Below are 111,312 nucleotides of genomic sequence, written 5' to 3' on the forward strand. Positions count from 1 at the left end.
CCATCCGAACGGGCCCAAGAGCAAGGATGGGGGGGTTGGGAGGGAGGGGGGGGGGGGGGGGGGGTTTGGGGGGGGGGGGGGGGGGGGGCCCCCCCCCCCCCCCCCCCACGGGCCTGAGGACCTACGCGTACGCCTTGTCCTTCATGATCCACTTGGCAAGCTCGCCGTTCGGCCCCTCCAGGGCCGTGAAGGTCACGCCGAGCTTCAGCGCGCCGGTCCGGGTGAGCCCCAGCTCCTCGGTCTCGGTGACCTGACCGCGCGGGACGATGAAGCGGTACGTGATGTCCGCGCCGTCCTTGAACTCGATGCCGAGGGCCCGCTCGTCCTTCTGCGGGTTGCTGGGCAGCTGGAACTCGTAGGTGCCGTCGACCGGCTTCGGCGGGGAGTCGGCGGTCGTGGTCTGCTTGATCTCCGACGCCGGGATGCCCATGAAGAACGCGAGCGTCTGCTTGTTCATCTGGAGCAGCTGGAACTTCACGGTCAGGTCGCGGTCGGAGTAGATGAACCGGGCCGGCGTCGCCGACTGCCAGGTGTCGACGGGGTCGATCTTCTCCTTCTTGTTGAACTTGATGCCGTCGGTCGTGGTGAATCCCAGGTCCTGCCAGTGCGCCACCGGCCAGTCGTCGGTGGTCGTACGGGGGACCGGGACCGGGACGGGCTCACCGGCCCCGGCGGGCGGGAGGGTGACCGGGGCGACCAGGATGCGGCCGGTTCCCGCGACGCGGATCTGACCGCCGTTTCCGGGCGTGCTGGGCATGCGAACTCCTCGGGGTGTGGGTGGGTTTCGGGCATGACGAAGGCCCCGTCGGACATCGACGGGGCCCGTGGGTGAGGGGAGGGGCGAAGGTCAGGCCGGCCGCAGCCGGAGCTGGACGGTGGCCAGGTAGCGGTTGCCCTTGGGGCGGTTGAAGTCCGGCAGCCAGCGCGGCCCGTCGGACTCGGCGACGTCGGTGACGACCGCGGTGCCGTACGTCGTGCCGGACAGTTCGAGGACGCAGGCGCGGGCCGCGAGGGCCACCGCGTGCGCCGTCGTCTTGTCCGGGCCGTACGTCTCCAGGTCGAGCAGCGGCTGGTCCAGGTGCTGGTCGTCGAGCCAGGCGCCGCCGACGCGGGAGACGAGGACGGCCTTCTCGGTGCCGTCGAAACCGGCGGGCGGACGGTTGTCGACCGTCGTACCGGCCAGCTCGGGGCGGTTCTTCAGGAAGTCGACGACCAGCCGTTCCGCGTCGGGGAAGGTCAGGACGCTCACATGGATGCTCCCTTCTCAAGGGTGCGGGGGCAGCAGAAAGCGGCAGGTCCGTCGCCCCGGGTCGGGGCGCAGCTCTGCCGCTGCCTCAAGTGTGAAGGGTGCCGGTCATGCCCGCAACTCGCGTACTGAGAAGGTGAGTTGGCGTAGACAGACGAAGGCGGGGCCACCGGTCCGCACCGGTGACCCCGCCTCCAGCCGAAGAGCGACGAGCTACACGCCCCGCCCCCGAACCACCCGCTCCGCCGCGAACACATCCTCCAGGCGGTACAGATGCCGCCGCCCCTGCCGCCCCGCCGCCGCCAGATGCCCCAGCTGCACCCACTTCCGGATCGTCGCGGCCGCCACCTGCACCTCGGCCGCCGCCAACTCGCCCGTGACCAGGGCTCCTCCGTGTCCGCTCATCCGCCCGCCCCCTCCTCGCCCTCGAGTACGTGTCGGCACACGGGGTTCACGCACATCACGAGCGCCCGCTCCGGGAGGGCCCGCAGGGACACCGAGTCGCAGGCGGGGCAGCGGCCCGCGACGCGGACCAGCTGCTCGGGGTCGCCGAGGACGCGGGAGCAGCGGTGGACCATGCGGCGGGCCTCGTCGGTGACGTGTGCGGTGAGGTCCGCGTGTGCGGTGACGCGGTCGAGGAGCCCCGCGATGCGACGCAGGCGTACGGGTACGGGCGCGGGCGCCACCGGGCGCAGGCCGAGCCGGTCCCGTACCGCCTCCTCCAACTCCACCACTCCGTCGGTGACATCGCGGATCGCGTCCGAGACGCAGAGCCGCACGGGGGCGGAGGTGCCGCCGACGCGGGTGGCGCCGGGGCGTTCGCGCAGGGCGCTGCCGGGGCTCGGCGCGAGTTCGCCGAGGAGGTCGGGGAAGCGGCGGGCCAGTGCGCCGAGCCACACCGCCGGGCCGTCACTGGCGGACATGGACGCAGGCGTGCGGCGGCTCACGCGGCAGCCACCTCGCGCCCGTTGCGCCATAACCGGCCGCCGCTGACCCCGTCGAACCAGGTGTGCGCGGGGTTCACCACGGCTTCGCACTCCTTACGGATGGGGCACTGGTTGCAGGCGCGCAATACCTCGGCCGCTTCGGAAGGGACGCGTGTGAATACGGAACGTTGCGGAAGTTGGGCGCAGGCGGCGGACCTGCGCCAGTCGAGCCGCTCGCCCGTGGGGGTGGAGTTGGGGGAGTCGTTCCAGGTCAGGGCGGGTGGCTGCGACGTCGTCCGAGCAGGCATGTGTAAGCCCTCCCAAGATGTGGGAACAATCGTTCGAGTGTGGCGAACGAGCTCTCAGCGTTGCATGGTGCGTGTGCGCACGCAAGCGGATGCCGGTCGGAGTGGAGGGGTGCGGTGACGTACCAACTGTCCTGTGGAGCAGGACTGTTGACAGGATCTCCACGAATGCGTGCGAGCACGCACACACGAGAGTGCGTGCGCGCTCGGTACGCTGCCCTCGCTACGAGGGGAGAGCGATCACATGCGTTCGAGCGTGGGGGAGGGCGCGGGCCGCGGCCGCGGCGACGGACTTGACGAGTTCGCCGCGTGGGTCGAGGAGCTGATGCGCCGGCGCGGCTACGACATCGACAGTCCGCGGGGTGGCGGCAAGTCCAAACTGGCCGACGACGCGGGCGTGCACCGCGCGGGCGTCAGCCGCCTGTTGCAGCGGCAGAGCATGCCGGACCTGGAGACGATGCGCCGCCTGGCCGTCGTCCTCGACGTGCCGCTGCGCGACATGCTGATCCGGTCGGGGCGGCTCACGGAGGACGACCTTCCGCTGTCCGGAAACCAGCGGTACGACGGCGCGGCGGCTGAATCCCGGATGAGCCCCGAGGAGGCGGCCTGGAGAATGGAAGTGCCCGTGGAGCAGCGGGAGTTGTTCGTGAGAGTGGTACGGCAGTTCCTGCCGGAGGGCGGCGGTACGTAGGACCGGACGGTCCGAGGGGGCACTGAGGAGGGGGAGATGGACAAGGCGGGGGACGGTCCGGCTGGGCCGGACGGCGCGGCGGAGCCCGGTCGGCGGCTCGTGGCCGAGCTGCTGGCCGAGCTGAGCCGCAAGGTGGCCGACGTGGGTGCGGGGCACGTGCGCGTCGTCACCGACGAGGAGATCGAGCGCGAGCGCGCACGCTGGTTCCGCGAGGGCTGGCGGCACGCCGGGGCCGTGGAGCCCGTCCGCCGCGAGGCGGGTGACCCCGTCGGGGGCGGCGGGCACGAGTCCGCGCGGGGTGCGGGGCACCCCGATACGGAGGGGTTGTCCGGGCCGCCTGTCCGCGTGCCCGGGATTCCGGGGGCGGCCGGGGGCCCGGGGGCGAGGGCCCGGGGTGTGGCGGGCGCCGACCGGGGCGACCCGGCCCGCCCCGCTCGCGTGCTGCGCTTCCCGTACACGGAAGACACCTGACTGCACCGGTCGGCACCCAACCGGTGCCGCTCCGCCCGGCTGCTGGACGCCGAAGGCCGGGCAGGCGCCGTTACGGGCGCCCGCCCGGCCGGTGTGCCCCCGGCGCCGACGCGGGCCGGGCCGTGCCGTCGGCACAGCGCCGTCAGCGAGGGGCTGTCAGTGAGGGGCTGTCAGCGAGAAGCTCTCACCGAGCGGCCGTCGGCGAAGGGGCCTCGGCGAGGCGACCTCAGCAGTTCCCCCGCACAGGCTTCCCCGCGAACCGCTCCGCCAGCCACTGCGCCGCCAGCGGCGACTGGGTGATGACGCCGGTGACGTGTTCGCCGAGCGGGACGGTGTGCCACTCCACGTTGGCCTTGCGGGCGCACCAGTCCTTGCGGACCTGGGTGCCGGCGCTGTACGGGATCAGCTCGTCGGCGAGGGCGTGGTAGAGGTAGACCGGTGCGTCGGGGGCGCGTGTGCCCACCTGGGAGTCGCGCAGGCGTTGCTGCCAGTCCGGCTGGTCGAGGGGGTTCTTGACGGTCATGTCCTTGATGCGCTTGAACGAGCCGAGGAGCGCTCCGTCCGCCACGCAGGAGTTGCGCAGCGCGCCGATCAGGGCCTTGCCCGCCGGGTTCAGGTACGACTCCAGGTTCAGCTCGGGGAACGCCGCGTTCTGGCCGATCGCCGCCATGAAGATCAGGCCCGAGCCGTAGGAGCCGTCGTTGAAGGCGGCCACCTTCTGCAGGTCCCCGGGCACGCCGCCGGTCGCCGTGCCCTTGACCTTGAGGTCGGGAGCGTACGAGCCGTGCAGCTCGGCCGCCCACGAGGAGGCCTGGCCGCCCTGGGAGTAGCCCATGATGCCGACCGGCGAGTCCTTCGACAGGCCCGCCTCGGGCAGCCGGATCGCGGCGCGTGCGGCGTCGAGGACCGCCTGGCCCTCGGCCCTGCCCACCGTGTACGTGTGGTCGCCGGGCGTCCCGAGGCCCTCGTAGTCGGTCACGGCGACCGCCCAGCCGCGCAGGGTGAGCTGCTGGATGAGGTTCGCCTCCATCGTGGTGCCGCGGGGGAACCCGGCGCTCGGCGCGCAGTGGTCGCCGATGCCGACCGTGCCGACGGCGTACGTGATGAGCGGGCGCGGGCCGGTGCGGCCGTCCTGCGGCACGATGACCGTGCCGGAGACGGTGTTCGGGGCGCCCTTGGCGGTGGTCGAGCGGTAGTGGATCTTCCAGGCCTTGGTGTGGGTGGGCTGGCCGGGGAGGGGGTGGAAGGCGCTCGGCTCGGAGCTGACGATGTCGCCGGGGGCGGCGACGCGGGGCTTGGTGTCCTTGGCCGTGTCCTCCGCGTGCGCGGTGGTCGTGAGGGTCGCGGCCGAGAGGCCTGCCGCGGCCATCAGGGCGAGGGCTCTGAAACCGGTGCGGGTGCGTACGTGCATGCGGCTCTCCCAACGGATCGTGGGGGACGGGAAGTTCCAGCGAACGGGACGACGTGCAGGCGTCGACCGTAGTGACTCGTGAGTAAGGTCTGTGCTGACGCGAAAGCTCAGCTTCGTTGACCTGGTGTATCAGCCCCGGCCGAGCGGGGCGGTGAACCCGCGCCGCGCGCGCCCGGCGCGTCGGAGCCAGCGGCTCCGGGCGCCTCCGCCCGGTACGCCCCCGGCGTCGTCCCCGTCCACCTGCGGAACGCCCGGTGGAACGCCGTGTCCTCGGAGAATCCGAGCCGCGCCGCGAGCCGCGCGATCGGCTCGCGCCCCTCCGCCAGCCCCGCGATCGCCGCGTCCCGCCGCACCGCGTCCTTCAGCCGCTGGTACGACGTCGACTCCTGCGCGAGCCGGCGGCGCAGCGTCGCCGGGCTGACCGCGAGCCGCGCCGCGATCTCGCCGAGCGACGGCAGCCGCGGCGAGTCCCGCAGCGCCACGGCGAGGGCCCGCCGCACCTGCTCGGCGACCGTCGTCCCGTACTCCCGCCGCGACAGCAGGTCGAACGGCGCCCGCCGCAACATCGCCGCCAGCGCGTCCTCGTCCCGCACCAGCGGCGCGGCCAGCCAGTGCGGGGCGAGCCCGGCGCCGGTGCGCTCCGCGCCGAACCGGACGGGGCAGCCGAACAGCTCCTCGTACTCGTCCTTGTGCGGGGGCGGCGGATGCCCGAAGTCGGCCCAGCGCAGCTCGATGCGGCGGCCGATCAGCCAGCTGCACAGCCGGTGCCAGATGATGACCAGGCACTCGGCGAGGAAGAAGTCCTGGTCGAGGTCGTTGCGTACGGTGAAGACGACGCCGTCGGCCGTGTGGGTCAGGGCGAGGTCCGGGCCGCCGGGGAACAGCCCGTAGAACGTCACCCCGCGCTCCATCGCCGCCCCCAGATCGCGGCAGCCGAGCGCGGCGTAACACATCATCGCGAACGTCCCCGGCCTGCTCGGCGACGACCCGAGCCCCAGGAACTCGTCGTCCGTCGCCCGGTACAACTCCCGGAACAGCCAGGCGAACTGCGTCGCCGTGATGCGCGCCCGGTCGTCCCCGAGCAGCAGCGGCGGAATCTGCGCGGCCTGCAACAGCGGCACGGTGTCGACACCCGCACGCTCGGCCCCGCGCAGCACGGCCCGCACATGGTGCACGGTGATCGTCCGCCTGGCCATGGCGTCGACGGTAGCTGGCGGGGGCGCGGGCAAGAAGGGGGCGGTGAGGGAGGGCGGTGGGGGAGGGCGGGGGTTGGCCGGATCCTTCCGTGACGCCACGGACGGCGTCGCGCCCGCGATCGGCTCGGCCGCCCACGCCCAACTGCCGGACCGGCACGCCCCTTTCGCGCTAAGCCGACCCTCCGGCGCGCGCCGGCCGGTAGGCGCGGGTTGCGGCGCCCTGGGCCGCCTTCCACGCCTGGCGCATGCGGTCGCCGACGGTGCAGTAGTCCGTCCTCCGGCAGGGCGGGCAGCCGGCCAGATGGCCCATGTAGTCCGCGTAGAGCCGCGTCGTCCGCTCGTCGAGGTCGGCCGTCGTGGGGTTCACGGCTCCACCGTCCGCAGCGGGTCGGCCGTCATGAGCAGGGCGCCCAGGTGCCCGGGGTCGCACAGGTCGCCGGGCGCCGACGGCGGGACCACCCAGCGGGTCAGCGTCGTGAGGGGGCGGCCGAGGCGGGGCACGCCGAGGAGCGTGTTCGTGCTGAGCCGCTCCTCCGTCCCGTGCCACGGGGCGTCCGTGGAGATGAGGACGTAGTACGGGCCGTAGGCGCTGCGGACGTCGCGGATGACGGGGCCGTCGAGCCAGTCGCTCAGGAACGCCGCGACCGCCCGCGGCTCGCCGCTGCCCACGGCCGCGTGCACGCGCTCGGCGGCCACGCGGACCGCGTCGAAGCGACGGCCGAGGGGGAGCAGGGCGAGGCCTTGCTGCGCCCAGGCGAGGCGGACGAGGTCGGGGCGGGGGTCGGCTCCGGCGAGCCATGCGGCGATGGGCTGTCGGGGGCCATGGGGTGGGGTCATCCGGTTGCCTTCCCAGGGGTTCCGTCGTCACTGGCGACGCTAGGGACATCGCGTGCAGGACATCCAGCGATGTGCGGCGATGTGCACTCAGATTTCTGGTCGGCGGTAGTACTGATGTGTGCTCTTGACGCCGTGCGGCCTGGGCGGGAATTTGGTGCACATCAACGCACGACCACAACGCTGGAGACGGCCATGGACTTACAGTTCATCGGGACCGATCCCGACACCGGGAAGAACGGATCCCCCACGGCCTGGGTGGACCAGGAGAACGCGGACATCGTGATCCAGAGCTACACCGCCGACCAACGGACGCGATCCCAGTGCGCCGCCCGGACAGCACCGGGGCACGCGCCGGGCATCCCCGACCATGAGACGGTGATCCGCGTTCCTGCCCGTCTGATCTCGGTCCTGAGGGAGGCCTGCGATGCCGCAGAACGCACTCAGCTTTGACGAACTCTTCGAGGCCGCGCGGCACTCGGCGGTGCACCTGGAGATGCGTGACCAGTACGCCGTCGGTGACGAGGCCGAGGACTTCCACTCCTGGCTGCGAACCGGCCGGCGGGACGTCGATCCCGGCTCGGAGTACTGGGCGCCCTGGGTGGACATGATCTCCGGAGCGGTCGCCCGGGGCGTGGTCGTGCGCCGGGCACGGATCGTGTCCGAACCGGTCACCGACTACATCCGCTACGAGCACGCCGGGGCTGTCGTCAACGTCGCAGCCGGGGAACAGGTCAGGTGGCTGCCCCGCCCGCGTGCCGTCGACTTGATGCTGCCGGGCGCGGACCTGTGGATCTTCGACGGGACGCGAGTGCTGTTCAACCACTTCACCGGAGACGGCAACTGGGCCTCCCCCGACATGGAGTTGCGCTCCGAACCGGGCATCGTCAGACAATGCGTGGACGCGTTCGAAGCCGTCTGGGACCGCGCCGTCCCGCACGAGCAGTACGAGATCCACTGACAGAAGGCACCGCGGTCCGCTCATGCCCAGCTCCCCGTCCTCCTCTGCCCACGCCGCTCGCGAGAACGTGGCGCGGCGGCTTCGAGGCCTGCGGAGGGACGCCGGTCTGACGGTCACTGAGCTGGCCGACCGGTGCGGCTGGCACCACGCCAAGACCAGCCGGATCGAGAACGCGCGCACCCCGCCCTCCCCGACGGACATCCGCCTCTGGTGCCGCGCGACCGGCACCGCGGAACAGGTCCCGGACCTGATTGCCTCTTCTCAGCACGCCGAGTCGCTCTATCGGGAGTGGCGTCGCCGCGTCCGGACCGGCCTGGCCCGGTTGCAGACCAGCTACACCGAGCTGTACCGGTCGACCGCGCTGCTTCGTACGTACTCCCCGGTGCTCATCCCCGGACTGCTCCAGACCGAGGGCTACGCCACAGCACTGTTGAGCAGGAACGCCCAGCTCCTGGACGTCCCCGACGACGGGGCGGACGCCGCAGTCGCACGCGTGCGGCGCTCGCAGGTCATCCACGAGCAGGGCCACCGCTTCGTGTTCGTGATCGAGGAAGCGGTGCTCCACTACCAACTCGGCGATGCGGACGCGATGGCCGCGCAGTTGGGATACCTGCTGACCGCCGGTGCGCTGCCGCAGGTGTCGTTCGGGATCGTCCCGACGGCGACGCACGAGCGTGTGCTGTCGCCACAGGAGACGTTCGATGTGCACGACGACACGCTGGTGTCGGTCGAGCTGATGTCCGCAGAGGTGAACGTCACCCAACCATCCGAGATCGCCTTGTATGTGAAGGCATTTGAGCAACTCCGCAGCATGGCTGTGTACGGCGCCGAAGCACGCGCCTTGATCGTGAAGGCGATCGAGGTGCTGCGCTGACCCCGGGCCGGGCGCGAGCCCGCCCGCACCGCCCCCCTGAGCACCCCGGCCAACCCCGCTGACGTTTCGCGTCATCCCGCCCGCCCCCCGTCCTCCCTAGCGTCGAGCCATGACTCCCCCTTCCGCGCCGCCGCAGGCCGAACGTCCCCGGACCCTGTCCGTCCTCGCGGAGTGGGCGGCCGACCGCCACGGCGGGCTGCCCGCGCTGCGGTTCAAGCGGGACGGCGGCTGGCAGGAGGTCTCGTACGAGGGGCTGCGCGCCGCCGTACGCGACGTGGGCCTCGCCCTCCTCCGCCTCGGCGTCGCCCCCGGCGACCGCGTCGCCATCCTCGCCGAGACCCGCGCGGAGTGGACGTACGCCCACTTCGGCGCCTTCGCGGCCGGCGCCGTCGTCGTGCCCGTGTATCCGACGGCGGGCGACGACGAAGTGGCCTGGGTGCTCGGTGACTCCGGGACCTCGGTGGTGCTCTGCGAGGACGCGGCGCAGGCCGCCAAGGTGGAGCGGCTGCGGGGGAAGCTGCCGGGGGTGCGGCGGGTGGTGGTGATGACGGGGGCGGAGGCGTACGCGGGGGCCGGAGTGACCGGCGGCGGTGAGCCCGGGGCAACCGTCGGGTCCGGGGCGGCCGCCGACGCCGGGGCGGACGTGGGCGCCGGGGCGACCGCCGACTCCGAGTCCGGGGCCGCCGTGGGCACCGGGCCCGGCGCCGCCCTCCTGGAGCGGGCCCAAGCCCGCACCCCCGGCGACCCCGCCACCATCATCTACACCTCCGGCACCACCGGACCCCCCAAGGGCTGCGTCCTCACCCACGGCAACATCGGCGCCGTGCAGGACGCCTCCCTGCCCCTCATCGAGGGCGGCCCGGGCGACGCCACGTACCTCTACCTCCCCCTCGCCCATCTGCTCGCGCAGCTCATCGAGTTCACCACCCTCATCGAGGGCGGCACGCTCGTGTACTTCGGCGGCCGCATCGAGGACGTCGTCGCCGAGCTCGCCGAGGCGCGGCCGACCCATCTGCCGTCCGTACCGCGCCTGTTCGAGAAGATCCACTCGGTGGTGCTGTCGCTCGCCGAGTCGGGGGAGGGCGGGCGCGAGCGCTTCGAGGAGGCGGTACGGATCGGCGTACTCGCGGCCGAAGGCGCCCTGCCCGACGAGCTGCGCGACGCGTACGAGGCCGCCGACAAGACCCTGTACGGGCCGGTCAGGCAGGCCCTCGGCGGGCGCGTGCGATGGGCGCTGACCGGCGGCGCGCCGATCGCCCCGCACGTCCTGGACTTCCTGCGGGCCTGCGGCATCCGGGTCTTCGAGGGGTACGGGATGACCGAGTCCGGCGGCGTCATCAGCCTCAACCACCCCGCCGCCGTGCGGTACGGCACCGTGGGGCGGCCCATCGCGGGCTGCGAGGTGCGCATCGCGGACGACGGCGAAGTGCTCGCCCGCGGCGCCAACGTCTTCCCCGGCTACCACGCCGACGAGCCCGCCACCCGCGCCGCCCTCGACGACGACGGCTGGCTGCACACCGGTGATCTGGGCGCCCTCGACGAGGACGGCTATCTGCGCATCACCGGCCGCAAGAAGGACCTCATCATCACCTCGGCGGGCAAGAACCTCACCCCGTCCCTGACCGAACTCGCCCTCCAGGCCTCCCGGTTCGTCTCCCGCGCGGTGATGGTGGGCGACCGGCGACCCCACCCCGTCGCCCTGATCACCCTCGACGCCGAGGAGGTCACGGGCTGGGCATCCCGGTCGGGCCTCACCCTCACCGAGCCCGTGTCGGCCGACCCGCGGGTCCGCGCCCTCGTCCAGGAGGCGGTCGACACGGCCAACGCCCGGGTGTCGCGCCCGGCGAGGATCCGCGCCTTCGCCGTCCTGGAGGAGGACTTCTCCGTGGCGGACGGGCTCCTGACGCCGAGCCTGAAGGTGCGGCGGCGGGCGGTGGTGGAGCGGTACGGGGCGGTGGTGGAGAGGTTGTACGAGGAGGGGCGGGGCGCCTAGGGGCGGTTCGGCGGGGGTCCGTCGGGCGCGCCCCGGCCCGAGGACTTCTACGTCGGCGGGGAGCCCGCCCCTGCCGGGGTCCGCGTCACCATCGACCACATCGCCCGGCGCAACCCCGACCAGGAGGCCCGCCGCCGTACTGCCCAGTGGATCAAGGGCATGCTCCAGCCGCACCTCGAACAGCACCCGGGACTGCACTGGGAGTTCCACGCCGACGAGACCAGCGAGGACCTCTGGATGATCAACGGAATCGTGCCGCCCCCGGGAGGCTCCGACGCCGAGAAGAAGTGGGCGGAGCTGAACTCGGCGTCCGCGTACTGATCGGCCTGGGCTGATCGGGCGGGGCTGATCGGGCGGGGGCGGCTGCCGCACGTCGTGCCTGGCCGGGCCCCGGGGTGGTCCTGCCCGGCCAGGCCCTAGGACAGCCCCACCAGCCGCAGCAAGGCCGTCGCCCCCGCCGCACCCATCACGACCAGCGCGAACGGCGCGCGCCGCCACGCGAGTACGCCCCCGACCAGCACCCCCAGCGGCCGCGCCCAGCCCGCGAAGTCCTGCCCCTCGGTGAGCGCACCGGTGGCGAGCAGCGCGACGAGCAGCACGGTCGCGCCCACGGTCAGCAACTCCTGTACGCGGACGGGTAGTTCTACGCGGCCGTGCAGGAGGGGTCCGGCGAGGCGGAAGGCGTAGGTTCCAGCGGCGAGGACGAGGACGCAGAGGAGGTAGGCGTTCATGAGGGGGTTCCCGGGGAGGCGGGGATGGGATCGGGCTCGGGCTCGGGGGTGGGATCTTCGGAGGGCTGGGCCCGGGCCGGATCTGGAGCCTGGGCCTGGGCCGGAGGCGCGGCCGTGTCCGGCGCCGGGGTCGCGCCAGTCGTCGCCTTGCCCGGCCGTCGCCGCATCGCCACCAGCCCGACCAGCGCGAGCAGCACCGGCGCCCCGGCGGGCAGGACCGGAGTCGCCGCCACCGCGATCACCGCGCCGAGCGCCCCGGCCCTGCGCGCGTTCCCGCTCTCCCGCACCGCGGGCATGACCAGCGCGAGCAGCACCGCGGGGAACGCGGCGTCGAGCCCGAACCGCCCGGTGTCGCCGAGCGCCGACCCGGCGAGCGCGCCCGCGAGCACGCTCACGTTCCACACGGCGAACAGGCCGATCCCCGATATCCAGAACGCGGCCTTGCGGCTTCTGCGGTCCGGCTGGGCGAGGACGAATGCCGCCGTCTCGTCGGTGATCAGGTGCGCGCCCACGAGGCGGGCCGCCCAGGAGCGGCCCAGGCTGTCGGCGACGGCCAGGCTGAAGGCCGCCGTACGGGAGTTGAGCAGCAGCCCGGTGGCCGCCGCGGCCGCGGCGCCGCCGCCACCCGCCAGCACGGCGACGGCGCTGAACTGGGCGGAGCCCGCGTACACGAGCAGGGACATGGCGACCGGCACCCAGAGCGGCAGGCCGTCCGCGACGGCGATCGCGCCGAAGGAGATGCCGACGACGACGTCGGCGGCCCAGACGAGCGCGATGTCGCGCAGGACGCCCGGGGGCAGGTCGGAGAGGCGGACGAACCCCGTCGTTCGCTCTGCGGGGTCATCCGTTCGGTGTGGCGAACGCATGTCGCGTAGCATGGGCAGACGTCGAAGCGTTCGTCAAGTCGAACGATTGGTACTCTGTGCCGAACGAATCGATCGGAAGCCGGGATCGGAAGCCGGGATCGGAAGCCGGGATCGGGAGTCCGGACCGGCAGCTCAGATCGGCAGCCAGGACCCGCAGCTCAGGGAGTGTGCAGCGCATGACCGACCTCGGCGACGGCGCCAAGGGCCCCCGGCCGGGCGGCGCGCGCCCGCCCGCGGGCCTGCCCCGCGAGTGGATCGCCGCGGCCCTGCGCCGGGAGCGCACCCGCGCTGGGCTCTCCCTCTCCGAGCTGGCCAAACGCGCCGGAATCGCCAAGTCCACGCTGTCCCAGCTGGAGGCGGCGACGGGGAACCCGGGCATCGAGACGGTCTGGGCGCTCGCCGTCGCCCTCGGCGTGCCGTTCAGCGTGCTCGTCGAGTCGCCGGGCCCCGCCGTGACGGTGATCCGCGCGGGCGAGGGCCCGACGATACGGGCCGAGGAGGCCTCCTACGCGGGCACGCTGCTCTCGGCGGGCCCGTCCGGCGTGCGGCGCGACATCTATCACGGCGCCATGGAGCCCGGCTCCGTGCGCGAGTCCGAGCCGCACATCCCCGGCTCGGTGGAGCATCTGATCGTCAGCACGGGCCGGGTGCTCGCGGGCCCGTCCGGCGAGCGGGTGGAGCTGGGCCCCGGTGACTACATGTCGTACCGGGGCGACGTCCCGCACGCGTACGAGGCGCTGGTGCCGGGCACGACGTTCGTGCTGGTGATGCAGCACGTGTGAGGCGTCCGGCCGGGGTGCCCGGGGCCTGCGGCCAGGCTCCGCGCTCAGCCCCTGCGTCGCTTGGGCCCCAGCAACTGCTCCCGCAGCGCGGTGAGTTGATGTGATGTGTCCACGGCCCGCGCCTCGTCCAGCGTCGTCAGTGCCAGCAGCAGCACGTCCGCGACCACGAGAGCCGTGAGCGCCTCGGTCGTTATGCCGGTGGGCGTGTGCGGCGCCGTCAGGACCGCGTCCACCCGCCCCCCGAACACCTCCGCCAGCTCGTCCGTCACCAGCACGACCCGGGCCCCGACCGCCCGGGCCCGGTCGATCAGGACGTCGAGCTCCGGCAGGGCCCGCCCCGGCTGGAAGATCACCACCGCGTCCCCCCGCCGCAGCGCGAGCAGGTCGTCGGCGAGCGCGAACCCGGTCGCCCCCACGTGCCGGGCCCGCCGCCCGATGCGGCCGAGCGCCAACGCCAGGTGCCGCGCGGCCAGTTCGGACGCGGCGACCCCGAAGCAGTGGATCTCGCCCGCCTCGGCGAGCACCCCGACCGCCGTGCGCAGCGCCTCGTCCGGGGTGAGGCGGCGGGCGTGCTCGATGCGCTCCTGCGCCTCGTCGAACACCTCGTCCCAGATGCCGCCGAGGTCCCGCCCGACGTGCGCGATGCGCTGGGCGAGGCGCACCTCCGGGGCGACGCTGGAGGTGAAGTCCGCGGTGAGGTCGCGCTTGAGCGCGGGCAGGCCCGCGTACCCCAGGCGCTGGAGGGCGCGGACGACCGTGGCGTTGCTCGTCCCGCTGGCCGAGCCCAGCTCCTGCGCGGACGCGAAGAGCAGGGACTCGGCGGGCGCCCCCGCCAGATACTGCGCCACCGCGCGCTCCGACGCGGACAGCGTCTCCCACTGATCCCGCACGGCGGCCCGCAGTCGGGCCAGGCCGCCCGCGTCGCCGTCCCCGCCGGGCCCCGCCCCACCCGCCCCTGCCGCGCCGCTCCCGCCGCCCGCGCCGCCGTCCTCGCCCTCCGGCACCCCTGAAATCTTCATTACGGCTATTGACTCCCGTGTGATGCCCGTTACTCTCCTGGACAACGCATTCCAAGGAGAGAGAGTTCCGTAACCGACGTTACAGGACGGCGGTCCCGGGGACCTCTCCGTCGCGAGGAGAAGCATGGCACCGCGCACCGCCCCCGCAGGCCCGACCGACCCGCTCGTGGCCGACCCGTCCAGAACGCTCCCGGTCGTCGAGATCTCCGGCACCCCCACCGCCCGCGGCCGCCAGTACGGCGAGGCGGTCCGCCCCCAGCTGCACGCGGCGCTCGCGTACTACGAGGCCGCGTTCGGCCAGTCGGCCGGGCTGACCTGGGACCAGGTGACGGCACGGGCCGCCCGCTGGCTGCGGCCCGTGCGGGAGTACGCGCCCGACCTGGCGGAGGAGATGGCCGGGATCGCCGAGGGCGCGGGCGTCGGCCTCCTCGACGTCCTCGCCCTGAACGCCCGCGGCGAGGTGATCTACGACCGGTCGTTCAAGGACATGGCCGGCAGTGCCGCGCCACAGGCCGCCGCCGAAGCCGCCGCCGAGGCCGCCCCCGAAGTCCCCGACGGCTGCACCTCCTTCGCCGCCTACGGCGAAGCCAGCGGCGACGGTCACGTCTACGCCGGGCAGAACTGGGACTGGCGCGCCGGAGTCGCCGACACCGTCGTGATGCTGCGCATCGTCCAGCCCCCGAAGCCCACCCTGATCATGCAGGTGGAGGCCGGCCAGATCGGCCGCCAGGGCGCCAACTCCGCCGGGATCGCGCTCAACGCCAACGGCCTCGGCGGCCGCTTCAGCGACGCGGTCGGCCTGCCGCAGACCGTCGTACGCCGTCGCGTCCTGGACCAGCACGCCATCACCGACGCCGTCGACGTGCTCTGCCGCGCCCGCGCCCACATCGCCTCGAACGCCCTGCTGACCTGCCGCGAAGGCTTCGCCATCGACCTGGAGACGACGCCTGCCGGGCACGGCTGGATGTATCCGACCGACGGGCTCCTCGTGCACGGCAATCACTACCAGGCGGGCGTCCCCGCCGCCCTCGCCGCCGAGTACCGCCCGATGTCCCCGGACTCGTTGATCCGCGTCCCGCGCGCCGAACAGGGCCTGCGCGCCCTGCGCGCCGCCACCGGACCCGACGAGTCCCTGAAGATCATCAAGCAGGCCATGTCCGACCACCTGGGCCACCCCGAGTCGCTGTGCACCCACCCCGACCGGCGCCGCCCGCCCCTCAAGCACTGGGCCACCCTCGTCTCCTCCTGCGTGGACCTGACGACCGGCGACTACCGCGTCACCGCGGGCACCCCCTGCGACCGCGACTACCAGCACCTTCCGTGGAACCTCTACGACGGCCCGTACGGAGAAGCCAGATGACCACGAAGCGCCCGCAGCGGCCCCCGCGCCGGATGCGGCTCCCGCGCCCGACGCTGCCCCCGCGCCCGCGCGCCGTCGGCGCCGGGCTCGCCGCCCTGGCCCTGCTCGGTGCCGCGGGCTGCGCCGGAGCCGACACCTCCGCCCTCGGCGGCAAGCCCGCCGACGCCGCGAAGCTCAAGCTGTCCCCGACCACCCCGCCCGCCCGCGGCCAGCTCGACCGCGCCGACTGGCTCCTGGAGGACGAGCCCGACTCGCTCGACCTCGACACCCAGGGCACCAGCGCAGGCCGCGTCGTCCTCACCAACGTCTGCGAGCGGCTCTACCAGCTCCAGCCCGACATGAGCGTCAAGCCGTTCCTCGCCGAGAAGGCCCGCACGCCCGACGACCGCACCCTCGTCCTGACCGTCCGCGACGGCGTCACCTTCCACGACGGCTCGAAGCTCACCGCCGCCGACGTGCTGTGGAGCCTGAAGCGGCACGCCGACCCGGACATGGAACAGGCCGACGAGTTCGGCAACGTCCTGGCGATGGAGAAGACCGGGCCGCGCGAGATCACCGTCCGCTTCAAGGAGCCCGACGCCCTGTTCACCAAGGCGCTCGCCGGGGACGCGGGCATCGTCTGGAACCCCCGCCAAGTGCGCGCCGCGGGCAAGGAGTTCGGCACCCCGGGCCACGGCGACGCCTGCTCGGGTCCGTACCGCCTGAAGAGCTGGAAGTCCGGCGACTCGCTCACCATCGAGGCGTACGAGGGGTATTGGGGCAAGAAGCCGCCGACCCGCCGTGTCGACTTCCGCTGGGCCTCCGACAGCGCCCTCGTGAACGCCCTGAAGACGGGCGCCGCCGACGGCACGTACGCCGAGTCGCCCAACACCGCCGCCGCCCTGCGCACCACCAAGGGCCTCAAGCAGTACTACGGCCCCTCCACCGCCTCCCTCGTCCTCATCCCGACCGCCCGCGGCGGCCTCAAGGACCCGGCGATCCGGCGCGCCCTGTCCCTCGCCCTGGACCGCGAGGGCATCGCCAACTCCGGTTACGGCGGGCTCGTGCAGCCGTGGGCGTCGCCGGTCGGGGCGGGCGCCTGGGGGTACGAGAAGCGGCACTTCGCCGCCGCCCAGCGGAAGCTGACGGCGGTCGCGCCGGTCTCGCCCTCCGCCGACGACATCGCCGAGGCCCGGAAGCTGGTCAAGGAGGCGGGCGCCCCCGACGACCCGATCGTCATCGGCACCGACAGCAGCCAGGGCCGCACGGTGGTCGCCAACGCCACCCGCGCCGCGCTCCAGCGCATCGGCCTGAAGGCACAGATCAAGACGGTCCCGCCGGCCCAGTTCGAGGAGTTCTACAGCGACCCCGGCGCCCGCGCCGACATCGACGCCCTCGTCGGCGACTGGTACATCTCCAAGTCCGACCCCATGGGCTTCTACGACAACGGCCTGTCCGACTCCTCCAACAACTGGGTCGGCTTCAAGGACGCCACGTACGACCGTCTGACGCGCCGCGCCCTCGGCACGCTCGACGACGAGCGCCGGGCCCGGCTCACCACCGACATCCAGCGGCGGTTCGTGAACGCGGCCGTCTGGATCCCCGTGGCGCAGGTGCCGACCGCGCTCGTCCTCAGCGACGAGCTGACCGGACCGCCCGCGTCCCAGGCGTACCTCTACTACCCGTGGGCCGCCCAGCTCGGCCCGCGAAAGGCCGGGTGAGCCCCATGGCACTTCGCCTCGCACTCCGCGTCGGCCGCCGCGTCACCGGTGTGCTCGCGACGCTCCTCGCTGCCTCCTTCGTCATCTTCGCCGCCGTGTACGCGGCGCCGGGCGACCCCGCCGTGTTCCTCGCGGGCGGCCGCGACAAGCTGACACCGGAACGGCTCGCGCAGGTCCGCGCCGAGTACCACCTCGACGAGCCCCTGTTCGTCCAGTACGGCCGCTGGCTGTGGGACTGCGTCCACCTCGACCTCGGCCGCTCCTTCAAATACAGCGACCAGGTCGCCGACCTGGTGGCCGCCCGCTTCCCCACCACCCTCCAACTCGTCCTGTACGCCACGGTCCTGTTCGTCGTCCTCGGCGTGGGCGCGGGCGTCCTCGCCGCCGTGAAGCGGTCCACGTGGGTGGACTCGGCGGTGGTGGGCGCGACGACGCTGGCCGCGTCGGTGCCGTCGTTCGTCGCGGCCATCGCGCTGGTGTCGTTCTTCGGGGTGCGGCTCGGCTGGTTCCCGGTGACCGGGAGCGGGTCCGGCTTCCTGGACACGGTCCGCCATCTCACGCTGCCAGCCCTGTCGCTGGCGCTCGGCGCGCTCGCCCTCGTCAGCCGGGTCACCCGGCAGGCGATGGTGGACGCGGCGGCCTCCGACCACGTCGAGGCGGCCCGCGCCTCCGGCGTCCCCGAGCGGGACATCGTCCGCCGGCACGTCCTGCGCAACGCGCTCGGCCCCATCGTGACCATGTGCGGCCTGGTCATGGCGGGCATGCTCGCCGGAACCGTCGTCGTGGAGACCGCGTTCGGCCTCAGCGGCATCGGCTCGCTGCTCGTCGGCGCCATCAACACCCATGACTTCCCCGTCGCCCAGGCCGTCCTGCTCCTGATGGTCACCGGATACATCGTGGTCACGACGCTGGTGGACGCCGTCCACCCGCTGCTCGACCCCCGCGTCGAAGGAGCGGCCCGATGACCGCGATCCTCACCGAAGCCCCCGCCCCGGCCCTCGCGGCCGTACGCGGACGCCGTCCCGTCGGCGTCCTCGTCGCGGGCACCCTCCTCGCCCTGGTTGTCATCGCGGCCGTGTGCGCCCCCCTGCTCGCGCCGTACGCCCCCGACACCATCGACCTCTCCTCCTCCCTCGTCGGCACCGGCCGCGACCACCTCCTCGGCACCGACTCCTCCGGCCAGGACCTGCTCTCCCGGGCCCTGTACGGAGCCCGCAGCAGCCTCATCGCCCCGCTCGCGCTGCTCGCCGTCGCCGGAGTCCTCGGCGTCACCCTCGGCGTGCTCGCCGCGTGGCGCGGCGGCTGGGTCGACGTCCTCGTCTCCCGCCTCACGGACGTGATGTACGCCTTCCCCGGCCTGCTGTTCACCGTCCTGATCATCGCGGTCTTCGGCGCGGGCATGACGACCTCCGTCCTCGCCCTCGGCCTCGCCTTCACGCCGACCGTCGCCAAGTACACGCGCTCCCTGGCCCTTTCGGAGGCCCGCAAGCCGTACGTCGACGCCTACCGCGTCCAAGGCATGGGCGGCCTTCGCATCTGCGCCGCCCATGTCGTCCCGAACCTCGCCCGCGCGATCCTCGGCTACCTGGTCGTCCTCTTCGGCGAGGCCCTGATGTCCCTGGCGACCCTCTCCTACCTGGGCTTCGGCGCCCAACCCCCGTCCTCCGACTGGGGCTTGATGGTCCAGGAGGGGCAGGCCGCGATCGTCCAGGGCGCGATGCTGCCCGCACTCGTGCCCGGCACGGCCATCGCCCTGGTGGTCGTGTGCTTCAACGTCGTCGGCGTCTGGGCCGCCGACCGTCTGGGGAGGCAGTGATGAGCGAATTCCGTCCCGGGGGTACGTCCGCTCCGGTGGCCGAGGCCTCGGTGGGACCCGGCGCCGCGGCGGAGCCCGGTTCCACGGTGGAGTCCGACGCCGTGGCGGAGCCCGGTGCCCTGCTGGAGATCGCGGACCTGACCCTGCGGCTGCCCGGCGCCGCCCGGCCTGTCCTCGACTCGGTGTCCCTGACCGTGGCGCCCGGCGAAGTCGTCGCCCTGGTGGGGGAGTCGGGCTCGGGCAAGTCGACGACGGCGAAGGCGGCACTCGGGCTCTTCCCCGCCGGGGCGGTGGCCTCCGGTTCCGTACGCTTCGACGGCACCGAAGTCCTCGGCCTCACCGGCGAACGGCTGCGCGCCCACCGCGCCGACGGTGTCGCCCTGGTCCACCAGGACCCGCGGGCCGCGCTCAACCCGGTGCGGCGCGTCGGGGACTTCCTGGTCGAGCGCGGCGCCAGCAGGTCGGAGGCGGTCGAGCTGCTCGCCTCCGTGGGGCTGCCGGACCCGGCCCGCCGGGTGCGGCAGCGGCCGCACGAGATGTCCGGCGGGATGCTCCAGCGCGTCGTCATCGCGGGCGCCCTCGCGGCCCGCCCGCGCCTGCTCCTCGCCGACGAGGCGACCAGCGCGCTCGACGTCACCACCCAGGCCGACATCCTCGCCCTGCTGCGCACCCTGCGCGCCGAGCACGGCCTCGGGCTCCTCTTCATCACCCACGACCTGCACCTGGCGGCCGCGTACAGCGACCGTGTGTACGTCATGTACGCGGGCCGCGTCGTCGAGTCCCGCACGGCCTCGGCGCTCTTCACCACCCCCGCCCACCCCTACACCCAGGGCCTCCTCACCTGCTCCCCGACCCTGGGCGACACCCTCACGCCCCTCCGCCCCATCCCGGGCCGCCCCCCGTCCCTCTCGGACACCTACACGGGCTGCCCCTTCGTCAGCCGCTGCCCCGAGTCCCACCCGACCTGCGAGACCTGGGCCCCGGAGCCGGTGCGCCTGCCGGACGGCGGCACAGCGGCCTGCGCCCTCGTGAGTGCCGCACAGCCACAGGCCGACGGCGCCGACACGGACAAGGTGAACCACGGATGAAGCCCCACCTGCTGCTGGAAGCAGACAGCCTCAGCAAGACCTACCCCCTGCCGGGCGGCGGCTCCCACCGGGCGGCGGACGGCGTGACCTTCACCGTCCCCCCGGGCGGCGCCCTCGGCATCGTCGGCGAGTCCGGCTCCGGCAAGACGACGGTCGCCAGGATGCTCGTGGGCCTGGTCCGCCCGGACCACGGCACGATCACGGTGGCGGGCAGGACGAGGGACCCCCGTCCGCCCAGGGGCAGGGCGGCCCGCCTGGCCAGGGCGAGGGAGATCCAGATGGTCTTCCAGGACCCCTATGGCTCCCTGGACCCCCGCCTGACGGCGACCCAGTGCCTCCGCACGGCGCTGCGCCTGCACGACCGGGGCGAGGCGGAGGCGGCGGAGCTCCTGGACCGGGTGGGCCTCGGCCCGAGGGAGGCGGACGCCCGCCCGAGGGACCTGTCGGGCGGCCAGCGCCAGCGCCTGGCCATCGCGCGGGCCCTTGCCGTGGACCCCAGGATCCTCGTCCTGGACGAGGCGGTGGCGGCGCTGGACGTGTCGATCCAGGCCCAGATCCTCCAGCTTCTTGCGGAGATCAGGGCGGAGACGGGGGTGGCGCTGGTGTTCGTGAGCCATGACCTGGCGGTGGTGCGGCACGTGACGGACGAGGTCCTGGTCATGCGTCGCGGCAAGGTGGTCGAACGGGGCCCGACCCCCCAGGTCCTCTCGTCCCCCGAGGACCCGTACACCCACCTCCTCCTGGCCTCCGTACCCACCGAAGGCTGGGACCCGACCGTCGCAGCCCACGCCCGCGCGTCCCTGGACCCGACCTAGCCCTGGCAGTACGCCCCGCGCGGGCGGGGCACCTCACCCCCGATCGGCCTCCGGCCTCGTCCTCAAACGCCCGACGGGCTGAAAGATCCCCGCCCCGCCGGACGGGCGGCGTCCCAGCGCAACCAGGGACATCTCAGCCTGTCCGGCGCTTGAGGACGAGGCCGAAGGCCGATCCACGCCCAGCACGGCGCCCCCGCCAGAAAAAGGCAGGAGCCCCGCTGCTCCCACGAACGTGGGAGCGCAGGGCTCCTTGGGTACTGCTTCCGTCCGGATCAAGCCTCCCTTGTGGGAGGCAAGCCGCCCCTTAGATGGGGGTGACGTTCTCCGCCTGCGGACCCTTCGGGCCCTGCGTGACGTCGAAGTTCACGGCCTGGTTCTCCTCGAGGGAGCGGAAACCGCTGGCGTTGATCGCGGAGTAGTGCACGAAGACGTCGGGGCCTCCGCCTTCCTGGGCGATGAAACCAAAGCCCTTTTCGGCGTTGAACCACTTCACGGTTCCGGTAGCCATAAGCCCTCCTTGGGCCAAAGGGTTGCCCTGCTCCAGAACCTGCGATTGTTGAAACAACTGCAAAAGTCTGAAAACGACGAGAGCCCGCGGGTCACATGCTCCGCAGGCTCTGTACTGCAAGGGAAACCAAACTGCAACTTGCGGTGAGCTTAGCACGCAGGCACCCGGAAGCAATAGGGATCAAGATCACGTCACCCGGAGGTTTGACGGGATCTTCAGCAGGGTTGACGGAGGGCGCTCCGGGCCCCCGGCGACAGCGCCGCGCCGCGACGGGTCTAGCCTCACCGATGTGGACAATTCTCCCGCTGACACCCCGGACGGGGGGCCCTCGGACGGGGCCGCCTCAGCCCGCACCGCGAGGCCGCGCGTCGGCCACATCCAGTTCCTGAACTGCCTGCCCCTGTACTGGGGCCTGGCCAGGACCGGCACCCTGCTCGACTTCGAGCTCACCAAGGACACCCCGGAGAAGCTCAGCGAGCAGCTGGTGCGCGGGGAGCTGGACGTCGCTCCGGTGACCCTGGTCGAGTTCCTGAAGAACGCCGACGACCTCGTCGCCTTCCCGGATCTGGCCGTGGGCTGCGACGGCCCGGTGATGTCCTGCGTGATCGTGTCGCAGGTGCCGCTGGACCGCCTGGACGGGGCGCGGGTGGCCCTCGGCTCCACCTCGCGCACGTCCGTGCGCCTCGCGCAGCTGCTCCTGGCGGAGAAGGTCGGCGTACGTCCCGACTACTACTCGTGCCCGCCCGACCTCGGCCTGATGATGCAGGAGGCGGACGCCGCCGTCCTCATCGGCGACGCGGCGCTGCGCGCGAACCTCATCGACGGCCCGCGGCTCGGCCTGGAGGTCCATGACCTGGGCCGGATGTGGAAGGACTGGACGGGCCTGCCGTTCGTCTTCGCGGTGTGGGCGGCGCGGCGCGACTACCTGGCGCGCGAGCCGGAGGTCGTACGGGAGGTGCATCAGGCGTTCCTGTCCTCGCGGGACCTGTCCCTTGACGAGGTCGCGAAGGTCTCGGAGCAGGCGGCGCGCTGGGAGGCGTTCGACGCGGGCGTCCTTGAGCGGTACTTCACGACGCTGGACTTCCGCTTCGGGGCGGCGCAGCTCGCGGGGGTGGCGGAGTTCGCGCGGCGCGTCGGGCCCTCGACCGGGTTCCCGGCGGACGTGAAGGTGGAGCTGCTCGGGCCGTAGCCGCGGCCGGGCCCGTGCCCGGCGCGTGCGCCCCCGGGGTCCGGCGGGTCACGTGCTCGGCACGGGTGCCTTCATGTGCTTGCTGATCCACTGGATCGGCCCGTTCCCCATGCCGGGCACGTACGAGTGGGCGCTGTGGGTGCCGCCCTGGATGACGTTCAGACGCGTCTTGACCGGGCCCTTCCCGTACTCCTTCATGAACGCCTCCAGGTTCGCCTGCCCCTTCTCCGCCGTTCCGACCTGGAAGGCGATGTCGACCTCGGGGCCGCCGCGCGCGATCAGGCGCCGGGCGAGCCGACCCGGGTCGTTGGCGAGCCGCTCGGTCTCGTGGCCGTGCCACAGGGGCGAGTCGGGCACGGTGTCGGGGCCGCTCGCGATGACCGCCCGGAACCGGTCCGGGCGCTTGAGGACGGACTTCAGACCCACGAATCCGCCCGAAGAGGAACCCATGAAGGCCCAGCCGTCACGGGAGTCGAAGGTGCGGAAATTCGCCTTCACGAAATCCGGTATGTCCTCCGTCATCCAGGTGCCCATTCGCGGCTGCCCCGGTATGTCACTTCCGTCGTAATAGAACTTGTCATCGGGATTGAGTACGGGCATCACGACGACGAACGGCAGGCTCTTTCCCTGGCGTGACCACTTGGCGATGGAGCTCTCCAGCTTGAGGTCCGTGCCCATCCAATAGTTATTGGGGTAGCCGGGGCCGCCGGGCAGCGCGATGAGCACCGGGAAGCCGCTGTGCGCGTACTTCGGGTCGAAGTATTGCTTGGGCGCCCAGACCCATACCTTTCCGGTGAACCCCGACTTCTTGCCGCGCAGGGTCGTCACGCCGATCTTGGTGCCGTCCTCCAGGGTGCTTTCCGTGGTGAAGTCCGCGCGCGGCCCCGTCGGCATCCGGCTGCCGTCGGCCTTCGCCCGCCGGGCGGCGCCCGCGTCCCCGGACGAGGACGCCTTCGGGTTGTCGAACGTGACCGGCTCGGGCTTGTCGGACGAGCAGCCGGTGAGGGCGGCCGCGGCCAGTGCGGCGGCCATGAGGGCGGCGATGCGGGTCGGGCGGCGGTTCATGGCGCTCCAGGGAGTCCGGGCAGGCGTACAGGGGCAATCTGGTCATTTACGGATGGATAGATGGCGTGGGGGCGTGCTGCGTTCCCGTCCGCGCGCCCGTGTGCCCCACCGCATTACGCTGGCCGTCGACACGGGCACGCGGCGGACACCGGCGGACGCCGGGGCACGCACCGGCGGGCGCCGTGTGGGCATGCGATCAGCGCGTCTGGGGGAGGCCTTCGCCATGCACCCGCTCGAAGCGGACGAACCCGCCGTCATCGGCCCCTACCGACTGCTCGGACGCCTCGGCGCCGGCGGCATGGGGCGCGTCTATCTGGGCCGCAGCGCCGGTGGCCGCACCGTCGCCGTGAAGGTCGTCCACCCGCACTTCGCCCTCGACGAGGAGTTCCGCGCCCGCTTCCGGCGCGAGGTCGACGCGGCCCGGCGGGTCGGCGGCGACTGGACCGCCCCCGTCCTGGAGGCCGACCCGGAGGCACGGGTGCCGTGGGTGGCGACGGCGTACGCGGCCGGTCCCTCCCTGACCGAGGCGGTGCGGGACGGCGGCGCGCTGCCCGAGCACTCGGTCCGCGTCCTCGGCGCGGGCCTCGCCGAGGCCCTCGCGCACGTCCACGGCCTCGGCCTGGTCCACCGCGATGTGAAGCCCTCCAACGTCCTGCTCACCATGGACGGGCCCCGCCTCATCGACTTCGGCATCGCCCGCGCCACCGACGGCACCGCGTCCCTCACCTCCACGGGCGTCTCCATCGGTTCGCCCGGCTACATGTCCCCGGAGCAGATCCTCGGCAAGGGCGTCACCGGTGCCGCCGACGTCTTCTCCCTCGGCGCCGTCCTCGTCTACGCGGCGACCGGCGGCACTCCCTTCCCCGGCGACTCCTCCGCCGCGCTGCTCTACAAGGTCGTCCACGAGGAGCCCGAACTCGGCGCCCTCACCGGCGACTTCCGCGACCTGGTGGCAGCCTGCCTCGCCAAGGACCCCGCCGCCCGCCCCGCCCCCGCCGACCTGGCCCGCCACCTCGCCCCCGAGGGCGCGGCGCCGCTGGTGGCGGCGGGCTGGCTGCCCGGGGCCGTGGTGGAGCGGGTGAGCCGGAGTGCGGTGCGGCTGCTGGACCTGGAGGTGGACCACGCGAGGGGTGCGGACGGCTCGGGCGGAGCGGCGGGGCCGCTGTCGGGGCCGGTGCCGTTCACGGGGGCGAGTGCGGCTGCGGGCACGGGGGCAGGGGCAGGGGCGGCGGGCGTGTTCGGGCCGCCGGACGCGTCGTACAACTCATACGCCTCATACGCCTCGTACACGCCGGGAGGTCCCTCGACGCCGTCGGCGCCACCGCTGCCGTCGGGCCCTTCGGGCTCCCCGGCGCCGTCGGCCGCGCACGAGTCGGGCCCATCCGCGCCCCCGCCCGCGTACGAGGAGAAGAGCGCCCCGGCGCCGCACGGGGCCGGGACGCCCGCGACCGCCGACACGGCGCTGTCCGACGCGCCGCCCTCCGGCGGGCTCTCGCTCTCCGTGGCGGCGACCTCGGCGCCCGCGCGGCCCGACGGCCGGGGGCGCAGGGTGAGTTGTACGGTCGCGCTGGCGGTGGCCGGGGCGCTCGCGGCGGTCACGGTGGGGTCGGTGTTCGTGTTCAACCTGCTGCCGGGGGACGACGGCGGCGCCAAGGACTCGGCGGGACGGCCGCCGAGCGCGACGGGGGACACGGGCGACGACTCGCAGCTCGAGGGCGCCGTGCCCGCGCGCTACCTCGGCACGTGGCGCGGCAAGGCGTCGGCGCGCGACGGCCTCGTACCGCTCGGCACGTTCGAGGTGACCGTGCGCCAGGTGCCGAAGGCCGGGGACCGCATCGGCGCGGTGACGCAGACGGACCTCATCGGCGACAAGTGCGTGGACAACCTGACCCTGAAGTCGGCCACGCCCAAGGAACTCGTCGCCACCGGCGTCGGCGACAAGTCCAACCCGAAGCAGTGCTCCCAGGCCTCCCACACGGTGCGGTTGCGACCGGCCGGCTCCGGGCTGCGGTACACCTCCGAGGATCCGAAGGCGGGGGATCCGGCTGCGCGGTTGGCCAAGGTCGGGTGACATATGTGCACCTGAAGGGCTATGGGGGATTAGTCGTTGGGTGGGAATTGCGGGGAACTCGGGGGCGGTAAACCTGGGATTGACAGGTGCGGTAGCGTCCCACGTGGCAGTTGAGATTCTTTACTTTCGTGATACGGGGAGGTACCGATGGCTGACGACATCGACCGCGGTGCAAAACTCGAGAAGCTCCAGAAGCTGTACGAGGCGTTCCAGAAGAAGGAGGGCGAGGTCCGTGACCTCATCCACCTCCTGGACGGTCAGGCCAACGACAGCCACGGCTTCTGGAAGGGTCCGGGCGCCGACCGGTTCCGCGACGACTGGCGTGAGTTCAAGCCGCAGCTGAACCGCCTCGCGGACTCGCTGGGCGACGCCTACAAGTCGGCCAAGAACAGCCACGACCGGATCGAGCAGGCGACGTCGGTCTGACGTCGCACACTCGCTCCGACGTGGCGCTCTGACGCCGCGGTACGCGCATGAGGGGGGGCACCGGCAACGGTGGCCCCCCTCAGGTGCGTTGTGGGTCCCGAAGCGGGCGCCCCGTCGCTCAGGCGTCGAGGATCGCCTGTACCGGCATCATCTGCCCGCCGCGCACGAGGATGCCCCGGCCCGTGGGACCGCCGCCCGAGCCGGTCGGCACCCGGACGTTGAACAGTTCGCCGTCCGACGCGCTCTGCGGAGCCAGGATCAGGCCCTGGCGGGAGCGGCGCGCCTCGACCACGAAGCCGCGGTACTGCGAGCTGAGGGTGTCCGTGGCGCCCGCCGCGATGACCGCGATGCCGCCGTCCCTGCCGTTCTGCGCGACCTCCTCCAACGGCCGGTCCAGGGAGCCGTCGTAGAGCATGTCCGCGTCGTCGGCCACGACGGCGTACTTGCCGTCCGCGCGCTCGATCAGCTCCTTCAGGTCGCGCTCAGAGCTGTCGGCGGTCAGCACGCCGAGCACCCCGGCCTCGCCCTCCAGCGATCGCAACGGCGAACGGCGGGGCGTGACGAGGATCAGCGGCGTCCGGCTCGCGAGCAGGGTGCGCGCGGCCACGAGGAGCGCCGTGGAGCGGCCCGACTTGGGCGGCCCCGCGATCACGAAGCCGGGGCCCGACTCCTCCAGGTCGATGCCGATCGGCTCCAGTTCGTCGCCGCCCACGCAGAACAGCGCCCACAGCGGCGACGGCGGCACGAACGCCGGGTCGAGGGAGCGGGTCTGCTCCAGCGTGATGCGCATGGGCAGTTCGTCCACGCGCAGCGGGCGGCGGTCGCGCGGCGGCGTCGGGTGCCCGCGCTGTGCCTCCTGGGCGATCTCCCGCAACGCGGCGACCTGGGCCTGGCCGGACGGGTCCGGGGCCAGGAGGGCGATCTGGCTCTCCTGGACGCCGTGGTCGGTCAGGCGCAGGGCGCGCCCGGACGGCATGTCCTTGGGCACCTCACGGGCCGAAAGGCCCGCCAGGGAGTACTCGTTGGCGTCCGTGAGCCGCAGGATCAGCTTGTCGGCGAACGAGGGTGAGATCTGCCCGCTGAAGCCGCTGCGGTCGGCGGTCATGACGACCTTGACGCCGACCGCGGCGCCCTCCCGGAAGATCTTCACGATCATGTCGACGAGCTTGCCGTAGTCGATGCTCTCCAGGGCCGCGACATAGCCCTCCCAGTTGTCGACGAGCAGCACCATCCACGGCAGCCGGTCCGCGGGCGCGGCGGTGGCCCGCTGCTCGGCCGCGCTGGACAGGCCCTCCAGGGCGAGGAACTGCTGCCGCCGTGAGATCTCGGCGGAGAGCCGGTCGAGCAGGCGGCGCACCCGGTCGGGCTGGTCGCGGGTGACGATGGCGCCGCAGTGCGGCAGATTGGCCAGCGGGAGCAGCGCGTTGGCGCCGCAGTCGATGCCGTACATGTGCACGTCGGCGGGCGAGGTGTCGCGCGCCAGCGAACCGGCGAGGCTGCGCAGCGCCGTGGACCGGCCCGAACGGGCGCCACCGGCCAGCATGATGTGCTCGCCGTGCACCAGGTCGAGCGCGAGGGGCGTACGCCGCTGCTGTGCGGGCAGGTCGGTGAGGCCGATGCGGATGGGCGCCACCTCGTCGGCCGCGCGGGGCTCCTCCTCCGGTGCGTCCGGCAGGTCGCCCAGCCACAGCAGGTCGGGCAGCGGGGGCAGCCACGGGCTGCGCTGCTCGCCGAAGCCCATCAGCTCGGCGCCTTCGCGGATGGCGCCGACCAGCACGCTCAGGTCGGTGACCAGCGTGCCGTCGTCGTCGTTCGTGGCGAGCCGGGGCGCGGGGCGGCCGAAGGAGGCCCAGTCCACGGGGAACGCGGTCGCCTTCGGCCGGTCGGAGTCGTTGCTGGGCCTGCGGCCACCGATGCGCGCCGACTGCACGGCCACCAGGGACTGCGCCCCGGACCGTACGTAGGCGCGGCCGGGCGTGGACTTGGCGATGGCGCCCGCGTCCGGCGCGTCGATCACGTCGGAGGACTCGCCGCCGTCGGTCACGCGCAGGGCGATGCGGAGGTTGGTGTTGGCGCGGATGTCGGCGCTCACCACACCGGCGGGCCGCTGGGTGGCCAGGATGAGGTGGACGCCGAGGGAGCGGCCGCGGCGTGCGATGTCGACGAGGCCCGCGATGAAGTCGGGGAGTTCGGCGACGAGGGACGCGAACTCGTCGATGATCAGGACGAGCCGGGGCATCGGCTCCAGGTCGGGGCGGATCTTGCGGGTGTCGTTGTAGTCCTCGAGGTCCTTGGTGCCCGTGTCGAAGAGGATCTCCTCGCGCCGCTTGAGTTCGGCGGCGAGCGAGGCCAGGGCACGCTCGGTGAGGTGGGCGTCGAGGTCGCTGACCATGCCGACGGTGTGCGGCAGTTGGGCGCAGTCCTGGAAGGCGGAGCCGCCCTTGTAGTCGATGAGGACGAAGTTCAGGGCGTCGGGGCGGTTGGCGAGCGCGAGCGAGGCGATGATCGTCTGCAGCAGCTCCGACTTGCCCGCGCCGGTGGTGCCCGCGACCAGGGCGTGCGGCCCGTCCTTGCGGATGTCCAGGGTGAAGACGCCGTCGGCGGCGATGCCGATGGGCACCGCCGTGGTGGAGCCGCCCTGCCGCCAGATCTTGGCGACGTCCGCGCCCGCCGGGTCCGGCATGCCGAGCAGCGACAGCAGGCGCGCCGCCGTCGGCAGGGCGGCGTCGGCGTCGTCCTGGCTGACGTCGCGCACCGGTGCCAGGGACCGCGTCACCAGCTCGCACCACGCGCCGGACACCTGGTCGGCCAGGACGTCCCCGATGTCCTCCAGGCCGCCGCCGCTGATCCGTACGTGGCTCGGCCGGTCCGGCAGGCCGATGACGGCCGCCTTGCACTCCTCGGGAAGCAGCCGGTCGTCCTCGTCGACGCAGATCGCGAAGATGCCGTGCTGCGGGCCCTCCTGGAGCAGCTGCGGTACGCCGGGCATCCGCCGCAGCAGCCGGGCCCCGTCCAGGACGACCAGCGTGAACGGGTCGGGGCGCAGCCGGTTGGACGCCCCGAAGTCCGACGAGCTGGCCTTGCGGCGCTCCAGCTCGGCCTGCAGTTCGTGGATGCGGCGACCGACCAGCTCGGGCTCCGCGCCGACGAGGGACAGGCAGTCCTGGCCGCTCTGGGGAGCCGTGTGCGGCAGCCAGTGCGCCCAGTCCCAGGCGTCCTTGGCGTCGGGGGCGGCGGAGAGCACGACGAGGGAGAGGTCGCGCGGGCTGTGCAGGCCGGTGGCCTGGGCGAGGAGCCAGCGGGCGACGGCGAGGCCGATGCGGCGCTCACCGGCCACGCCGATCACGCCGAGCTCGGGCAGCGGCAGGACCACGGGGACGTCGGCGATGAGGGGCGGCTGCGGCGGGTCGTCGAAGCTGCTGCCCTTGGCGGCCCGCAGCTCGATCTCGGCCTGCTGCTCGGCGAGGCCGACCCGCAGTTGCAGCACGTCCGGGTCGACGAGGCGCCGCTCCCAGAGGCGGCGGCGGGGGCCGGTCGCGTACAGGAGGAGTTCCGCCGGGTCGGGGTGGGCGGCTCGGCGGGCCCGCTGGTCGGCCTTGCCGAGCTCGATCACCTGCGCGTCGAACTCGACGAGGGCGCGCCGGTACTCCTTCACTTCCTGCTTGTACTTCTTGCGCGTGTGGCGGGCCTCGCTGAACCAGTAGCCGAGCATCATCAGCGGGCTCATGGCGCAGAACAGCAGCGTGTAGACCTGCCTGGTCATGAAGTACATCGTCAGACCGAACAGGGCGGGGATGAAGGAAGTGATCAGCTGCAGCCGCGGCCCCTCGCCCTTGACCGGCTCGGCGGGCACGGTGAGCCGGGGGCGGTGCCGCAGCGGGGAGAAGCGGGGCGGGCGGTTGTAGGCGTAGCCGCCGTCGTCCGTCGGCGCCAGGTGCGCGTCCGGCGCCTCGGCCTCGGCCAGGACGAGCCGGGTGTCGCCGACGCGGATGAGCTGGCCCACGGGCCAGGGGCAGTCGGTGGCGACGGGCGAGTCGTCGAGGACGAGGGGTACGCCGTCCTGCGGGTGCAGCGTGACCTCGCCGCCGACGTTCACCGACAGGCGCAGGGCGAGGGCGGGGACGGAGGGGTCGGCCACGGGGAGCGTGCAGGTGGGGGCGGAGCCGACGCTCACCGTGCCCGCCTGGACGCGGGTGATGCGGCCGGTGTCGGGGCCGCCGCACACCCGCAGCTCGTACCGCCCCGCGGGCTCGCCGGCCCGCAGGAACGGGCCGATGGAGTCGTCCGTGGTGACGCGCACGCCGTCGCGCAGCGCGGAGGACGCGGGGGCCGCGGGGTCGTGCAGGGTCCCGTCCACCCACAGGCTCGGTATGCGCCCCGTCCCCGGCGCCTTGGGCGCGCCGGGCCCGACTCCGAGGGTCCCGGGAAAGCGCCCCGTGACCACGTTGCTGGAGTCGGCCGCGACGGTCAGGCAGGCCGCGGCGTCGGCGACCGTCGCGTCCTCCTCGACCGCCAGGAACACGTCCTGCGCCGCCGCGCCCTCCCGCACGACGGTCACCATTACCCGCATACCGACAAATTCCTCTCGGCCTCAGCCCGCACTCACCACAAACACGACAAAGCGTCGCGAGAACTCCCGCGCGCCCTGAATCGCCCCTGCTTACCCTTGCATACGCCTACTCGCCCTTACTTGTCCTTCTTGGCGTCCTTGACGGCCTGGTCGCATTGCCGGGCCACTTCCCGCAGCGCCTCGGCGACGTTCTCGCATTTGGTCTTCCAGCCCCCCAAGTCGCCGCGCACATCGTCCGCGTGCGGCCCGGCCCACTGCTTCATCTGCTTCGTCGAGAAGTCACGCGTGGCCTTCGGAAGGTCCTCGATATGATCCGCGAGGCTACGCAACTGCCCCGCCCTTTTGGCCTGTTCCTGCAGCTCTGGATCCGCCACCGCGGCTACCTCCCCGTTGGACTGCCGATACCGGTACGAGAGTACTCAGAGGGTCTCGACGGTGTCGAAGGGCAGGCGCGCGAAGGCATGCGGGCGGGAGTTCTCCGGGGAATTCGAGAGAGCACATGGAGTTGAGTTGCCTGCTTTGAGGGGCTTGACCGCATATCACCATTGGCGGAACTGTGACCCCTGTGGATAGCGTCAATCCGTCGGACGAGTCCGAAAACCGTAAGCCAGCGGTTCAGCGGTACAGAGGTTCAGAGGAGTAGAGAATGCCTGCGATGGATCCGGCTCGGCGGCGACTGCGCCTCGCGGACGCGCACATCAGTGTGCTTGGACTCCTGGTGGAGGAGGGAGAGGTTCCGGACGAGCTGGCGCAGGCGCGGGCGGAGTTGCGGGACGCGGGGATCCTGGACGCGGACGAGAAGATCTCGGCGGAGCTGTATCCGCTGGTGTCGACGCTGATGGAGCCGCACGTCATCGCCCGGGTGGAGATGACGGGCCCGCAGGGCGTGTCGACCAGCGGCGCGGTGGTCGGCAACGACTTCGTCTTCGCGCACGAGGGCTGGCCGGGCGAGGAGGAGTCGGAGTACGTCCCGGTGGAGCCGGAGATGCTCGTCTTCGCGCTGTCCCGGATGGTCGACCTGCACAAGGGGCCCGCCGACGTCACGGACGCCGCCGACGTCGGCGAGGAGATCGTCTCGACGATGGGCGTGCTCGACGCCGTCCTCGACCGGATGGAGTCCGAGGGCCACGAGGAGTACGAGGCCGTCGCCGAGGCCGTGCAGGCCCCGGTGCGCCTGGCCGAGGTCCTGTCGCACCTCAACTGCATGTGGCGGATGACCGTGGCCTGGCCCGGCGGCGAGGACGTCCCGGACGGCCTCGGCGTCTCCGCGCTCGCCGTGTGGGACTGCGGCCTGGAGGGCTACTGGGTCCGGGAGGCACCGGCCGAGCCGGTCCGCGAGGGCCAGGTGGACGAGAGCAGTGAGCTGAAGGTGCGCCGCGTCACCGCCAAGGAGCTCTGGGAGCGGATCACGGACCTCCTGCCCGATCAGGACCAGCTCCTCGTCGATCCGGCCGCGTAGTACCCGGCGGTCGTCCGAATGGAAGCCGAAGCGGCCGTCCGCGGGGCAGTCGCCGAACCAGCGAACGCGATGCAGTCAGGTTGGACTCAGGGGGACAAGTGACGGACAGCTCCATGCGCTTGGCCAAGCCGGCGGATCTCGAGCAGTTGGCGAAGCTCATCGACGGCAAGGGCAACTTGCAGGACCGCCTCGACGAGGCCTTCACGCGCGCCTCGACGCTCGGCGTGCGGGACAAGCTCGCCCCGATCAACCCGATGACGTCCTGGGTGACGAAGACGGCCCCCGACCTGCGCAGGCGGGCGGCCATCATCAGGGCGGGGGACGGCGACCCGCTCGCCGCCGCCCTGTACGCGGGCTTCACGCAGGAGCAGCTGAAGGACGCGAACCTGCCGCCGGACATCATGCTCATCGCGAACGCCTCGGTGGCCAACGGCGGGAAGTTCGACCCCAGCTGGCTGAAGAAGGGGGAGCACGAGACCCTCAGCGACTGGGTCACCCGCATCAAGGGCGAGGCCGTCGCGAAGGTCACGGGCAACGAGAACCTGGGTGAGGTCGTCAGCGACTACATCGAGCTGACGGCGTTCGCCTCCACGGTCCCCGGGGCCTTCAAGGTGGCGGCCGCCGGCACGCTGGGCCTCTACAAGTACTTCAAGAAGGGCGAGTTCCTGAAGGCGCCCGGAACGACGCTCGCGCAGATCCTCAAGGGCAAGGCGCCGAGCTACATTCCGTCCGGCATCGCCCGGCAGGGCGCCGCGATCGGCGCCAGGACACCGTCGGCGATCCTCAACGTCCTGACGGGAGCGGACAACTACGCCGCCCTCGCAGGCAAGCAGTGGGCGTGGGAAGCCAGCCTCGTCAAGGTCGGGAAGAACGCGGCTGCCCTGAGGACCGCCACGGGCGGCAGCCGCCTCGCGGCCTTCGCCTCCGGTGCGAGCGCGGCGGCGAGGACCTCCGGCTGGTGGCGCGCCACCGGCATCGCGGGCAGCATCGCCGCCACCGGCATCGGGGCGTTCGACCTCGTCCAGCAGGGCAATCCGATCGAGGCCTTCAAACGGGACAAGGCCGGGTACATCTCGGACGTCTCCGGCGTGGCCTTCAACGCCTCCCTCACCGCCGCCATGATCGCGCCCAACCCGGTGACCATCGGCGCCGCCGCGGTCACGGGTGTCGTCTACGGCGTCTCCTCCGTGATCGACAACTGGGACAAGGTCAAACAGTTCCCCGGCAAGGTCGCCGAGGCCGGGACCTGGGCGAAGAACAAGGTCGGTGAAGGGGTGAACAAGGTCAAGGAAGGCGGCAAGAAACTTTTGAAGTCGCTCAATCCGTTCGGTTAGCGCGGCCACCCGGCCGCGGTGTCCGTACGCGGCCGGTCTCGAGCGGCCGCGGCGTGGAGAAGTGGGGAAGGTCGGGAATGGTGAGCGGCGGGTTTTCCTTCGAGCTGCGGCGCGGTGAGCCGACGGGCCAGGTCAGGCTCCGCGACCGGGTCTACTGGTGGACCGGCGAGGTCGGCAACCTGGGCGGTGTCGAGCTGGCCTACCCGGCGCGCGAGGTGGTGCCCGTGGCCGACCAGGGGTTGTACGTCGGCACGGCGGTACGCGGCGACAGCATCCCGCCGTCCACCTTCCAGGGCCTCGGCTACACCGTGCAGCCGCGCCTGGCCCGCGGTGTCCTGACCGTCGCGGGCCAGACCGCGACGTACTCGCGCGGCGCGTGGAGCACCGACCGGCGGGGCCGGGCCCTGCGGATCGCGGCGCTGGGGCGGGAGTACACGTACCGCGAGGACCGGAACAAGAGACACCACACGCTGGAGCGCGCCGGTGCCTCCGTCGTGATGACGCGCTCCGGGTGGAAGAACCCGAAGACCATCTCCGGCACCACCGCCGGGGCGACGGACTCGGTGGACCTGAGCCTGGCGATCCTCTTCGAGGGCGTCTACACCCGCAACTTGTCGCTGGGCGGAGCGATGATCTCCGCCCCCGGGAGGATCTTCTCCCGCGTCGCTTCCTGAGCACGCCCGCCCGTTCGGCGGGGGCCGCCCGGGGTGCGGGCGGCTCCCGCCGCGCCCCGGGCCGTTCGCCGCTTCGCCGCCGTACCCACCCCGCCATCAGGGACGGGACCCGAGCAAGCGAGACTGAGGGGCATGCCTTCACTCGACAGCTCCCGCGGCCGCTTCAAGTTCGCCGACCGCCACATCGCCGTCTTCGCCCACCTCCTGGAGAAGGAGACCCCGCCCGCCGAGCTGCACCACTCCCTCGGTGAGCTTCAGCAAATCGGTCTGGTGGGCGCCGAGGGCGAACTCTCCCCGCTGCTCATGGAGTTCCTCACCACCCTCGCCCGGCCGCTGGTGATGATCCAGGCCGAGGTGACCGGCCAGCACGGCACGCTCGTGCACGGTGTCGTCGTGGGGCAGGACGCCGTGTACTCCCACGACGCGTGGCCCGGCGACGAGGAGTCGGAGTACGTACCGATCGAGCCGAAGACCCTGGTGTGGGAGCTGGCCCGCAAGGTGAAGCTGCGCCGGGGCGAGCAGGACGAGCCGGCGTCCGCGGGCGTCACCGAGATCACCACGACGATGGGCGCGCTCGACGCGGTGTTCGCCGCGCTGGAGAGCGGCGCGAGCGACGACCTGGACGCGGCGAGGGCCACGGCCGTCTCCGCCCTGGCCGCGGCGAGCGACCTCACCGACCCCGAGCTGACCGCGCTCGTCGAGCTCACCCTGTCCCTGGACTCGACCTGGCGCGTGACCACGGCCTGGGGCGACGAGCGCGCGCAGGCTGCGGGCGAGTCGGTGCGCTCCATCGCCGTGTGGGACTGCGGTCCGCACGGGCACTGGCTGCGGGTGCAGCCGGAGGAGCCCGTCAAGGAGGGGCAGGTCGGCCCCGAGAGCACGCTGCGGCTCGTCCGCTCCAGCGCCGGCGAGGTCTGGGACAAGCTCGCCGACCTGCTGCCGGACAAGGCGGAGCTGGTCGGCACCGGAGCGTCGGCCTAGCGCACGCGGTCACGCACGTACTCAGGGGGATGAGAAATGCGGAACGTCAATCCGGACGACCTGGACCAGCTCGCCAAGCTCATGGACGGCAAGGGCGGCCTGGCGGACAAACTGGACGAGGCCTTCACCCGTGCCTCGACGCTGGGTGTCACCGACAAGCTGGGCCCCATCAAGCCGATGCGGACCTGGGTCACCACGACCCCACCCGACCTGCGCAAGCGCGCGACACTCGTCCGCGGCGAGCAGCTCTTCGAGCGTGGCCACCGGGAGACGTACAGCGATTGGCTGGCGCGGATCGAGGCGTACTACCTGGCCAAGGTGCCCGGGTTGAAGGAGCTCGGCGAGAAGGACATCGAGGCGTTCATCAAGACCGCCATGGAGGTCACCGGCGCGGCCAAGATCGGCGGACTGACGCTGGCCGCGAGCCTCGGCATGGGGAACGTCTTCCTCAAGAACTCCTGGAAGCAGGGCCTGCTGCGGGCGGCCGTGGAGTCCTCCTGGCTGGGCAGAGGGTCCTTCCGCGCCGCCCTGCAGCGCCGCCTGCTGCAGATCCCCGCCGGTGAGCTGCGGTCGCTCGCGGCTCCGGGCAGCTGGCTGCCGGGACAGCTGGGCAACTTCTTCACCCGCAGCAGGCTCTATCAGCAGGCCAGCCGCGTTCCGTTCACGGCGGGGCTGCGCGCGGACCTGCTGTCGCGGGGCTGGGACGCGTTCCGCACCCTGCCCGGGGTGCGCTCGCCGCTCGTCACCCGGGGCATCAACTTCCTGGTCGGCTCGGACGCGCTCGCGGCCCGGTACGGCGGGCTGACGCACTCCGGGGCGTTCGTGACACGCTCGGGGCAGGCCAACCTGTTGCGCGTCGGGCGTTCGGCCGCGTACTTCCAGCGGCTCAACAACGCCCGCCCCGCCGTCATCGCGGCGGGCAAGACGGCGTCCCCGTTCCTCAAGGGCCTCGGCGCGGCGAGCAAGGCGGGCGGTTTCCTGCGCGTCGCCGGTGTCGGCGCCAGCGCCCTGTCCACGGGCGTCAGCGCGGCCAACGTCTGGGCGCAGGGGAACCCCGTCGAGGCGTTCAAGAAGAAGGGCGCCGGATACGTCGCGGATGTGGCGGAGGTCGGCTTCAACGCGTCCCTGACGGCGGCGATGGTCGCGCCCAACCCGTTCACCATCGGTGCGACGGTGGTCACCGGCGTCGTCTACGGCGGGGCGAAGGTCGTCGAGCACTGGGACGACATCAAGGAAGGCGCGGGCAAGGCCAAGGACTGGGTCGGGGACAAGGCGAAGGACTTCGGGAAGAGCGTGGCGAAATCGAAGCTGAATCCCATGAACTGGTAGCCGCGCGAGCTGCCGGGGACCCGTGCTCCACAATGAGGAATCATGTCGGACTTTCAATTCGAGCTGGAGTGGTACCGGGGCAGGAAGCTGCCCGGCCACGCCGAGAAGGTGCACGGGCTGACCGGGACGGTGGGCCCTTTCGGGGACGTCACCGTCGAGGTCGAATGGCGCAAGCCCGGCCTCAAGGGCGGCAACCGGCAGTACGAGACGCGGCTGTACGGTGAGCGGATGCCCGACGTGGTGTTCCGGACGGTGGGGCCCGCACGGCCGAACCTGCGGAACGCCCGGTTCGACGTGGCCGGTGAGCGCGTGCCGCTCGACTTCAACGCGAAGGCGCTCCGGAACAAGGCGCGGGCGCTGCGGATGACGTGCCAGGGGCGGGCGTACACGTACGTGGTGACGGGCTTCGAGCGCGGGGCGGTGCTGAGTCGCCCCGGGGTGGAGATCACCATGACCCGCGGCAAGAACCCGCGGGGCAAGGGGCACGGCAGCTTCGGGGCCGTGACGGGCGAGGCGGAGGCGGACGCGCTGGACCTGGCCCTGGCGATCGCCTTCGAGCACATCGACACGCGTGAACTCACGGCGTCGGAGCGGGTGTCAGGGCTGCTCGGCAAGGTGCTGGACCCCCGGCCCGGGGAGTCCAGCTACTAGCCGGTGCCCGGGCCGGGCACCGGCTTCAGCGACGTGGCCGCACGCCAGTGGCCTCAGTGACGTGGCTTCACGCCGAAGGGACTCAGCACAACGGCAACCCGTCGAACTGCGCCGCGAGCCCCCGCTTGGTCTTGAACTTCTGCCCGGGCTTGAGGGTGTTGCAGCCGGAGTCGGGGGCGAACGACCAGCGGACCTTGACGCGCTTCGTCGACGAGCACTTGTTCGTGACGTACGCGGTCTGCGAGATGATCCCCTTGTCGACCTTGACCTTGACGCACGAGGGGGCGGCGGCGCGCGCCTGGGCCGGGGCGGCGTGGGCCGTGCCGGTCATGGCGAGCACGGCGAGGCTGGTGACCCCGACGGCTATGGACCGCTTTGCGAGCGAAAGCTTGCGCAACTCGATGTCTCCGATCGGTGAACGGGTCCCGGCCCGCCACCCGACCCTGTTCGGGACAGGGACGTCTGCGGCAGCGGACCGGCCTTGGCCCGCCAGACTCTACTGGCCGGATTCCAGCGACATCGAGCCACTCCTCAACAGCTGTGCATCAGTACTGCTGCGGTGGAGCGGCCGGGTGCAGCGGAGCGGACAGGGCCTGCAGGAAAGCGGCGCGGTCGCGGGTGGCGACAGTCAGGAATTCCCCGCGCCGGGTGGCGATGACCACGCTGTCCATGCCCATCGGCATGCCCCAGGCGCCGCCCATGAGCCGGGGGTTGGCGTGGCTGCCCCGGACGTCGGGGGAGAGGGCGTTCGGGGTGTTCAGGGAGGTGGCGTAGCGCTGCGGCGCGCTGGGCAGCTGGCCCTGGGCGGCGGCGCGGACCGACGCGGGGTCGATGTCCGTCAGCGGCAGGCGCTCACGGCCGACGCGCAGCGTCGTGGCGTCGATCTCGATGCGGTGGTAGATCCGCTTCGATATCGGTACGGCGAGGCACGGCAGCAGCAACAGGAGGAACAGCCCGGAAACGCCGAGCCAGACGCCGAAGTCCTCGGGAAGGGATTGCACCCCCATGTAGCCAATTCCGGCCAGATAGACACCGATGCACACACCGGACCAGGTCTTGGGGGATTTCTCGACGTACGTCATGTTCCATTCCTTGTCGGATCCGGCCGGGTGAGAGGCGCTACGGGCGATACGACGCTACTCAAGCGGCCGACGGTTTCGCCAGAGCGAACGCTGTGAACGGCGCGAACGGCACGACCCCGAGGCGACGGTCGGCCCGACGCCGACGTGGGCGTACCGTCGCCCCATGCTTCTCTGGCTCAACGGCCCCTTCGGCGGCGGCAAGACGCAGACGGCGTTCGAGATCCAGCGGCGGCTGCCCGGCAGCGTCGTCTGTGATCCGGAGTATGCCGGGTTCGGGCTGCATCGGATGCTGCCGCCCGCTTTGCGTGGTGACTTCCAGGATCTGCCGGTCTGGCGGCAGGCGGTGTACGACATGCTCGATCTGGCGTTGGCCAAGCACGAGGGGACGGTGATCGTTCCGATGACGGTCGTCGAGCCCGCGTACTTCCAGGAGACCGTCGGGCGGCTGCGTGAACGCGGTCACGACGTACGGCACTTCGCGCTGCTCGCCGACCGGCGCACCGTGCTGAAGCGGCTGCGCGAGCGCGGTCTCGGGCATGTCGTGCGGGTCGTCGGCGGGCGGGACGCCCCGCTGCGGCGCGAGAGCTTCGCCGTCTCGAAGCTCGACCTGTGCCTGGAGCGGCTGCGGGAGCCGGAGTTCGCCGAGCAGATGTGGACGGATCACGTGTCCGTCGCCCGGAGCGCCGAGCGGATCGCCGCGTCGGCGGGACTCACCCTCGTACCGAACACGGACAGCGCCGTGCGGGGGCGGCTGCGGCGGGCGTGGACGGGCGTCAAGCACATGCGGTTCGACTGAGGGGGTGGGCAGGGTGGGGCGGGGGTGAGGGGCGGATTTCGCGGCGTGCTGCCGCGGCCGCCCGCTGGATTTCGCGTTGTGCCGTCGTGGCCGCCCGCGGCTCACTGAGACCACGGGCGGCCACGACATCACTCCATCACCGTCGGCCCAGCGCCCGCTTCAGCCGCTTGCCGGACGGCGACTCGTCCAGTGTCTTCCACAGCTTCGCCGAGCTGGTGGACGTATAGACGCCGGGAGCGCCCTGGTCGCCGCAGCCGTCGCCGTACGAGACCACGCCGATCTGGATCGGGTCCTGGCGGCCGGGCACGGTGCGGAAGATGGGGCCGCCGCTGTCGCCCTGGCAGGAGTCCTTGCCCTCGACGCCGGCGCAGAAGTTGACCTTCGAGCTGTAGCCGTTGTAGCTGACCTTGCACTCGTTGTGGGAGAGGATCGGCACCTTGACCTGGCGGAGCCGGTCCGGGGTGTGGGTCATCGCGGTGTCCGTGTTGCCCCAGCCCGCGACGGTGGCCTTCTGGCCGGGGCGGAGCAGCGAGTCGGTGCCCTGGGTGGGCAGCTTGACCGGGCTGATGCCGCGGACCGGCTTGTCGAGCTGGATGAAGGCGACGTCGTACGCCTCCTGGCCCTTGAGGTAGCGCGGGTGGACGACGATGCTGCCGCGGCTGCCCGTGCCCTTCGTCTTGGCGTTGCGTATCTGGCCCTGCCCGCTCTTGGAGAGGACCGTACGGCCGACGGCGACCTGCACGGTCTTCGCCTTCACTGGCTTGCCCGCGTCGTCGACGAGGCAGTGCGCGGCCGTCATGACGACGTCCGGCGCGATGAGGCTGCCGCCGCAGAACTGACGGTCGAGGGCGCTGCCGGAGCCCTTCTCCAGGACGGCCACCATGAACGGGTAGGCGTCGTTGGAGACTTCGGTGCCGCCGACGATGGCGTTGGCGGCGGGCGCGCTGGTCGCCACCAGGGCGAGGGCGGTCGCGGCCGTCGCGGAGGCGAGGGCGGCGCGGGCCGCGCGGCTGGTGCTGGTGGTGTCGTCGGCTGCGCGGGTGGGACGTGAAGGAAAGGAAAGTCTCATGGGGGTTGATTTTCTCTTTCGATGGATTTGTTGAGTTTTGCAGCGCCTTGTGGAGTCGGTAGACCTCGTATGTGGAGATTCGGGCGCCGCAGAAGGAGAGGGTGTCGCGCGAGGGTGGGTTCATCCCGGCGCACGGTTCTCTCGGCAATGGTTCGAGCAAGTCGGATAGTTCGGGCATGTCGCTCTGTCGACCGGCCTGTCCGGCAAATTTGTGCGGAGGTTCTGAGGAGGTGTGGCGATCGTCCAGTGCGGCCGCCCGTGCGCCGCGGTGACCTGCGCTCGTCGGCTCATGTTCCGCTCTGTGCCCCGGGAACCACTCCCGTCCCTCCTGGCGTCGTTCTGGTGCCTGACGGATCGGCGTTCGGGGTGCGGAGGGGTGGAGGGCGAAGGATTCCGTTGGCGGGATGTCGTCGCTCGAAAGGGTTGCACGTAAAGCGAGTTGGTTCGCGATTGCATATCTGGATGTGCTGGCGCACTCGCGGTGTGACGTCGGAACCAAGGGGCCCGCATTGCGCGTGAATAACGATGAACCGTGTGAGCTTCGCGATCCATAACGCGCCTTGAGGGGCTTATGTGCTGCTGATACGGTGCGATGGCTTGACACCGCGCCTGGGGCTGACGGGCCGATGGAACCCCGGCCGAGGCGTATGCGGGTGTCTCAAATGACGGATTTTTCTGGGTCGTACGGGGAGCGGTTGCGTGAAGATCCAAGAGCGTACGGGGGCGGGCAACAACCGTTCCGCCGTGTCGGCTCCGGCAGGCGTCGGTGAGCGCCTTCCCACTGCGCCTCGCGAGCGCAAACCGGCGCTGGCCGCTCTGGCCGTCCTGCTGATCCTGGTCGGCGCGCTCGGCGCCACGGTGCTCGTGCTGCGCGCGGGGGACCGGGTCGAGGTCGTCAAGGTGACGGAGCGGATCGCGCCGGGCGAATCGGTCACCAAGGACAACTCCACCTCGGTGATGGTCGCGGCGGACTCGGACGTGCACTACGTCAAGTACTCCAAGCTCGGCGCCCTTTCGAAGCTCAAGGCCAGGACCACCCTCTACCCGGGAACGGTCGTCGTGGGCGAGATGTTCGACGACAAGGGCGGGCTCCCCACCGGCAAGGCCTCCGTGGGCCTCTCGCTGAAGGAGGGGCAGTACCCGTCCACGCTCCAGCAGGGCGACACCGTCGCCCTCTACCGCGTCGCCGCCAACGGCTCATCCAGCTCCAGCGACGACGACAAGGGCTCAAGCGGCGGCAGCTCCTCCAGCCGCACACCGCTCGTCGCCGATGCCCGGGTCGGTCTGGTCAACAGCAACAAGGACACGACCATCAGCACCGGCAACCTGAGCATCACCGTCCTCGTCGACAACGAGGACGTCGCCGCGGTCACCAGCGCCGCGTCGCTCGGTGAGGTCGCCGTGGCGGTTGTCCCCGGCACCGCCAACTAGAGGGCGGGCAACAGACACATGGCCCTCATCGCTCTCGCCGCCGACAAAGGCTCCCCCGGAGTCACCACCGCGGCCGTGGCGCTCGCGGCGGTGTGGCCCCGGCGGGTCCTGGTCGCGGAGACCGATCCCGCGGGCGGCGACCTCGTCTACCGCAGCGCCGCCGCGCACGGCGGCCCGCTCAACCCCAACACCGGCATGCTGTCCATCGCCGCGACCGCACGCCGCGGCCTCGTACCGGACCAACTCTGGGACCACACCCAGCCGCTGTCCGGCGGCCTCGAAGTGCTCGTCGGCCTCGGCATCTCCGAGCAGGCCGCCGGGCTCGTCGGGATCTGGCCGACGCTCGGGCGTGCCTTCGCCCAGCTCGCCGACTCCCCGCAGGCCCCGGCCGACGTCATAGCCGACTGTGGCCGCATAGCCGGGGACAGCCCGGCGATCGAGCTGTTCCCGCACGCCAACCTGGTCCTGCTGATCTCGCGTACGGAGCCGGAGGCCATCGCCCGCGTACGGGACCGGGCCGCCGCGCTGTCCGCGAAGCTGCACGGCGGCCCCCGCGGTGCCGCCACCCTCGCCACCCCGCTCATCGGCGTCGTCCTGATCGCCGACCCGGGCAACTCCGGCAAACTGGTGCACCAGGTCAACGAGATGCTGATGGCCGCCCAGACCGGCGCCCGCGTCGTCGGCACCCTCGCCGACGACCCGGCGGGCGCCGACCAGCTGGCCGGGCGCAAGCGCGGCCGGCTCGACAAGTCGATGCTGATCCGGTCGGCCCGCAAGGTGACCGTCGACCTGTACCAGCAGTACGGCGCGGCCTGGGCCAATCCGGCCGCAGGCCCGGCCGCGGGCCCGACGGCGGGTGCCGGGCGATGAGCGCCGTCGACCACCAACTGGTGAAGCGGTTCCGGCAGGACGCCGGTGACCGCATCGCCGAGCAGCGCCGCCTCGACCAGGTCTCCGGCGTCACGCCGATGACCAGCGAGGACGAGCGGCAGTACGCCCGCGCCGTGATCGCGCAGATCCTGGAGGAGTACGCCCGCGGCGAGATCAACGCCGGGCGCACCCCGCTGGACGCCGAGACCGAGGAGCAGTACGCGGCCGCCGTGCACGCCGCGCTCTTCGGCGTCGGCCGCCTCCAGCCGCTCCTGGACGACCCCGAGGTCGAGAACATCGACATCAACGGCTGCGACCAGGTCTTCGTCGGATACGCCGACGGGCGCGAGGCCAAGGCCGAGCCGGTCGCCGAGACCGACGAGGAGCTGATCGAGCTCATCCAGATCCTCGGCGCCTACTCCGGTCTGTCGTCGCGGCCCTTCGACTCCGCCAACCCCCAGCTCGACCTGCGGCTGCCCGACGGCTCCCGGCTCTCGGCCGTGATGGACGTGGCCCGGCGGCCCGCGCTCTCGATCCGACGCGCGCGCATGGGCAAGGTGTTCATGTCCGACCTGGTCGGGAACGGGACGCTCACCCCGGACGTCGCGCACTTCCTTGCCTGTGCCGTGCGGGCCCGCAAGAACATCATGATCGCCGGGGCCACGAACGCCGGGAAGACCACGCTCCTGCGCGCCCTCGCCAACGAGATCCCGCCGCACGAGCGCCTCATCACCGTCGAGCGCGCCCTGGAACTCGGCCTCGACACCTTCGCCGATCTGCACCCCAACGTGGTGGCGTTCGAGGAGCGCCTTCCCAACTCCGAGGGGCAGGGCCAGATATCCATGGCGGAACTGGTCCGCCGGTCGCTGCGCATGAACCCCTCCCGCGTCATCGTCGGTGAGGTCCTCGGCGACGAGATCGTGACGATGCTGAACGCGATGTCCCAGGGCAACGACGGCTCGCTCTCCACGATCCACGCCAACAGCTCAAGCGAGGTCTTCAACAGGATCTCGACGTACGCGCTCCAGGCCTCCGAGCGGCTGCCCATCGAGGCCAGCCAGATGCTCGTCGCGGGCGCCGTGAACTTCGTCGTCTTCATCCAGCGGCGCAACAACTACCAGACCGGCGGCAAGCTCCAGCGCATGGTGACCTCCGTCCGCGAGGTCAACGGTGTCGACGGCCGCGTGCTCTCCAGCGAGGTCTTCGCGGAGGCGCCGGACGGCCGGATCGTGCCGCACGCGCCGATCGCCTGCATGGACGACCTCGCCGCATTCGGCTACCGGCCCGCCGGGCAATGGGGGTGAGCACGACATGAACGCACTCGGCTCCATGGGCGGCGTGTTCTCGCTGCCCGTCCTTTACGGCCTCGCCTGCGGAGTCGCCGTCGGCGGCGGACTCGCGCTGCTGCTCGTCGCGATCCGCGGCCTGCCCGTCAAGGCGGCCCACGAGAAGCAGCGCGCGAGCCAGCGGATGAACGAGCTCGTCCGCTTCGTGGGGCAGCGCGGCTCCCTCGCCATCGGCGTCGGCCTCGTCGTGCTGCTGCTCACGCGCTGGGCGGTGGCCGGCATCGCGTCCGGCGTCCTCGTCTTCTTCTGGGACAAGCTGTTCGGCGGCGCCGCCGAGGAGCGGCTGCAGATGAAGCGGGTCGAGGCGCTCGCCGCCTGGACCGAGTCGCTGCGCGACACCATCGCGGGCGCCGTCGGCCTCGAACAGGCCATCCCGGCGTCCGCGCGGGCGGCGGCTCCCGTGCTTCGGCCGCACCTCGACGCCCTCGTCGACCGGCTGCGGGCGCGCACCCCGCTGCCCGAGGCCCTGCAGGTCCTCGCCGACGAGATCGACGACGCATCGGCCGACATCATCGTCGCGGCGCTCATCCTCAACGCCAAGCTGCGCGGCCCCGGCCTGCGCCAGGTCCTCGGCGCGCTCGCCAAGTCGGCGCGCGAGGAGGTCGACATGCGCCAGCGCGTGATGGCGCAGCGCGCCTCGACCCGGCGCTCGGTGCAGATCGTCGTCGCCGTCTCCATCGCCTTCGTACTCGGACTCTCGATCTTCAACCGCGAGTTCGTGTCGCCGTACAGCACGCCCGTCGGGCAGCTCGTGCTCGCCTGCGTGTGCGGTCTGTTCGCGCTCGGCTTCTGGTGGCTGCGCAAGCTGTCGACGGTCGAGACGCCGGACCGTTTCCTCGTCCGCGACGAGCCGGGTGTGCAGTTCGTACGTCCCCGGGGACCGGGCGGCACACCGCCCGGCGCCGTGGGCCCCGAGGGCGCGCCGGGACAGCAGCCGCTGCCGCCGCACGCCAACTCCACCGAGGGGGTACGCCGGTGAACCTGACCATGCCGATCGTCATCGGCGCGACGCTGGGCCTCGGCATCTTCGCCCTCGTCCGCGCCCTGATGCCGACCAAGCGCAGCGCGGTCGCCACGGTCGCCCGGATCGACGCGATGCGGGCGCGCGGCGCGGCGTACGAGTCCTCGCACCGGACCGCGGACGCCGAGGACACCGGGCGCCTCGGCACGCTGCGGGCCCGGGTGGGCGCGCGGGCCGCCGAGTTCTACGTCCAGCAGGGCTGGGAGCTGCGGTCGCTGCGGGCCGACCTGGCGGTGCTCGACCGGAGCTGGGAGAAGTTCCTGGCGACGAAGGTGCTGCTCGCGGCCACCGGCATCTTCTTCGGACCCTTCCTGTTCGCGATCATCTGGACCCTCGGCTTCGGCCGCAGCCCCATCATCCCGGTGTGGCTGGCGCTGATGTTCGGGGTGCTCTTCTTCTTCCTGCCGGACCTCGAAGTGCGGCGGGACGCCCAGGAGAAGCGGCGTGACCTGCGGCGCGTCATCGGCGCCTATCTGGACCTGGTCTCCATGAGCCTCGCGGGCGGCCGCGGCCTGCCCGAGGCGCTGATGGCGGCGGCCGAGGTGTCCGACGGCTGGGCGACGCACCGTATCCGCAACGCCCTGTCGGACGCCCGGATCACCGGCATCAGCCAGTGGCAGGCGCTGGGCTCGCTCGGCGAGCACCTGGGCGTCGAAGAGCTCAAGGACCTCTCCGCGTCGCTCGCCCTGGTCGCGGACGACGGCGCGAAGGTACGCGAATCGCTCGCCTCCCGCGCCGAGACGATGCGCCACCGCGAGCTCGCCGAGATCGAGGGCAGCGCGGGCGAGAAGTCACAGTCGATGCTGGTGGCACAGCTGTTGCTGTGTGCGGGATTCCTGGTGTTCCTCATCTTTCCGGCGGCGATGCGCGTGTTCCAGGCCTGAACCCCTGAACCCCGCGATGGGGCAAAAGTCGATCCACAGACCCGTACATCCCCCCACACACCCTGTTTTCGAGAGGACAACTCACCATGAACGGACGGAACTTCAGCACCGGCATCCCGGCGGTCGACTTCCTCGTGACCTTCCTGCAGGGCCGTGTGCAGCGCGCCCGCTCCGGCGAGCTGGACCGCGGCGCGTCCGCGGTCGAGTGGGTGATCATCTCGGCGGTCGTCGTGGCGATCGTCGGCGTGGTCGCCGCGATCATCAACAACGCGCTCAAGGGCGGCGCCGACAAGGTCAGCGACTGCATCGAGGGCGCCGACGCCAGCAAGACCTGCTGACCGGACGGCTGCAGCGGACATGAAGGACGACGGGGGCGGGAGCGGGCGAGGGGTGAACCGCGACCGGATGCCGGGATTCGTGCGCCGAAGAGTGGAGGCCGCCTCCACCCGCGGCGAATCCGGCATGACCGCGATCGAGTTCGTGCTGCTCACGCCGGTCCTCTTCTTCCTGATCTTCGCGACGGTGCAGTTCGCGCTGTACTTCTTCGCGGACCACGTGGCCCAGGCCGCGGCCCAGGCGGGCGCGCGCAAGGCCCGCGCCACGGCCGACGAGAACCCGGGCGGCTGGCGGGGCGAGGCGACCGACGTCGTCGACGCCTACATCCGCCAGCTCGGCCCGAAGCTCGTCCTCGGCCCCGACGTGCGGACGCTCCAGCCGGAGCAGAACACGGTCGGCGTGGAGATCACGGCCGATGTGCCGTCGGTGTTCCCCGGGCTCGACCTGAAGGTGCACGCGCAGTCGTCGGGGCCGGTGGAGCGGTTCGTGGAGGAGGAAGGGTGAGGCGGGGGGAGCAGGGCTTCTCGGACGGCCGGGGGCTTGCGGACGACCGGGGGCTCTCGACTTCGGACGGCCGGGGGCTCGCGGACGACCGGGGGCTCTCGACTGTCGAAGTCGTCATCCTGGCGCCGGTGATGATCCTCTTCATCCTGGTCCTGGTGGCCTTCGGGCAGCTCGTCGACGGCCGGGGGGCCATCGACGGGGCGGCCCGTGACGCCGCCCGCGCGGGCTCCATCCAGAAGGACCAGGGCACGGCGATGGCCGAGGCCCGCAAGGCGGCCAAGGCGGACCTGGAGGACGTCTGCTCGGGGCCCGTCCACGTCGTCCAGAAGAGCGCGGGCTTCCAGCCGGACACGCTCTTCACGGTCGAGGTGAGCTGCGAGGTGCGGGGCCTGGAGATGCTCGGCCTGGACATCCCGACGACGCTGGAGGCGAGCTTCAGCTCGCCGCTGGATCCGTACCGGAGGTCGGCGTGAACGCGGCATGCGCGCGGGTACGCGGCTGGGCCGACGCCCGCCGGGCCCGCCTGGACGACCGGGGCTCGGGCGCGGGCGCCGTCATCGTCTTCGCGCTGGTCTTCCTCACCCTGTCCGCGTTCGTGATCGACGGCGGCCTGTCCATCTCCAAGCGCGAACGCGCCGCCGACATCGCCGAACAGGCCGCCCGCTACGCCGCGCAGGACCTCGACACCGAGGGCCTGTACGAGGGCGCGAAGGGCGCCCCCATCAACTACGAGAACTGCGACGCCCGGGTCAAGAAGTTCGCCCGGGAGATGGGCCTGACCGGGCCCGACGTGGCCGCGACCCACTGCGTCACCGCCACCGCCGAACAGGTCGAGGTCGAGGTCGAGATGACCTACAGCCCGGTCTTCACCGGGATGTTCTTCGGCGGCGACGTGACGGTGCACGGGCGTGCGGCGGCGGAGAACGAGATCGGTTAGGCGGCTGCCGAGAGTTATCCACAGCCCCTGCCAGGGCATCGGCACCTTCCGTAACATCGCCGAGTACGAACCCATTCGGCCCACACAAGGATCAGGACCAGGACACCCGCCATGGCGCGACGAACCACCCCAAGCTCGACGGGTCCGCGGAACCGGACGCCTCAGCCCCTGCCGGGGCGTCGGCGCTCGGCAGGGGACTTCGTCAAGGCGTTCCTCGCCTTCGTGGCCCTCGCCGCGCTGGTCGTCGGCGTGCCCGGCGCGCTCGCCTACTTCGTGGGCTGGCCGCTGCCCGGCGGTGCGCCGTCCCTCGACTGGCTCCAGCAGGAGATCACCGTCGGCACGTTCATCAACGTGCTGACCGTGGTGGTCTGGCTGGCGTGGGCCCAGTTCACCGCGTGCGTCCTCGTGGAGGTGAAGGCGGCGCTGTCCGGCGTCGGGATGCCGGGGCGGGTGCCGGGGGCCGGGGGAAGCCAGATGCTCGCGCGCCAGCTCGTCGCGGCGCTGCTCCTGGTGGGCGCCACGGCGGCCAGCTTCGCGCCGGGACTCTCCCAGTTCGGGCAGTCCCTGGAGGGCAACCAGAAGCCGGCCGCGGCCACCGCGCAGCAGACCCCGGGCGTCCTCGGACAGGACCAGCAGTCCGCCGCGGCCAGTGCCGCGGGCGCCCTCGCCGAGCAGGCGGGCCAGGCCGCGGCCCAGGCGGGCACGGGGCAGGACGGGGACACGAAGTTCTACCGGATCCAGCCCCCGGAGGGCCGCCACCACGACTCGCTCTGGGAGATAGCCGAGCGCCACCTGGGGGACGGGCGGCGGTACAAGGAGATCTACCAGCTCAACAAGGACCGTGAGCAGCCCGACGGTTCACGGCTCTCCGAGGCCAGCCTGATCCGGCCCGGCTGGATCATGGAAATGCCCGCCGACGCGCACGGCGGCGAGCTGGTGCAGATGCCCGACGAGGCCCCCAAGGTGTCCGAGGAGGTCCGCGAGCAGATCTCGGACTACGCCAGGACCGGGGACCAGCGGCAGGGCGGCGGCGCACAGGAGAGCGGCGGCGACCGGCAGGGCGGCGGGGGTTCCGTCGACCGGGACACGGCACACATCACGATCCCCGAGCAGCGGCCGGACGGCGGCGCGCGCGGGGACGGGCAGGACGGGCAGGGCTCCCAGGGCGGCGGCGAGGAGACCGGCCGGGAGGGCGGTACGCCCGCCGCGGCCGAGTCCGACGACTCCGGCTTCGGGCTGCCCGAAGCGCTCATCGGTGCGCCGCTGCTCGCCGCCGGACTGCTCGGCGCCCTCGGCCGCCGCCGACGGCACGCGCTGTGGCAGTCGGCGATGGGCGCCGTCGGCCTGCGCCGCGGCATGGAGCCGCCGACGCCGACCGGCTCCGCAGCCGACGCCCAGGACGCGCTGCTCGTCGGCGCCGACCCCGAGGGCGTCCGCCTGCTCGACCGGTCGCTGCGTGGGCTCGCCGCCGCGCTGACGGAGGAGTCCCGCCCGCTGCCGACGGTGTACGCGGCCTGGCTCAGCAACGGCGATCTGCACCTCCAGCTCGCCCAGGCCTCCGGTCGGCCGCCCGCGCCCTGGCAGCTCGGCCAGGACGAGACGTTCTGGACGCTCGCCCGCGCGGACGCCGAGCGGCTCGGGGACGTGGACGCCGCCGCGCCCTACCCGGGCCTGGTCTGCCTCGGCACCATGGACGACTCGCGCCTGCTGCTCAACCTGGAGGCCGTGCCCGGCATCGTGTCGCTCGGCGGCGCCCAGGCCGACCGGGCCGCCGTGTTCGCGTCCGTCGCCGCCGAACTGGCCACCAACGGCTGGTCGGACCGCATGACCATCACCCTCGTCGGCTTCGGCGAGGACCTCACGGCGCTCGCGCCGAACCGGCTGCGGCACCTCGAGGACGTCGAGGCGCTCATCGAGACGATGGAGGCCGAGACCCGGCAGCGGCGCGGCGCGCTCGGCGCGGCCGGGCACGACTCCGTGCTCACCGGCCGTACGGGCCCCGCCCAGCACACCCGCTGGGCCCCGCACCTGGTGCTGCTCGCGGACGGGCCGAGCCCCGAAGACGCCGTCAAGCTCGCCGAGCTGGCCGCCGACGCCAGCCGCCTCGGCATCGGCTACGTGGTCGGCTCCGACTCCGGCGAACTGCCCGGCGCCGCCTGGGAGATGAAGGTCACCGGCGAGGGCAGGCTGCTCGCCCCGCTGCTCGGCCTGGAGCTGGAGGCCCAGCTCCTCCCGGACGCGCTGCGGCGCGCCGTCGTCGAGCTGTTCGTCGCGGCCGACCCGCGGCCCGAGGGCGGCGGCGACGGCTCCGACGGCGGGGCCGCGGCCGCGCCGCCGTTCCTCGTCGACGTCAGCGAGCAGGGGCGGCCCGCGGTGTACGCACGCCTCGTCGGCAGCTACGAGATCATCGGCCTGGAGACGCCCGACGGCGAGCGCAGCCCGCTCCTGCACGAGGCGCTCGCGCTGCTGCTGCTCCACCGGGAAGGGGTGCACCCGCGTGTGCTCGCCTCCGCGCTGTGGCCGCGCGGTGTCACCGACGACGTGCGGGACGCCCTCGTCGACCGGCTGCGGGACTGGCTCGGCAGCGAGCCCGACGGTTCGCCGCGGCTGCGCGTCGACGCGACCGGGCGCCTCACCCTCGCCAAGTCGGTCGTGTCCGACCTGGACGTCCTGCGGTCGCTCTACCACGAGGCGACGCAGGGCCGGGGGTCCGGCAACCGCGCGGTGCGCGGGCGGATGCTCACTGACGCGCTCGTCCTCGTCCGGGGGCCGCTGCTCGCGGACCGGGCCGAGGGGCGGTACGGCTGGCTCACCCACGAGATCATCGACGCCCAACTGCCGTTGCTCGTCGCCGACATCGGGCTCGCTCTGTCCGAGTTCCACCTGGAGAAGGACCGCGCCGAGAAGGCCATCGAGGCGCTGAACGCGGCGCTCGGCTCCGCGCCGGGCGACGAGCGGCTCTGGAACGAGCTGCTGCGGGCCACCCACGCCGTGGGCGACCCCGCGCGGCTCCAGGCCCTCGCCGTGGACCTCGTCGCCCGGAGCGGGGCCCGCGGGGTTCCTCCCCGGACGGAGGCGCTCCTCGACGAGCTGCTTCCGGGGTGGCGGGCAGGCCTCGCCTCGGCGGGGTGAGCCCGCCCGCGGCGCCGAGGCGGCCCTCGCCGCCGCCCCGCAGACCTCACGACCCGACCCCGAACCGCCCGAACCGGAGCGCACCGTGCAGCAGACCCTGATCGTCGTGGGGGCCGTCCTCTGGGGCGCCGCCGCGGGCCTGCTGTCGCCGCGCGCCGTGTACCGCTTCTCCGTCCCGCCGGGCGAGCCGTGGCAGACCCGCTGCCCGAGCGGCGAGCACGAGGTCAAGGGATGGCTCGGCCCCTGGCCGGACGGCTGCGGGAACGAGGGGTACCGCAAGGGACGCGCGCTGCTCCTCACCCTCGTCACCGCCGCGGCCTGCGCCGCCCTCGCCACGGCCACGGGACCCCGGCCGGAACTCGCCGTGTGGCTGCTCCTCACCCCGCCCGCCGTCGTCCTCGCGGCCGTCGACTTCGCCGTGATGCGCCTGCCGGACGTCCTGACCCTGCCGATGGGCGCGGCCGCCCTCGCCCTGCTCGGCGTCGCCGCGGCCCTGCCGGACCACGGCGGCTCCTGGACGACCGCGGCGCTCGGCGCGCTCATCCTGAGCGGCGGGTACTTCGTGCTGTTCCTGATCAATCCGAACGGCATGGCGTTCGGCGATGTGAAGCTCGCGGTGGCGCTGGGCGCGGTCCTCGGCTGGTACGGCTGGGGCGTCCTGCTGCTCGGCACGTTCGCGGGCTTCGTCTTCGCGGGCGTGTACGGCGGCTGGCTCGTCGCCGTGCGCAAGGCGGGGCGCAGGACGGCGATCGCGTTCGGCCCGTTCCTGCTGGGCGGCACCTTCGCCGGTCTGCTGCTCGGCGCGTACGCGGCCTAGCCTGCGCACCGCGCCCCACGCGAGCCACGCGTACCGCACCCCGCCCGGCGCGAGCCGCCCACCCGCACGCCGTCCGGAGGCGCCCCGCTCCCCACCGCAAGAGGCCCAGGGGCCTGGCGTACGCTGAAGAGGATCTGTCCGCCCCATTTGGACCTTACGAAAGGGACGCCCCGGTGACCGAGAAGGCCGACCTTCAGTCCGTTCTCGACCGCGCCGCCGCCGGCGGACGGATCAGCGCCGAAGAGGCGCTCGACCTCTACCGCGACGCCCCGCTGCACGCGCTCGGCGCCGCCGCCGACGCCGTACGCCGCCGTCGCTACGCGGGCACCGAGCACATCGCGACGTACATCATCGAGCGGAACATCAACTACACGAACGTCTGTGTGACGGCGTGCAAGTTCTGCGCCTTCTACGCCGCCCCGAAGGACACCAAGAAGGGCTGGACCCGCGACCTCGACGACATCCTGCGCCGCTGCGCGGAGACGGTCGAGCTGGGCGGCACGCAGATCATGTTCCAGGGCGGCCACCACCCGGACTTCGGCGTCGAGTACTACGAGCACCACTTCAGCGCCATCAAGAAGGACTTCCCGCAGCTGGTCATCCACTCCCTCGGCGCGTCCGAGGTCGAGCACATGGCCCGCATCTCCAAGGTCTCCGTCGAGGAGGCGATCCAGCGGATCAACGCCGCCGGGCTCGACTCCTTCGCGGGCGCCGGCGCCGAGCTGCTGCCCGAGCGCCCCCGCAAGGCCATCGCCCCGCTCAAGGAGTCCGGCGAGCGCTGGCTGGAGATCATGGAGACGGCGCACGGCCTCGGCGTCGAGTCGACGTCCACGATGCTCATGGGCACCGGCGAGACCAACGCCGAGCGCATCGAGCACATCAGCATGATCCGCGACGTACAGGACCGGACGGGCGGCTTCCGCGCCTTCATCCCGTACACGTACCAGCCCGAGAACAACCACCTCAAGGGCCGCACGCAGGCCTCGATCTTCGAGTATCTGCGCATGATCGCCATCGCCCGGATCTTCCTCGACAACGTCGCGCACATCCAGGGCTCCTGGCTCACCACCGGCAAGGAGGCCGGCCAGCTCACCCTGCACTACGGCGCGGACGACCTCGGCTCGGTGATGCTGGAGGAGAACGTGGTCTCCTCCGCCGGTGCCAAGCACCGCTCCAACCTCGCCGAGATGATCGACATGATCCGTACGGCGGACCGCGTCCCGGCCCAGCGCGCCACGACGTACGAGCACCTCGTCGTCCACGACGACCCGGCGAACGACCCCGTCGACGCCCGCGTCGCCTCGCACATCTCCTCCACCGCGATCGAGGGCGGCACGGCCCACCCGGAGCTCAAGCTCCTGGCTGCGAACTGACGCCGTCTTGCTGACGGTTCACCGGGTACGCGGGGTCGCGGCCGCCGCGGGCGACATCGTCATCGGACACGCCGTCGTCGTCGACGGCGCCCGGTTCGCGGCCGTCGGGCCGTACGAGGAACTCCTCGCGGCGTACGAAGGGCGGGCCCGCGTCCGTGACTGGGGCGACGGGATCCTGACCCCGGGCCGCTTCGAGCCGGACGCCGTCGCCCTCCTGGAGTCCACGTACTGGCCCGACCCCCGCGAGGCCGAGGCCCTGGGCACCGAGCCCCTGACCGGCGAGGCCCTCACCGCCCTGGACATGCCGGAAACCCGCTGGGGCGCGAGCGCGAGACGGGGCGTGCAACGCCTGCTGGCGGAGGGCACCACAGCCTTGGCGGGCCCGTTCACGCACCCCGCGGTCCGCGCGGCCGTGGCCCGCTCCGGCCTGCGCACCCACCCGGTCGCGGCGCCCACGGCCGGGGGAGACGCGGACTTCGCCGTGACGACCCCGGACGGCACCTGCCTGGCGACGTCGATCGGCGGCCGCCTGGTCCACCGGCGCCGCTGAGGCGCCGGTCGAGATGGCGCCCCCCAAGGGGCGCGGGGAACTGCGCGAGCAACCCCGAACCAACCCGCACCCGCCAGAGCACCGCACACGGCAGACGCCCTCGCGGAGAAGCCCGCCGCAGGCGAAGCCCACCCCCAAGGAAGAAGCCCGGCCTGACACAATAGGCCGGGTGACCCGAGCTTCCCTGGACAAGCAGCCGCACGAAGTCGCCTCGATGTTCGACGACGTGGCGGAACGGTACGACCTGACCAACGACGTGATCTCGCTCGGCCAGGCCAGGCTCTGGCGCAAGGCGGTCGCGCAGGCGGTCGACGCGCGCCCCGCGCAGAAGGTCCTCGACCTCGCCGCGGGCACCGCCACCTCCTCGCAGCCCTTCGCGCAGGCGGGCGCGTACGTCGTCCCGTGCGACTTCTCGCTCGGCATGCTGAGCGTCGGCAAGCAGCGCCACCCGTGGATGCCGTTCACCGCGGGCGACGCGATGAAGCTGCCCTTCAAGGACGACACCTTCGACGCCGTCACGATCTCCTTCGGCCTGCGCAACGTCCAGGACACCGGCGCCGCGCTGCGCGAGATGTACCGCGTGACCCGGCCCGGCGGACGTGTCGTCATCTGCGAGTTCTCCGAGCCCACGTGGGGCCCGTTCCGCACGGTCTACATCGAGTACTTGATGCGCGCGCTGCCGCCCGTCGCGCGCACGGTCTGCACCAATCCGGACGCGTACGTCTACCTCGCCGAGTCCATCCGCACCTGGCCCAACCAGCCCGAACTCGCCGCCCTGTTGCAGGACGCGGGCTGGTCGAAGGTGGCCTACCGGAATCTCACGGGCGGAGTGGTCGCGCTGCACCGGGGGTTCAAGCCGAACTAGCCTCCGCGCAGGAGAGTTGACGGGAACCGTTCGCCGGAGAAGATGTGTCAGTTGATATGTCCCGGCCACTTGCCGTGGTCGGGGCGTGACGGTCGGCACACGCCGATCACGTCCCCTGATATATCTCCCCATAACGGAGCGTCCCGATGGCGTCGAACTGCCCCGACTGCGGGGCCCCAGCTCCCGACGAGGCCCGCTTCTGCATGAGATGCGGCCGCGAACGCACACCGGTTCCCGCGGAGCCGGAGGACGCGGTGCCGGAGGACGCGGTGCCGGAGGACGCGGTGCCGGAGGACGCGGTGCCGTCCGAGGCTCCTCCCTCTGACGAAGCCGTCAGCACCGAGAAGCGCGTCAGCACCGAGAAGCGCGTGAGCACCGAGAAGGCCGAGAAGCCCCTCAGCGTCGAAAAGGCCGACAAGCCCCTCAGCGTCGAAAAGGCCGACGAGGCCCCCAGCACAGAGAAGGCCGACAAGGCCGACAAGGCCATCAGTATCGACAAGGCGCCCCCGGCCGACGCACCCGAAGTCCCCGCTCACCCCGCGACCCTGGTGGTTCCCCCAGCCCCTGAGTCGCCCGCGGCCCCCGCTCCCGTCGCCCCGACGCCCCCGGCCGCGCCTCCGGCCCCGGCCGCCACCCCCGCTCCCGCGGCCCCGCCGCACACCCCGCCTCCGGCCGTCGCGCCGCTGGCCCCACCTCCGCCCGCCCCGCCGCCGGGCCCCGCCACGCCCTCGCCCGTGGGCGCCTTCATCGGGCGTGCCGTGCGCGGCGACTGGGCCGGGGCGGCGCAGGCCGCGCTCTGGCCGCTCGCGCTGTTGCTGATCACCGCCGCGGGGTGCGCCATCCCCACGTACGGCCAGGACAGCGACGACATCGTCGTCGGCTTCGCCGACCGGATGCGGATCTCGCTCGCGGCGGCGCTCCAGGCCGTGGGCGGCGACGTGACGCTGAGCGGCCGCGAGGAGCGGGGCTTCGACAGCTCCTCCTCGTCCTCCTCGTACCAGTCGTCGGAGTCCGTGGTCGACGGCACCGTCTCGGTGCATCTGGTCCCGCTGACGGTCACGGCGCTGTTCGTCGTCGCGCTGCTCATCGGCGTACGCATCCTCCACAACCGGCTGCGGCACCGCGCCGCCGCGTACGGCACGGGCGGTCCCGGTACGACGGCGGGGCTCGAAGCGGCTGTCCGCGTGGGTGTGTTGACGGCTCTGGGCGTCCTGGTGCTCGGTCTCTTCGCGCAGCCGGAGATCCGGGACGTCGAGGTGTCGTCGGCACCCTTCCTCGCCATGCTCGGCGCGCTCGGGCTCGCCCTCGTCGTGTCCGCCGGGGTCCTGCACCGCGACGACCTCGCGCACTGGCTGGCCGTGCGCCCCGGCGCGCAGTCGTTCGTGCGCGCCGCTGGTGTGACCCTGCGCGCGCTTGCCATCGTGCTCGTTCTCGCCTCCGCCGTCGGCTACTTCGCCTTCACCCAGATCGATGATCTGTCGGACGCGTCCGACACGCGCGACTCCGGCGTCTCGCCGTACCTCGTCGCGCTCCTGCTGCTGCCGAACCTCGGCATCGCGGCACTCGGCGTCGGCTGGGGCGCGCCGCTTGAGGCGGAGGCGGACGGGCGGCGCTCGGCGTACGGCGACGACTCCGAGACCCACTCCTTCGCGCTCTCCGAGCTCGGGGACCTGTTCAACTCCGGCGCGGTCGTGGGCGCGTTGGCCCTCGGTCTGGTGTGCGCGTTGACGATCGGTGTCCTCGCCGCCCGCCGGTGCGCGGGCCGGGGCGAGCAGATCCTGGCCGGAGGGCTTTTCTTCGGCCTGTACTTGCTGCTCGCCGCGATCGGCGGCTTCGGCGTGGAGACGTCCGCGAAGGAGGTCGGGTACGGCGGCGACTCCGCAACCGCCGGTCTCGAAGGCGGCGTGAGCCTGCCGGACGTGCTGCTGTTCGGGCTGCTGTGGGTGGCCGGTGCGATGGTCGTCGGGCCGCTGCTGGTGCGGATGGCCGGGCAGGGGGGCGGGGTGGGCGGGCCGCCGAATCCGCCTGGGCCGCCCGGGTCCGGGGGGACGCCTGGTCCCGGTGGGCAGTTCGGGTCCGGTGGGCTCGGTGCTCCGGCCGGTGGTCCCGGGCCCGTTCCCGACCCGCACGCCGCGCCGACCCAGAGCGGCATCCCGGCCCAAGGGCCCCCGGCTCCGGGCACCCCGCCCCATGGCACCCCGCCCCACGGCGCCGCCCCCACCCCGTACGACCCCCACGCCTTCCAGATCGGTCACCCGGGGGCACCCCGGCCCGGTCCCGGTGGGCCGCGCGGGCGGACCGGCGTCTGGGTGGCCACGCTCGTCGGCGCCCTCGTCATCGGCGGCGGCACCGCGGCCGGGCTGCTGATCTGGCAGGACGACGGCGGCGGCAAGGACGACGCCAAGGGCAAGAACGACAGCCCGGCCGTCAGCCGCACCGACGACACCGTCACGCCGCCCAGTTCGGAGCAGCCCACCGGCGACCCCGTCGGGCCCTCGACGCCCGGTCCGACGACGGACACCGGCGGCACGGAGGGGACCACGGCCGGGAGTTCGGCGGGGAGCACGGGCGGCGGGTCGGACGACAGTACCGACGACAGCCCCGTGCCCGCCGGTTCGGAGCGGGTGACCGACACGAAGGGCTTCTCGTTCGCCGTGCCCGACGGCTGGAGCCGTGAGCGCGGCGACAACCCGACCCAGATCACGTACGCGGGTCTGACCGGCCCGGAGAACTTCCAGATCGGCGTCATCGACAACGCCGACTACACCTCGTACGGAAACATGAAGAACATGGAGGAGCACGCCAAGAAGGACCCGGACAAGTCGGACTACCGTCGCCTCCGTCTGGAGGACACCACCTTCCAGGGGCGCCCGGCCGCGGTCTGGGAGTACACGTACAAGGACCGCGCCGACCGTACGATCCACGCGATCGACCACAGCTACATCGCGGACAACGGCACCGAGTACGCCCTCCAGCTCTCCTGGCGCGAGGACTTCTGGCCCGCCGGGCACGGCGCGAAGACGCACCAGACGGCGCTGGACACCTGGCACCTCACCGGATAGGGCTCCGGCGCACGGAGATCGAGGCGGCGCGCACCCCGGGGTGCGCGCCGCCTCAGCCGCTTCCGGTGCTTCCGACGCCTACTTCCGGCTGACCCGGCTCGTCCAGCTCCCGCCGCAACCCGCCACCGGGCGGGCCCGGGTGCCGCGGTTCGCGCACGCCCGCGCCGCCCCCGCCCTCGTGCGGCCCGAGGTCGAACCACACCGTCACGACGGCTCCGCGCGGGACCTCGGCGTCGGGCGGTGGGTACTGGCGTACGACGTAGTCGATGACCAGGTCGCGGAAGCCGGGCCGGTCCGGGGCCGTGAGCACCACGCCGTGCTCGGCGGCCGTCTCGCGCGCGTCCATCGCCATCAGCCCGACGAAGCGCGGTACGCGCACCGGCGGCCCGGCGGGCCCGGGTGTATTCAGCACAGGCGTCACCCCCAGCGGTATGGGCAGGGTAACTCCGGCACGCGCGAGGGCAACCCCGGCCGGGGCGCGCGCTACAGCGTGAGCCGGTAGCAGTACGCCGTCACGCCCGTGCTGGGCGACGTGAACGTCTCCGCCCGCTCCATGCCGAGGCGCCGCGCGACCGCCATGGACCGCTCGTTGCGTATGTCGATCATCGCGACCACCGACCGCACGCCCGCCGCCCGCACCCGCTCCAGGGTCGCTCGGGCCGCCGCGGTCGCGTAGCCGTGCCCCCACGCCGCGCGCGCGAGCCGCCAGCCGATCTCGATCTCGCCCGTCGGCCCCCACTCCCGGGGCCACGGCATGGCCCCGGCGAAGCCCACCGGATCGCCCCCGGGGTCGAGCAACGTCCACAGACAGAAGCCCAGTTCCGCGTCGTGTCTGCGCTGCCGCGCGGTCAGCTCCTCGTACGTGGACCGCTCCGAGCTCCAGCCGCCGACGAACTGCATGACCTCCGGGTCGTCGAAGAGGCGGTGCCAGACGAAGGCGTCCTCGTCGGTCGGGACGCGCAGCCGGACGGCCGGGCCCGGGGCGCCCGGGGCGCCCGCGTCGTTCAGGGGGCTCGCGTCGCCCAAGGGGCCCGCTTCGCTCACGTCGCTCACATCGCTCACAAGTGGCCCTTCGCCTGGTTGATCGGTACCGCCTCATAGACTGCCCATATCCCGTGCCGGTCGGCACACAGATTTCGAGCCTTGGGGAGAACCCGCCGTGACCGAGCCCCTCTCCGAACACACCGCTGACGTCATCGTCGTCGGGGCCGGGCCAGCCGGTTCGACCACGGCGTACTACCTGGCGAAGGCCGGCCTCGACGTACTCCTCCTCGAAAAGACCGCGTTCCCGCGGGAGAAGGTCTGCGGTGACGGGCTCACGCCCCGCGCCACCAAGCAGCTCGTGTCGATGGGCATCGACATCTCCGAAGAGGCGGGCTGGCTGCGGAACAAAGGGCTCCGCATCATCGGGGGCGGCGTACGGCTCCAACTGGATTGGCCGGATCTCGCCTCTTACCCGGACTACGGCCTGGTCCGCAAACGCGACGACTTCGACGAGCAGCTCGCCCGGCAGGCGCAGAAGGCGGGCGCCCGGCTGCACGAGCGCTGCAACGTGGGCGCCCCGATCATCGACGACCGCACCGGCCGCATCACCGGCGTGCACGCCAAGCTCGGCGAGGACAAGACGCCGGTGACCTTCCACGCGCCGCTGGTCGTGGCCGCGGACGGCAACTCCACGCGCCTGTCGCTCGCGATGGGCCTGCACCGCCGCGAGGACCGCCCGATGGGCGTCGCCGTGCGCACGTACTTCACCTCGCCGCGCCACGACGACGACTATCTGGAGTCCTGGCTGGAGCTGTGGGACCGCCGCGGCGCCCAGGACCGGCTCCTGCCCGGCTACGGCTGGATCTTCGGCATGGGCGACGGTACGTCGAATGTCGGCCTCGGCGTCCTGAACACCTCGGCCGCCTTCAAGGAGCTCGACTGGCGCGAGATCCTCAAGGCCTGGTGCGCCTCGATGCCCGAGGACTGGGGCTACACCCCCGAGAACATGACGATGCCCATCCGCGGCGCCGCCCTGCCGATGGCCTTCAACCGCCAGCCGCACTACACCAAGGGCCTCCTGCTCGTCGGCGACGCGGGCGGCCTCGTCAACCCGTTCAACGGCGAGGGCATCGCGTACGCCATGGAGTCCGGCCAGATCGCGGCCGACGTCATCGTGCAGGCCCACGCCCGCGCCACGCCCGCCCAGCGCGAACTGGCCCTCCAGGACTACCCGAAGACGCTCAAGGAGGTCTACGGCGGCTACTACACGCTCGGCCGCGCCTTCGTGAAGCTCATCGGCAACCCGAAGGTCATGAAGATCGCCACCCAGCGGGGCCTCACCCACCCGATGCTGATGAAGTTCACCCTGAAGATGCTGGCGAACCTCACGGACCCGCGGGGCGGCGACGCGATGGACCGCATCATCAACGGCCTCAGCAAGGTAGCCCCCAAGGCCTGACCGGGCCCCTGGGCCCCGCGTGGACGCGCGTGGGGCCCAGGGAGCACAGGGAGCCCCTGGGCCCCACCGGTGCCGCACGTCGAACCGGTGCCGCACGTCGAAGGGCCGGAACCCCGCTGGGGGTTCCGGCCCTTCGCGCGTACGTCGTACGCGAAAGCGTCAGAGGACGCGCACCGCTCCCGAAGCCGGGTAGCCCGACAGGTCCTGGATCACGACGCCCTTGCTGGGGTTCGCGGCGTCCAGGTACTGGCCGTTGCCGATGTAGACACCGACGTGGTACGCGGAGCCCGCGCCGCCCCAGTAAAGGATGTCGCCCACCTGGATGTTGGAGAGCGAGACCGGCGTGCCGGCCGTCGACTGCGCCTGGGAGACGCGCGGCAGGTCGACGCCGACCTGCTTGAACGCGGCCTGGACGAGGCTGGAGCAGTCCCACGCGTTCGGGCCCGAGGCACCCATGACGTACGCGTCGCCGAGCTGCGCCTTCAGGAAGCTGATGACGGTCGAGACGCTGCCGCTGGAGGGCGTGGAGGCGTTGGAGGACGACGAGCCCGCGGAGGAGCCGCCGCCGGAGGAGGAGGGCGCGGAGGACGTGCTGAGCTGGGTGCGCTCGGAGTCCCGCGCGGCGCGCTCCTGCGCGGCCTTGCGCTTGGCCTCGGCGTCGGCCTTCTTCTTGGCCTCCGCCTTCTTCTTGGCCTCGGCCTGGTCCTTGGCCGCCTGCTTGGCGGCCTTCACCGCTGCGGCGTCCTGCTGGGCGCGAGCCTCGTAGCTGTCGGCGGTCTGGGCCGTCGCGTCAGCGGACTGGGCGATCTGCGCGGACAGATCGGCGGTCAGGGTGGGCAGCTCGATGGTCTCGGTCACCGGCTCGGCGGCGTTCGCCGTACCAGCGGCGGCGGCCACTGCCAGGGTGCTGAGGACGCCACCGGCAACTCCGGCGCGCAGAGCCATCTTCGACGCGCTGCGGCGGGGCTTCCGGTGGCTGGGTATGTGAGCGGTGTGGGACATGAGAACAACCGCTATCAGGGACACCCGGTTCCCTTCAAGAAACGTGTGCTGCGCCACAGTTGCCCGGCGCGCGGCTGAATCCCGGGCGTGTCGCATCTTATTGACGCCGTAACGGGCAATGCGGACAGTCGTGATCACGCCTGTGATCATGGGTTTTCCGCATTACGTCCGAATTGCCCGTGGACTACCACCCCCTATACCGGTTGGCCAAGCCCGGTTGTTTGGCCGGTAGTTCGCGTGTGGCGCAGGTCACCTCGGGTGGCTCGATGAGCCTCCCCGAGACCTCACCGAGACCGGGCCGAGATCTTCCGCTCGCACATCGGTGCCGCCTACCCCTCTCGCGCTCACGTGCACGCGCGCGCGGTGAGGCGCGTGCGCGCGTACGTGATGAGGCGCGTGCGCGTGTACGTGGTGAAGCTGACGCCGACGCCCTCGCGCGCGCGGCTGACGCGGTGCCCGACTCGTGAATCGATGCACACGTCCACACTCGTCCACATCTCTGCCGCCAAAGTGTGAACGCGCTCCTCTATCAAGCGCTCGCGTCCAGCACCAATTTGCCTGTAGCGGCCATCTCTTGATAGTGCAACCCCGCCTCGACCAGGCCTTACGCGCCAGGATGTCACCTCTGGTGATCACTCAGGCGCTTCGCGTACGAAGATCACCGCTCATCCGACTTCATGATCCTTCGTCAGGTGGTGGAGATCACAAAGCCGTTGTCGTACCCCGTGTCGCAGATCACAGACCGGCAGGCATAAGATGCGGGGCAGTTGGGCTTGTGACCTGCTTCACATGTAAGCGATCTTCGCGTGCGAGTGATCTTCGCGAGCCCGATGCAACCGCCAGCAGTCAGTGCCGACTGAGAGGAGCGAGGAGCGGTGAACGCCTATGCGCCCATCCTCGTACTGGGAGCCCTCGGGGCAGGCTTTGCGATCTTCTCCGTGGTCATGGCCACGCTTATCGGTCCAAAGCGGTACAACCGCGCGAAGCTCGAGGCCTACGAATGCGGGATCGAGCCGACCCCCACGCCGGCCGGCGGCGGGCGCTTCCCCATCAAGTACTACCTGACGGCGATGCTCTTCATCGTCTTCGACATCGAGATCGTCTTTCTCTATCCCTGGGCCGTCACCTTCGACGCCCTGGGGATCTTCGGGCTCGTGGAGATGCTGCTCTTCGTGCTCACCGTCTTCGTCGCCTACGCGTACGTCTGGCGGCGCGGCGGTCTGGAATGGGACTGAGGAGCCACTGAGCATGGGACTCGAAGAGAAACTCCCGAGCGGATTCCTGCTGACCACCGTCGAGCAGGCCGCAGGGTGGGTGCGCAAGTCATCCGTCTTCCCCGCCACGTTCGGCCTCGCGTGCTGCGCCATCGAGATGATGACGACCGGCGCCGGGCGCTACGACCTGGCGCGCTTCGGCATGGAGGTCTTCCGCGGCTCGCCGCGGCAGGCGGACCTGATGATCGTGGCCGGGCGCGTGAGCCAGAAGATGGCGCCCGTCCTGCGCCAGGTCTACGACCAGATGCCGAACCCCAAGTGGGTCATCTCCATGGGGGTCTGCGCCTCGTCGGGCGGGATGTTCAACAACTACGCGATCGTGCAGGGCGTGGACCACGTCGTCCCGGTCGACATCTATCTGCCCGGCTGTCCGCCCCGGCCCGAGATGCTGATGGACGCGATCCTCAAGCTGCACCAGAAGATCCAGACCTCCAAGCTCGGTGTGAACGCCGAGGAAGCGGCCCGCGAGGCGGAGGAGGCGGCTCTCAAGGCCCTCCCCACCATTGAGATGAAGGGTCTGCTGCGGTGAGCGACGCGCACGTGAACGGCACCGGCGAGCACCCCGAGGGCACGGTGCCCGCCCCCCGTGACACCTCCGGCGACGTCATCGGCGTCCGCAGGGGCATGTTCGGCGCCGACAACGGCGGCGACACCTCCGGGTACGGCGGCCTCGTCCGCACCATCACGCTGCCCGGCGCCTCCTCGCGCCCCTACGGCGGCTGGTTCGACGAGGTGGCCGACGAGCTCGAAGGCGCCCTGGAGGAACAGGGGCTCGTCCCCGAGAACGCCATCGAGAAGACGGTCGTCGACCGCGGCGAGCTGACCTTCCACATCGCCCGCGAGCACCTCCTGCGGGTCGCGCGAACCCTGCGCGACGACCCGGCGCTGCGCTTCGAGCTGTGCACCGGCGTCAGCGGCGTGCACTTCCTGGAGGACAAGGGCCGCGAGCTGCACGCCGTCTACCACCTGCGCTCGATCACCCACAACCGCCTGATCCGCATCGAGGTCAGCGCCCCGGACGCCGATCCGCACGTCCCCTCGCTGGTCGCCGTCTATCCGACGAACGACTGGCACGAGCGCGAGACGTACGACTTCTTCGGGCTGATCTTCGACGGCCACCCGGCCCTCACGCGGATCATGATGCCGGACGACTGGCAGGGCTTCCCCCAGCGCAAGGACTACCCACTCGGCGGCATCCCCGTCGAATACAAGGGCGCCCAGATCCCGGCTCCGGACCAGCGGAGGTCGTACTCGTGACTGCCCACCCGTCTCCCGGCCACCACCCCTCAACGACTCCCTTCGGGAGGCCCCTGTGACGCACTCAGCTCCCCACGCAACCCCCCGCGCCACGACGGAAGGCACCGTCTACACCGTCACCGGCGGCGACTGGGACGAGGTCGTCCAGTCCGCGGCCAAGGCCGACGACGAGCGCATCATCGTCAACATGGGTCCGCAGCACCCCTCCACCCACGGCGTGCTCCGGCTCATCCTGGAGATCGAGGGCGAGACGGTCTCCGAGGCCCGCTGCGGCATCGGCTATCTGCACACGGGCATCGAGAAGAACCTGGAGTACCGCACCTGGACCCAGGGCACCACGTTCGTCACGCGCATGGACTATCTGACGCCGTTCTTCAACGAGACGGCGTACTGCCTGGGCGTGGAGAAGCTGCTCGGCATCGAGGACCAGATCCCCGACCGCGCCACGATCCTCCGGGTGCTCCTGATGGAGCTGAACCGGATGTCCTCGCACCTGGTCTGCATCGCCACCGGCGGCATGGAACTCGGCGCGACGACGATCATGATCTACGGCTTCCGCGATCGTGAACTCATTCTCGACATCTACGAGCTGATCACCGGCCTGCGCATGAACCACGCGTACATCCGGCCCGGCGGACTCGCCCAGGACCTGCCGCCCGGCGCGGTGGACCAGATCCGCGAGTTCGTGAAGAAGATGCACAAGAACCTTCCGGAGTACGACAAGCTCGCCACCGGAAACCCCATCTTCAAGGCCCGCATGCAGGACGTCGGCTACCTCGACCTGTCCGGCTGCATGGCCCTCGGCGCCACCGGCCCGGTCCTGCGCTCGGCCGGCCTCCCGCACGACCTGCGCAAGTCCGAGCCCTACTGCGGCTACGAGACGTACGACTTCGACGTCCCCACCGCCGACACCTGCGACTCCTACGGGCGCTTCCTGATCCGCCTGGAGGAGATGCGCCAGTCGCTGCGCATCGTCGAGCAGTGCTTGGACCGCCTGGAGCCGGGCCCGGTCATGGTCGCCGACAAGAAGATCGCCTGGCCCGCCCAGCTGGCCCTCGGCCCCGACGGCCTCGGCAACTCGCTCGACCACATCAAGAAGATCATGGGTACCTCCATGGAGGCCCTGATCCACCACTTCAAGCTGGTGACGGAGGGCTTCCGGGTGCCGCCCGGCCAGGCCTACACCGCCGTCGAGTCGCCCAAGGGCGAACTGGGCGTGCATGTCGTCTCCGACGGCGGCACCCGCCCCTACCGGGTCCACTTCCGCGACCCGTCCTTCACCAATCTGCAGGCCATGGCGGCGATGTGCGAAGGCGGCCAGGTCGCCGACGTCATCGTCGCCGTCGCGTCCATCGACCCCGTGATGGGAGGCGTCGACCGGTGACCACCAGTTCCCCCGAGGGCGTCAGCCTGGGCATGCCCCAACTGCCCCCGCCGGACTACCCGGACGATGTCCGCGCCCGCCTCGAAGCGGACGCGCGCGAGGTCATCTCCCGCTACCCGGACTCCCGCTCGGCGCTCCTTCCGCTGCTGCACCTGGTGCAGTCGGAGGAAGGCCATGTGACCCGCACCGGCATGCAGTTCTGCGCGGACATGCTGAACCTGACCACCGCGGAGGTGACGGCGGTCGCGACCTTCTACACCATGTACCGCCGGGGGCCCTCCGGCGACTACCAGGTCGGCGTCTGCACCAACACGCTGTGCGCGGTCATGGGCGGCGACGCCATCTTCGAGGCCCTCCAGGAGCACCTGGGCGTCGGCAACGGCGAGACCACCGACGACGGCAAGGTGACGCTCGAGCACATCGAGTGCAACGCCGCCTGCGACTTCGCCCCCGTGGTGATGGTCAACTGGGAGTTCTTCGACAACCAGACCCCGGGCAGCGCCAAGCGCCTCGTCGACGACCTGCGCTCCGGCGCCCCGGTCGAGCCGACCCGCGGCGCCCCCCTGTGCACCTTCAAGGAGACGGCCCGGATCCTCGCGGGCTTCCCCGACGAGCGCCCCGGCGCCGTCGAGGCGACCGGCGGCGCGGGCCCCGCCTCACTGATCGGACTGCGCCTGGCCAAGGGCGAGGCGCTCCCCGCGCGCGTGGTCCACCCGCGTGCGGGCGGACCGGAGAGCACCCAGCCGCACGACCCGTCTCCCAGCGAGCACCTCAGCTCGCACGACGCGCCGCAAGAGACCTCGGCATCCGACCCGGCCCACCCGGCCGGACCGAGCGCCGAGGAGGGGGAGTGATGACGTTGGCCGCCGAGATCGACAACGAGACCAGCCCGGAGAAGCTGCTCGCGCCCGTCCTCTCCGCCTTCTGGGACGAGGACAAGTCCTGGACGCTGGACACCTACCGCCGCCACGACGGCTACGAGGGGCTGCGCAAGGCCCTCGCCATGGCCCCGGACGACCTGATCGCCTATGTGAAGGACTCGGGCCTGCGCGGCCGCGGCGGCGCGGGCTTCCCCACCGGAATGAAGTGGCAGTTCATTCCGCAGGGCGACGGCAAACCGCACTATCTAGTTGTCAACGCCGACGAGTCGGAGCCAGGGACCTGCAAGGACATCCCGCTCCTCTTCGCGAACCCGCACAGCCTCATCGAGGGCATCGTGATCGCCTGCTACGCGATCCGTTCTTCGCATGCGTTCATCTATCTGCGGGGTGAAGTCGTCCCCGTGCTGCGGAGGCTGCACGAGGCCGTCCGTGAGGCCTACGCGGCGGGCTATCTCGGCAAGAACGTCCTCGGCAGCGGACTCGACCTCGAACTCACCGTGCACGCGGGCGCGGGCGCGTACATCTGTGGTGAGGAGACCGCGCTGCTCGACTCGCTGGAAGGCCGCCGTGGCCAGCCGCGACTCCGTCCCCCTTTCCCTGCGGTCGCGGGCCTCTACGCATGCCCCACTGTTGTCAACAACGTCGAGTCCATCGCGTCGGTTCCCGCGATCCTGAATCGCGGAAAAGACTGGTTCAAGTCGATGGGCAGCGAGAAGTCGCCCGGCTTCACGCTCTATTCGCTCAGCGGGCACGTCACCTCGCCCGGCCAGTACGAGGCGCCGCTCGGCATCACGCTGCGTCAGCTCCTCGACATGAGCGGCGGCATGCGGGCGGGCCACCGCCTCAAGTTCTGGACGCCCGGCGGCTCTTCGACGCCGATGTTCACCGACGAGCACCTCGATGTGCCGCTCGACTACGAGGGCGTGGGAGCCGCCGGATCCATGCTCGGCACCAAGGCCCTGCAGTGCTTCGACGAGACGACCTGCGTGGTGCGGGCCGTGACGCGCTGGACCGAGTTCTACGCCCACGAGTCCTGCGGCAAGTGCACGCCCTGCCGCGAAGGGACGTACTGGCTCGTGCAGTTGCTGCGCGACATCGAGGCGGGCAAGGGCGTCATGTCCGACCTCGACAAGCTGAACGACATCGCCGACAACATCAACGGCAAGTCCTTCTGCGCCCTCGGTGACGGCGCCGCCTCGCCGATCTTCTCCTCGCTGCAGTACTTCCGCGAGGAGTACGAGCAGCACATCACCGGCCGGGGCTGCCCCTTCGACCCCGCCAAGTCCACGCTCTGGGCCGACCGCGGCCGGTCCGACACCCACACGGAGGTGAACGCATGACAGTGACCACCAACAGCGCTCCCTCCGGGGGCGGGGAAGCGGCCGTTCCGCCCGAGGACCTGGTCTCGCTGACGATCGACGGCATCGAGATCAGCGTCCCCAAGGGCACCCTGGTGATCCGCGCCGCCGAACTCCTCGGCATCGAGATCCCGCGTTTCTGCGACCACCCGCTGCTCGACCCCGCCGGTGCCTGCCGCCAGTGCATCGTCGAGGTCGAGGGCCAGCGCAAGCCGATGGCCTCCTGCACCATCACCTGCACCGACGGCATGGTGGTGAAGTCGCAGCTGACGTCGCCGGTCGCCGAGAAGGCGCAGCGCGGTGTGATGGAGCTGCTGCTCATCAACCACCCGCTGGACTGCCCGGTCTGCGACAAGGGCGGCGAGTGCCCGCTGCAGAACCAGGCCATGCAGGTCGGCGACCCGGACTCGCGGTTCGAGGGCAAGAAGCGCACGTACGAGAAGCCCGTGCCGATCTCCACACAGGTGCTCCTCGACCGTGAGCGGTGCGTGCTGTGCGCGCGCTGCACCCGCTTCTCCAACCAGATCGCGGGCGACCCGATGATCGAGCTGATCGAGCGCGGCGCGCTCCAGCAGGTCGGCACGGGCGACGGTGACCCCTTCGAGTCGTACTTCTCCGGGAACACCATCCAGATCTGCCCGGTGGGCGCGCTCACCTCGCACGCGTACCGCTTCCGGTCGCGCCCCTTCGACCTGGTGTCGTCGCCGTCGGTGTGCGAGCACTGCGCGGGCGGCTGCGCGACGCGGACGGACCACCGGCGCGGCAAGGTGATGAGGCGGCTCGCGCAGGACGACCCCGAGGTCAACGAGGAGTGGATCTGCGACAAGGGGCGCTTCGGCTTCCGGTACGCACAGAAGCCGGACCGGCTGACGACGCCGCTGGTGCGGGACGCCGACTCCGGAGAGCTCGTTCCGGCTTCGTGGCCCGAGGCGCTGGAGACGGCGGCCAAGGGGCTCGCTGCCGCCCGCGGGCGGGCCGGAGTGCTGACCGGCGGACGGCTCACCGTGGAGGACGCCTACGCGTACAGCAAGTACGCGCGCGTGGCGCTCGGTACGAACGACATCGACTTCCGCGCGCGGGTGCACAGCAGTGAGGAGGCCGACTTCCTCGCGGCGCGTGTCGCCGGGCGCGGCCGGGACCTCGACGGCACCGGCGTCACGTACAGCACGCTGGAGAAGGCCCCGGCCGTGCTGCTCGTCGGGATGGAGTCCGAGGAGGAGGCGCCCGGCGTCTTCCTGCGGCTGCGCAAGGCCTGGCGCAAGCACGGCCAGCGCACCTTCTCGCTCGCCACGTACGCAACCCGCGGCCTGGAGAAGGCCGGTGGCACGCTGCTTCCGGCCGCGCCGGGCACCGAGACCGAGTGGCTGGACGCGCTCGCCGCGGGCGTGGGCCTGGCGGACGACGGCGCGAAGGCCGCCGAGGCGCTGCGCTCCGAAGGCGCCGTGATCGTGGTCGGGGAGCGCCTCGCGGCGGTACAGGGCGGGCTCACCGCCGCCGTGCGGGCCGCGTCCGCGACCGGCGCCCAGCTGGTGTGGATTCCGCGCCGCGCGGGCGAGCGCGGGGCCATCGAGGCGGGCGCCGTGCCGTCGCTGCTCCCGGGCGGCCGTCCGGCCACCGACCCGCGCGCGCGGGACGAGGTCGCGGGCGCCTGGGGCGTCGCCGAACTCCCGCACCGCTACGGCCGGGACACCGGCCAGATCATCGAGGCCGCCGCGACCGGCGAACTGGGCGCGCTGCTCGTCGCGGGCGTGGACGTCGCCGACCTGCCCGACCCGGCACGCGCGCGTGCCGCACTCGACGAGGTCGGCTTCCTGGTCTCCCTGGAGCTGCGCCCGAGCGAGGTGACGGAACGTGCCGACGTGGTCCTTCCGGTGGCCGCCGTCGCCGAGAAGCCGGGCACGTTCCTCAACTGGGAGGGCAGGGCCCGGCTTTTCGAGGCCGCGCTGAAGCCGGACCAGATGACCCGCAAGTCGTCCCCGGCGGACGCCCGTGTCCTGCACATGCTGGCCGACGCGGGCGACATCCACCTGGGCCTGCCCGACCTGCTGACCATCCGGCGCGAGCTGGACCGGCTCGGCGGCTGGGACGGCCCGCACGCCACGGAGCCCCTGGAGACCGGCGCTCAGCCGCCCCGGCCCGCCGCCGGTGAGGCCGTCCTCGCGGGCCACCGGCTGCTGCTCGACCAGGGCCGCCTCCAGGAGGGCGACGACGCGCTCGCGGGCACGCGGCACGCGGCCGTGGCCCGGCTGTCGGCGGCCACCGCGGCCGAGATCGGCGTCAAGGGCGGCGACACGCTCACCGTCACCGGCCCGGCGGGCGCGACCACGCTGCCGCTCCTGGTCACCCAGATGCCCGATCGGGTGGTCTGGCTCCCGCTGAACTCGACCGGGGGAGGCGTCACTTCGGACACCGGCGCCCGCCCGGGCGATCTGGTCCGTGTCGGCCCGGCCGGCCTTCTGGCCCCCGCCGAGGCCACGGAGGTGACGTCGTGATGCTGCAGGCAGTGCACACCGCGCAGGCATCGGTGCCGCTCGCGGCCGAGGACCTGTCGATGTTCGGCAGGGACCCCTGGTGGCTGATCGGCCTGAAGGCCGTCTTCTGCTTCGCGTTCCTGATGGTGATGGTGCTGTTCTCCATCGTGTGGGAGCGCAAGGTCGTCGCCTGGATGCAGTTGCGCATCGGCCCGAACCGGCACGGCCCCTGGGGCATGCTCCAGTCACTCGCCGACGGCATCAAGCTGATGCTCAAGGAAGACCTGGTCGTCAAGCGCGCGGACAAGGTGGTCTACATCCTCGCGCCGGTCGTCGCCGCCATCCCGGCCTTCATGGCGATCGCGGTGATCCCCTTCGGGCCCGCGGGCAACGAAGTGTCGATCTTCGGACACCGCACCACGATGCAGCTCACCGACCTGCCGATCGCGATGCTCTACATCCTCGCGGTCGCCTCGGTCGGTATCTACGGCATCGTGCTCGCGGGCTGGAGCTCCGGCTCCACGTACCCGCTGCTCGGCGGCCTCCGCTCGTGCGCGCAGATGATCTCCTACGAGATCGCGATGGGCGCCGCGTTCGCCTCCGTCTTCCTGTACTCCGGATCGATGTCGACGTCGCGGATCGTCGAGGCGCAGGAGGGCCGCTGGTACGTCCTGCTGCTCCCGGTCTCGTTCCTGATCTACATCGTGACGATGATCGGTGAGACCAACCGCGCCCCGTTCGACATGCCCGAGTCCGAGGGCGACCTGGTCGGCGGCTTCAACACCGAGTACTCGTCGATCAAGTTCGCGATCTTCATGCTCGCCGAGTACATCAACATGATCACCGTCTCGGCCGTGTCCGTGACGCTCTTCCTGGGCGGCTGGCGGGCTCCTTGGCCGATCAGCACCTTCTGGGAGGGCGCGAACCACGGCTGGTGGCCGATGGCCTGGTTCGTGCTCAAGGTCCAACTGCTGCTGTTCTTCTTCATCTGGCTGCGCGGCACGCTGCCCCGCGTGCGCTACGACCAGCTGATGAAGCTCGGCTGGAAGGTCCTCATCCCGGTGTCGGTGGTGTGGCTGATGCTCGTCGCCACGGTGCGGGCGCTGCGCAACGAGGACTACGACTTCAGCGAGATCGCGCTCTACGTAGGCGGCGGAGTGCTCGCCCTGTTGTTGCTCTCCGTACTCATCGACATCTTCCGCGACAAGCGCGAGAAGCAGCAGGCGGCCGAGGACTCCGAGTCCGAGGCGTCCGGTGCCTTCGACCCGATGGCCGGGGGATTCCCGGTGCCGCCGCTGCCCGGACAGACCCTGCCACCGGTGCCGCGCCGACGCTCGCGCCAGGAGCGGGAGTTGATTGTCAGTGGTGGGCCCGATACTCAAAGTGACGGAAAGGAGGCGTCCGATGGCTGAGCAGTCGAACATGCCGGACCGGCCGAAGCACTCGCAGCTGCCCGAGCAGCAGCAGGCGGCCGACCCGCAGCAGTCGAACCAGTCCAACCAGGGGTTCCAGAACCCCGTCGCGGGCTTCGGCGTGACCTTCAAGGCCATGTTCAAGAAGCGGCTGACCGAGCAGTATCCGGAGCAGCAGAAGACCACCGCACCCCGGTTCCACGGCCGGCACCAGCTCAACCGCCATCCGGACGGCCTGGAGAAATGCGTCGGCTGCGAGCTGTGCGCCTGGGCCTGTCCCGCGGACGCCATCTACGTGGAGGGCGCGGACAACACCGAAGAGGAGCGTTATTCCCCGGGCGAGCGGTACGGCCGCGTCTACCAGATCAACTACGCCCGCTGCATCCTCTGCGGCCTGTGCATCGAGGCGTGCCCCACGCGCGCGCTGACGATGACGAACGAATTCGAGCTCGCCGACAGCAGCCGCGAGAACCTGATCTACACCAAGGAGCAGCTGCTCGCCGGCCTCGAAGAGGACATGGTCGACTCGCCGCACGCGATCTACCCCGGCATGGACGAGGGCGACTACTACCGCGGTCTGGTCACCCAGGCCGCGCCGGGCACGGTGCCCCAAGTGGCCGTCTCCAAGGGCGAGAAGCCCGCCTCCGGAGAAGGCGCCGCCGAGGGATCCGGCTCCGGCGAAGGGGCCGGGGCCTCGCGCGAGCAGGGGGTGGGCGCATGACCGCCCTCGCGGCCTACACCACCTCCACCGGCGAGGCCTTCCAGTTCTGGGTGCTCGGCACGGTCGCCGTGATCGGCGCGCTGTGCACGATCCTCATGCGCAAGGCGGTGCACAGCGCGCTCTGTCTCGCCGGAACCATGATCATCCTTGCGGTGTTCTACCTGGCCAACGGCGCGTACTTCCTGGGCATCGTCCAGATCGTCGTCTACACCGGCGCGATCATGATGCTGTTCCTCTTCGTGGTCATGCTCGTCGGCGTCACCGCCGCCGACTCCCTCAAGGAGACCATCAAGGGGCAGCGCTGGCTGGCGGCCCTGTGCGGATTCGGCTTCGCCATCCTGCTGTTCGCGGGCATCGGCAACGCCTCCCTGAAGGACTTCAACGGCCTGGCCAAGGCGAACGCGAACGGCAACGTGGAGGGCCTCGCGGCCCTCATCTTCACGAAGTACGTCTTCGCCTTCGAGATCACCGGCGCCCTGCTGATCACGGCGACGGTCGGCGCGATGGTCCTCACCCACCGCGAGCGCACGGAGCGCGCCAAGACGCAGCGCGAGCGCGCCGAGGAGCGCGTGCGCGAGGGCAAGCACCTGCCGCCGCTGCCCGCCCCGGGTGTGTACGCCCGGCACAACGCGGTGGACATCGCGGGCCTGCTCCCGGACGGCACCCCCTCGGAGCTCACGGTCAACCAGACGCTGCGTGAGCGCGGCCAGATCCGCGACGTCTCCAGCGAGGCGCTGAACGACCTGCGGGCCCTGGAGCAGCGCGCCTCGGACCGCCTGGAGCGGCCAGGACCGCTCCGTACGGACAGCGGCAGGACCGGCGAGTCCGCGTCCGACCCGGTCGCCGCGGCGGCGGGCGAGCAGACCGAGGAGGCGTCGAAGTGAATCCCGTCAACTACCTGTATCTGGCGGCCCTGCTGTTCGCGATCGGCGCCACCGGCGTGCTGATCCGGCGGAACGTGATCGTCGTCTTCATGTGCGTCGAGCTGATGCTGAACGCCTGCAACCTCGCGTTCGTCGCCTTCGCCCGACTGCACGGCAACTTGGACGGCCAGATCATCGCCTTCTTCACGATGGTCGTCGCGGCGGCGGAGGTCGTGGTCGGGCTCGCGATCATCGTGTCGCTGTTCCGCTCCCGTCACTCGGCCTCGGTCGACGACGCCAGCCTGATGAAGCTGTAAGGGGTCGCTAGAACCGTGAACACAGAGAACTTGATTGCGCTGCTTGTGGCGGCGCCTCTGCTCGGAGCGGCCGTACTGCTGTGCGGCGGGCGCCGGTTGGACCGAGTGGGCCACTGGATCGGCACGGCGCTCGCGGCCGTCTCCTTCGTGATCGGGCTTGTGCTCTTCACCGACATGCTGGGCAAGGGGGCCGAGGACCGGTCCCTGCACCAGCACCTGTTCAGCTGGATCCCCGTCGAGGGCTTCCAGGCGGACGTCGCCTTCCAGCTGGACCAGCTGTCGGTGACGTTCGTCCTGCTGATCTCCGGCGTGGGCACCCTGATCCACCTGTACTCGATCGGGTACATGGAGCACGACGAGCGGCGCCGCCGCTTCTTCGGCTATCTGAACCTGTTCCTCGCGGCGATGCTCCTGCTGGTCCTCGCCGACAACTACCTGCTCCTGTACGTCGGCTGGGAGGGCGTGGGTCTCGCCTCGTACCTCCTGATCGGCTTCTGGCAGCACAAGCCCAGCGCGGCCACGGCGGCCAAGAAGGCCTTCCTGGTCAACCGCGTCGGCGACATGGGCCTGTCGATCGCCATCATGCTGATGTTCACCACCTTCGGGACGTTCGCCTTCGAGCCCGTCCTCGGGGCCGCCGAGGAGACGAGCGAGGGCAAGCTGACGGCGATCGGCCTGATGCTGCTGCTCGCGGCGTGCGGCAAGTCCGCACAGGTGCCGCTGCAGTCCTGGCTCGGGGACGCGATGGAGGGCCCGACCCCGGTCTCGGCCCTGATCCACGCGGCGACGATGGTGACCGCCGGTGTGTACCTGATCGTGCGCTCCGGAGAGATCTTCAACGGCGCCCCGGACGCGCAGTTGGCGGTCACCGTCGTGGGTGCCGTGACGCTCCTCTTCGGTGCGATCGTCGGTTGCGCGAAGGACGACATCAAGAAGGCCCTCGCCGGGTCGACGATGTCCCAGATCGGCTACATGATCCTGGCCGCGGGCCTCGGCCCCATCGGCTATGTCTTCGCGATCATGCACCTGGTGACGCACGGCTTCTTCAAAGCCGGGCTCTTCCTCGGCGCCGGTTCGGTCATGCACGGCATGAACGACGAGGTGGACATGCGGAAGTACGGCGGTCTCCGGAAGTACATGCCGGTGACCTTCGTGACCTTCGGTCTCGGCTATCTCGCCATCATCGGCTTCCCGGGCCTGTCCGGCTTCTTCTCCAAGGACAAGATCATCGAGGCGGCGTTCGCCAAGGGCGGCACGGAGGGCTGGATCCTCGGCTCCGTGGCGCTGCTCGGCGCGGCCATCACGGCGTACTACATGACGCGCGTGATGCTGCTGACCTTCTTCGGAGAGAAGCGCTGGCAGCCCGACGCCGACGGCAAGCAGCCGCACCCGCACGAGTCCCCGAAGTCCATGACGATCCCGATGATCCTGCTCGCCTTCGGTTCGGTTTTCGCGGGCGGCTTCTTCAGCATCGGCGACCGCTTCATGCACTGGCTCGAGCCGGTCACGCACCACGACCACGGCGACTCCCCGCTGAGCGCCGCCACGGTCACGGGCGCCACGATGGTGGTCCTGGTCATCGGCGTCACCCTGGCCTGGTTCCAGTACGGCCGCAGGCCGGTCCCCGTGGTCGCCCCGCGCGGCTCGCTGCTCACCCGCGCGGCCCGCCGCGACCTGCTCCAGGACGACTTCAACCACGTGGTCCTGGTGCGCGGCGGCGAGCACCTCACGCGCTCCCTGGTGTACGTCGACCACACCCTGGTGGACGGCGTGGTCAATGGCACGGCGGCCTCGGTCGGCGGGCTCTCCGGACGGCTGCGCAAGCTGCAGAACGGCTACGCCCGCAGCTACGCGGTCTCGATGTTCGGCGGCGCGGCGGTCCTCATCGCCGCGACCCTGCTGATGAGGGCGGTCTGATACCGATGTCGTTTCCTCTGCTGACAGCGACGGCCGCGCTTCCCGCGGTCGGCGCGATCGCCACGGCGGCCGTCCCGGCCGCCCGGCGGACCGCCGCCAAGTGGCTCGCGCTGTTCTTCTCGCTGGCCACACTCGTGTTGGCCGTCGTGGTCGCCGTCCGGTTCGACCCGGACGGCGACCGCTATCAACTGACCGAATCGCGCGCCTGGATCGCGGACTTCGGGGTGCGGTACGAGCTGGGCGTCGACGGCATCGGCGTCGCCTTGATCGCGCTCACCGCCCTCCTGATCCCCTTCATCATCCTGGCGGGCTGGCACGACGCGGACCCCCTGGAGACGAAGTCGTCGCGCTGGCGGCCGACTCAGGGCTTCTTCGCCCTGATCCTGGCCGTCGAGGCGATGGTGATCATCTCCTTCGAGGCCACCGACGTCTTCCTCTTCTACATCTTCTTCGAAGCCATGCTCATCCCGATGTACTTCCTCATCGGCGGCTTCGGAGACCGCGCCCACGCGGGCAGCGACGAGAAAGCCTCGGCGCAGCGCTCGTACGCGGCCGTGAAGTTCCTGCTCTACAACCTGGTCGGCGGCCTCATCATGCTGGCCGCCGTGATCGGGCTCTACGTAGTCGCCGGAAACTTCTCGCTCCAGGAGATCGCCGAAGCGCGGGCCAACGGCTCGCTGGACATGGCGACCAACACCGAGCGGCTGCTGTTCCTCGGCTTCTTCTTCGCCTTCGCGGTGAAGGCCCCGCTGTGGCCGCTGCACACCTGGCTGCCGAACGCGATGGGCGAGGCCACGGCCCCGGTCGCCGTGCTGATCACGGCGGTGGTCGACAAGGTCGGCACGTTCGCGATGCTGCGCTTCTGCCTCCAGCTGTTCCCGGAGGCGAGCAAGTGGGCGACGCCCGTCATCCTCGTCCTGGCGCTGGTGAGCATCGTCTACGGAGCGCTGCTCGCCGTCGGCCAGCGCGACATCAAGCGCCTGGTGGCGTACGCGTCGATCTCGCACTTCGGGTTCATCGTCCTCGGCATCTTCGCGATGACGTCCCAGGGGCAGTCCGGCGCGACGCTCTACATGGTCAACCACGGCCTCTCCACGGCCGCCCTGATGCTGGTCGCCGGCTTCCTGATCTCGCGCCGCGGCTCGCGTCTGATCGCGGACTACGGAGGAGTGCAGAAGGTCGCGCCGGTGCTCGCGGGCACCTTCCTGATCGGCGGTCTGGCCACGCTGTCGCTGCCGGGGCTCGCGCCGTTCGTGAGTGAGTTCCTGGTCCTGGTGGGCACGTTCGCGCGCTATCCGGCGGTCGGCATCATCGCGACCTTCGGCATCGTGCTTGCCGCGCTCTACACCCTCGTGCTCTACCAGCGGACGATGACGGGCCCGGTGAAGCCGGAAGTCGCGTCGATGCCCGACCTGAAGGTGCGCGAACTGGCCGTGGTGGCCCCGCTGATCGCCCTTCTGATCGTCCTCGGTGTCTATCCGAAGCCGGTCACGGAGCTGGTGAACCCCGCGGTCAAGCACACCATGTCCGACGTCCAGAAGAAGGACCCCAAGCCCGAAGTGGAGGCCGCCAAGTGAGTGCGACAGCCGTCCACAGCCTGTGGACAACGGCGGCCGAGCCGATCGACAAGATCGACGCGCCGAACATCGAGTACGGCCAGCTGGCACCGACCCTGATCGTCATCGGTGCCGCCGTCATCGGAGTGCTCATCGAAGCCTTCGTGCCGCGCAAGTCCCGTTACTACGCCCAGCTGTTCGTGTCCGTCGTCGCCCTCGCCGCCGCCTTCGCCGCGGTCGTCGCCCTCGCGGCCGGGGGCTACGGCACCACGAAGGCGCGCATCGCTGCGATGGGCGCCATCGCCGTCGACGGTCCCGCGCTGTTCCTCCAGGGCACCATTCTCCTCGCCGGAATCGTCGCGATCTTCACCTTCGCGGAGCGCAGGCTCGACCCGGTGGCGCACGGCAACCGCGTCGACTCCTTCGTGGCGCAGGCAGGAGCCGTGCCCGGCAGTGCGGGCGAACAGGCCGCCACCAAGGCCGGGTTCGCCACCACCGAGGTGTTCCCGCTGGCGCTGTTCGCCATCGGCGGCATGCTGGTCTTCCCCTCGGCGAACGACCTGCTGACGTTCTTCATCGCCCTGGAAGTCTTCTCGCTGCCGCTGTACCTGCTGTGCGCCCTGGCGCGCCGCAAGCGGCTCATGTCGCAGGAAGCGGCCGTCAAGTACTTCCTCCTCGGCGCCTTCGCCTCCGCGTTCACGCTGTTCGGCATCGCGCTGATCTACGGCTACGCGGGCTCGGTGTCGTACGGCACGATCGCCAAGGTCGTCGACGGCACGACCACCACGGTCGACCCCGCACTCGCGGGCACCATGGGCAACGACGCGCTGCTCCTCATCGGCTCCGCGATGATCGTGATGGGCCTGCTCTTCAAGGTCGGCGCGGTGCCGTTCCACATGTGGACACCCGACGTCTACCAGGGCGCGCCCACGCCGGTGACGGGCTTCATGGCGGCCGCGACGAAGGTGGCCGCGTTCGGCGCACTCCTGCGGCTGCTCTACGTCGTGCTCCCGGGCCTGCGCTGGGACTGGCGGCCGGTGATGTACGGCGTCGCCGTGATCACGATGCTGGGCGGCGCGATCGTCGCGATCACCCAGACCGACATCAAGCGGCTCCTCGCGTACTCGTCGATCGCGCACGCGGGCTTCATTCTCGCGGGTGTCATCGCGACCACGGAGGACGGCGTCTCGTCGGTGCTGTTCTACCTGGGCGCGTACTCCTTCGTGACGATCGGTGCGTTCGCGGTGGTCACGCTGGTGCGGGACGCGGGCGGCGAGGCGACACACCTGTCGAAGTGGGCGGGGCTAGGCCGCCGCTCACCACTGGTCGCCGCGGTGTTCGCCGTCTTCCTTCTCGCCTTCGCGGGCATCCCGCTGACCTCCGGGTTCTCCGGGAAGTTCGCGGTGTTCAAGGCGGCTGCCGAGGGCGGCGCGGGCGCGCTGGTCGTGGTCGGTGTGATCTCGTCCGCGATCGCGGCGTTCTTCTACATCCGCGTGATCGTCCTGATGTTCTTCAGCGAGCCGAAGGCGGACGGCCCGACGGTCGCCGTGCCGTCGCCGCTGACGATGACGGCGATCGGGGTCGGCGTCGCGGTGACGCTGGTGCTCGGTGTGGCGCCGCAGTACTTCCTCGATCTGGCCGGCCAGTCGGGAGTCTTCGTTCGGTAGGCGGGGCTTCGGCCCCGTCCGCCTCGTGTACGTGCCGCCCGGTGTCCCGCAGCCCGCGGGAGCCGGGCGGTGGCGTGTGCGGGGCCCGGCGGGGCGCGGGCCTGGCGGGCGGGCGCCCGGCGGGGTGATGCGACCTGTCGGGCGGTGCGGCGGCGACGGTGGCGCATTCTTCACACCGTGCCGCCCGGCCTGTGGATAACTTCGTGGGCTGTCGGCGCGGACCCCTATCGTGGACGCAGTGGTGGAAGCACGCGGTGGTCGAGGCGTGACGTACGGGGGCTGGGCGATGTATGGGATCGGTGGCATGACTGAGATGGACGAGGGCGCGAGTCGGTTCGCGGAGCCGGACCCGTTCGACGACCCCTTCGGGGACCCGGAGGAGGACCCGTTCGGCGACCCCGGCGAGGATCCGTTCGCGGACGCGCACCTGGGCGCCGGGCCGGGCGCGGGCTCAGGCCCGGTCGCCACGGGCAACGCACTGGAGACACTGCACCGCGTCTTCGGGTACGACTCCTTCCGCGGCGAGCAGGAAGCGATCATCGACCATGTGGTCGCGGGCGGCGACGCCGTCGTCCTCATGCCGACCGGCGGCGGCAAGTCCCTGTGCTACCAGATTCCGGCTCTGGTCCGCCCCGGCACCGGCGTCGTGGTCTCCCCGCTCATCGCGCTGATGCAGGACCAGGTGGACGCGCTCAGGGCGCTCGGCGTGCGGGCCGGGTTCATGAATTCGACGCAGGACTTCGACGAGCGCCGGGTGGTGGAGGCGGAACTGCTCGCGGGCGAGCTCGACGTGCTCTACCTGGCGCCGGAGCGGCTGCGCCTGGACACCACCCTCGACCTGCTCTCGCGGGCCACGATCTCCGTCTTCGCCATCGACGAGGCGCACTGCGTCGCCCAGTGGGGCCACGACTTCCGCCCCGACTATCTGGCCCTGTCCGTCCTCGGCGAGCGCTGGCCGGACGTGCCCCGCATCGCCCTGACGGCGACGGCGACGGACGCCACCCACCGCGAGATCACGCAGCGACTGTCCATGCCGGACGCCAAGCACTTCGTGGCGAGCTTCGACCGGCCGAACATCCAGTACCGGATCGTGCCGAAGGCGGACCCGAAGAAGCAGCTCCTGACGTTCCTGAAGGAGGAGTACGACGGCGACGCAGGCATCGTCTACTGCCTCTCGCGCAACGGCGTGGAGCGGACCGCCGAGTTCCTGAGCGCGCACGGCGTGCGGGCGGTGCCGTACCACGCCGGTCTGGACAGCGGGACGCGTGCGCTGCACCAGTCGCGGTTCCTGCGCGAGGACGGCCTGGTGGTGGTCGCCACGATCGCCTTCGGCATGGGCATCGACAAGCCCGACGTCCGCTTCGTCGCCCACCTCGACCTGCCCAAGTCGGTCGAGGGGTACTACCAGGAGACGGGCCGCGCGGGCCGCGACGGCATGCCCTCCACGGCCTGGATGGCGTACGGCCTGCAGGACGTCGTCCAGCAGCGCAAGCTCATCCAGGGCAGCGAGGGCGACGAGGCGTTCCGGCGCCGGGCCGCCGCGCATCTGGACGCCATGCTGGCGCTGTGCGAGACGGCCCAGTGCCGCCGCGCCCAGCTCCTGACCTACTTCGGCCAGGACCCCACCGCCCAGTCCTGCGGGAACTGCGACACCTGCCTCACCCCGCCGGAGACCTGGGACGGGACGGTGGCCGCGCAGAAGCTCCTGTCGACCATCGTGCGGCTGCAGCGGGAGCGCGGCCAGAAGTTCGGCGCCGGCCAGATCATCGACATCCTCCTGGGCCGCCGAACCGCCAAGATCATCCAGTTCGACCACGACCAGCTTTCCGTCTTCGGCATCGGCGGGGAGCTCGGCGAGGGCGAATGGCGGGGCGTGGTCCGGCAGTTGCTCGCCCAGGGACTGCTCGCGGTCGAGGGGGAGTACGGCACGTTGGTGCTGACCGAGGCGAGTGGCTCCGTGCTCGGGCGGCAGCGGGAGGTGCCCCTGCGCAAGGAGCCCAAGAAGCCCGCATCCGCGGCGCGTTCCGGGGGCAAGGGCGAGCGCAAGGCGCGGGCCGCAGCCGCGGTGGCCGAGCTGGCGCCCGAGGCCGTGCCCGTTTTCGAGGCGCTGCGGGCCTGGCGGGCGGCGCAGGCTCGGGAGCTTGGGGTGCCCGCCTATGTGATCTTCCATGACGCGACGTTGCGGGAGATCGCCACGGTGCGGCCCGCCTCCGTCGGGGAGCTGGGGGGCATCGGCGGGGTCGGCGAGAAGAAGTTGGCCACGTATGGGGAGGGTGTGCTGGAGGTGGTGGCGGGGGTGGGGGAGTAGGGCCTCGCGGGTGCGCCCCAGTCCCGCCCCTTTCCCGAAACTGGGGGCTCCGCCCCCAGACCCTCGCTCCTCAAACGCCGGAGTGGCTGTATATCTCGCCGGTGCGGCAAGGTTCTAGCCCGTCCGGCGTTTGAGGACGAGGCGCGGAGCGCCGACAACGGGGTCCAGGGGGCGGCAGCCCCCGGGTTCGGGAAGGGGTGGGATTGGGGAGCCCCCGGCAAGGCCCCCCAACCTCAGCCCCGCGTAGCCGCGATGCGCCCCGTGACCTCGCCCAGGCCCACCCGGGTCCCACCAGGACCGGGGGCCCACGCGGTCATCGTGACGACGTCACCGTCCTCCAGGAACGTCCGCTTGCCGTCGGGGAGTTCAAGCGGATCCCGCCCGTTCCAGGTCAGCTCGATGAGGGAGCCGAACTGTTCGGGGGAGGGCCCACTGACGGTGCCGGAGCCGTAGAGGTCACCGGTGCGCAGGGAGGCGCCGTTGACGGTCATGTGGGTGAGCTGCTGGGCGGCGGTCCAGTAGACGGTGGAGAAGGGGGGTTCGGAGATGACGTGGCCGTTGAGGGAGACGGTGATGCGGAGGTCGTAGCCGCCGGGCTCGTCCGCGACGGACTCGGCGGAGTCGTCGAGGTAGGGGAGCAGGGGCTCGGTGCGCGCGGGCGGGGCGACGCGGGCGGCGTCCAGGGCCTCCAGGGGCGTGATCCAGGCCGAGACGGAGGTGGCGAAGGACTTGCCGAGGAAGGGGCCGAGGGGGACGTACTCCCAGGCCTGGAGGTCGCGGGCGGACCAGTCGTTGAGGAGGCAGAGCCCGAAGACGTGCTCGCGGAAGTCCGTGAGGGGCACGGGGGTCCCGAGCGTGGACGGCGCGCCGACGACGAAGCCGACCTCGGCCTCGATGTCGAGCTTGGTGGACGGGCCGAAGACGGGCGCGGTGTCGGCGGGCGTCTTGCGCTGACCGGTGGGGCGCACCACGTCCGTGCCGGAGACCACGACGGTGCCGGACCGGCCGTGGTAACCGATGGGCAGGTGCTTCCAGTTGGGCGTGAGCGGCGTGGGCGCGTCCGGGCGGAACATCCGGCCCAGGTTCGACGCGTGGTGCTCGGAGGCGTAGAAGTCGACGTAGTCCGCGACCTCGAAGGGCAGGTGCAGGGTGACGTCGGACAGGGGGTGGAGCAGCGGGCGGACGGTGTCGCGGTGCGCGGGGACCGTCACCCAGGCGGTGAGGGCGCGGCGTACGTCGCTCCAAGTGCGGCGGCCGGCGGCGAGCAGCGGGCCCAGGGTGGGCTGGGCGAGCAGCGAGACATAGGGCGAGCCGAGGGCGGCGGCGGCCGCGCCCGCGTCCAGGACGTACGAGCCGATGCGGACGCCGACGCGGCGGCCGTCCGAGGCGGCGGAACCGGGCGCTGATCCGGGAGCCGACCCGGATGCGGAGTCCGTGGCGGACCCGGCCGGGGAGAAGACCCCGTACGGAAGATTGTGCGGGCCGAAGGGGTCGCCCTCGGGGAGGTCGAGCGGGTTCTGCTCGGACATGCGTGCCTGCCTCGCTTTCCAATCTGAGTGCTCCACACGTTACGTGGGAAGCCTCGCCGGGGGCAGTGTCTAAAGAGTTCGCAATGTCCGGATAAACCAGGAGTGGAATGACCCATTCCTGCATAGCTTCCTTTGGGGGACACGGACAGGGGTGGGTCCGGTTCGGCGCAAACGGACACGTGGGGGGACCCGTGACCATGTCAAGCGGCGGCGTCGGGTTAAGGCCGGACCGTGAAGTGCCCGGACTGATAGTCAAGTTCGGCGACTACCCGTTGCACCACGGCGGTGTGGGGGCGATCCGCAGCCTGGGACGGCTCGGCATCCCCATGTACGCGATCACCGAGGACCGACACACGCCCGCGGCCGCGTCCCGCTACCTCACCCGTGCGTTCCCGTGGCCGACCACCGGCGTCGAGGACCCCGCGTATCTGGTGGAGGGGCTGCTGCGGATCGGGCGGCGGATCGGCAGGCCGACGGTGCTGATCCCGACGGACGAGGAAGCGGCGGTGCTGATCGCCGAGCACCAGAGGGAGTTGGGGGACGCGGACTTCGGAGGGTTCCTGTTCCCGCCGGTGGCGCCCAAGCTGCCGCGGCGCCTCGCCAGCAAGCAGGGGCTGCACGAGCTGTGCGTGGAGCACGGCCTGTCGTCGCCCGCCTCGGTGGGCCCGCAGAGTCAGGAGGACGTGGAGAAGTTCGCCGCGACGGCCCGGTTCCCGGTCGTGGCCAAGAACAGCGAGGCGTTCCGGCGCCGCGAACAGCCCGCTGTGAACGGCACCACTCGCATCAACACGCCCGAGGGACTGCTGAAGCTGGCCTGCGGCTGGGGCGAACGGCCCGGCGTGATCCTCCAGGAGTACCTGCCGCGCGAGCAGGCCGAGGACTGGGTCGTGCACGCGTACTTCGACGCGGACTCCACCCCGCTCGCCCTGTTCACCGGCGTGAAGGTCCGCTCCTGGCCGCCGCACGCGGGGATGACGGCGATGGCGTACGTCGTCGACAACCCGGAACTCGCGGACCTCGCCGCGCGTTTCATCAAAGAGATCGGCTTCACCGGAGTCATCGACCTCGACCTCCGTTTCGACCGCCGCGACGGTCAGTACAAACTGCTCGACTTCAACCCACGCATGGGCGCCCAGTTCCGCCTCTTCGAGAGCGAGTCGGGGATCGATGTCGTCCGGGCGATGCATCTGCATCTGACCGGCCGTCCCGTCCCCGAGGGGGAGCAGCGCGCGGGGCACCGCTATGTCGTGGAGAACATCGACCTGCCCGCCTATCTCGCCTACCGCCGCAGCGGCTATGTGACACCGCACGCGCCGTCCCGTGCCAGCGGCACGGAGCTGGCCTGGTTCGCGGCGGACGACATGCTGCCGGTCTTCACCATGCTCGCGCGCTTCGTACGGCCGGGAGCGAAGCATCTGTTCCAGCTGTGGCGGACCAGCCGCCGCGGCGGCACGACCACGAAGTGACGGTGCGCCGTGCGACGGCACGGTGCACACGACGTCCTGGGGAGGGACTTCGTGAACCAATCAGCGCAACCCGTCGCCGTCATCGGAGCGGGCCCCTACGGCCTGTCCACAGCGGCGCATCTGAAGGCCCGGGGCATCCCGGTGCGTGTGTTCGGCGAGCCGATGGTGAGCTGGCAGGCGCACATGCCCGCGGGAATGCTCCTCAAGTCGACACCCGTGGCGTCGAACATCGACGCCCCGCAGACCGGCCACACCCTCGTCGACTACTGCGACGCGGCGGGCCTGCCCCGGCTGATCACGGACGAGGACATCATCCCCGTCGAGACGTTCGTCGGGTACGGCCAGTGGTTCCAGCAGAAGATCGTGCCCGACCTGGAGCGGGTGCGGGTGGTCTCCGTCGACCCCCGGCCGGCCGGAGGCTTCGAGCTGAAGCTGGACTCCGGGGAGCAGTTCACCGCCCGCGCGGTCGTCGTCGCCACCGGCCTGTCCGGCCTGTCGAGGCTGCCGTCCGAGCTGGCCGCGGCCGCGCCGGACGGCCCCTCGCCCACGGGCCCCGTTTCGCACAGCGCCCAGCACCACGACCTCACGCGGTACGCGGACCAGGACCTGCTCGTCGTCGGTGCCGGGCAGTCCGCCCTGGAGACGGCGGTGCTCGCGGCGGAAGCGGGCGCGCGGGTGCGCGTGGTGGCGCGCGGGCGGCGCTCGGTGGCGTTCGGCGCGCCGCCCTGGGACCAGCCGAAGCTGCGCCCGGAGTCCCCGTTCGGCCGCGCCTGGTCGCTGTACGCGTTGAGCTACCACGCCGGGGGGTACCGCCACCTCCCCGCCGCCACCCGGCATTACCTCACCCGCCGTGTCCTCGGCCCGCTCGGCGCCTGGTGGCTGCGGGAGCGGTTCGATCGGAAGGTCGAGGCGCGCGAGGTGCGGCGCATCGTGGCGGCGGGCACCCGCGACGGCCGCCCCGTCCTCAGCGTCGAGACCCTCGGCGGCCGGGCCCGGGAGCTGGCGGCCGACCACGTCATCGCCGCGACGGGCTATCGCGTGGACCTCGCCTCCCTCAGCTTCCTCGGCCACGGCCTGCGCGCCCGCCTCGCCACCAGCCGCGGCACGCCCAAGCTGGGCGCGGGCTATGTCTCTTCGGTCCCCGGCCTGTACTTCACGGGCATGCTCGCCGGGTCGTCGTACGGACCGGTGATGCGGTTCGTGTGCGGCACGGAGTTCGCCTCGCCGCGGCTCGCTCGGCATCTGGCGGCGGCATACCGGGGGGCGTGAGGGCGGGGCCGGCGCGCTGGGCTCGGCGGTCGACCGCCACCGTCCGGGCTCGGCGCCCGACCAGCACCACCCGGGCTCAGCGCTGGGCGACCGACATCCGGGCCGTCCGGGCTCGACGCCCGACCGTCACCCGGCCTCAGCGCTCGATCACCGGCATGGGCGCGGGCTGGGCGTCGCGCATCCGCTCCGGCGTCCAGTACTCCGCCCCGGCGGTTCCGCCGTGCTCGACCTCGCTGCTCGTGGTGTCCGAGCCCGTGGTGTCCGACCCCCTGCCGAGCGCCTTGCCGGGCGCCTTACCGGGCGTCGCGGGAGACTCCTCGCCGGTCTTCGTGTCCGACACCGAGACCCCCGCTCCCGGGCGGGACTCGCGGCCGGTGCTGTCCGAGTCCGCGGCCGACGCCTGCCAGGTGAGCAGCGCCGTGAGCAGCGTGGCGGAGGCAGCGGCGGTGAGGGCGAGCTTGCGGGCCGGACGGAAAGTCATGTCGTTCCTTCGTGCCAGGTGACGTACGGAGGCCTTCCCGCGTACGGAAGACCGGCTTGCCCCTGTGCGACGTGCGCACCGCGCGAACGGTTCCCCGCCGCTACTGCTGCACCTCCCGCACCCAGGCCCGCAGCCCGGCCATGAACCCCTCCCGCTGCTCGGCGGGGAGCCCCGCGAGGGCGCGGAGCAGCGGCTCGCCACGGCGGGCCACGAAGGACTCGAGGAGCGGGCGGTACTCCTCGGCGAGGGACACGAGGACCCGGCGGCGGTTCGTCTCGTCCGGGGCGCGCGTGACGATGCCAGCCCGCGCGAGGCCGCCGACCAGTTCGCTCGCCGTCGGCAGGGACACCTGGAGCCGGTCGGCGATGCCGCTGACGGTCAACGGCCCGTCGGCCGCCAGGAGCTGGGGCAGCACCGCGCCATGACGCGGGGTCAGGCCATGGCTGTCCATGGCCTCGCGCAGCGGATCCGGCATCAGCGCGCTCACCGCAGCGCCCCGGAAGTACGGCTCGAGCAGCGGCACGAGCCCCACGATCCGGATCTCGACGGGGGTGAGGGGGTGGGCGGATCCGGCCCCCGGGCTCGCCGGTTTCCGCTGCTCCGCTTCCTGCCGCTCCGGTTCCCGCTTCTCCGGTTCTTGCGCGCTCTGCATTCCGCGAGTGTAGTTGGTTTGGATACTCGAACTGTTTGGGTATCCAAAGTGTTACGAGCCCTGTGGGGACCACGAGCTTTCTGAAGGTGAGCGAGACATGCCGTCGATCAGCTACTACGAAGCCGTCAATGACGCGTTGGAACGACTTGAGGACCTCGGGTACGAGCGCGGCGTGGGCGTCGACCTCGCCAACCACGGACCCATGGGCGCCGAGGCCGTCGCGGTGCTCGGGCACGGCGACGAGGTGGCCCGCTGGATCGGGCGCTATCGCCGCGCGCTCGACCATCACGAGCCGCCCGCCGCGCGCTTCGTCATCGACCCCGCCGACGAGGCGTCGTGGCGGCCGGCGCTGGGTGATTTCAGCCGTGCGGGGGACTGGGAGCGGCTGTTCGCGCGCGAACTCGCCACCGCGCCCTGGCGGGACGTCCTCGCCCGCTGGTGGCCGCGCCTGCTCCCCGGCCTCTTCGCCGGCCTGACGCACGGCCTCATCCGGACGGCGCACGCGGTGCGCGGTCTTTCCGTCGCCGGGGAGGCACCGACACGGCTCCAGCTCGACGAACTGGCCAGGGGCCTGGCGTACTGGGCCGCCAGGTACCGGGCCCTGCCCGGCAGCCCCGCCCTGCGCGGCCCCCACACTGTCCCGGCGGCCGTCGCCGCGCTGCCCCGCGTGCCGCTGGACGGCCCGCGCGGACCGTCCGTCGCCCTCGGCCGCATCGACGCCATCGACCGACTCCCCGGATACACGGAGTCGTTGGAGTGGCTGGCCCCGCACCCGGCCTCCCGCCTGCTCAGCGACATGACGCTGCAGTTCGCGGACGTGTATCTGGGCCACCCCGAGGTCTTCCCGGTGCCCCTCGTCCACGGCCTCACCGCACCCGCCGCCACCCGCCTCGTACTGCCGCACCTGCCGCAGGAGTTGTACGAGCCGACGCTCGCCCGGCTGTGGCAGGTCCAGTCGGCCTTCCTCCTGGCCTTCACCACCGACCGGCGGGACGAGGAGTCGACGGCCTGGCGGGCCGAGACGGACGACCTGCCCCCGCTCGACGAACTCGGCGCCCGGGCCGTCGAGCACGGCGACGAGCACGTCATCAAGTTCACGGAGGCCTGCCTGCGGGAGTACGCACTGCGACCCGACCCCCGCTACCCGGCGGCGGCGCACGCGGCCCAGCGCCGCATACCTCGGCTTGACGCGGGCGGGGGCGTGGCGGGGGTGTCGGCGGGGAGGGCGGACTAGGCCGGAGGGGGTGGGCCCCGGGGAGGTGATGGTGAGCGAGAAGTGGGGGGTGAGGCGAGAGGGGGGCGTCGAGGCGGGCAGGGGTGAGTCGGTGAGAGGGGCGAGTCGGTGAGAGGGGTGGCGGGCCAGGGCGCGGCGGCACCCGGCGTGGACTGCCCGCCCGCGTGGGGGAGTTCGGGCCCGGCGTGAAGGCGTGCGCGCGGCCGTGGGCCGGTGCGGCGCGACTCGGGTGATGCGGGGCTTGTCCGGGTGGGGCCGGTGCGGGCGGTGCGGGCGGTGCGGGCCGGGTGGGAGCCGGTGCGGGCCGGTCCCGGTGGGGTCCGGTGAGGTCCGGTGAGGTCTGGTGGAGCCCGGTGCGGGCCCGGTGCGGGCGAGGTACGGGTCGGTCCGGGTGGGGTCGGTGCGACCTGGTCCGGGCCGGTCCGGATGAGGGCGATCCGGGGTCGGCGTGGGCCAGGTGCGAGCTGGTCCGGGCTGGTCCGGGTGGCGGCGACCCTGGGTCGGCGTGGGGTCGGCGTGGGCCCAGTGTGGGGCCGGTGCGGGCCGGGTCCGGATGGGGGCGATCCCGGGCCGCCTCGTTCCGGTGAACCGGGAGCGGGGCGACGGGGCCAGCGCGCAGATGCGCCCCGGGCGCGCGTCACCGGGCGTATCCGGGCCCACACCCCGGTGTCTGCCGGGAGTGCGCCGGGCGCACCCGAACCGTCACAGCTCCTGCCACACGGCTTACCGACCGGCGTCAGATCCGTATTCTTCGGATCATGGCCGTTCCCCTCGCATATGCCCTCATCGCCACTGACCTCGACGGAACCTTGCTGCGCTGCGACGACACGGTGTCCGACCGGTCGCGCAGGGCGCTGGCCGCCGCGAGCGAGGGCGGCGCACGGCACCTCGTCGTCACCGGACGCCCCGCGCCCCGCGTGCGCCCGCTCCTGGAGGAGCTCGGCTGCGACGGGCTCGCGGTGTGCGGGCAGGGCGCCCAGCTGTACGACGCCGGGAGTGGCCGCATGGTGTGGTCGGTGACGCTGGACCGGGAGTTGGCCGAGGCCGCGCTCGGGAAGATCGAGGCCGAGGTCGGGCAGGTCTTCGCGGCGGTCGACCAGGACGGCGTCGACGGCCTGACGCTGATCGAGCCCGGGTACGAGATGCCGCACCCGACGCTGCCCGCCGTGCGGGTGCCCCGGCGCGATGTGCTGTGGGAGGAGCCGATCAGCAAGGTGCTGCTTCGGCACCCGGCGCTGGCGGACGACGAGTTGGCGGAGGTGGCCCGGGGCGCGGTGGGGTCGCTGGCGACCGTGACGATGTCCGGGCCCGGCACCGTGGAGCTCCAGCCGTGCGGAGTCACCAAGGCCACGGGCCTTGCCCTCGCGGCGGAGCGGCTGGGGCTGACCGCCGCCGACACGATCGCCTTCGGGGACATGCCGAACGACATCCCCATGTTCGCGTGGGCGGCGCACGGGGTGGCCATGGCCAACGCCCACCATGAACTCAAGGCGGTGGCGGACGAGTTGACCGCGTCCAACGAGGAGGACGGGATCGCGGTGGTGCTGGAGCGGCTGCTGGGGTGAGGCGGCGGGCGCGTGGCCCGCGCGGTGCTGGGTCCCGACCTCCGGGGCCTGTGCCCCGGCCCAGGGCCCGCACCCCGACCTCCGGGTGCCACGTCCCGGCCTCCGGGGCCTGCACCTCGGCCCAGGGCCCGCACCCCGACCTCCGGATGCCGCGTCCCGGCCTCCGGGGCGATCCCCGCACCCACCGGCCTCCAAGCCCCGCGCCCCGCCCGCCTCGCCCGCCCCTGGCCCTCACCTGCCCCTGGCCCTCACCCGCCCTGGCCCTCGGCCACCCCGAGCCCTCGCCCCTCGGTCACCCCGGCCCCCTCGCCCCCGCCCAACCCGCGCCCCTGGCTCCGCCCCCGGTCCTGGACCATGGCCGGAAACGTACACACGCCGGATCTCTGGCCGGATGTCGTCAGCGGCCTCCGGCGGAGTGCGGGGCCGGGTGGGTGGGGCGCGCCGATGCCGCCCCGGCGGTCCGCGCGCGCTCGGCTCGGGGGGCGGCGGCGTGCCGGGAGTGAGTCGAGGGGCGGGACGGGTGACGGTCGGGCGTCCGAGGGAGGGAGGCATCACTCCCTTCATGTGGGGCACATCGTTCTCTGTGGAGTATTTCGGTCATTCCATGTCTATCGGGCACGCTGGTCTCCTCTGCTCGGGCAGGCGCTCGCTGTGATCGAAAGGCGACCGGATACGCTGACTTGAGTGATGGCAGCGACACATCGACAAACCGTGTCATCGACGAATGATCGACCGAGTGATCGACTTGTGATCGTCAGCAGACAGGAGAACCCCTCGTGACCGTCGTCGGGCCCTTCGGGCTGAGCGTGCGGGACCAGGCTCTCGAAGCCGATGTCCAGGCCGGGTTGGCGGCTGTCGAGGAGGGCCTGCTCGAGGCCACCAAGAGCGAGGTCCCCTTCATCACCGAGGCCGCACAGCACCTCGTGCGCGCGGGTGGCAAACGTTTTCGGCCACTCCTGGTGATGCTCACGGCGCAGTTCGGCGACCCGTACGCCCCCGGTGTGGTGCCGTCCGCCGTGGTCGTGGAGCTGACGCACCTCGCGACGCTGTACCACGACGACGTGATGGACGAGGCCGATGTGCGCCGCGGGGTGGCCAGCGCCAACCAGCGCTGGGGCAACTCCGTCGCGGTCCTCACCGGCGACTTCCTGTTCGCGCGCGCGTCCCACACGCTGGCCGACCTCGGCCCCGAGGCCGTCCGGGTCCAGGCCGAGGCGTTCGAGCGGCTCGTCACCGGGCAGATCCTGGAGACGGCGGGACCCTCCGACGGGCGCGACCCCGTCGACCACTACCTCGAAGTGCTCGCGGGCAAGACCGGTTCGCTGGTCGCGGTCGCCTGCCGGTTCGGCGCGATGATGTCGGGGGCCGACGAGACGGTCGTGGACGTGCTCACGCAGTACGGGGAGCGGCTCGGCGTCGCCTTCCAGCTCGCCGACGACGTCCTCGACATCGCGTCCGAGTCCACCGAGTCCGGGAAGACGCCCGGCACCGATCTGCGGGAGGGAATCCCCACCCTGCCCGTGCTTCGGCTGCGGGAGCGGGTCGCGCGGCTCGGGCTCGCGGAGGACATCGCGCTGTGTGAGCTGCTCGACTCCGACCTCACGGACGACGCGCGGCACGCCGAGGCGTTGGCGCGGCTGCGGGTGCATCCGGCTCTTGAGCTGGCCCGGCGGGACACGGTGCGGTACGCCGAGGAGGCGCGGGCCGCGCTGGCCCCGCTGCCCGAGTGCGACGCCAAGGCCTCGCTGGTCGAGCTCTGCGACCTGGTGGTCCACCGCGCGGGGTGAGGCTCGGGGGCCCGGCCCCCGCCGCACTCTCCAGCATGTGACGCAGGTCACGTGAAATTACTCAGCCTGGATTGAGTCCAGGCTCAGATCCGTTCCGTACCCATGCCCAGAAGCTGACGCAGGGGGCGTCGGCTGGGGAACGGGGAGATTTCACGTCATGGGCGCAATCAGCACCTCTGCGAAGAACAGCACGTCCGCGAAGAATCGCACGTCCACGAAGAACCGCCGCCGCACCCTGCTCGTCACCGGTGTCGCGGTCGCCGCGGCCGCCGGAGTGGCAGCCGCCGTCCTGCCCGCGACGGCGGACAGCGGGAGCGGGTCCCAGGGCTCCAAGAGCGCCGCGCACGGCAGCTCGCACGGCACCTCGCACGGCAGTGACGCCGTCGAGGTGCGGAGCGGCACCGCGAGCCGCGGCGGCACCCTCTTCGTGGCCAGCATGAACGGGGCCAACGAGGTGCCCGTGCAGGGCGGCCCCGCCGTCGGCGACAAGGACGGCGCGGCCCTGCAGTTCGTGAAGGTCAAGGGCGACAAGGTCAGCGTCACCGTCAAGTGGCGCGGCACCGCCAAGCCGACCGCGCTCCACATCCACCAGGGCGTCAAGGGCACCAACGGCGGCATCAAGGTCGACTTCACCAAGCTGCTCGCCAAGGCCAAGCACCAGCGCGTGACCGGCACGGTCAAGGTCACGGACGCCGCCCTGCTCAAGCAGCTCAAGGCGGACCCGAACGGCTTCTACGCGAACCTGCACACCGCCGAGTTCCCCGGCGGAGCCGTCCGCGGCCAGCTCCACAAGGTCACCGCGAACGTCTCCCTGGACGCGGCCGCGCGCAGCTTCCAGGCGTCCGTGGTCAAGGGCAAGCAGATCTACCAGTGCAAGAAGGCCGAGGACGGCTCGGGCGGTTTCACCTTCCAGCAGCGCGACGTCCGCGCGACCCTCGGCGGCCACATCGCGCACGACTTCGTCGCGCCGAACTCCGGCACCCCGCGCTGGGTCGCGCCGGACCGCAGCGGCGTCACCGGCAAGCTCATATCCAGGACGCCCAACGGCGCGAAGAACATCGCCGAACTCGACCTGGAGGCCAAGCAGGTCGGCAAGAAGCGCGGCCTGCTCGCCGGTACGACCGAGATCCTGCGCCTGAACACGGTGGGCGGCGTCCAGCCGTCCGGCGGTTGCGCCGAGGGCAAGGTCGTGGCGGTGCCGTACGGCGCCGACTACGTCTTCGTACAGCGCTGAGACCTGCGAAGACGGGCTCAGGGACAGATCCGGACCATGTGACGCACGTGTGCGGAACTCCCCCGTGACGCACGGTCGTCACCATCCCGGGCGGTGCCTCCCCTTACGGGACGGGGGAGGTGCCGCCCCTTTTTGTCATCCCAGAGCAGTACGCGGAGTTGCTCCCGGGGTCTGACGCTTCCGCGTGGCCGATTTGGTCGGATGGAGACAGACGAAGACAGGTACCGACAACCACATCCTGACCAATTCGGGTGAGAATGGCGGCGCGGGGTGGACGAGTGCACGCGAGGAACGAATCGCCGCCGCCGACGACGGAGGTAAGGCACACAATGGCACCGTACGAACCGGAGCAGGACACCACCGAGGCAGACGAGCTCAGCGCGGGCCGCCGCAAGGCCGTGCGCTATGTCGTCCCGCTCGCGGTGGCGGGGGTGGCCGCGGCGACCATCGGGCTCGTCCCGGCGCTCGCCACCTCGGGTGACCCGGATCTGCCGGACATCACCGCACAGGAACTCATCGAGAAGATCGCCGCGTCGGACACCGAGCAGCTCTCCGGCACCGTGAAGATCAGCACCGACCTGGGCCTGCCGTCGTTCGGCTCCGGCATGACCGGCGGTTTCGCGCCGGGCGGCGGGGGCGGCGGCGGGGACGACGAGGGCGGCAAGGACGGCAAGAGCGCCGCCGACCCGAGCGCCAAGCTGATGGAACTGGCCTCCGGCACGCACACCCTGCGGATCGCGGCCGACGGCCCCGACAGGCAGAAGCTGTCGGTCCTCGACGACGCCGCCGAGTACAGCCTGATCCACAACGGCGACGACGTCTGGGCGTACGACAGCGCGTCGAACGAGGCGTACCACTCCAAGGACGGCGGCAAGGCCGGCGCCCGCGCGGGCAAGGGCGACCGGAAGGACCTGCCGAAGGAACTTCCCGCCACGCCCAAGGAGTTCGCCGAGCATGCCCTGAAGGCGGCCGACGAGTCCTCGACGTCCGTGAAGGTCGACGGCAGCGCGCAGGTCGCGGGCCGGGACGCCTACCGCCTGGTCCTGAAGCCGAAGGACTCCGGTTCGACGGTCGGCCAGATCACCATCGCGGTGGACGAGAAGACGGGTACGCCGCTGAAGTTCACGCTGTCCCCGGCCGGCGGCGGCGCCGCGGTCGTCGACGCGGGCTTCACGAAGGTCGACTTCGGCAAGCCGTCGGCGTCCACGTTCGACTTCAAGCCGCCGAAGGGCACGAAGGTCACGCGGGCGGACGACGGCGCCAAGAAGCCCGGACACCCCGGCGGGGACGTCAAGGGCGAGAGCCCCGAGGGCCTGAACGTCATCGGCGACGGCTGGACGTCCATCGCCGAGCTGAAGCTGCCGGGCGGCCAGGGCCTGCCGACGTCGGCCGCCGGTTCCGACGAGGTGCCGCAGGAGGCGGCGAAGTTCCTGGACTCCCTCGGCGACAAGGTGAACGGCGACTTCGGCTCGGGCACGGTCTTCAAGACCCGCCTGATCAACGCGCTCGTCACCGACGACGGCAAGGTGTACGTCGGCGCGGTCACGAAGGACGCGCTGGTCAAGGCGGCGAACGCGGCCCAGTAGGGCCGAGAGCCGTGAGTACACGCACATGAGCATGTGAGAGCGGGCGGCGGTCGGGAGGTACCGGTCAGGTATCTCCCGACCGCCGCCCATCGTTCAGCCCATCGTTCAACGGGAGGAAGCCGGTGCCGAGCACCAACGGCGGGGCCAGGGGCAGCGTGATCGAGACGTCCGGGCTGACCAAGCGGTACGGCAAGCACCTCGCCGTGGACGGCCTCGACCTCAGCGTCCCCGGCGGCAGCGTCTTCGGCTTCCTCGGCCCCAACGGCTCCGGCAAGACCACCACGATCCGGATGCTGATGGGCCTGATCGAGCCGACTTCCGGCCGCGCCAAGGTCCTCGGCCGCCCCATGCCGTTCGAGACCCGCAGGGTGCTTCCGCACGTGGGCGCGCTCATCGAGGGCCCCGCGCTGTACGGCTTCCTGTCGGGCCGCGACAACCTCCTGCGGTACGACTCCGCCGACCCGACCGCCGACCCCCGCACCCGCCGGGCGCGCGCCGACGCGGCCCTGGAGCGGGTCGGCCTGACGGCCGCCGCGGGCAAGAAGGCCAAGGCGTACTCGCTCGGCATGAAGCAGCGCCTCGGCCTGGCCGCCGCCCTGTTGCAGCCGCGCGAACTGCTCGTCCTCGACGAGCCGACGAACGGGCTCGACCCGCAGGGCATGCGGGAGATCCGCTCCCTGGTGCGGGAGCTGGCGTCCGACGGCACCACCGTCTTCCTCTCCTCGCACCTCCTGGACGAGATCGAGCAGGTCTGCACGCACGCGGCGGTGATGGCGCAGGGCCGTCTGATCACCCAGGGCCCGGTCGCCGAACTCGCGGCGGGCGCGCGCGGACGGCTCACGGTGACGACCCCGGACACCGGTGACGCGGCCCGCGTCCTGAAGGAACTCGGCGTGGCCGACCTGGTCGTCACCGAGGACCGCGTCACGGGCGAGCCGCCCGGCGCGGACCTCGCCGACGTGAACGCCGCACTGGTCGAGGCGGGCGTGCGCGTCCGCGGATTCGGCGTCGAACGGGCCTCCCTGGAGGACGCGTTCGTCGCGCTGACGGGAGAGGGATTCGATGTCGCGGGCTGAAGTGACGGCCGGGGCGGACGGGGCGGACGGGGTGAGGCCCGCGACGGCGGCCAAGGGCGCCGGACAGCCGGGCGGGCCGCGTCCCACGAAGGCGCCCCCGGTCGCCCCCCACCGCGCCGGACACACCGACGCCCCGCGCCCCGTGCGCCTCGCCTGGACCCTCGGCCTGTTCCGCAGCGAGCTGTCCCTCACCTTCCGCCGCTGGCGCACCCTCGCGCTGCTCGCGGTGCTGGCCGCCGTGCCCGTGCTCGTGGGCATCGCCGTGAAGATCGAGACGAGCGACGGCGGCTCCGTCGGCGGTGGCGGGCCGGACGGGGGCGGCGGGCCCGCGTTCATCGCGCAGGTCACCAACAACGGTCTGTTCCTGGTGTTCACGGCGCTCGCCGCGACCCTGCCGTTCTTCCTGCCGATGGCGATCGGCGTCGTCGCGGGCGACGCCATCGCGGGCGAGGCGAGCGCGGGGACGCTGCGCTACCTCCTGGTGGCGCCCGCGGGCCGCACCCGCCTGCTGCTCGCCAAGTACGCCACCGCGCTGACGTTCTGCCTCGTCGCGACGCTGGTGGTGGCGGCGTCCGCGCTGGCGGTGGGGGCGCTGCTGTTCCCGCTCGGGGAGGTCACGACGATCTCCGGGACGCGGATCGGCTTCGGCGACGGGCTGCTGCGGGCCCTGCTGATCGCGCTGGTCGTGGCCGCCTCACTGATCGGGGTGTCGGCGCTCGGCCTGTTCGTGTCGACGATGACGAGCAGCGGCATCGCCGCCATGGCGACGACCGTGGGGCTGCTCATCACGGTCCAGATCGTCGACCAGATCCCGCAGCTGCACGCGATCCACCCGTATCTGTTCTCGCACTACTGGCTGTCCTTCGCCGACCTGATGCGCGACCCCGTCTACTGGGACGACCTGGTGAAGAACCTCGGCCTCCAGGCGCTGTACGCGGGGGTGTTCGGCTCGGCGGCCTGGGCGCGGTTCGGGGCGAAGGACATCGCTTCCTAGGGCCGGCCGCAGTGCAGGCCCCGGGTCCCCCGGCCTCGGCGCGCGCTCACTCCTCCTCGTACGAGGACTCGCCGAACGGGAACCGGGCCAGCGGGATGTCCTCCTGGGCGAAGAACGTCTTGGCGCGCGCCAGGGCCTCGGTGTCGTTCAGGACGTGCCCGGGGCGGGTGCCGTTGCCGAGCAGGACGCCGCCGAAGCGCATCGGGAAGAACGCGGCGGTGTTGAGCAGCGTGCCGACCAGCGGGTCCGCCGCGGCCTCGTTGCGGTCGGCGAGCGCGGTGACGCCCCACAGGGTCCGCTTGGCCAGCTCGGCCTTGAAGTCCAGCTCCGGGACCTCCAGCCAGGCGTCCCAGTAGTCCAGGTAGCGCTTGACGGTGGCCGACAGCGAGTACCAGTACAGCGGCGACGCGATCACGATGTCCGTGGCGGCGAGGGTGGCGTCCAGGAGCAGCGCCTCGTTGTCGCCCTCCGGGCGGGGCCGGGCACGTGGGACGGAGTCGTCGTGCCGCAGGTCCTTGAAGTCCGGGAGCGGGTGGTCGGCGAGCTCGATCCAGCGCTGCTCGACGTCCGACGGCAGCTGCTCGGCGGCCTTGCGGGCCAGCATGGCGGTGTTGCCGTCGGGGCGGGCGCTGCCGTGGACGAAGAGGAACCTGCGGGTGGTCATGGGTCTCCCTGGGATGAAGTGCGCGCTGCTTGCGCACGGCGAATGCCTGCGCGTGCACTATATGCACGCGCAAGCATTCCCGTCCAGGGGATCTACGCCCGGGGATCTACGCCCGGAGGCCTAGGAGGACAGCCCCCACACCGCGTACGCGACCGCGTCACTGTTGCGGTCGATCGCCGTGTTGTTGATGTTCGCCGTGGTGTCGCACGACGAGTGGTAGCAGCGGTCGAACGCCTGGCCCGCCGTGCCGCCCCACTTCTGGGCCTGGGCCGAGGACTTGGCGGTGCTCGCGCCGGAGAAGATGCCGCCGACCGGGATGCCCGCGTTCTTGAACGGAGCGTGGTCGGAGCGGCCGTCGCCCTCGCGGTCCGGCTCGGTGCTGACGTTCAGGCCCGAGTAGTACGTCTTGAAGGTCCGCTCGATGGTGGGGTCGTCGTCGTACACGAAGTAGCCCGGGTTCGGCGAGCCGATCATGTCGAAGTTCAGATAGCGCTTGATCTTCGTGCGCTCGGCCGACGGCAGGCCGCGGACGTAGTTCGAGGAGCCGATCAGGCCCAGCTCCTCGGCGCCCCACCAGGCGAACCGCAGGTGCTTGGCGGGCTTGTACTGCTCACGGGACACCGCGAGTGCGGTCTCCAGGACGGCGGCCGAGCCGGACGCGTTGTCGTTGATGCCCGCGCCGCGGCTGACGCTGTCGAGGTGCGAACCGGCCATGACGATCTGGTTGGCGTCGCCGCCGGGCCAGTCGGCGATCAGGTTGTAGCCGACGCGGCCGCTGGTGGTGAACTGCTGCACGGTGGTGGTGAATCCGGCGGCGTCCAGCTTGCCCTTGATGTAGTCGATCGAGGCCTTGTAGCCCGCGCTGCCGTGCGACCGGTTGCCGCCGTTGGCGGAGGCGATCGACTGCAGTTGCGAGAGGTGGGCCTTGACGTTGGCCACGGGGATGTCCGGGGCGGCCGCGCGCGGGGGCGCGGTCGTGCCCGTGGATCCGGTGGCCGCGGTGGATATCGCGCTGGTCGTCAGAAGTGCGGCGGCGGCTATGACGGCCGCGGCCGCGCTGCGTCCGGTGACGGAGAGTCTCATGTGGGGGGCTCCGGCTTTCCGTGAGTTGAATTCCGAATGAGCCTGGAGTGCCCGATGGTGGAGTGGTGTTGAGTTCACGTCAAGAGCGGGATCCGGACGGAGTGTTCCGCATACCGGTTCGCCGACTCACCGCGCCGGGCCCCCAACCATGGCCCGTGCGGCGGAAGTTCACAGGTCAGGCAGTACGAGAACGCGCCAGCCGCGGGCGTACGTGTCCGGCACCGTGACCCGCTCCCAGTCCCTGGCCCAGGCCGGCGCCGGATGCTGCCGAAGCACCAGCACGCCGGGCCGCCGCCGGTCCCCGGGCCGTCGCTCGTTCGCGCGCGGGGCGGGCTCGCAGCCGGCCACGTACGCCAGCGGGATCACCGACGTGTTGCCGCCGAGCAGGCAGGGCGGCCGCACCCCCCGCTCGCGCACGACCGCGGCCACCCGCGCCCAGTCCTCCCGGGCCTCCGACTGGATCCGGGAGTTCGAGTTGACGAGGGAGCCCTGCATGGCCAGATGCCCGGCGACGAGCCCCGCGAGCACGCCCCCGGCGAGCGCGGGCCGCCGCGTCGCCCGCGCCCACCGCACCGCCGCGAGCACCCCGAGCCCCGCGGGCACCGCGAGCAGCGCGTGGGTGGGCAGCAGGAACCGGGGCGCGGTGTACGGCACCACGAGGACGTAGGGCAGCGCCGCGCACAGCCCCACGGCCAGGGCGAGCTGCCCGGCCGTGGCCGTCTGCCGGAACCGCCGCGCCGACCACAGTCCGAGGGGCACGAACGCGGCGAGCAGCACCCACCACGTCAGCGAGGGCACCCGCACCCCGTCGCCCTCGCAGGGGCGGCACAGCAGCGGCCCGTCGATCGCCGTGAACTGGTGCAGGAGCGAGTCCGTGAACCGCAGCCCGCCCTGCACTTCGCTCGCGTCGCTGAGCCGTTCGCGTACGCCACCGAAGCGAACGTACGCCTCGATCGCCCACGGCAGCAGACCCGCCCCGAGGCCGCCGAGCACGGCGAGCGCCCGGCCGCGCGAGCGCCACAGCGGCACCAGGACGGCGGCGGCGAGCAGCGGCGCGGCCACGGAGACGCCGTCGTTGGGCCGCATCAGCGTGGCGACGAGGATTCCGGCGGCGATGCCCGCGCAGGTGCGCGGGCCGGGGCGGCGGCGCAGGAAGAGGCCGACGGCGCCCGCCGCGCCCATGGCCGTGTAGTGGTTCGGCATCGCGGCGTCGGCGTAGAACACGGCCGTCCACAGGCTGCCGTACAGCGCGGCCGCGACCCCGGCCACGTACGGCAGCCGCGGCACGGACCGCAGCCAGGGCCGGAAGCCCAGGTACAGGGCGGCGGTCGCGAGCGCCGTCAGCCACATCCGCAGCAGGACGACCGAGTCGCTCCAGGAGGCGACGGGCGCGAGCAGCACGGGCACGCCCCGGGTGCGGGGCGCGCTGAACGGCACGCCGGGCGCGTGGTCGGGGGCGTAGGGGCCGAAGCGGCTCGCGTAGACGAGCTCGTCCCAGCCGAGCCGCAGGTCGAGGGGGACCAGGGCCAGGGAGGCGAGCGCGAAGAGGGCGCACACGGCGACGAGCAGCCGGTGGGCCACCTGTTCGCGGTCGCGATGGACGGGGCGGTGGCGCTGCGGTTTCCACTGCTCGACGACGGACACAGGACCACGGTAGGAAACGGGGGCGCGGTGGCGGCAGTACGCGTGCCGCCGGGCGTGGCGCGGGGCGGTGCCCGAGCGGCGTGATGTCGCCGGTGCGGGGGCGCGGGCGGGCGTGGCGCGGCTCACGGCGTGGGCTGTTCGGGCGAAGGGCCCCTGCGCCATCAGGATGATCCCATGCACATAGGTATCGCGCTGCCGCAGTACGGAACCCACGCCCGCGCCGAGGTCATCGCCTCGTTCGCGCGGGACGCGGAGGCCGCCGGGTTCGACTCGCTCTGGGTCGGTGACCGCTCGCTGACCCCGGTCGAGCCCAGTGACCTCTACCCCGGGCACACCCCGGACCACCCGTATCCGGCCGAGTACAAGACCTTCCTCGACCCGCTCGTCGTGCTCACCGTCGCCGCCACCGCGACCACCCGGGTCCGGCTCGGCACGAGCACCCTCAACGCCCCCTGGTACCCGCCCCTGTTGCTGGCGCGCTCGCTCACCTCCCTGGACCAGGTCAGCGGCGGCCGCCTGGACGTCGGCATCGGCATCGGCTGGCTGCGGGACGAATACACGGCTGTGAACGCCGACTTCGGCAAGCGCGGGGCCCGCCTGGAGGAGATCCTCGACGTCCTGGAGGGCATCTGGGCGCAGGAGATCTTCGGGCACAAGGGCGAGCACTGGGAGATCCCGCGCTCGTACGTCGGGCTCCGCCCCGCGCAGCCCGCCGGACCGCCCGTCTACCTGGGCGGGTTCAGCCCGGCCGCGATGGCGCGTGTCGGCCGCAGGGCCGCCGGGTGGGTCGGTGTCTCGCTGCCCGCCGAGGCGCAGGCGGGGCTGTGGGGGATCGCGCGGCGCGCCGCCGAGGACGCGGGCCGTGACCCGGACACGCTGCGCCGTCAGATCCGGCACAACCCGAGGCCCGGGGCGACGGGCGAGGAGATCGCCGCCGTGCTGCGCGGGGTGCGGGACACGGGGGCGGAGAGCTGCTTCGTGGACCTCCAGCAGTGCGTGCGGGAGCCGGAGGAGGCGCTGGAGCTGGGGAGCGCGGTGCTTGAGCGGGTGCGGCGGGGATAGGGGCGGCCGCACGGGCCCGGCCCTCGTACCGGCCCTGCCTCCCGCGGTGAGGCCCCGTACCGGCCCGGTCCCGCGGGCCGGTACGGGGGAGTCCTCAGGCCGACGCGGGGCGGCGCATCGCCCACAGGGTCGGGCCGCCGCCCGGCAGCTCGACCTCGCCGAGCACGGTGAAGCCGAAGTGCTCGTAGACCGGGAGGTTGGTCGGCTTGGACGACTCCAGGTAGACCGGCAGGCCGTCCGCGTCGGCCTTGGCGAGGCCCGAGCGGAGCAGGGCGGAGCCGTGGCCCTTGCCCTGGGCGGCGGGGTCGGCGCCGACGACGGCCAGGTACCAGTGCGGCTCCTTGGGGCCGTGCTCGGCGGCCAGCTCGACGGCCTCGCGGAACAGCGGCGCGCGGTCGCCCAGGATCTCCGTCAGCTCCTGGATGGTCTCCGCGTCCGGAACGGCCTTGTCCTGCGCGCCCGGCGGCACCCAGAACGAGGCGGCCGACTCGGTGCGCTCACAGACGCCGTGGCGGCCGTACTGCCGGGTGAAGATCGTGGCGAAGTAGCGGCCGAGGCCCGCCTCGCGCGTGGCCTCGTCCGGGAAGAACCAGCGCATCATCGGGTCGTCGTCGAAGGCGAGCGTCAGGGTGCGGCTGATCGCGGCGGCGTCGTCGAGCGTCGCGGGCCGCGGGGAGTTGGCCGCACCGGCCGCGTTCGTTGTATTGGTCATCGACATGCGGCTCATTGTGCACTCGGTGATCTTCGATGCTCTGACCAGGGGTATCTCTTCGCGCGTGCAAGGGTTTTGGGGTGTGCGGACGGGCCCCGGGGCCGGGTGAACACCTCGTTCCGGAGGTGTGGTCGTGGCGGGCCGAGAGCCTGTCCTCCGCGCGGACGGCGGGGGTTCGGCGGCAGGCTCTCAGGGGCCGAAGCGGCGGCGGTACGCCGAGGGGCTGAGGCCCGTCTCGCGGCGCAGCCGGGCCCGCAGGTTGGCCGCCGTGCCGAGGCCGCTGCGGTGGGCGACCACGTCGAGCCGCTCCTCGCCGCGCTCGATGAGGCGGCACGCGAACGCGGTGCGCTCGCCGTTCAGCCAGGCCAGCGGGGTCGTGCCGAGCTGTGCGCGGAAACGCCGGTGCAGTGTCGCCGGGCTGACGGCGGCGCGCGCGGCGAGGTCGGGGACCGTGAGGGGTTCGCCGAGCCGCTCCTGGGCCCAGGCGAGCAGCGGCGCGAGGGACTCATCGGGTACGTCGGGGACGGGGCGCTCCACGAACTGGCGCTGGCCGCCGTCCCGGTGGGCGGCGAAGACCAGGCGCCGCGACACGGAGTTGGCGACCTCCGCGCCGAAGTCGCGGCGCACGATGTGCAGTCCGAGGTCGAGCGCGGCGGCGCTGCCGGCGGCGGTGAGGATGTCGCCGTCGTCGACGAAGAGGACGTCCGGTTCGAGCCGGACGGCCGGGAAGCGGCGCCGGAAGTCGTCCGCCCACTGCCAGTGCGCGGTGGCCCGGCGCCCGTCCAGGACCCCGGCCTCGGCGAGCGTGAAGGCGCCGCTGCAGAAGCCGACGAGGCGGGCGCCGCGCGCGTGCGCCCGGCGGACGGCGGCGAGGACGGCGGGGCGGCGGGGGACCTCGGTGTCGGGGCGGTTCGGCACGATCAGGGTGTCGGCGGTGTCGGCGGCGCCGAGGGCGGCGACCCCGGTGAGGGTGAAGAAGCCGTCCCGCATCAGGGTGCGCGGCTCGGGGGAGCAGAGCGTGAACTCGTACAGCTCACGGCCGAGTTCGGGCCTGCGCAGGCCGAAGACCTCGGAGGCGCAGCCGAGCTCGAAGGGGTTGGAGTTCTCGTCGACGATGACGACGACGCGGTGCGGGCCGCCCGCCTCGGTGTCGTGAGAGTTTCCTTGCGCCATATGCGATTTCTAGCACTCGTGGCGGCCCCGACCAAGGCCCACGATGAGTTTATGACCAACGAAACCGCTGTTCACAGCCGTGAGCCGATCGCCCTGCACGACGCCCTGGCCTCCTTCGACGCGCTGTGGAGCCCCCGCATCGTCACCCGCGTCAACGACTACGACGTCCGCGTCGCCAAGGTCGAGGGCGAGTACCTCTGGCACGTCCACGAGGACACCGACGAGTTCTTCCTGGTCGTGGAGGGCGAGCTGGACATCGCCCTGCGCGACGCCGCGGGCGAGCACACCGTCACGCTGCCCCGTGGCTCCGTCTTCACCGTCCCGCGCGGCACGGAGCACAAGCCGATCGCCCGCACCCGCGCCTCGATCCTGCTGTTCGAGCCCACGGGCACGCTGACGGTGGGGGACCGGCACGAGGAGGTCCCGGACCACGTGGACGCGACGACGGGGCACGCGCTGGGCTGACGGCGGGCCACACCGCCGCGCCGTCCCGCCCCCCAACTCCCGCGGCCCTGCCCGCCCTACTGCAGGCAGAACTCATTGCCCTCCGGGTCGGCCATCACCACCCACTCGCCCCCCTGCTCCTTGACGTGCCGCAGCGCGGTCGCGCCGAGCGCCTCCAGGCGGGCCTGCTCCTTCTCGCGGGTGCCGGGCGCGGCGTGCACGTCCACGTGCAGCCGGTTCTTGCCGGACTTCGCCTCCGGGACGCGCTGGAAGAGCAGCCGCCGCCCGAGGCCCGTGCCGGTGTCCTCGTCGTACGGATCGTCCGGATGCCGTACGGCGATGAGATCGCGGAAGCTGCGGCGCCCCCGGAAGTCGACGGTCTCCGCCTCCGTCACGGCGCCGAAACCGAGCAGCCGCTCGATCAGGGCGCTGTTGTCCTCGACCTCGTACCCCAGCGTCTCGCCCCAGAAGGCGGCCTGGGCGTGCGGGTCCTGCGCATCGATCACGAGTTTCCAGTGCAGGGTCATGCTCTCATCGTAACCACTTATAGTGGTTACGTGGTGGACGAGAAGCGAGAAAGCCGGGAAACCCGAGAGGGTGCGGAGGCGGGCGGGGCGGGGCGGCCGCCGGGCGTGATCATGCGGCCGCCGGACGGGCAGGTCTACCGCTTCGACCCGGGGGCGCTCTGCCTGGAGCTGCTCGCGACGGGCGGCCCCGGCGAGTTCGCCCGCTTCGAGACGCTGCGCGAGCCGTCGGACCTGGCCGCGTGGGCGGCCGCGAGCCGCCTCGGCGGGTGCCCCGGACTGACCGTCACGGAAGCGGAGTTGGCGTCGGTCAGGGACCTGCGCGACGCGCTGTTCCTGTTCACGGCCGACCACGCCCACGGCCGCCCCTGGAACCCCCGCCACCTCGCGGCGCTCAACGCCGCCGCGGCCGAGGCCCCGCTCACGGCCCGCATCGAACCGGACGGCACCCGCGCCTGGACCCCCGGCGCCACCGGAACCCAACTCCTCGCGGCGGTCGCCCGCGACGCCGTCGACCTCTTCACCGGCCCGTACGCCCCGCGCATACGCGAATGCGCCGCCCACAACTGCTTCCTGCTCTTCGTGGACACCTCACGCCCGGGGCGGCGGCGCTGGTGCGCGATGGAGCGCTGCGGGAACAGGGCGAAGGCGCGCACGCACCGGGCGACGCGCGCCGCCGCGGCGGACCCGGACAGGCCCTAGGGGAGCCCGGCCGCCGTACTCCCCAGGTCCACAGGCCCTAGGGGAGCCTCGCCTCCTCCTCCGCCTCCCGCTCGTCGTACGCCGTCCGCGCCGCCGCGATCTCCCCCTGGTGCTGTTCCGTCCACGTCACCAGCGACTGGATCGTGTGGTGCAACGTGCCGCCGAGGGGCGTGAGTTCGTACTCGACGCGCGGCGGGACCACCGGATGCACCGTGCGGAGCACCAGGCCGTCGCGCTCCAGCTGGCGCAGCGTGACCGTCAGCATGCGCTGGCTGATGCCGTCGATCTCGCGGCGGAGCTCCGTGAAGCGCAGGCGGCGGCGGTCCAGGAGCGCGATCACGAGGAGCGACCACTTGTCGGCGACGCGGTCGAGGATCTGCCGGACCTGGCAGTCCTCGCGGGTGTCCCACTGGAAGGGATCGGCGTCCCCGTAGTCCACGGTGCCTTTGGAGTTACTCGGTGACTTCAAAGTGCCTTCTTCCATACCTGTCGATGGTGCCCCACGATTCCCTTGGTTACAAGAAGGAACCGGCCGTCGGTTGAGTAACCGACACCGAGGCCGACACCCCGAGACCTAGGAGTCCTCATGGGCGCCCGCGCCTGGGCACTGCTGCTCGTGCTCTGCGGAACGATCTTTCTGGAGGGCATCGACATCGCGATGGTCGCGATCGCGATCCCCTCGATCAGGTCCGACCTGGGCCTTTCGACCGGCATGGCGGCCTGGGTCGTCAGCGCCTACGTCCTCGGCTACGCGGGCTTCACCCTGCTCGGCGGCCGGGCGGCCGATCTGCTCGGCAGGCGGCGGATGTTCCTCACCTGGCTCGGGATCTTCATGCTCTTCTCGGGCCTCGGCGGCTTCGCGACCGAGGGGTGGATGCTGGTCGTCGCACGCTTCGTCACCGGCGTGGCCGCGGCGTTCATGACGCCCGCCGCGATGTCGATCATCACCACCTCGTACGCGGAGGGCCCCGACCGCGACAAGGCGCTCCTTGTCTTCGCCGGGACCTCGGCGGGCGGCTTCTCGCTCGGTCTGGTCGTCGGCGGGCTGCTCACCGAACTCGGCTGGCAGTGGGTGTTCTTCACGCCGGTGTTCTTCGCGGCCGCGGTCCTCGCCGCGGCGCTCCGGCTCATCCCGGCGGAGCCGCCCCGGGCCGGTACCGGCGCCTCGCGCCGGTTCGACCTGCCGGGCGCCGCGGCGGCGGCCGGGGCCATGCTGCTGCTCGCCTTCGGCGTCGTACGGCTCGAACACGGCTTCGCGGACTGGCCGTTGACGGTCGCCGCTGCGGCCGCCGGGCTGCTGCTCGTCGGGGCGTTCGTACGGGTCGAGCGGCGCACGGCGGATCCGCTGGTGCGCCTCGGGATCTTCCGTACGGGATCCGTGGTGCGGGCCGGGCTCGGGGCGCTGCTCTACCTCGGGGCCTTCATGGGCTTCCAGTTCGTCCTGACGCTCTACCTCCAGGACCTGCGCGGCTGGTCGTCCTGGCAGACCGCCGTCGCGATGATCGTCCTCGGCTGCGACGTGATCCTCTCGCCGACGCTCACCCCGCGCCTGGTCCGGCGGTTCGGCAACGCGCGCGTGATCCTCGGCGGCTTCCTGCTGGCCACCCTGGGGTACGGACTCTTCCTGCCGGTCGGCGCGGACTGGCCGTACCTCGCGATGTTCCCGACCCTGCTGCTCGCGGGCACCGGCTTCGCCCTCACCCTCGGCCCGCAGATGATCGCGGCGACGGACGGGGTCGCCGAGCGGGAGCAGGGCCTGGCCAGCGGACTGCTCCAGACCGCCACGCAGTTCGGCGCGGCGATCGGCATCTCGGCCGTGACCGCTGTCTACGGCCTGGTCTCCGGGGGCGCGCACGCGGGCTCGGGCGGGGGAGCGGACACCGGGGCGGACCTGGCGGCGTTCCGCTGGGCGCTGGTGGTGCCGGTGGTCATGGCGGGGGTGGGTGTGGTCGTCGCGATGGTCGGGGTGCGGACGAGCCGGGGTGGTGGGCGGACGAGCCGGGGTGGTGGGCGGACGAGCCGGGGTGGTGGGCGGACCAGCCGGGGTGGCGGGCGGGGCGCCGTCGCCCGGCCCGCCGCTGCTCAGGCCGCTCGGCCCGCTGCCGCTCAGCGCACTCGGCCCGTCACCGCTCAGGCCGCTCAGCCCGCCGCCCTGAGCGCCCCCGAGTCCCCCCGACGCGCCGTCAGGGAGGCCCGGTAGCCGCTCGGCGTGACCCCGCGGATCCGCTTGAAGGCGTCGCTGAAGCCGAAGCCGTCGGCGTATCCCACCCGCGCGGCCACCGCCGCGACCGTGGCGCCCGGCTCCGCGAGGAGGTCGGCGGCGAGGGCCATGCGCCACTCGGTGAGGTACGCCATCGGGGGCACTCCCACCAGGTCGGCGAAGTTCCGGGCGAAGGCCGCGCGGGACACCTGGGCGCACCCGGCGAGGGACGCCACCGTCCAGGCCCGGCCGGGGTCGTCGTGCATGGCACGCAGGGCCGGGCCCACCACGTCGTCGCCGAGCGCCCGGTACCAGGCGGGCGGCCGGGCCTCGGGCAGGTCGAACCATTCCCGCAGGGTGCAGGCGAGCAGCCAGTCGAGCATCCGGTCCATCACGTACTGGCGGCCCGGCCGGTCGGCGGCCACCTCCTCGGCGATCAGCTCGATGATCGTCAGGCACTCCTCCCCGCCCGGCACGACGAGCAGCGGCGGCAGCGCGGTGAGCAGCCGCCGCCCGCCGGCCCCGTCCCACTGGTAGGCGCCGGTGACCAGCTCGGTCTCGCCGCTGTCGGCGGCGGCGACGCTGTACGGCGCGGACGTGCTGACGGCGGCGGACCCGGCCGTGACCGTCCTCGGGCCGCCGACCCCGGAGACCTCGGACCCCGGCGTCACCCGGGCCTCGCCCCGCAACACCATCACGAGCGTCAGCGCGGCGGGCTCCGGCGGCTCCGACTCCCACGGCCCGCTCAGGACCGTACGACTGAACCGTGCGCCGTCGGCGCGGATGCCACGCAGCAGATCCCCCAGAGCGTCCATGTGGTCCACCGTAATCGGAGCGCCGCGACGGCGGGACGGGCCGACGTGCCCGGGGGACGGGGGGCCGGTCGCCGCCGGACGGGCTCCCGCGGCCGTGGGGCGGGCCCGCGCGGCCGCGTGAGACGGACGCCTATGGGGCCAAGACGCGCGCCCATGTCACCAGGAACGGCACGGAGGTTGGCTTGCCGCATGACGACGACACCTCACTCCGACCGCACCGAACCCCTCCTCCTCGTCCTCGGCGCCACCGGCAAGACCGGCCGCCGCGTCGTGCCCCGGCTGCGCGCCGCGGGCCACACCGTGCGCGCGGTGTCCCGCTCCGGCGAGACCCGCTTCGACTGGCACGACCGGAGCACCTGGGCCCCGGTCCTCTCCGGCGTGACCGGCCTCTACCTGATCGCGCCGGAGGACCCGGAGCCCGTCGACGACTTCGTGGCCCAGGCCGTGGCGGCGGGCGTGCGCCGCTTCGTGGTCCTGTCCGGGCGCGGCGTCGACGTGTCCGGCGAGTCGTTCCTGCCGGGCATGGCGCGGGCCGAGCGGGCCGTCGCGGACGCGGGCGTCGACTGGACGGTGGTCCGGGCCAACAACTTCGCGCAGAACTTCTCCGAGGACTTCTTCCACGCGCCGCTCCTCGCCGGCCGCCTCGCCCTGCCGGTCGGCGAGACGGTGGAGCCGTTCGTCGACGTGGAGGACATCGCGGACGTCGTGGTCGCGCTGCTCACCGAGGACGGCCACACCCACCGCGTGTACGAGCTCTCGGGCCCGCGCGCGCTCACCTACGGCGCGGCGGTCGCGGAGATCGCGGAGGCGTCGGGCCGCCCGATGCGCTACGAGGCGATCACGGCGGAGCAGTTCCTGGCGGAGCTGACCGCCGACGGCGTGCCCGAGGCCGCCGCCCAGGAGTTCACCGACCTCTTCGCGTTCGTCGCCGAGGGCCACCTCTCCTCGCTGGCGACCGGCGTACGGGACGTGCTCGGCCGTGAGCCGAAGGACTTCAGCGCGTACGTGAAGTCGGCTGCCGCGGCGGGGGCCTGGAGCTAGCGGGAGGCGGCCGAAGCGGTCGAGCCGGTCGCGTCAGCCGAGCCGGTCGCGCCGGTCGCGCCGGTCGCGCCGGTCGCGTCGACCGGGGCCGTCGCGGCGGCCGTCGCGGCCTGGCTGGCCAGCGCGGCCGCCCGCACCGCGTTGCGCCGCGCGGTGCGCAGGCCGTCGAAGGTCAGAAGCACCAGCGCCAGCCACACCAGCGCGAACCCGGCCCACCGCTCGGGCGGCATCGCCTCGTGGAAGTACAGGATGCCGAGCAGGAACTGGAAGACGGGCGCCAGGTACTGGAGCAGCCCGAGCGTGGACAGCGGCACCCGGATCGCGGCGGCGCCGAAACAGACCAGCGGCGCGGCCGTCACCACACCCGTGGCGGCGAGCAGCGCGGCGTGCCCGAAGCCCTCGTCGGCGAACGTGGCCTCGCCCCGCGAGCCGAGCCACACCACGAAGGCGAGCGCGGGCAGGAACTGCACGGCGGTCTCGGCGGCGAGCGACTCCAGGCCGCCGAGGTTGACCTTCTTCTTGACCAGGCCGTAGGTGGCGAAGGAGAAGGCGAGCACGAGGGAGATCCACGGCGGGCGGCCGTAGCCGAAGCCGAGGACCAGGACGGCGGCGAGGCCGACGCCGACGGCCGTCCACTGCACCGGGCGCAGCCGCTCGCCGAGCAGCAGGACGCCGATCGCGATGGTGACCAGGGGGTTGATGAAGTAGCCGAGAGAGGCCTCGACGACATGGCCGGAGTTCACGGCCCAGATGTAGACGCCCCAGTTGAGGGTGATCACGGCCGCGGCCACCGTCACCAGGCCCAGCTTGCGCGGCTGGCGCAGCAGTTCACCGGCCCAGGCCCAGCGGCGCACGACGAGCAGGGCGATACCGACCACGATCAGGGACCACGCCATGCGGTGGGCCAGGATCTCGCCCGCGCCCGCGGGCTTGAGCAGCGGCCAGAACAGCGGCACGAGGCCCCACATGCCGTACGCGGCGAAGCCGTTGAGCAGCCCTATTCGTGCCTCGGCCTTCGCCTGCGCTGGGGTCACGGCTCCTCCTTGGTGCGGGGCAGCCGCTCGCTGCCGAGCACGAAAATAGCGCCCCCGGGCCACGGCTGTCATGTCCGTATCGCAATACGGTCATGACAGCCCGTCCGCGGGGCGAACCCGGAGTGATCCCGGCGGGGTTCAGCCCTTGAGCGCCGCCGCGATCGCCTCGCCCATCGGCGTCGTCGGCCGCCCGATCAGCCGGGCCAGATCGCCGCTGCCGCCGACGAGCAGACCGCGCCCGATCGCCGCGTCCACGTCCACGAGGATCGCGGCGATCGGCTCCGGCATCCCGGCACCGGTCAGCACGGCGAGGTGCTCGGCGGGGGAGACCTCCTTGTACGTGACGGGCCTGCCGGAGTGCGCGGCGACCTCGGCGGCGTACTCGGCGAAGCTCCACGCCGTGTCCCCGCTCAGCTCGTACGCGGCGCCCTCGTGGCCCTCGCCGGTCAGCACCGCGACGGCCGCCGCGGCGTAGTCGGCGCGGGCCGCCGAGGCCACCCGGCCCGCGCCCGCGCTGCCGACGACGGCGTCGTGGGCGAGCACCGGAGCCAGGTGCTCCGTGTAGTTCTCGTGGTACCAGCCGTTGCGCAGGAACGTGTACGGCAGGCCCGAGTCGAGCACCGCCTGCTCGGTGACCTTGTGCTCGGCGGCCAGGTCGAAGTCGGCGTCGGGCCCGCCGAGCACGCCCGTGTAGACGAGGTGGGCGACCCCGGCGGCGCGCGCCGCGTCGATCACGGCCCGGTGCTGCGGCACCCGCCGGCCGACCTCGCTGCCGGAGATCAGGAGCACCTTGTCGCCCGCGGCGAAGACCCCGGCGAGCGTCTCGGGCGCGCTGTAGTCGGCGACGCGCAGCTCCACGCCGCGCGCGGCCAGGTCGGCGGCCTTCTCCTTGTTCCGTACGACGGCCGCGATCCGGTCGGCGGGCACGCCCGCGTCCAGCAGGCCCGCGACGACGAGGCGGCCGAGGTGGCCGGTGGCTCCGGTGACGACGATGCTCATGGCGAAATCTCCTGTTTGCCCTGGTCAGGGCCGTTGCGATGAGGTATGCCACTCACTCTAGCCTCGGCACTAACTATCCGTAAGTACCCACTTTGAAGTAAGGTACTTGCATGGCCGTAAGTACCAGCATCCGGAACGCCCAGGGCGAGCAGATGTGCCCGCACCGCCTCGTCCTTGAGCACGTCACCAGCCGTTGGGGCGTCCTCGTCCTGATCGCGCTCGCGGAGCGGTCGTACCGCTTCAGTGAGCTGCGCCGCGAGATCGGCCGCGTCAGCGAGAAGATGCTGACCCAGACCCTCCAGACCCTGGAGCGCGACGGCCTGGTGCACCGCGACGCCAAGCCGGTCATCCCGCCCCGCGTCGACTACTCCCTCACCGAGATGGGCCACGAGGCGGCCGCGCTGGTGCGCGCGCTCGGCGGCTGGGCGGAGCAGCGCATGGACGACGTGCTCGTGGCGCGCGAGAAGTACGACGCGGCGCGGCCCTGAACGTCGAACCGGCCCTGAACGTCGAACCGGTCCTGAACGTCGAAGCGGCCCGGTCCTTGGATCAGGACCGGGCCGCTTCGGCGTTCAGAACGGTGCTTCGCGCGCCGAACGGGCGGGGCTAGCCGACGACCGTCCAGGTGTCGCCCCCGGCGAGCAGCGCCCCGAGGTCGCCCTTGCCGCGCTGCTCGATGGCCGCGTCGAGCTGGTCGGCCATCAGCGTGTCGTACACCGGCCGGTCCACGCTGCGGAAGACGCCGATGGGCGTGTGGTGCAGCGTGTCGGGGTCGGCGAGGCGGGACAGCGCGAAGGCCGTGGTCGGGGACGCGGAGTGGGCGTCGTGGACCAGGATCTGCGACTGGTTCTCCTCGGTCACCGCGACGACCTTCAGATCGCCCGTGGCCGGGTCCCGGACGACGCCCTTGGAGCCTTCGGTGCCGAAGCGGATCGGCGCGCCGTGCTCCAGGCGGATCACGGCCTCCTCGGCCTGTTGCTTGTCCTTCAGGACCTCGAAGGCGCCGTCGTTGAAGATGTTGCAGTTCTGGTAGATCTCCACCAGCGCCGTGCCCGGGTGGTCGGCGGCCTGGCGAAGCACCTCGGTGAGGTGCTTGCGGTCGGAGTCCACCGTCCGCGCCACGAAGGACGCCTCCGCGCCGATCGCCAGGGACACCGGGTTGAAGGGCGCGTCGAGCGAGCCCATCGGCGTCGACTTAGTGATCTTGCCGACCTCTGAGGTCGGGGAGTACTGCCCCTTGGTGAGGCCGTAGATCCGGTTGTTGAACAGCAGGATCTTCAGGTTCACATTGCGGCGCAGCGCGTGGATGAGGTGGTTGCCGCCGATGGACAGCGCGTCGCCGTCACCCGTGACGACCCAGACGGACAGGTCGCGCCTGCTGGAGGCGAGGCCCGTCGCGATGGCCGGGGCGCGGCCGTGGATGGAGTGCATCCCGTACGTGTTCATGTAGTACGGGAAGCGGGACGAGCAGCCGATGCCGGAGACGAAGACGATGTTCTCCTTGGCCAGGCCGAGCTCGGGCATGAAGCCCTGCACGGCGGCCAGGACCGCGTAGTCACCGCAGCCGGGGCACCAGCGCACTTCCTGGTCGGACTTGAAGTCCTTCATGGACTGCTTGCCCTCGGCCTTGGGCACGAGCTTCAGAAGCGTCTCGGAACCTGTGGGCCCCTCGAGCGTGGTGTCAGCCATCGATGGCCTCCTTGAGAGCCGTGGCGAGCTGCTCGGCCTTGAACGGCATGCCGTTGACCTGGTTGTACGAGACCGCGTCCACCAGGTATCGGGCGCGGACGAGCGTGGCGAGCTGACCGAGGTTCATCTCGGGGATCACCACCTTGTCGTAACGCTTCAGGACCTCGCCCAGGTTCCTCGGGAACGGGTTGAGGTGGCGCAGATGCGCCTGCGCGATGCTCTGCCCGGCGGCGCGCAGCCGCCGTACCGCCGCCGTGATCGGCCCGTACGTCGAGCCCCAGCCGAGGACGAGCAGCCGGGCGTCGCCGCTCGCGTCGTCGACCTCCAGGTCGGGCACCTCGATGCCGTCCACCTTGGCCTGCCGGGTGCGGACCATGAAGTCGTGGTTGGCCGGGTCGTAGGAGA

Annotated in this window: 106 protein-coding genes and 2 pseudogenes (1 of these 108 cut by a window edge); 70 read left to right on the forward strand and 38 right to left on the reverse strand. The window is 72.0% G+C overall.

Annotated elements, in window-relative coordinates; all coding sequences use genetic code 11:
- Positions 1–121: 121 nt before the first annotated feature.
- The 5 genes from ACZ6AA_RS00440 to ACZ6AA_RS00460 form a co-directional block, all read right to left on the reverse strand.
- A complete protein-coding gene (locus ACZ6AA_RS00440) occupies positions 122–757 on the reverse strand; it encodes a phage tail tube protein (protein WP_471455667.1) in 636 nt (211 codons plus the stop codon).
- Between the two features lie 90 nt (positions 758–847).
- Positions 848–1,249, reverse strand: coding sequence for a hypothetical protein (locus ACZ6AA_RS00445; protein WP_468450423.1), 402 nt, complete (start codon positions 1,247–1,249; stop codon positions 848–850).
- Positions 1,250–1,459: 210 nt separating this feature from the next.
- Positions 1,460–1,651 carry a hypothetical protein gene (locus ACZ6AA_RS00450; RefSeq protein ID WP_468450424.1) on the reverse strand — a complete coding sequence of 64 codons (192 nt, stop codon included), beginning with the start codon at positions 1,649–1,651 and terminating at the stop codon, positions 1,460–1,462.
- Positions 1,648–2,169, reverse strand: coding sequence for a hypothetical protein (locus ACZ6AA_RS00455; protein ID WP_468450426.1), 522 nt, complete (start codon positions 2,167–2,169; stop codon positions 1,648–1,650). Before ACZ6AA_RS00455 ends, ACZ6AA_RS00450 begins: the two co-directional genes overlap by 4 nt.
- 20 nt (positions 2,170–2,189) lie before the next feature.
- The gene (locus ACZ6AA_RS00460) at positions 2,190–2,480 is read right to left on the reverse strand and encodes a WhiB family transcriptional regulator (RefSeq protein WP_468450428.1); all 291 of its coding nucleotides are present in this window, start codon (positions 2,478–2,480) and stop codon (positions 2,190–2,192) included.
- A 241-nt stretch (positions 2,481–2,721) separates the two neighbouring features.
- Between ACZ6AA_RS00460 and ACZ6AA_RS00465 the strand changes: the two genes are divergently transcribed.
- On the forward strand, positions 2,722–3,168 hold the full coding sequence (locus ACZ6AA_RS00465; RefSeq protein WP_471455668.1) for a helix-turn-helix domain-containing protein: 447 nt from the start codon (positions 2,722–2,724) through the stop codon (positions 3,166–3,168).
- A 36-nt stretch (positions 3,169–3,204) separates the two neighbouring features.
- Positions 3,205–3,639, forward strand: a complete 435-nt coding sequence (locus ACZ6AA_RS00470) for a hypothetical protein (protein WP_471455669.1) — start codon at positions 3,205–3,207, stop codon at positions 3,637–3,639.
- A gap of 226 nt (positions 3,640–3,865) precedes the next feature.
- Here ACZ6AA_RS00470 and ACZ6AA_RS00475 read toward each other — a convergent pair whose 3' ends face one another.
- From ACZ6AA_RS00475 to ACZ6AA_RS00490, 4 genes are all read right to left on the reverse strand, one after another.
- Positions 3,866–5,050: a lipase family protein gene (locus tag ACZ6AA_RS00475; RefSeq protein ID WP_468480329.1), complete on the reverse strand. Its 1,185-nt coding sequence runs from the start codon at positions 5,048–5,050 to the stop codon at positions 3,866–3,868.
- Between the two features lie 107 nt (positions 5,051–5,157).
- Positions 5,158–6,246 carry an AraC family transcriptional regulator gene (locus ACZ6AA_RS00480; protein ID WP_468480330.1) on the reverse strand — a complete coding sequence of 363 codons (1,089 nt, stop codon included), beginning with the start codon at positions 6,244–6,246 and terminating at the stop codon, positions 5,158–5,160.
- A gap of 169 nt (positions 6,247–6,415) precedes the next feature.
- Positions 6,416–6,613, reverse strand: coding sequence for a hypothetical protein (locus ACZ6AA_RS00485; RefSeq protein WP_468480331.1), 198 nt, complete (start codon positions 6,611–6,613; stop codon positions 6,416–6,418).
- Positions 6,610–7,083: a hypothetical protein gene (locus ACZ6AA_RS00490; protein WP_471455670.1), complete on the reverse strand. Its 474-nt coding sequence runs from the start codon at positions 7,081–7,083 to the stop codon at positions 6,610–6,612. Before ACZ6AA_RS00490 ends, ACZ6AA_RS00485 begins: the two co-directional genes overlap by 4 nt.
- A gap of 192 nt (positions 7,084–7,275) precedes the next feature.
- On the opposite strand from ACZ6AA_RS00490, the gene ACZ6AA_RS00495 reads away from it, so the two are divergent.
- The 5 genes and pseudogenes from ACZ6AA_RS00495 to ACZ6AA_RS00515 form a co-directional block, all read left to right on the forward strand.
- Positions 7,276–7,533 carry a hypothetical protein gene (locus tag ACZ6AA_RS00495; RefSeq protein WP_468450442.1) on the forward strand — a complete coding sequence of 86 codons (258 nt, stop codon included), beginning with the start codon at positions 7,276–7,278 and terminating at the stop codon, positions 7,531–7,533.
- Positions 7,508–8,041 carry a DUF6879 family protein gene (locus ACZ6AA_RS00500; protein ID WP_468450444.1) on the forward strand — a complete coding sequence of 178 codons (534 nt, stop codon included), beginning with the start codon at positions 7,508–7,510 and terminating at the stop codon, positions 8,039–8,041. Before ACZ6AA_RS00495 ends, ACZ6AA_RS00500 begins: the two co-directional genes overlap by 26 nt.
- 22 nt (positions 8,042–8,063) lie before the next feature.
- Positions 8,064–8,915: a helix-turn-helix domain-containing protein gene (locus ACZ6AA_RS00505; protein ID WP_471455671.1), complete on the forward strand. Its 852-nt coding sequence runs from the start codon at positions 8,064–8,066 to the stop codon at positions 8,913–8,915.
- A 109-nt stretch (positions 8,916–9,024) separates the two neighbouring features.
- Positions 9,025–10,908 (forward strand): AMP-dependent synthetase/ligase, encoded by a 1,884-nt coding sequence (locus ACZ6AA_RS00510; protein ID WP_471455672.1) that lies wholly within the window; start codon positions 9,025–9,027, stop codon positions 10,906–10,908.
- Between the two features lie 45 nt (positions 10,909–10,953).
- A pseudogene (locus ACZ6AA_RS00515) lies at positions 10,954–11,229 on the forward strand (tautomerase family protein); the annotation flags it as partial.
- 95 nt (positions 11,230–11,324) lie between these two features.
- On the opposite strand, the gene ACZ6AA_RS00520 reads toward ACZ6AA_RS00515, so the two are convergent.
- Together ACZ6AA_RS00520 and ACZ6AA_RS00525 are read right to left on the reverse strand one after the other, a co-directional pair.
- Positions 11,325–11,639: an AzlD domain-containing protein gene (locus ACZ6AA_RS00520; protein ID WP_468450455.1), complete on the reverse strand. Its 315-nt coding sequence runs from the start codon at positions 11,637–11,639 to the stop codon at positions 11,325–11,327.
- Positions 11,640–11,776: 137 nt separating this feature from the next.
- Positions 11,777–12,505 (reverse strand): annotated as a pseudogene (locus ACZ6AA_RS00525) (AzlC family ABC transporter permease); the annotation flags it as partial.
- 176 nt (positions 12,506–12,681) lie between these two features.
- Here ACZ6AA_RS00525 and ACZ6AA_RS00530 point away from each other — a divergent pair.
- Positions 12,682–13,287, forward strand: coding sequence for a helix-turn-helix domain-containing protein (locus ACZ6AA_RS00530; RefSeq protein WP_468480337.1), 606 nt, complete (start codon positions 12,682–12,684; stop codon positions 13,285–13,287).
- A gap of 44 nt (positions 13,288–13,331) precedes the next feature.
- Here the strand turns inward: ACZ6AA_RS00530 and ACZ6AA_RS00535 are convergent, their stop codons facing one another.
- Entirely contained in the window at positions 13,332–14,306 is a 975-nt protein-coding gene (locus ACZ6AA_RS00535; protein ID WP_471455673.1) for a MurR/RpiR family transcriptional regulator, read from the reverse strand.
- Between the two features lie 124 nt (positions 14,307–14,430).
- Here ACZ6AA_RS00535 and ACZ6AA_RS00540 point away from each other — a divergent pair, with 124 nt between their 5' ends.
- From ACZ6AA_RS00540 to ACZ6AA_RS00565, 6 genes are read left to right on the forward strand one after another with little or no spacing between them, the layout of a single operon-like run.
- Entirely contained in the window at positions 14,431–15,666 is a 1,236-nt protein-coding gene (locus ACZ6AA_RS00540) for a C45 family autoproteolytic acyltransferase/hydolase (protein ID WP_471455674.1), read from the forward strand.
- Complete coding sequence (locus ACZ6AA_RS00545) at positions 15,663–17,366, forward strand: ABC transporter substrate-binding protein (protein WP_468480339.1); 1,704 nt, start codon at positions 15,663–15,665, stop codon at positions 17,364–17,366. The genes ACZ6AA_RS00540 and ACZ6AA_RS00545 overlap by 4 nt, the downstream gene beginning before the upstream one ends.
- 5 nt (positions 17,367–17,371) lie before the next feature.
- Positions 17,372–18,331, forward strand: coding sequence for an ABC transporter permease (locus ACZ6AA_RS00550; RefSeq protein ID WP_380854383.1), 960 nt, complete (start codon positions 17,372–17,374; stop codon positions 18,329–18,331).
- Entirely contained in the window at positions 18,328–19,182 is an 855-nt protein-coding gene (locus ACZ6AA_RS00555) for an ABC transporter permease (protein ID WP_468450465.1), read from the forward strand. Before ACZ6AA_RS00550 ends, ACZ6AA_RS00555 begins: the two co-directional genes overlap by 4 nt.
- The gene (locus ACZ6AA_RS00560) at positions 19,182–20,270 is read left to right on the forward strand and encodes an ABC transporter ATP-binding protein (protein WP_468480340.1); all 1,089 of its coding nucleotides are present in this window, start codon (positions 19,182–19,184) and stop codon (positions 20,268–20,270) included. Before ACZ6AA_RS00555 ends, ACZ6AA_RS00560 begins: the two co-directional genes overlap by 1 nt.
- Positions 20,267–21,085 (forward strand): ABC transporter ATP-binding protein, encoded by an 819-nt coding sequence (locus ACZ6AA_RS00565; RefSeq protein WP_471455675.1) that lies wholly within the window; start codon positions 20,267–20,269, stop codon positions 21,083–21,085. The genes ACZ6AA_RS00560 and ACZ6AA_RS00565 overlap by 4 nt, the downstream gene beginning before the upstream one ends.
- Positions 21,086–21,389: 304 nt before the next feature.
- Here ACZ6AA_RS00565 and ACZ6AA_RS00570 read toward each other — a convergent pair whose 3' ends face one another.
- Positions 21,390–21,593, reverse strand: a complete 204-nt coding sequence (locus ACZ6AA_RS00570) for a cold-shock protein (RefSeq protein ID WP_052580872.1) — start codon at positions 21,591–21,593, stop codon at positions 21,390–21,392.
- A 376-nt stretch (positions 21,594–21,969) separates the two neighbouring features.
- Here ACZ6AA_RS00570 and ACZ6AA_RS00575 point away from each other — a divergent pair, with 376 nt between their 5' ends.
- Positions 21,970–22,782: a menaquinone biosynthetic enzyme MqnA/MqnD family protein gene (locus ACZ6AA_RS00575; protein WP_468451672.1), complete on the forward strand. Its 813-nt coding sequence runs from the start codon at positions 21,970–21,972 to the stop codon at positions 22,780–22,782.
- A 48-nt stretch (positions 22,783–22,830) separates the two neighbouring features.
- Here the strand turns inward: ACZ6AA_RS00575 and ACZ6AA_RS00580 are convergent, their stop codons facing one another.
- Positions 22,831–23,847: an alpha/beta hydrolase gene (locus ACZ6AA_RS00580; protein ID WP_468450472.1), complete on the reverse strand. Its 1,017-nt coding sequence runs from the start codon at positions 23,845–23,847 to the stop codon at positions 22,831–22,833.
- Positions 23,848–24,070: 223 nt separating this feature from the next.
- On the opposite strand from ACZ6AA_RS00580, the gene ACZ6AA_RS00585 reads away from it, so the two are divergent.
- Together ACZ6AA_RS00585 and ACZ6AA_RS00590 are read left to right on the forward strand one after the other, a co-directional pair.
- On the forward strand, positions 24,071–25,918 hold the full coding sequence (locus ACZ6AA_RS00585) for a serine/threonine-protein kinase (RefSeq protein ID WP_471456577.1): 1,848 nt from the start codon (positions 24,071–24,073) through the stop codon (positions 25,916–25,918).
- 147 nt (positions 25,919–26,065) lie between these two features.
- Positions 26,066–26,344 (forward strand): WXG100 family type VII secretion target, encoded by a 279-nt coding sequence (locus ACZ6AA_RS00590; protein ID WP_051811534.1) that lies wholly within the window; start codon positions 26,066–26,068, stop codon positions 26,342–26,344.
- Positions 26,345–26,462: 118 nt separating this feature from the next.
- On the opposite strand, the gene ACZ6AA_RS00595 is transcribed toward ACZ6AA_RS00590, so the two are convergent.
- Both ACZ6AA_RS00595 and ACZ6AA_RS00600 read right to left on the reverse strand, forming a co-directional pair.
- Positions 26,463–30,914: an FtsK/SpoIIIE domain-containing protein gene (locus ACZ6AA_RS00595; RefSeq protein WP_468480342.1), complete on the reverse strand. Its 4,452-nt coding sequence runs from the start codon at positions 30,912–30,914 to the stop codon at positions 26,463–26,465.
- A gap of 116 nt (positions 30,915–31,030) precedes the next feature.
- Complete coding sequence (locus ACZ6AA_RS00600) at positions 31,031–31,288, reverse strand: hypothetical protein (protein WP_468450476.1); 258 nt, start codon at positions 31,286–31,288, stop codon at positions 31,031–31,033.
- A gap of 272 nt (positions 31,289–31,560) precedes the next feature.
- Here ACZ6AA_RS00600 and ACZ6AA_RS00605 point away from each other — a divergent pair, with 272 nt between their 5' ends.
- From ACZ6AA_RS00605 to ACZ6AA_RS00630, 6 genes are all read left to right on the forward strand, one after another.
- On the forward strand, positions 31,561–32,373 hold the full coding sequence (locus ACZ6AA_RS00605; RefSeq protein WP_468450478.1) for a hypothetical protein: 813 nt from the start codon (positions 31,561–31,563) through the stop codon (positions 32,371–32,373).
- Positions 32,374–32,486: 113 nt separating this feature from the next.
- Positions 32,487–33,707: a mucin-2 gene (locus ACZ6AA_RS00610; RefSeq protein WP_468450480.1), complete on the forward strand. Its 1,221-nt coding sequence runs from the start codon at positions 32,487–32,489 to the stop codon at positions 33,705–33,707.
- Between the two features lie 77 nt (positions 33,708–33,784).
- The gene (locus ACZ6AA_RS00615; protein ID WP_471455676.1) at positions 33,785–34,381 is read left to right on the forward strand and encodes a hypothetical protein; all 597 of its coding nucleotides are present in this window, start codon (positions 33,785–33,787) and stop codon (positions 34,379–34,381) included.
- 132 nt (positions 34,382–34,513) lie between these two features.
- Positions 34,514–35,362 carry a hypothetical protein gene (locus tag ACZ6AA_RS00620; RefSeq protein ID WP_471455677.1) on the forward strand — a complete coding sequence of 283 codons (849 nt, stop codon included), beginning with the start codon at positions 34,514–34,516 and terminating at the stop codon, positions 35,360–35,362.
- A gap of 36 nt (positions 35,363–35,398) precedes the next feature.
- Positions 35,399–36,691, forward strand: a complete 1,293-nt coding sequence (locus ACZ6AA_RS00625; protein ID WP_471455678.1) for a PE-PGRS family protein — start codon at positions 35,399–35,401, stop codon at positions 36,689–36,691.
- Positions 36,692–36,733: 42 nt separating this feature from the next.
- On the forward strand, positions 36,734–37,342 hold the full coding sequence (locus tag ACZ6AA_RS00630) for a hypothetical protein (protein WP_471455679.1): 609 nt from the start codon (positions 36,734–36,736) through the stop codon (positions 37,340–37,342).
- Positions 37,343–37,424: 82 nt separating this feature from the next.
- Here ACZ6AA_RS00630 and ACZ6AA_RS00635 read toward each other — a convergent pair whose 3' ends face one another.
- On the reverse strand, positions 37,425–37,739 hold the full coding sequence (locus tag ACZ6AA_RS00635; protein ID WP_468450490.1) for a hypothetical protein: 315 nt from the start codon (positions 37,737–37,739) through the stop codon (positions 37,425–37,427).
- A 148-nt stretch (positions 37,740–37,887) separates the two neighbouring features.
- Entirely contained in the window at positions 37,888–38,424 is a 537-nt protein-coding gene (locus tag ACZ6AA_RS00640; RefSeq protein WP_468450492.1) for a hypothetical protein, read from the reverse strand.
- A gap of 163 nt (positions 38,425–38,587) precedes the next feature.
- Here ACZ6AA_RS00640 and ACZ6AA_RS00645 point away from each other — a divergent pair, with 163 nt between their 5' ends.
- Positions 38,588–39,220 (forward strand): AAA family ATPase, encoded by a 633-nt coding sequence (locus ACZ6AA_RS00645; protein ID WP_468450494.1) that lies wholly within the window; start codon positions 38,588–38,590, stop codon positions 39,218–39,220.
- 136 nt (positions 39,221–39,356) lie between these two features.
- On the opposite strand, the gene ACZ6AA_RS00650 is transcribed toward ACZ6AA_RS00645, so the two are convergent.
- On the reverse strand, positions 39,357–40,289 hold the full coding sequence (locus tag ACZ6AA_RS00650) for a S1 family peptidase (RefSeq protein WP_471455680.1): 933 nt from the start codon (positions 40,287–40,289) through the stop codon (positions 39,357–39,359).
- Between the two features lie 699 nt (positions 40,290–40,988).
- Between ACZ6AA_RS00650 and ACZ6AA_RS00655 the strand changes: the two genes are divergently transcribed.
- The 15 genes from ACZ6AA_RS00655 (at position 40,989) to ACZ6AA_RS00725 (ending at position 57,417) form a co-directional block, all read left to right on the forward strand.
- On the forward strand, positions 40,989–41,720 hold the full coding sequence (locus tag ACZ6AA_RS00655) for a hypothetical protein (protein ID WP_468450497.1): 732 nt from the start codon (positions 40,989–40,991) through the stop codon (positions 41,718–41,720).
- A gap of 18 nt (positions 41,721–41,738) precedes the next feature.
- Positions 41,739–42,590, forward strand: coding sequence for a hypothetical protein (locus tag ACZ6AA_RS00660; protein WP_468450499.1), 852 nt, complete (start codon positions 41,739–41,741; stop codon positions 42,588–42,590).
- Positions 42,587–43,894, forward strand: a complete 1,308-nt coding sequence (locus ACZ6AA_RS00665; protein WP_030363315.1) for a CpaF family protein — start codon at positions 42,587–42,589, stop codon at positions 43,892–43,894. The genes ACZ6AA_RS00660 and ACZ6AA_RS00665 overlap by 4 nt, the downstream gene beginning before the upstream one ends.
- Before the next feature lie 7 nt (positions 43,895–43,901).
- Positions 43,902–44,915 (forward strand): type II secretion system F family protein, encoded by a 1,014-nt coding sequence (locus ACZ6AA_RS00670; protein ID WP_468450501.1) that lies wholly within the window; start codon positions 43,902–43,904, stop codon positions 44,913–44,915.
- Positions 44,912–45,841, forward strand: coding sequence for a type II secretion system F family protein (locus tag ACZ6AA_RS00675; RefSeq protein ID WP_468480348.1), 930 nt, complete (start codon positions 44,912–44,914; stop codon positions 45,839–45,841). The genes ACZ6AA_RS00670 and ACZ6AA_RS00675 overlap by 4 nt, the downstream gene beginning before the upstream one ends.
- Before the next feature lie 86 nt (positions 45,842–45,927).
- Complete coding sequence (locus tag ACZ6AA_RS00680; protein WP_030363318.1) at positions 45,928–46,179, forward strand: hypothetical protein; 252 nt, start codon at positions 45,928–45,930, stop codon at positions 46,177–46,179.
- 67 nt (positions 46,180–46,246) lie between these two features.
- Positions 46,247–46,681, forward strand: a complete 435-nt coding sequence (locus ACZ6AA_RS00685; protein WP_468451676.1) for a TadE family protein — start codon at positions 46,247–46,249, stop codon at positions 46,679–46,681.
- Positions 46,678–47,154 (forward strand): TadE/TadG family type IV pilus assembly protein, encoded by a 477-nt coding sequence (locus tag ACZ6AA_RS00690; RefSeq protein WP_468480349.1) that lies wholly within the window; start codon positions 46,678–46,680, stop codon positions 47,152–47,154. Before ACZ6AA_RS00685 ends, ACZ6AA_RS00690 begins: the two co-directional genes overlap by 4 nt.
- Entirely contained in the window at positions 47,151–47,618 is a 468-nt protein-coding gene (locus tag ACZ6AA_RS00695) for a TadE/TadG family type IV pilus assembly protein (RefSeq protein ID WP_468450507.1), read from the forward strand. The genes ACZ6AA_RS00690 and ACZ6AA_RS00695 overlap by 4 nt, the downstream gene beginning before the upstream one ends.
- A 111-nt stretch (positions 47,619–47,729) precedes the next feature.
- Positions 47,730–50,750 carry a BTAD domain-containing putative transcriptional regulator gene (locus tag ACZ6AA_RS00700; protein ID WP_468480350.1) on the forward strand — a complete coding sequence of 1,007 codons (3,021 nt, stop codon included), beginning with the start codon at positions 47,730–47,732 and terminating at the stop codon, positions 50,748–50,750.
- A gap of 85 nt (positions 50,751–50,835) precedes the next feature.
- On the forward strand, positions 50,836–51,567 hold the full coding sequence (locus ACZ6AA_RS00705) for a prepilin peptidase (protein ID WP_468450511.1): 732 nt from the start codon (positions 50,836–50,838) through the stop codon (positions 51,565–51,567).
- A 173-nt stretch (positions 51,568–51,740) separates the two neighbouring features.
- The gene (gene mqnC / locus ACZ6AA_RS00710; protein WP_468450513.1) at positions 51,741–52,940 is read left to right on the forward strand and encodes a cyclic dehypoxanthinyl futalosine synthase; all 1,200 of its coding nucleotides are present in this window, start codon (positions 51,741–51,743) and stop codon (positions 52,938–52,940) included.
- 7 nt (positions 52,941–52,947) lie between these two features.
- Positions 52,948–53,490: an imidazolonepropionase-like domain-containing protein gene (locus ACZ6AA_RS00715; RefSeq protein WP_471455681.1), complete on the forward strand. Its 543-nt coding sequence runs from the start codon at positions 52,948–52,950 to the stop codon at positions 53,488–53,490.
- Positions 53,491–53,659: 169 nt separating this feature from the next.
- Positions 53,660–54,355 carry a demethylmenaquinone methyltransferase gene (locus ACZ6AA_RS00720; protein WP_468450517.1) on the forward strand — a complete coding sequence of 232 codons (696 nt, stop codon included), beginning with the start codon at positions 53,660–53,662 and terminating at the stop codon, positions 54,353–54,355.
- Between the two features lie 146 nt (positions 54,356–54,501).
- Positions 54,502–57,417, forward strand: a complete 2,916-nt coding sequence (locus ACZ6AA_RS00725) for a zinc-ribbon domain-containing protein (RefSeq protein WP_471455682.1) — start codon at positions 54,502–54,504, stop codon at positions 57,415–57,417.
- A 52-nt stretch (positions 57,418–57,469) separates the two neighbouring features.
- Here ACZ6AA_RS00725 and ACZ6AA_RS00730 read toward each other — a convergent pair whose 3' ends face one another.
- Positions 57,470–57,829 carry a PASTA domain-containing protein gene (locus tag ACZ6AA_RS00730; protein WP_468450521.1) on the reverse strand — a complete coding sequence of 120 codons (360 nt, stop codon included), beginning with the start codon at positions 57,827–57,829 and terminating at the stop codon, positions 57,470–57,472.
- A gap of 71 nt (positions 57,830–57,900) precedes the next feature.
- Positions 57,901–58,425, reverse strand: coding sequence for a GNAT family N-acetyltransferase (locus ACZ6AA_RS00735; RefSeq protein WP_468451678.1), 525 nt, complete (start codon positions 58,423–58,425; stop codon positions 57,901–57,903).
- Positions 58,426–58,576: 151 nt separating this feature from the next.
- On the opposite strand from ACZ6AA_RS00735, the gene ACZ6AA_RS00740 reads away from it, so the two are divergent.
- Positions 58,577–59,860, forward strand: coding sequence for a geranylgeranyl reductase family protein (locus tag ACZ6AA_RS00740; protein ID WP_468450523.1), 1,284 nt, complete (start codon positions 58,577–58,579; stop codon positions 59,858–59,860).
- 159 nt (positions 59,861–60,019) lie between these two features.
- Here ACZ6AA_RS00740 and ACZ6AA_RS00745 read toward each other — a convergent pair whose 3' ends face one another.
- A complete protein-coding gene (locus ACZ6AA_RS00745; RefSeq protein ID WP_468450525.1) occupies positions 60,020–60,862 on the reverse strand; it encodes a C40 family peptidase in 843 nt (280 codons plus the stop codon).
- A 344-nt stretch (positions 60,863–61,206) separates the two neighbouring features.
- Positions 61,207–61,371, reverse strand: a complete 165-nt coding sequence (locus ACZ6AA_RS00750; RefSeq protein WP_471455683.1) for a hypothetical protein — start codon at positions 61,369–61,371, stop codon at positions 61,207–61,209.
- 366 nt (positions 61,372–61,737) lie between these two features.
- On the opposite strand from ACZ6AA_RS00750, the gene ACZ6AA_RS00755 reads away from it, so the two are divergent.
- From ACZ6AA_RS00755 to recQ, 15 genes are all read left to right on the forward strand, one after another.
- On the forward strand, positions 61,738–62,097 hold the full coding sequence (locus ACZ6AA_RS00755) for an NADH-quinone oxidoreductase subunit A (protein WP_003992243.1): 360 nt from the start codon (positions 61,738–61,740) through the stop codon (positions 62,095–62,097).
- Between the two features lie 13 nt (positions 62,098–62,110).
- A complete protein-coding gene (locus ACZ6AA_RS00760) occupies positions 62,111–62,665 on the forward strand; it encodes a NuoB/complex I 20 kDa subunit family protein (RefSeq protein WP_016640165.1) in 555 nt (184 codons plus the stop codon).
- The gene (locus ACZ6AA_RS00765; protein WP_468450529.1) at positions 62,662–63,393 is read left to right on the forward strand and encodes an NADH-quinone oxidoreductase subunit C; all 732 of its coding nucleotides are present in this window, start codon (positions 62,662–62,664) and stop codon (positions 63,391–63,393) included. Before ACZ6AA_RS00760 ends, ACZ6AA_RS00765 begins: the two co-directional genes overlap by 4 nt.
- 55 nt (positions 63,394–63,448) lie before the next feature.
- Positions 63,449–64,777 (forward strand): NADH-quinone oxidoreductase subunit D, encoded by a 1,329-nt coding sequence (locus ACZ6AA_RS00770; RefSeq protein ID WP_468450531.1) that lies wholly within the window; start codon positions 63,449–63,451, stop codon positions 64,775–64,777.
- A complete protein-coding gene (nuoE, locus tag ACZ6AA_RS00775; RefSeq protein ID WP_468450533.1) occupies positions 64,774–65,631 on the forward strand; it encodes an NADH-quinone oxidoreductase subunit NuoE in 858 nt (285 codons plus the stop codon). The genes ACZ6AA_RS00770 and nuoE overlap by 4 nt, the downstream gene beginning before the upstream one ends.
- Positions 65,631–66,998 (forward strand): NADH-quinone oxidoreductase subunit NuoF, encoded by a 1,368-nt coding sequence (gene nuoF / locus ACZ6AA_RS00780; RefSeq protein ID WP_468480352.1) that lies wholly within the window; start codon positions 65,631–65,633, stop codon positions 66,996–66,998. Before nuoE ends, nuoF begins: the two co-directional genes overlap by 1 nt.
- Positions 66,995–69,508: an NADH-quinone oxidoreductase subunit G gene (locus ACZ6AA_RS00785; RefSeq protein ID WP_468450537.1), complete on the forward strand. Its 2,514-nt coding sequence runs from the start codon at positions 66,995–66,997 to the stop codon at positions 69,506–69,508. Before nuoF ends, ACZ6AA_RS00785 begins: the two co-directional genes overlap by 4 nt.
- Positions 69,508–70,899 carry an NADH-quinone oxidoreductase subunit NuoH gene (gene nuoH / locus ACZ6AA_RS00790; RefSeq protein WP_468480579.1) on the forward strand — a complete coding sequence of 464 codons (1,392 nt, stop codon included), beginning with the start codon at positions 69,508–69,510 and terminating at the stop codon, positions 70,897–70,899. Before ACZ6AA_RS00785 ends, nuoH begins: the two co-directional genes overlap by 1 nt.
- Positions 70,892–71,620 carry an NADH-quinone oxidoreductase subunit NuoI gene (gene nuoI / locus ACZ6AA_RS00795; RefSeq protein WP_468450539.1) on the forward strand — a complete coding sequence of 243 codons (729 nt, stop codon included), beginning with the start codon at positions 70,892–70,894 and terminating at the stop codon, positions 71,618–71,620. The genes nuoH and nuoI overlap by 8 nt, the downstream gene beginning before the upstream one ends.
- Positions 71,617–72,504, forward strand: coding sequence for an NADH-quinone oxidoreductase subunit J (locus ACZ6AA_RS00800; RefSeq protein ID WP_468450541.1), 888 nt, complete (start codon positions 71,617–71,619; stop codon positions 72,502–72,504). Before nuoI ends, ACZ6AA_RS00800 begins: the two co-directional genes overlap by 4 nt.
- Positions 72,501–72,800, forward strand: coding sequence for an NADH-quinone oxidoreductase subunit NuoK (nuoK, locus tag ACZ6AA_RS00805; protein WP_030359114.1), 300 nt, complete (start codon positions 72,501–72,503; stop codon positions 72,798–72,800). The genes ACZ6AA_RS00800 and nuoK overlap by 4 nt, the downstream gene beginning before the upstream one ends.
- Positions 72,801–72,815: 15 nt before the next feature.
- Positions 72,816–74,717 (forward strand): NADH-quinone oxidoreductase subunit L, encoded by a 1,902-nt coding sequence (gene nuoL, locus ACZ6AA_RS00810; protein WP_468450543.1) that lies wholly within the window; start codon positions 72,816–72,818, stop codon positions 74,715–74,717.
- Between the two features lie 5 nt (positions 74,718–74,722).
- Positions 74,723–76,294 carry an NADH-quinone oxidoreductase subunit M gene (locus ACZ6AA_RS00815; protein WP_468480353.1) on the forward strand — a complete coding sequence of 524 codons (1,572 nt, stop codon included), beginning with the start codon at positions 74,723–74,725 and terminating at the stop codon, positions 76,292–76,294.
- The gene (nuoN, locus tag ACZ6AA_RS00820) at positions 76,291–77,940 is read left to right on the forward strand and encodes an NADH-quinone oxidoreductase subunit NuoN (RefSeq protein ID WP_468450547.1); all 1,650 of its coding nucleotides are present in this window, start codon (positions 76,291–76,293) and stop codon (positions 77,938–77,940) included. Before ACZ6AA_RS00815 ends, nuoN begins: the two co-directional genes overlap by 4 nt.
- A gap of 304 nt (positions 77,941–78,244) precedes the next feature.
- Positions 78,245–80,248: a DNA helicase RecQ gene (recQ, locus tag ACZ6AA_RS00825; protein WP_471455684.1), complete on the forward strand. Its 2,004-nt coding sequence runs from the start codon at positions 78,245–78,247 to the stop codon at positions 80,246–80,248.
- A gap of 233 nt (positions 80,249–80,481) precedes the next feature.
- On the opposite strand, the gene fahA is transcribed toward recQ, so the two are convergent.
- Complete coding sequence (gene fahA, locus ACZ6AA_RS00830) at positions 80,482–81,777, reverse strand: fumarylacetoacetase (protein WP_471455685.1); 1,296 nt, start codon at positions 81,775–81,777, stop codon at positions 80,482–80,484.
- 197 nt (positions 81,778–81,974) lie between these two features.
- Between fahA and ACZ6AA_RS00835 the strand changes: the two genes are divergently transcribed.
- Together ACZ6AA_RS00835 and ACZ6AA_RS00840 are read left to right on the forward strand one after the other, a co-directional pair.
- Positions 81,975–83,243, forward strand: coding sequence for a carboxylate--amine ligase (locus ACZ6AA_RS00835; protein ID WP_471456580.1), 1,269 nt, complete (start codon positions 81,975–81,977; stop codon positions 83,241–83,243).
- 51 nt (positions 83,244–83,294) lie between these two features.
- Positions 83,295–84,512 carry an FAD-dependent oxidoreductase gene (locus tag ACZ6AA_RS00840; RefSeq protein WP_468480355.1) on the forward strand — a complete coding sequence of 406 codons (1,218 nt, stop codon included), beginning with the start codon at positions 83,295–83,297 and terminating at the stop codon, positions 84,510–84,512.
- Between the two features lie 136 nt (positions 84,513–84,648).
- Here ACZ6AA_RS00840 and ACZ6AA_RS00845 read toward each other — a convergent pair whose 3' ends face one another.
- The gene (locus ACZ6AA_RS00845) at positions 84,649–84,993 is read right to left on the reverse strand and encodes a hypothetical protein (RefSeq protein ID WP_471455686.1); all 345 of its coding nucleotides are present in this window, start codon (positions 84,991–84,993) and stop codon (positions 84,649–84,651) included.
- Positions 84,994–85,093: 100 nt separating this feature from the next.
- A complete protein-coding gene (locus ACZ6AA_RS00850; RefSeq protein ID WP_468450557.1) occupies positions 85,094–85,645 on the reverse strand; it encodes a MarR family winged helix-turn-helix transcriptional regulator in 552 nt (183 codons plus the stop codon).
- A gap of 97 nt (positions 85,646–85,742) precedes the next feature.
- Between ACZ6AA_RS00850 and ACZ6AA_RS00855 the strand changes: the two genes are divergently transcribed.
- From ACZ6AA_RS00855 to ACZ6AA_RS00885, 7 genes are all read left to right on the forward strand, one after another.
- Positions 85,743–86,879: a questin oxidase family protein gene (locus ACZ6AA_RS00855; protein ID WP_471455687.1), complete on the forward strand. Its 1,137-nt coding sequence runs from the start codon at positions 85,743–85,745 to the stop codon at positions 86,877–86,879.
- 758 nt (positions 86,880–87,637) lie between these two features.
- A complete protein-coding gene (locus tag ACZ6AA_RS00860) occupies positions 87,638–88,444 on the forward strand; it encodes an HAD family hydrolase (RefSeq protein ID WP_468450560.1) in 807 nt (268 codons plus the stop codon).
- Positions 88,445–89,220: 776 nt separating this feature from the next.
- A complete protein-coding gene (locus ACZ6AA_RS00865) occupies positions 89,221–90,231 on the forward strand; it encodes a polyprenyl synthetase family protein (protein WP_468450562.1) in 1,011 nt (336 codons plus the stop codon).
- A 157-nt stretch (positions 90,232–90,388) separates the two neighbouring features.
- Positions 90,389–91,465 carry a CHRD domain-containing protein gene (locus ACZ6AA_RS00870; protein WP_471455688.1) on the forward strand — a complete coding sequence of 359 codons (1,077 nt, stop codon included), beginning with the start codon at positions 90,389–90,391 and terminating at the stop codon, positions 91,463–91,465.
- A gap of 329 nt (positions 91,466–91,794) precedes the next feature.
- A complete protein-coding gene (locus ACZ6AA_RS00875) occupies positions 91,795–93,051 on the forward strand; it encodes a LolA family protein (protein ID WP_471455689.1) in 1,257 nt (418 codons plus the stop codon).
- Positions 93,052–93,173: 122 nt separating this feature from the next.
- Positions 93,174–94,127 carry an ABC transporter ATP-binding protein gene (locus tag ACZ6AA_RS00880; protein ID WP_468450568.1) on the forward strand — a complete coding sequence of 318 codons (954 nt, stop codon included), beginning with the start codon at positions 93,174–93,176 and terminating at the stop codon, positions 94,125–94,127.
- Entirely contained in the window at positions 94,114–95,121 is a 1,008-nt protein-coding gene (locus ACZ6AA_RS00885; RefSeq protein ID WP_468450570.1) for an ABC transporter permease, read from the forward strand. Before ACZ6AA_RS00880 ends, ACZ6AA_RS00885 begins: the two co-directional genes overlap by 14 nt.
- A 46-nt stretch (positions 95,122–95,167) precedes the next feature.
- On the opposite strand, the gene ACZ6AA_RS00890 is transcribed toward ACZ6AA_RS00885, so the two are convergent.
- The 3 genes from ACZ6AA_RS00890 to ACZ6AA_RS00900 all read right to left on the reverse strand — a co-directional run bounded on the left by ACZ6AA_RS00890 (position 95,168) and on the right by ACZ6AA_RS00900 (position 98,512).
- The gene (locus ACZ6AA_RS00890; RefSeq protein ID WP_468450572.1) at positions 95,168–95,785 is read right to left on the reverse strand and encodes a flavodoxin family protein; all 618 of its coding nucleotides are present in this window, start codon (positions 95,783–95,785) and stop codon (positions 95,168–95,170) included.
- Between the two features lie 120 nt (positions 95,786–95,905).
- Positions 95,906–96,868, reverse strand: a complete 963-nt coding sequence (locus ACZ6AA_RS00895; protein ID WP_468450574.1) for a M28 family metallopeptidase — start codon at positions 96,866–96,868, stop codon at positions 95,906–95,908.
- Between the two features lie 168 nt (positions 96,869–97,036).
- A complete protein-coding gene (locus tag ACZ6AA_RS00900; RefSeq protein WP_471455690.1) occupies positions 97,037–98,512 on the reverse strand; it encodes a hypothetical protein in 1,476 nt (491 codons plus the stop codon).
- Between the two features lie 174 nt (positions 98,513–98,686).
- On the opposite strand from ACZ6AA_RS00900, the gene ACZ6AA_RS00905 reads away from it, so the two are divergent.
- Positions 98,687–99,574 carry a TIGR03619 family F420-dependent LLM class oxidoreductase gene (locus ACZ6AA_RS00905; RefSeq protein WP_468480361.1) on the forward strand — a complete coding sequence of 296 codons (888 nt, stop codon included), beginning with the start codon at positions 98,687–98,689 and terminating at the stop codon, positions 99,572–99,574.
- A 94-nt stretch (positions 99,575–99,668) separates the two neighbouring features.
- Here ACZ6AA_RS00905 and ACZ6AA_RS00910 read toward each other — a convergent pair whose 3' ends face one another.
- On the reverse strand, positions 99,669–100,301 hold the full coding sequence (locus ACZ6AA_RS00910) for a GNAT family N-acetyltransferase (protein WP_468480362.1): 633 nt from the start codon (positions 100,299–100,301) through the stop codon (positions 99,669–99,671).
- Positions 100,302–100,475: 174 nt separating this feature from the next.
- Positions 100,476–101,459, reverse strand: coding sequence for a GlxA family transcriptional regulator (locus tag ACZ6AA_RS00915; protein WP_468480363.1), 984 nt, complete (start codon positions 101,457–101,459; stop codon positions 100,476–100,478).
- Positions 101,460–101,510: 51 nt separating this feature from the next.
- Here ACZ6AA_RS00915 and ACZ6AA_RS00920 point away from each other — a divergent pair, with 51 nt between their 5' ends.
- The gene (locus ACZ6AA_RS00920; protein ID WP_468450584.1) at positions 101,511–101,924 is read left to right on the forward strand and encodes a cupin domain-containing protein; all 414 of its coding nucleotides are present in this window, start codon (positions 101,511–101,513) and stop codon (positions 101,922–101,924) included.
- A gap of 56 nt (positions 101,925–101,980) precedes the next feature.
- Here ACZ6AA_RS00920 and ACZ6AA_RS00925 read toward each other — a convergent pair whose 3' ends face one another.
- Positions 101,981–102,430, reverse strand: coding sequence for a VOC family protein (locus ACZ6AA_RS00925; RefSeq protein WP_468450585.1), 450 nt, complete (start codon positions 102,428–102,430; stop codon positions 101,981–101,983).
- A 111-nt stretch (positions 102,431–102,541) separates the two neighbouring features.
- On the opposite strand from ACZ6AA_RS00925, the gene ACZ6AA_RS00930 reads away from it, so the two are divergent.
- The gene (locus ACZ6AA_RS00930; protein WP_468451684.1) at positions 102,542–103,129 is read left to right on the forward strand and encodes a CGNR zinc finger domain-containing protein; all 588 of its coding nucleotides are present in this window, start codon (positions 102,542–102,544) and stop codon (positions 103,127–103,129) included.
- Positions 103,130–103,166: 37 nt separating this feature from the next.
- Here the strand turns inward: ACZ6AA_RS00930 and ACZ6AA_RS00935 are convergent, their stop codons facing one another.
- Positions 103,167–103,613 carry a winged helix-turn-helix transcriptional regulator gene (locus tag ACZ6AA_RS00935; RefSeq protein WP_468450587.1) on the reverse strand — a complete coding sequence of 149 codons (447 nt, stop codon included), beginning with the start codon at positions 103,611–103,613 and terminating at the stop codon, positions 103,167–103,169.
- A 102-nt stretch (positions 103,614–103,715) separates the two neighbouring features.
- On the opposite strand from ACZ6AA_RS00935, the gene ACZ6AA_RS00940 reads away from it, so the two are divergent.
- A complete protein-coding gene (locus tag ACZ6AA_RS00940) occupies positions 103,716–105,329 on the forward strand; it encodes an MFS transporter (RefSeq protein WP_471455691.1) in 1,614 nt (537 codons plus the stop codon).
- Here the strand turns inward: ACZ6AA_RS00940 and ACZ6AA_RS00945 are convergent.
- Complete coding sequence (locus ACZ6AA_RS00945; RefSeq protein WP_468450591.1) at positions 105,269–106,144, reverse strand: AraC family transcriptional regulator; 876 nt, start codon at positions 106,142–106,144, stop codon at positions 105,269–105,271. The genes ACZ6AA_RS00940 and ACZ6AA_RS00945 overlap by 61 nt on opposite strands.
- 189 nt (positions 106,145–106,333) lie before the next feature.
- Between ACZ6AA_RS00945 and ACZ6AA_RS00950 the strand changes: the two genes are divergently transcribed.
- Positions 106,334–107,185 carry an NmrA family NAD(P)-binding protein gene (locus tag ACZ6AA_RS00950; RefSeq protein WP_468450593.1) on the forward strand — a complete coding sequence of 284 codons (852 nt, stop codon included), beginning with the start codon at positions 106,334–106,336 and terminating at the stop codon, positions 107,183–107,185.
- Here ACZ6AA_RS00950 and rarD read toward each other — a convergent pair.
- On the reverse strand, positions 107,182–108,153 hold the full coding sequence (gene rarD, locus ACZ6AA_RS00955) for an EamA family transporter RarD (RefSeq protein ID WP_471456582.1): 972 nt from the start codon (positions 108,151–108,153) through the stop codon (positions 107,182–107,184). The genes ACZ6AA_RS00950 and rarD overlap by 4 nt on opposite strands.
- Positions 108,154–108,357: 204 nt before the next feature.
- Complete coding sequence (locus ACZ6AA_RS00960) at positions 108,358–109,218, reverse strand: SDR family oxidoreductase (RefSeq protein ID WP_471455692.1); 861 nt, start codon at positions 109,216–109,218, stop codon at positions 108,358–108,360.
- Positions 109,219–109,328: 110 nt separating this feature from the next.
- On the opposite strand from ACZ6AA_RS00960, the gene ACZ6AA_RS00965 reads away from it, so the two are divergent.
- A complete protein-coding gene (locus ACZ6AA_RS00965) occupies positions 109,329–109,706 on the forward strand; it encodes a winged helix-turn-helix transcriptional regulator (protein ID WP_468450597.1) in 378 nt (125 codons plus the stop codon).
- Between the two features lie 118 nt (positions 109,707–109,824).
- On the opposite strand, the gene ACZ6AA_RS00970 is transcribed toward ACZ6AA_RS00965, so the two are convergent.
- Both ACZ6AA_RS00970 and ACZ6AA_RS00975 read right to left on the reverse strand, forming a co-directional pair.
- A complete protein-coding gene (locus ACZ6AA_RS00970) occupies positions 109,825–110,907 on the reverse strand; it encodes a 2-oxoacid:ferredoxin oxidoreductase subunit beta (RefSeq protein WP_468450599.1) in 1,083 nt (360 codons plus the stop codon).
- Positions 110,900–111,312: the end of a 2-oxoacid:acceptor oxidoreductase subunit alpha gene (locus tag ACZ6AA_RS00975; protein WP_471455693.1), read on the reverse strand. Its footprint extends 1,522 nt past the window's final position; only the last 413 of its 1,935 coding nucleotides appear in the window; its start codon lies off the right edge, out of view; it ends in the stop codon at positions 110,900–110,902. The genes ACZ6AA_RS00970 and ACZ6AA_RS00975 overlap by 8 nt, the downstream gene beginning before the upstream one ends.

It is taken from the genome of Streptomyces sp. NPDC040610 (genome assembly GCF_055594065.1).

Coding starts and splice junctions, on each gene's coding strand:
- ACZ6AA_RS00850 (WP_468450557.1), bottom strand. CDS start 85,645: ATGCAGAGCGCGCAAGAACCGGAGAAGCGGGAACCGGAGCGGCAGGAA.
- ACZ6AA_RS00555 (WP_468450465.1), top strand. CDS start 18,328: ATGACCGCGATCCTCACCGAAGCCCCCGCCCCGGCCCTCGCGGCCGTA.
- ACZ6AA_RS00530 (WP_468480337.1), top strand. CDS start 12,682: ATGACCGACCTCGGCGACGGCGCCAAGGGCCCCCGGCCGGGCGGCGCG.
- ACZ6AA_RS00500 (WP_468450444.1), top strand. CDS start 7,508: ATGCCGCAGAACGCACTCAGCTTTGACGAACTCTTCGAGGCCGCGCGG.
- ACZ6AA_RS00925 (WP_468450585.1), bottom strand. CDS start 102,430: ATGACCCTGCACTGGAAACTCGTGATCGATGCGCAGGACCCGCACGCC.
- nuoH (WP_468480579.1), top strand. CDS start 69,508: ATGCTGCAGGCAGTGCACACCGCGCAGGCATCGGTGCCGCTCGCGGCC.
- ACZ6AA_RS00935 (WP_468450587.1), bottom strand. CDS start 103,613: ATGGAAGAAGGCACTTTGAAGTCACCGAGTAACTCCAAAGGCACCGTG.
- ACZ6AA_RS00550 (WP_380854383.1), top strand. CDS start 17,372: ATGGCACTTCGCCTCGCACTCCGCGTCGGCCGCCGCGTCACCGGTGTG.
- ACZ6AA_RS00610 (WP_468450480.1), top strand. CDS start 32,487: ATGCGCTTGGCCAAGCCGGCGGATCTCGAGCAGTTGGCGAAGCTCATC.
- ACZ6AA_RS00970 (WP_468450599.1), bottom strand. CDS start 110,907: ATGGCTGACACCACGCTCGAGGGGCCCACAGGTTCCGAGACGCTTCTG.
- ACZ6AA_RS00685 (WP_468451676.1), top strand. CDS start 46,247: ATGCCGGGATTCGTGCGCCGAAGAGTGGAGGCCGCCTCCACCCGCGGC.
- ACZ6AA_RS00845 (WP_471455686.1), bottom strand. CDS start 84,993: ATGACTTTCCGTCCGGCCCGCAAGCTCGCCCTCACCGCCGCTGCCTCC.
- ACZ6AA_RS00890 (WP_468450572.1), bottom strand. CDS start 95,785: ATGACCACCCGCAGGTTCCTCTTCGTCCACGGCAGCGCCCGCCCCGAC.
- ACZ6AA_RS00490 (WP_471455670.1), bottom strand. CDS start 7,083: ATGACCCCACCCCATGGCCCCCGACAGCCCATCGCCGCATGGCTCGCC.
- ACZ6AA_RS00965 (WP_468450597.1), top strand. CDS start 109,329: ATGGCCGTAAGTACCAGCATCCGGAACGCCCAGGGCGAGCAGATGTGC.
- ACZ6AA_RS00650 (WP_471455680.1), bottom strand. CDS start 40,289: ATGAGACTTTCCTTTCCTTCACGTCCCACCCGCGCAGCCGACGACACC.
- ACZ6AA_RS00915 (WP_468480363.1), bottom strand. CDS start 101,459: ATGGCGCAAGGAAACTCTCACGACACCGAGGCGGGCGGCCCGCACCGC.
- ACZ6AA_RS00745 (WP_468450525.1), bottom strand. CDS start 60,862: ATGTCCCACACCGCTCACATACCCAGCCACCGGAAGCCCCGCCGCAGC.
- ACZ6AA_RS00585 (WP_471456577.1), top strand. CDS start 24,071: ATGCACCCGCTCGAAGCGGACGAACCCGCCGTCATCGGCCCCTACCGA.
- ACZ6AA_RS00440 (WP_471455667.1), bottom strand. CDS start 757: ATGCCCAGCACGCCCGGAAACGGCGGTCAGATCCGCGTCGCGGGAACC.
- ACZ6AA_RS00475 (WP_468480329.1), bottom strand. CDS start 5,050: ATGCACGTACGCACCCGCACCGGTTTCAGAGCCCTCGCCCTGATGGCC.
- recQ (WP_471455684.1), top strand. CDS start 78,245: ATGACTGAGATGGACGAGGGCGCGAGTCGGTTCGCGGAGCCGGACCCG.
- ACZ6AA_RS00910 (WP_468480362.1), bottom strand. CDS start 100,301: ATGAGCCGCATGTCGATGACCAATACAACGAACGCGGCCGGTGCGGCC.
- ACZ6AA_RS00960 (WP_471455692.1), bottom strand. CDS start 109,218: ATGAGCATCGTCGTCACCGGAGCCACCGGCCACCTCGGCCGCCTCGTC.
- ACZ6AA_RS00835 (WP_471456580.1), top strand. CDS start 81,975: ATGTCAAGCGGCGGCGTCGGGTTAAGGCCGGACCGTGAAGTGCCCGGA.
- ACZ6AA_RS00595 (WP_468480342.1), bottom strand. CDS start 30,914: ATGCGGGTAATGGTGACCGTCGTGCGGGAGGGCGCGGCGGCGCAGGAC.
- fahA (WP_471455685.1), bottom strand. CDS start 81,777: ATGTCCGAGCAGAACCCGCTCGACCTCCCCGAGGGCGACCCCTTCGGC.
- ACZ6AA_RS00950 (WP_468450593.1), top strand. CDS start 106,334: ATGACGACGACACCTCACTCCGACCGCACCGAACCCCTCCTCCTCGTC.
- rarD (WP_471456582.1), bottom strand. CDS start 108,153: ATGTGGGGCCTCGTGCCGCTGTTCTGGCCGCTGCTCAAGCCCGCGGGC.
- nuoI (WP_468450539.1), top strand. CDS start 70,892: ATGGCTGAGCAGTCGAACATGCCGGACCGGCCGAAGCACTCGCAGCTG.
- ACZ6AA_RS00680 (WP_030363318.1), top strand. CDS start 45,928: ATGAACGGACGGAACTTCAGCACCGGCATCCCGGCGGTCGACTTCCTC.
- ACZ6AA_RS00660 (WP_468450499.1), top strand. CDS start 41,739: ATGGCCCTCATCGCTCTCGCCGCCGACAAAGGCTCCCCCGGAGTCACC.
- ACZ6AA_RS00590 (WP_051811534.1), top strand. CDS start 26,066: ATGGCTGACGACATCGACCGCGGTGCAAAACTCGAGAAGCTCCAGAAG.
- ACZ6AA_RS00895 (WP_468450574.1), bottom strand. CDS start 96,868: ATGAGACTCTCCGTCACCGGACGCAGCGCGGCCGCGGCCGTCATAGCC.
- ACZ6AA_RS00535 (WP_471455673.1), bottom strand. CDS start 14,306: ATGAAGATTTCAGGGGTGCCGGAGGGCGAGGACGGCGGCGCGGGCGGC.
- ACZ6AA_RS00625 (WP_471455678.1), top strand. CDS start 35,399: ATGCGGAACGTCAATCCGGACGACCTGGACCAGCTCGCCAAGCTCATG.
- ACZ6AA_RS00580 (WP_468450472.1), bottom strand. CDS start 23,847: ATGAACCGCCGCCCGACCCGCATCGCCGCCCTCATGGCCGCCGCACTG.
- ACZ6AA_RS00855 (WP_471455687.1), top strand. CDS start 85,743: ATGCCGTCGATCAGCTACTACGAAGCCGTCAATGACGCGTTGGAACGA.
- ACZ6AA_RS00450 (WP_468450424.1), bottom strand. CDS start 1,651: ATGAGCGGACACGGAGGAGCCCTGGTCACGGGCGAGTTGGCGGCGGCC.
- ACZ6AA_RS00885 (WP_468450570.1), top strand. CDS start 94,114: ATGTCGCGGGCTGAAGTGACGGCCGGGGCGGACGGGGCGGACGGGGTG.
- ACZ6AA_RS00615 (WP_471455676.1), top strand. CDS start 33,785: ATGGTGAGCGGCGGGTTTTCCTTCGAGCTGCGGCGCGGTGAGCCGACG.
- ACZ6AA_RS00665 (WP_030363315.1), top strand. CDS start 42,587: ATGAGCGCCGTCGACCACCAACTGGTGAAGCGGTTCCGGCAGGACGCC.
- ACZ6AA_RS00620 (WP_471455677.1), top strand. CDS start 34,514: ATGCCTTCACTCGACAGCTCCCGCGGCCGCTTCAAGTTCGCCGACCGC.
- ACZ6AA_RS00540 (WP_471455674.1), top strand. CDS start 14,431: ATGGCACCGCGCACCGCCCCCGCAGGCCCGACCGACCCGCTCGTGGCC.
- ACZ6AA_RS00670 (WP_468450501.1), top strand. CDS start 43,902: ATGAACGCACTCGGCTCCATGGGCGGCGTGTTCTCGCTGCCCGTCCTT.
- ACZ6AA_RS00930 (WP_468451684.1), top strand. CDS start 102,542: ATGCGGCCGCCGGACGGGCAGGTCTACCGCTTCGACCCGGGGGCGCTC.
- nuoF (WP_468480352.1), top strand. CDS start 65,631: ATGACGTTGGCCGCCGAGATCGACAACGAGACCAGCCCGGAGAAGCTG.
- ACZ6AA_RS00645 (WP_468450494.1), top strand. CDS start 38,588: ATGCTTCTCTGGCTCAACGGCCCCTTCGGCGGCGGCAAGACGCAGACG.
- ACZ6AA_RS00760 (WP_016640165.1), top strand. CDS start 62,111: ATGGGACTCGAAGAGAAACTCCCGAGCGGATTCCTGCTGACCACCGTC.
- ACZ6AA_RS00480 (WP_468480330.1), bottom strand. CDS start 6,246: ATGGCCAGGCGGACGATCACCGTGCACCATGTGCGGGCCGTGCTGCGC.
- ACZ6AA_RS00940 (WP_471455691.1), top strand. CDS start 103,716: ATGGGCGCCCGCGCCTGGGCACTGCTGCTCGTGCTCTGCGGAACGATC.
- ACZ6AA_RS00460 (WP_468450428.1), bottom strand. CDS start 2,480: ATGCCTGCTCGGACGACGTCGCAGCCACCCGCCCTGACCTGGAACGAC.
- ACZ6AA_RS00630 (WP_471455679.1), top strand. CDS start 36,734: ATGTCGGACTTTCAATTCGAGCTGGAGTGGTACCGGGGCAGGAAGCTG.
- ACZ6AA_RS00945 (WP_468450591.1), bottom strand. CDS start 106,144: ATGGACGCTCTGGGGGATCTGCTGCGTGGCATCCGCGCCGACGGCGCA.
- ACZ6AA_RS00605 (WP_468450478.1), top strand. CDS start 31,561: ATGCCTGCGATGGATCCGGCTCGGCGGCGACTGCGCCTCGCGGACGCG.
- ACZ6AA_RS00565 (WP_471455675.1), top strand. CDS start 20,267: ATGAAGCCCCACCTGCTGCTGGAAGCAGACAGCCTCAGCAAGACCTAC.
- ACZ6AA_RS00640 (WP_468450492.1), bottom strand. CDS start 38,424: ATGACGTACGTCGAGAAATCCCCCAAGACCTGGTCCGGTGTGTGCATC.
- ACZ6AA_RS00455 (WP_468450426.1), bottom strand. CDS start 2,169: ATGTCCGCCAGTGACGGCCCGGCGGTGTGGCTCGGCGCACTGGCCCGC.
- ACZ6AA_RS00785 (WP_468450537.1), top strand. CDS start 66,995: ATGACAGTGACCACCAACAGCGCTCCCTCCGGGGGCGGGGAAGCGGCC.
- ACZ6AA_RS00875 (WP_471455689.1), top strand. CDS start 91,795: ATGGCACCGTACGAACCGGAGCAGGACACCACCGAGGCAGACGAGCTC.
- ACZ6AA_RS00560 (WP_468480340.1), top strand. CDS start 19,182: ATGAGCGAATTCCGTCCCGGGGGTACGTCCGCTCCGGTGGCCGAGGCC.
- ACZ6AA_RS00920 (WP_468450584.1), top strand. CDS start 101,511: ATGACCAACGAAACCGCTGTTCACAGCCGTGAGCCGATCGCCCTGCAC.
- ACZ6AA_RS00870 (WP_471455688.1), top strand. CDS start 90,389: ATGGGCGCAATCAGCACCTCTGCGAAGAACAGCACGTCCGCGAAGAAT.
- ACZ6AA_RS00905 (WP_468480361.1), top strand. CDS start 98,687: ATGCACATAGGTATCGCGCTGCCGCAGTACGGAACCCACGCCCGCGCC.
- ACZ6AA_RS00545 (WP_468480339.1), top strand. CDS start 15,663: ATGACCACGAAGCGCCCGCAGCGGCCCCCGCGCCGGATGCGGCTCCCG.
- ACZ6AA_RS00815 (WP_468480353.1), top strand. CDS start 74,723: ATGTCGTTTCCTCTGCTGACAGCGACGGCCGCGCTTCCCGCGGTCGGC.
- ACZ6AA_RS00725 (WP_471455682.1), top strand. CDS start 54,502: ATGGCGTCGAACTGCCCCGACTGCGGGGCCCCAGCTCCCGACGAGGCC.
- ACZ6AA_RS00495 (WP_468450442.1), top strand. CDS start 7,276: ATGGACTTACAGTTCATCGGGACCGATCCCGACACCGGGAAGAACGGA.
- ACZ6AA_RS00510 (WP_471455672.1), top strand. CDS start 9,025: ATGACTCCCCCTTCCGCGCCGCCGCAGGCCGAACGTCCCCGGACCCTG.
- ACZ6AA_RS00465 (WP_471455668.1), top strand. CDS start 2,722: ATGCGTTCGAGCGTGGGGGAGGGCGCGGGCCGCGGCCGCGGCGACGGA.
- ACZ6AA_RS00505 (WP_471455671.1), top strand. CDS start 8,064: ATGCCCAGCTCCCCGTCCTCCTCTGCCCACGCCGCTCGCGAGAACGTG.
- ACZ6AA_RS00700 (WP_468480350.1), top strand. CDS start 47,730: ATGGCGCGACGAACCACCCCAAGCTCGACGGGTCCGCGGAACCGGACG.
- ACZ6AA_RS00520 (WP_468450455.1), bottom strand. CDS start 11,639: ATGAACGCCTACCTCCTCTGCGTCCTCGTCCTCGCCGCTGGAACCTAC.
- ACZ6AA_RS00800 (WP_468450541.1), top strand. CDS start 71,617: ATGACCGCCCTCGCGGCCTACACCACCTCCACCGGCGAGGCCTTCCAG.
- ACZ6AA_RS00570 (WP_052580872.1), bottom strand. CDS start 21,593: ATGGCTACCGGAACCGTGAAGTGGTTCAACGCCGAAAAGGGCTTTGGT.
- ACZ6AA_RS00470 (WP_471455669.1), top strand. CDS start 3,205: ATGGACAAGGCGGGGGACGGTCCGGCTGGGCCGGACGGCGCGGCGGAG.
- ACZ6AA_RS00860 (WP_468450560.1), top strand. CDS start 87,638: ATGGCCGTTCCCCTCGCATATGCCCTCATCGCCACTGACCTCGACGGA.